Below are 111,810 nucleotides of genomic sequence, written 5' to 3' on the forward strand. Positions count from 1 at the left end.
GAGCTGCGTGCGCGCGGCGAAAAGGTCTGAGGAGTAAAGCATCATGGCAGGCAAGCGCGATAAGGTCCGTATGATTTCCTCGGCCGGTACCGGCCACTTCTACACGACCGACAAGAACAAGAAGAACACCCCGGGGAAGATGGAATTCCTGAAGTACGATCCGGTCGTGCGCAAGCACGTCCTGTACAAGGAAGGCAAGATCAAGTAATCCGCAAGGATTGCTGGTCCCCGCGAAGAAACCCGCCCTTGTGGCGGGTTTTTTCATGTCTGGTATCCAGGTGGTGGGTGCCGACCGTTGGTCGGCACGTTCCCACACCCGGTGGCTGCCAACCTTGGCCGACACGCTGTCCCCGTGCTCGGTAGGTGCCAACCTTGGCCGACATGCTGTCCCCGTGCTCGGTAGGTGTCGACGTTGGTCGACACGCGGTCCCCGCCCCCGGTAGGTGCCAACCTTGGTTGGCACGCTGCTTCAACGCAGTCGAGCGCGGCTCGACTCTACAAAGGCCGGTGGGCAGAATGGCCCATCACCTCCCGACGGGCGACACGATGCTGTTCGAGTGGTTGCTGGGTTCCTACCTGCTGCTGATCGACTGGCTGATCCGGCTGGTCGCGCTGTGCTGGATTCCCACCCGCACCACGCCCGGCGCGGCGCGCAGCTGGCTGCTGCTGGTCGGCTTCGTACCGCTGCTGGGCCTGCCGCTGTACCTGCTGTTCGGCCATCCGTGGCTGTCGCGCGAGCGCATCCGCCGCCAGGCCGAGGCCTCGCAGGTGATCCGTGAGGAGCAGGCGCTGCAGCATCGCCTGCGCTGGACCCCACAGCCCGACACCGCCAGCGCCGAGATCGTGCCGTTGGTGCAGCGCCAAGGCGATTTCATGCCGGTACACGGCAACGCCGTCGATCTGCTGACCGACTACGACGAGTCGCTGCACACGCTGATCGCCGACATCGACCAGGCCGAAGACCGCGTGCACCTGCTGTACTACCTGATGTTCGACGACGCGGTCGGCGAGGCCATTGTCGAGGCCTTGCAGCGTGCCGCCGCGCGTGGCGTGCAGTGCCGCGTGCTGCTCGATGCGGTGGGCGCCAAGCGTGGCCTGCGCGCCTATCGCAAGCGCCTGCAGGCGCGCGACATCGAAGTGCGCGCGATGCTGCCCGGTGGCCTGCGCTGGCGTCGCAGCGGACGCATGGACCTGCGCAACCACCGCAAGATCGCGGTGATCGACAACGAAGTGGCCTATGTCGGTTCGCAGAACCTGGCGGGCCCGCAGTTCGTGCCGGGCCACCCGAACCGCGAACTGGTGGCGCGCGTCCGCGGCCCGGCGGTGGCGCACCTGGAAGCCGTATTCGCCAGCGACTGGTACATGGAGACCGGCCAGCGCCTGGATGTGATCACCGATGTGCCCGAATGCGGCGACGACATCGCCACCCAGCTGCTGCCCAGCGGCCCGGCCTACCCGTACAGCAACGCGCGCGACGCGGTAGCCGCGCTGATCCACCTGGCGCGACGCCGGCTGGTGATGGTCACCCCGTACTTCGTGCCTGACGAAGCCACACTGAGTGCGCTGCGTATCGCCGCATTGTCCGGCGTGCAGGTGCAGCTGATCCTGTCTGCCAGCAACAACCAGCGGTTGACGTCGTGGGCGCAGGAGGCCTACTACGATGAACTGCTGCGCTGTGGCGTGCGCATCGCGCTGTACGAGCCGCAGTTCCTGCACGCCAAGCACATGAGCGTGGATGAGGACATCGCCGTGCTCGGCTCCATCAGCATGGATATCCGCTCGTTCGCGCTGAATGCCGAGATCGGCCTGATCTGCTACGACCGCGCGCTGGTGCAGCAGCTGTGCGCGATCGAGGATGGCTACCTGCGCGAGTCGCGGCAGCTGGACCTGCAGCAGTGGCGCAGCCGCCCTGCGTGGCGGCGCAGCCGCGAAGGTATTGCACGGCTGGCCGATGCGTTGATGTGAAGCAATGCCGGCCGCCCATTCCGGCAATCCGGCCCGTCATCGCCGATGGCCTACAATCGGCACATGACTGATTCACCGCGTAATGGCGAACTGGACCTGGCGATCATCGGTGGTGGTGCGGCCGGGGTGCTGGTGGCGATCCAGGTATTGCGCCAGGCGAATGCGCCGCTGGCGCTGGCCATCTTCGAACCCGCCTCGCAGCTGGCCCAGGGTATCGCCTATGCCACGCCGTGGCCGGAGCACCTGCTGAACGTGCCGGCGGCGAAGATGAGTGCGTTTGCCGACCAGCCCGGCGATTTCCTCGACTACCTGATGGCCGCCAATGCCTACCCGGGCGAGGCGCGCGAGGTGCTGGGCGAGCGCTATGTGTGCCGCCACTACTTTGCTGCCTACCTGCAGCAGCGCCTGCAGGAGGCCGCTGCGACCAGCCCGGCACAGCTGCAGGTGATCGCGCAGCCGGTGCTGGGCCTGCAGCCGGATGACCATGGCTACCAGCTGACACTCGGCGATGGCAGCACGCTGCACGCCGCGCAGGCGGTGCTGGCCACCGGCAACAGCATGCGACCGCTGCCGGTAGCCGGTGCCGAGGCGCTGCCCGCCGATGACGTGATCGAGGCCTGGGACTACGACGGCGTGCGCACCCTGGCCGGCGAGCAGGCCGTGGCCATCGTCGGCTCCGGCCTGAGCATGGCCGACACCGTGCTGGCATTGGTCGCTGCCGGCCACACCGGCCCGCTGCACGTGATCTCGCGCCACGGCCTGCTGCCGTTGCCGCATGCGCACGGCGGCCTGCCCACGTTCGACCCGGCCACGCTGTTGCCGATGAACCTGCGCCAGCGCCTGCGCGCGTTGCGTGGGTTCGCACGCCAGGCACAGGCCGACGGCCTGCCGTGGCAGGGCGTGATGGACCGTATCCGTCCGCACGGGCAGGCGCTGTGGTGCAGCCTCGACGCGGCCGACCAGCGCCGCTTCCTGCGCCATGTGGTGCGCTACTGGGACGTGCATCGCCACCGCATCGCCGAAGAGGTCGACGCACAGCTGCAGGCGCTGATCGAAAGCGGCCAACTGCGTATCCACCGGTCCCGCCTGCAACGCGTCGGCCGCGAAGGCGATGCCCTGCGGCTGTCGGGTCGCGATGCCACCGGCAATGAACAGCAGTGGACGATCAGCGGGGTGATCAACGCTACCGGCGTGGAAACCCGCGCCAGTGCGCTGCGCAACCCGCTGCTGCAGCAGCTGCAGGCCGATGGCCTGGCCCGCCCCGGCCCGCATGGGCTGGGCCTGGACAGCATGGTGCCGGGCGATCGCCTGTGTGCCGCCGGTGGCCAGCCGCAGGCGCAGCTGGGCGTGCTCGGCAGCCTGCGCATCGGCAGCCTGTGGGAAAGCCTGGCGGTGCCTGAACTGCGTCAGCAGGCGCAGGCACTGGCCACCCAAGTGGTCGCAGGAGCCGCGACGGCGATGCCGTAAAATGGGCGCATGGATGTCTCCCACCTGCTTGATGGCCTGAACCCGGCCCAGCGCGAAGCCGTCTCCGCTCCCCCCGGCCACCACCTGGTGCTGGCCGGTGCCGGTTCCGGCAAGACCCGCGTACTCACTCACCGCATTGCCTGGCTGCATGAAGTCGATGGCGTGCCGACCCACGGCATTTTCGCGGTGACCTTCACCAACAAGGCGGCCGGCGAAATGCGCCACCGCATCGACGCACAGCTGCCCAATGGCAGCCGTGGCATGTGGATCGGTACCTTCCACGGCCTGGCCAACCGCCTGCTGCGCCTGCACTGGCAGGACGCGAAGCTGCCCGAAGGCTTCCAGGTGATGGATTCAGATGATCAGCTGCGGCTGGTCAAGCGCGTGGTGCAGGCGCTGGAACTGGACGACGGCAAGTACCCGGCCAAGCAGATCGCCTGGTGGATCAACGAACAGAAGGATGAGGGTCGCCGCCCGCAGCACATCCAGCCCGAGCCGCATGATGCGTGGCTGGAAACCATGCGCCAGGCCTATATCGAATACCAGGCACGCTGCGACCGCGCCGGCCTGGTCGACTTCGCCGAGCTGCTGCTGCGCGCCCATGAACTGCTGCGCGACAACCCTGCGCTGCTGTCGCACTACCGTGCCCGCTTCCGCGAGATCCTGGTGGACGAGTTCCAGGACACCAACGCCATCCAGTACGCCTTCGTGCGCGTGCTGGCCGGTGATTCCGGCCACGTGTTCGTTGTTGGTGACGATGACCAGGCCATCTACGGCTGGCGCGGCGCCAAGGTCGAGAACGTGCAGGGCTTCCTGCGTGATTTCCCAGGTGCGCAGACCATCCGCCTGGAACAGAACTATCGCTCCACTGCCAACATCCTCGGCGCTGCCAATGCGGTGATCGCGCACAACCCGGATCGCATCGGCAAGCAGCTGTGGACCGACAGTGGCGACGGAGAACCGATCGACCTGTACGCGGCGTACAACGAGATGGACGAGGCGCGCTACATCGTCGAGCGTGCCCGCCAGTGGGTACGCGATGGTGGCAGCTATACCGAAGTGGCCGTGCTCTACCGCAGCAACGCACAGTCGCGCGCGCTTGAAGAGGCGCTGCTGAGCGAACAGGTGCCCTATCGCGTGTACGGCGGCATGCGCTTCTTCGAACGTGCCGAAATCAAGGACGCGCTGGCTTACCTGCGCCTGCTGTCCAACCGCAACGATGACGCCGCCTTCGAGCGCGCGGTCAACACGCCTACCCGGGGCATCGGCGACCGCACGCTGGACGAAGTGCGCCGCGAGGCGCGCGCGCAGGGCATCTCGCTGTGGGAAGCAACGATGCTGGTCACCCAGGGCAACGCGCTGGCCGCACGCGCGCGCAATGCACTTGCCGGCTTCCTGGGGCTGGTCAACGAGCTGCAGGCGCAGACCGTGCACATGACCCTGGCCGAGCGCGTGGACCACGTGTTGGCCCGCTCGCAGCTGCGCGAGCACTGGAGCAAGGAAAGCCGCAATTCGCTGGATTCGGAATCGCGCACCGACAACCTCGACGAACTGGTCTCGGTCGCTTCGCGCTTCGTGCGCCGCGCCGACGACATCGAGGAAGTGGGCGAGGACATGGACGAGCTGGTCGCGTTCCTGGCCTATGCCGCGCTGGAGGCCGGTGAAGGCCAGGCGCAGGCGGGCGAGGACGGTGTGCAGCTGATGACCCTGCATTCGGCCAAGGGCCTGGAATTCCCGCTGGTGTTCCTGGCAGGCATGGAAGACGGCCTGTTCCCCAGCGCACGTTCGCTGGAGGAAAGCGGGCGGCTGGAGGAAGAGCGTCGCCTGGCCTACGTCGGCATCACCCGCGCGCGCCAGAAGCTGGTGCTGAGCTACGCCGAATCTCGCCGCATCCATGGCCAGGACAACTACAGCCTGCCGTCGCGCTTCCTGCGCGAGATTCCGCGCGAGCTGCTGCACGAAGTGCGCCCGAAGGTGCAGGTCTCGCGACCGGCCTCTATGGGCGCCAGCCGGGTGATGGGCCATGCCTCGATCGAGGCACCGCCGATCAAGCTCGGTGCGCTGGTCACCCATCCCAAGTTCGGCGAAGGCATGGTGACCGACTACGAAGGTAGCGGCGCCCACGCCCGCGTGCAGGTCGAGTTCGCCGACGCCGGCAGCAAGTGGCTGGTGATGGCGTATGCCAACCTGACGGTGATCTGATCACCGTCAGAGGCGGGAATTCCTGTAGAGCCGAGCCATGCTCGGCTGCTTCTGGCGGGAAAGAGCAGCCGAGCATGGCTATGCCGGTCGTCCTGACCGGCACCCTTCGGGCCGTCGCAAGCGACGTTGGCAGCGGCTCCTGCCGCTACCTTCGGCTCTACAACAGCGGTCGGCTATCAGCTGATGGTGAATGTCTCCACGGCTGCCACCAACCCGGCGCGGTCCATTGCTTCTTCATCCTGGCGGTTGCGGATCAATACGTAGTGGCCTTCCTCCGGCGACAACACCTCGATCACCTCATTGCGATAGTTGGTGATCTCGATGAAGCCGCTGCTCACTCCGTTGAGGTTGTCGATCTCGGCCATTAACGTCTCCAGGCTCACGATGGCGCCGTCCTTGTCCGTTCCGCCGCCAGTGCGGGGATTGTCGAAGTACACGCATATCTTCGGCTGCCTGGTCCTATGCCAGTTGTTGACGTCAACGATGTGATGTGTGGACCACCTGAAATCCTCTGCTGATTCGTTGCCGTTGAACTCACACCGGAAGATCGGCAGGCATAGGAACAGCCCCGTGCGCTTCTCGATCCGATTCAGAAGCCCGTGATAGGTGCTGGGAACCGCCATCGCATGAGTGAACCCATAGGCGTTGGAAGGAATCTCGAAGATCGTTGGCCCATCATGTGAAAGATGGTGCGGTGCGTTCAGCACAACGCTGGTGGCGAATTCCGGATCATCGACATTCTTGGACGCGATCGCGAGGTCATGTCTCTTGGCATTCCTCACGCAGCAATAGAGTACGTACGTCGCGACTACGTACTTGCTGAAGTAGCAGCCGTGGACTTCGGCCACCTCTCCGAACGACGTTAACAGGTCATCCTTGGTGATCATGGACATCTGGACGGTGGCAAAAGCACATGGTGGCCCCTTGAACGGTCATCCGACCATGCAATTTGTCTGAAAGCACCCTGTTGGTGTCAGAGCCCTTTTCCGTTGGAAAAGGGATTCGACCCCGATTAGGCTGCGCTCATGACCCGCAACGTGCTCTTCCTCTGCAGCCAGAACCGCCTGCGCAGCCCTACGGCCGAGCAGGTATCTGCCGATTGGCCGGGCATCGAGACCGCCTCGGCCGGGCTGCTGGCCGACGCCGAGGAAGTGCTCAGCCCTGAGCTGCTGCAGTGGGCGGACCTGGTGTTCGTGATGGTGCGCGCCCACCGCAATCGGCTGTCCAGCCGCTACAAGGCCTGGTTGAACGGCAAGCGGGTGATCTGCCTGGATATCCCGGACGACTACGACCACATGGACCCGGTGCTGGTGGAGCTGCTCAAGTGCAAGGTGACCCCGTTCCTGCGTTGACGGGCTGTTGTAGATACCGTGTCGCCCTCGCCTAGGCAAGGGCGACACGGTATCTACAATAGGCGGCACTTCTTCCAGGAACGCCCCCATGACCGAACCCACGCTGCACGTCACCGTGACGTTGAATGCCAAGCTGCAACCCGAACATCGCCATGAACTGTTCGAGGATCCGCTTGACGCGTTGTTGCAGGCGGCCCAGGTGGGCGAGCTGACGGGCGGCGGCACTGCGATGTCCGATCTGGGTGAGGTCGAATACGGCGACATCGAAGTGGCGCTGGTCGATGCGGGTGGCGTACCGAAGCTGATCGACCTGCTGGAGCAGTTGGGTGCACCGAAGGGCTCGAAGATCCACGGCGCAGGCGAGGCCGACCGCAGCTTCGGCGTGACCGAGGGCCTGGGCATCTACCTGGATGGCCTGAACCTGCCGGACGACGTCTACGAGCAGTGCGATTCCAACCACGTGTTCGAGCAGCTGTCGGAGAGCATCGACGGCCTGGGCGAGATCTGCAGCTGGTGGCAGGGCCCGACCGAGACCGCGCTGTACATGTACGGCCAATCGTTCGAGGCGATGCGCGATGCGATTGCCGAATTCGTGGGCAGCTATCCGCTGTGCCAGAACGCACGCGTGGTGCAGATCGCCTGAAGGTGGGGGCGCTGTAGGGTCGAGCTTGCTCGACCGCCTTTGGTGAGCAGAAGCAGTCGAGCAAGCTCGACTCTACGGCAGCAGGTTATCGGCCGGTTGACTGCCGGGCGTTGTCGCGCAGCGCCATGTCCTTGCCGATCTGGTAGCCGCCGAACAGCACCGCCAAGGCGATGATCGCGGCGACCATGATGGACTTCTGGGAACTCCAGACGGGCGGCTTGTTGTCCTGCATGTCGGTCGTCCTTGGGCGCGGCAGTGCGCCGCCCGCCGAGCATGCGCCGCCCGACCGGTGCGTGCAAGCGGGCGGTGCGCACACGCCAATGCGCGGCGCCGGATTGATCCTGCTCAAGGCGCAGCCTCCACATCCGGTGTGTAATGGTGTTGTTCCCATCTGGCAGATCGCTACGGAGCCCCACCATGTACAAGCGCATCCTGATTGCCACCGACGGGTCCGAGCTGGCCGACAAAGGCCTGGCCAAGGGCCTGGAACTGGCCAAGGACCTCAATGCCGAGGTCGATATCGTGACTGTCTCCGAGCCGTGGGCCGTCGGCATGTACGATGCCATGGGCTGGAGCGTGGGCTACATGAACAGCCCCGAGTACAAGGCCGACCGCGAGGAAGGCGCGCAGAAGGTGCTGCAGCCGGCGCTGGCCAAGGCCGCCGAGCAGGGCATCACCGCCAATCCGGTGCACGTGCTGGACCGCTACGCGGCTGACGGCATCATCGAGACCGCCGGCGAGCGCAACAGCGACCTGATCGTGATGACCTCGCACGGCCGCCGTGGCGTGACCCGCGTGCTGCTGGGCAGCCAGACCGCCGAAGTGCTGGCACGCAGCACGCTGCCGGTGCTGGTCATCCGCTGATCCACACCCACTGATTCAAGCGTTCCCGGGGAGGGGACCCGACGCCGGCCGCAGGATGCGCGCCGGCGTTGTTTTTTGTCGGGGATCGGGGGGCGGATCCACGCATGGAGTGGATCTACTGATAGGCGGTCACCCACGCATGGCGTGGATCCACGTTCGTTGTCCCGGTAGATCCACGCCATGCGTGGATGGGCCGTACCGATGGCCTTGAGCGGTCAGAGCCCTTTCCTGTGGAGAGGGATCCAACCCCGGTCACCTCACCAGCTGTACAGCTTCCAGTACACCGGCGACACGCCATCCTTGTCGTTGTCGAAACGGCCGTCGCCGTTCTTGTCGTACATGTAGAACGGAGCACCGCGCGATGGCGTCACCTTGACCATGCGCAGCTGGCCGGACACACGGTATTCCTCGATGACATCGCCGTTGTCCATGGTGCGCTTGGAGACATCGGCGCCCTTGACGTCCACCGGGGGAGCACCTGCGCCACCCATGCTGGCGCAGCCAGCGAGCAGGAGCAGGGAAGCCAGCATCAGGGTCTTCATCGGCGGGGGCCTTTGCCTAGAGAGAGCCCTGATTATGCCCCATCGCCAGGTGCGTGCCGTGTCGTCGCGGTGCAGGCACGGGCGCGTAGAATCGGCCCATGAGCAGATTAGTCCTGATCGACGGGTCCAGTTACCTGTACCGCGCGTTCCACGCGCTGCCGCCCCTGTCCAATGCACAGGGTGAACCCACTGGCGCACTGTTCGGCGTGGTCAACATGCTGCGTTCGACGCTGAAGGAACGCCCGGCCTACGTCGCGTTCGTGGTCGATGCGCCCGGCAAGACCTTCCGCGATGACCTGTACGACCAGTACAAGGCCAACCGCCCGCCGATGCCCGATGAGCTGCGCAGCCAGGTCGAGCCGATGTGCCGCATCGTCGAGGCGCTGGGCATCAGCATCCTGCGCGTCCCCGGCGTGGAAGCCGACGATGTGATCGGCACGCTGGCCCTCCAGGGCCTGGCGCAGGACCTGAAGGTGACAATTTCCACCGGCGACAAGGACTTCGCCCAGCTGGTGCGCCCGGGCATCGAGCTGGTCAACACCATGACCGGCAGCCGCATGGATTCGGATGCGGCGGTGATGGAGAAATTCGGCGTGCGCGCCGACCAGATCATCGACCTGCTGGCGCTGATGGGCGACGCGGTCGACAACGTGCCGGGCGTCGAGAAGTGCGGGCCGAAGACCGCTGCCAAGTGGCTGGCCGAGTACCAGCACCTGGATGGGGTGATGGCGGCCGCGCCCACCATGAAGGGCAAGATCGGCGAAAACCTGCGCGCGGCGCTGGAGCGTCTGCCGCTGAACCGCGAGCTGGTGACCATCCGCACCGACCTGGCGCTGGACGCCAGCCCGACCACGTTGGCCCTGCGCGAGCAGGACGTGCCGGAGCTGACCGAGCTGTATGCGCGCTACGGCTTCACCCAGGCGCTGAAGGAGCTGGGTGCGCCGGTGCCGGCACCGGTGGCCGCCAGCGAGGCGACCCCGAGCCTGCGCGGCACTGCGGCCGGCTTCGCGCGTGGCAGCGTCGAGGCGCCCGCCGCCGGCACGCTGGATCCGGCACTGTCCGCGCCGGGTGAATACGAGACCGTGCTGAGCGCCGAGCAGCTGCAGGCCTGGGTCGAACGCCTGCAGCAGGCCGACCTGATCAGCTTCGATACCGAGACCGATGCGCTGGACGCGATGCGTGCGCGCCTGGTCGGCATCAGCCTGGCGGTCGAACCGGGCAAGGCCGCCTACATTCCGGTCGGCCACGACTACCCGGGTGCGCCGGCCCAGCTGCCGCTGCAGCAGGTGCTGGACGCACTGCGCCCGGTGCTGCAGGACCCGGCGAAGAAGAAGCTGGGCCAGCACGGCAAGTACGACCTGCACGTGCTGCGCCGCCACGGCGTGCAGGTGCAGGGCTACCACGACGACACCATGCTCGAGAGCTTCGTGCTCAATTCCACCGCCACCCGCCACGACATGGATTCGCTGGCGCTGCGCTACCTGGGCTACAGCACCATCAAGTTCGAGGACGTGGCCGGCAAGGGCGCCAAGCAGATTCCGTTCTCGCAGGTGGGCATCGACGAGGCCAGCCGCTACGCCGCCGAGGACGCCGACATCACCCTGCGCCTGCACCACGCGCTGCAGCCGCAGCTGCTGGCCGAGCCGGCGCTGGACAGCGTTTACCGCGGCATCGAGATGCCGCTGGTGCCGGTGCTGGCCAGCATCGAAGCCAACGGCGTGCGGGTCGACACCGACGAACTGCGCCGGCAGAGCCAGGACCTGTCTTCGCGCATGCTGGCAGCGCAGCAGAAAGCCACCGAGCTGGCCGGGCGCAGCTTCAACCTGGATTCGCCCAAGCAGCTGCAGGCGGTGCTGTTCGACGAGTTGAAGCTGCCGGCGGTGGTGAAGACCCCCAAGGGCCAGCCCAGCACCAATGAAGAGGCGCTGGAGGCGATTGCCGACCAGCACGAGCTGCCGCGCGTGATCCTGGAGTACCGCGGGCTGGCCAAGCTTCGCAGCACCTACACCGACAAGCTGCCGGAGATGGTCAACCCGGACACCGGCCGCGTGCATACCAGCTACCACCAGTCCGGTGCCGCCACCGGCCGCCTGTCCTCGTCGGATCCGAACCTGCAGAACATCCCGATCCGCACCGAGGACGGCCGTCGCATCCGCCGCGCGTTCGTGGCGCCGGAGGGCTTCCAGCTGCTGGCGGCCGACTATTCGCAGATCGAACTGCGGATCATGGCCCACCTGTCCGAGGACCCGGGCCTGGTGCGTGCCTTCGAGCAGGGCGCCGACGTGCACCGTGCCACCGCCGCCGAGGTGTTCGGGCGCACGCTGGAGGAAGTGACCCCGAACGAGCGCCGCGCCGCCAAGGCGATCAACTTCGGGCTGATGTACGGCATGAGCGCCTTCGGCCTGGCCCGCAACCTGGGCATCGACCGCGGCCAGGCGCAGGATTACGTGGCGCTGTACTTCAGCCGCTACCCGGGCGTGCGTGACTTCATGGAGCGGATGCGCCAGCAGGCCCGCGACCAGGGCTATGTGGAAACCCTGTTTGGTCGTCGCCTGTACCTGAACGACATTCATGCACGTAACCAGGGCCTGCGCGCCGGTGCCGAACGCGCGGCGATCAACGCGCCGATGCAGGGCACCGCCGCCGACATCATCAAACGCGCGATGGTGGACGTGGACCAGTGGCTGCGTGACAGCGGCGCACCGGCACGGATGATCCTGCAGGTGCACGATGAACTGGTGTTCGAAACCGAAAGCAGTTTCGTTGAAGACTTGCGTTTGCAGGTGGTGGAGCGCATGTCGCAAGCGGCCAAACTGCGGGTGCCGCTGGTGGTCGATACCGGCGTCGGCAACAACTGGGACGAAGCGCACTGAGGGTATTTCAGGCCGATAACGACGTGAATTCGTTCATTCGTCAGAGGTTTCTGACTCGATCATGAATGTTGTCCTGATCGAGGTTCATTAAATTGGGCCCCTTCACGAACCGTTAGTGTTCGGAGTGCTTCTATAACTCTCGACAGGCGCAACGCCTGTTGTGGATCTCTCCCATCCCCTGGAGCAGATCTCGGAACGGGGACTCCTCCCCAAGTGCCCGTTCCCCGGCCCCGTTGACCTCCCCCTGGTCAGCGGGGCTTTTTATTTGTGCCGCCGCAGCACCAGGGATGGGGTCAGATCCTTGGTGCTAGGCTGGGCTACCGTTCCACAGGGGAAGACCATGCCCGATCTGTTTGCACTGGCAATGCCCTGGTGGGAGTTCATCCTGCGCGCGGTGGTGGTCTATGTCGTGGTGCTGGGCATGGTCCGGCTTGGCGGCAAGCGGGCTCTAGGGCAGATCACGCCCTTCGACGTGCTGTTGATCGTGCTGCTGGGCAATGCGGTGCAGAACGCGCTGCTTGGCACCGATACCTCGCTGGGCGGCGGCCTGCTGCTGGCCGCGACCCTCATCCTGCTCAACTATGGGGTGGGCTGGCTGACCACCCGGAATCGACGCATGGAGCGGATGATCGAAGGAGAACCTACCGTAATCGCGCGCGATGGCCGGCTTTTGGAGGGTGTTCTCCGCCGCGAACTGATCAGCCGGGCCGATTTCGATGCTGCGTTGCGCCAGCAGGGTGGCCTGCGGATCGAGGATGTGCAGATCGCCCTGCTGGAGACGACCGGGCACATCACCATCCTTCCGCGGAAGGGCACCTGATCGTGCAGCACCGAGCATGGGCTCGGCGCTACAGCGCATCATTCACGGTGTGCAGCGGGTAGTGCCGGCCGCCGGTTTGCGCTCGTAGTAGGCGAAACGATTGCCGCTGTCGATACCGACCAGGTTGCCGTTCTGCAGCAGCTGCAGCACGAAGTCGCTGCCGATATCGCGGTGGATGAGGATGCGGCCGTCGCTCAGGCTTGCCCGCAGTGGCTGTTCGCGGCCACCGGCCTCAACCACACCACCCTCGAAGAAACGCAGCTGCGACAGCACGCTGCGCTCGGCTTCAAAGCTGCCACAGGGCAGTGCGGCGGCCGGCACCGGCGTGAGCGCTGCCGCGGGGGCGCTGGCGAGAACGGCAAGGTCCTTGGCCGGACCGCAGGCCGGGGCATCCGCGCGCTGCGCACAGGACCGCTGCAGCGCATCGCGGGCCTGCTGCAGGCGGCCACTGCTCCACAAGGTTTCGGCGGTGTCGGCGCAGAACGTTTCGCCCTTTTGCACGCGGCAAAGGCCGATCAGTTCATCAAGCTGTGCAGGTGGCAGAGGCGGATCCACGGAATGCTGCAGGCCGAGCAGGGCCTTGCCCATCATTTCCGAGGCAATCTCATTGGCTGCCGTCATGCAACCCTCGGCGTCGAACGAGGGCAGCTCCTCCCTGCAGATCTCGGGAATCGGCGGTTCTTCCTTTCTGGGCGCTGCGTCCTTGGCCTGCTGCTGGTAGGTCTCCAGCAGGCGCATGCAGGCTGCGCCCACGCCCTCGGCGCACCAGGCGTGCAGTTTCACGGGTGCGGCCTCTGGCAGCGCCTCCAGGCACTCGGAGGTGTTCATCACGCAACCGTCCTCGACGGGCTGCGGCATCGTCTTGCAGGCGGCGGCGTGCTCACGGGTGAACTCGCGATAGGGCGTGCTGATCGTGCGGTCGTTGTCCGAGAAGTACCAGTTTTCCAGCTGGCCCGTGGACAGGTTGCCGGTACCGAGCACGTCTTCCTGGCGGGCGATGCGCAGCTCCTCGGTGGCCTGGTAGGGGCCGGACAGGAAGCCGTGGCCTTCGCTCTCCAGGGTCAGCGTGGTGTTGCCGCTGCTGTCCTTGTAGGTGCCGCAGGCCATCGACTGCGCGGCGGCCGGCAGGCTGGCCGAGGCCAGCGCGAGCACCAGCAGGGCACGCCAGCCCGCGGCGCGAGGGCGGAAGGGAACAGCAACAGACATGGGGTCATCCTTGAAGGAGGCAGAGCAGGGCCTGTCCGGTGCAGGGCGCACCACAGGCGCGAGAAGGCGCCACGCGTCAGGCGTGGCGCCGGAAGATCAGAGCCAGTCGCGCGGCACCAGATAGTCGGCCAGGCGCGCCTCGGCGCTGCCCGCTTCCGGGGCGAAGCCGTACTCCCAGCGCACCCGCGGCGGCAGGCTCATCAGGATGCTCTCGCTGCGGCCGCCGCTCTGCAGGCCGAACAGCGTGCCGCGGTCGTAGACCAGGTTGAACTCCACGTAGCGGCCGCGGCGGTACAGCTGGAACTCGCGTTCGCGCTCGCCATGCGCGGTGTCCTTGCGCTGCTGCACGATCGGCAGGTAGGCGTCGAGGAAACCATCGCCGACCGCACGCAGATAAGCGAAGTCGCGCTCGAAGTCGCCGTGCAGGTCGTCGAAGAACAGCCCGCCGACGCCGCGCGTTTCATTGCGGTGGCGCAGGAAGAAGTACTCATCACACCAGCGCTTGTGCGCGGCATAGCGTTCGTCGCCGAACGGCGCACACAGATCGCGTGCCACCTGGTGCCAGTGCTGCACGTCCTCGTCGAACGGATAGAACGGGGTCAGGTCGAAGCCGCCGCCGAACCAGCTGGCCACCACTTCACCGTCGCGCTGTGCCTGGAAGAAGCGCACGTTGGCATGGGTGGTCGGCACGTAGGGGTTGAGCGGGTGGAACACCAGCGACACGCCGGTGGCGCGCCAGGAGGCGCCGGCCAGTTCCGGGCGGTTGGCCGAGGCCGACGGCGGCAGGCGGCTGCCGGACACATCGGAAAAGCCGATACCGGCCTGCTCGAACACCGCGCCGTCGCGCAGCACGCGGGTGCGCCCACCGCCGCCCTCGGCACGCTGCCACAGGTCTTCCTGGAAGCGGGCCCGGCCATCGACGGCCTCGATCGCCGCACAGATGCGGTCCTGCAGGTCGGTGAGGTAGGCGCGCACGCGCTCGAATTCGTTCATGGCGCGTACTTTACCGCAGGGCCCGCCCGAAGCTGCGGACAGGCCCTGGCCGGCTCAGCGCTTGCGGTTGGAATGGCGCGGCGGCGGGGTGTCGTCTGATGCCGCGTCATCGGCCGCCTTCTGCAGCGCGCGGCCCAGATCGATCAGTTTCCAGTTCTGGGTGCCGAGCACGTCGCAGGCCACGTGCAGGCCACTGCGGTCGGCCTTGCACAGCCGGTCCAGCAGTGCATGTGCATCCACCTCGGCATCGTTGCCCTGGGCCGTGACCAGGTTCTCGCAGCCCTCGCGGACGCCGGCTCGGCAGACCGTGGTGTAGTGCTCGGCGGCCTGCAGCCAGTGCCCGGACAGCGCAAGGCGGTTGCCGAGTATGTTGCAGCCCTGCAGCCTGCCCTGCGCGCAGCAGGCTTCCGCCCCGCCGGTAGCGAGCGCCTGCGGGCAATCCTGGGGTAGCGGCAGCACGGTGTACTGCTTCGGTGCACTGCAGCGGCCCGGGCCATCGCCAGTGGGGGTGAACACCTGGAAGCGGGTCCAGGTATCCAGGCCCAGCAGTTGGCCGCCAGGCAGCGGACGCAGCACGAAGTCGCCGCCCCTGTCGTGGCGGATGCGGATGTCGCCCTCTTTGACGCGGGCGCGGAGATGGCTGTTCCAGCCAACGCCGACCAAGCCGTTGTCACCGAAGTCCAGCGTGTCCATCAGACCGCCATCGGCCCGGTAGTTGCCGCAGGGCAGGGCCGTTGCCGGTTGCGGTCGCAATGATGCGCCCAGCGCCTGCAACGCCGGCAGACGCTCGCAGGTGGCGGTGTCGTTGCCCGGTGTGCAGGCCGCAGCCAGCGCCTGCACCGCCAGCAGGGGATCTCCCGCGTCCCAGGAGAGTTCGGCCACCCGCTCGCAGAAGCCGCCATGCGCTACCTCGCGGCACAGCCGCAACAACTGTTGCCGCCGCTCAGCCGGAATGATCACCGGCACGGTCGGCGCCGTCATCGTCACCATGGCTTCGGTCATGGCTGCCGTCATCGCGGCCTTGACCAGCTGCGCCTGCACTGCGGGGTCGGCCTCGAGCGCGGCGGCACATGCCGGGGTTTCCTGTTCGAAGCCCCCGTTGTCACAGGCAGCGGGGAGCTTGATGCCGGACAGGGCGGCGTCGAGGGCCGCCTTCTGCTGGACAGGATCGGCCTTCACCGTAGGCTTGGCTTCATCACGCCAGCGATCAGCCAGTTGCAGGCACATGCCGGGCACGCCTTCCCGACACCCTGCTTCCAGCGCGGCCGGAGTGGCTTCGTGACGGTTGTCCAGGCAGGCCACGGCATTGGCCAGGCAGCTGCCTTCAGCCGGCGTGGCTGCGGCGGCGCACCGTTCGGGGGTCAGCAGGATGTAGGTCGTGCCATCCACCTCGACCGTGCGGCCACGATCACCTACCTGCAGCGGGCTGGGCAGGCCGTACTCCAGGTTCACCAGTTGCAGCTTCCCGTCGATCTGCTGGAACGCGACCGGAGACGGTGCACTGCCGAAGTGCTTCTGCTCGCCACGGTTGGGTGAGCTGATGCGCAGCGTGCTGCTGCCTTCGTCGGCCTTGAACAGGCCGCATTGCGGTGACTGTGCGGCGGCCATCGGTGCGGCCAGCAGCAGCGCCCAGGCCAGCCAGCGCTGGCGCGGTGCGGGTGAATGCATGTCGTCTCCTTGACGATCGAACGGGAAACTCCAGGCGCTACGGCGAACCACGGCCCTCGCGCGGGGGCGTACATTCTGCCGTGCCGGGCACGGGCTGGTAACGCTGGTAGGCGGTCTGTGCATCCATGCCGAGCAGATCCCCGTTGCCGAGCTGGCGCAGCACAAGGGTTTCGCCGTTCTGCTGCAGGTGGATGGCGCCGTTCTGCAGGCGGGCCCGGGTGCCATCGCCGAAGTCGAGCCTGTCGATCACGCCTCCATCGGCCTGGTAGCGGCCGCAGGGCACCTGCTGGGCCGGGACGAGGCGCAGGTCGGTGCCGGGACCGCGCAGCGGTGCGATGCGTTCGCAGCCGCTGGTGCGGCCGGCATCGCAGACCACCTGCAGCGCCTGCACCGCCAATGCGGGCTCCAGCGCGATCAGTTGCTGTGCGGCTACTTCGACGCAGAAGCGGCCACTGCGGTGCTGCAGGCACAACTGCTGCAGGCGATCGCGTGCAGCGGCCGGAAGCGGTGAATCCGGCATGTCTTCGTCTTCCTGTTGCAGGCGTTCACCGACCTTCTGCATGGCGGCGGCCAGCGCATCGCCGGTCAGCGTCTCGCAGGCCTGCGGGTCATGGCCGGGCGTGTGTTCGCGGCAGATGGGCGGGCGTTCGAAGCGCGCGGGGCTGGTGTCATCGCTGCCGGCTACAGTTGTTCCATCGCGAAGCTGGCGCAGCAGCGCCGAGCAGCCCGCGCCAACGCCTTCGCTGCACGCACGCTGGGCCTGGCCGGGTGAGGCCGTGGGCAGCCGTGCAACGCAGTGGCTGCCAGCGGCGCGGCAGCTGCCATCCATCGCGCTGGGCTCGCTGGCGCAGGCGCGGGGCTGGCGCAGGGTGTAGAGCACCACCCGGTCGTGCTCGATGCGCTGCCCATCGGCGCTGATCCGGATCGGCTGCGCCACGCCATCGTCGAGCATGACCAACCGCGTCTGTGCCGCACCGCGATCAACCCACAGCGGCTGCGGCTCGCTGCCATCATCGTGGTGGTAGCCGCTGCCGGGAGTGGTGAACACCAGCGCCATGCCGCCATCGGCGCTGCGGTACTCGCCACATTGCAGCGCATCGGCGCCGGCAGGCAGCGCAGTCAACAGCAGCAATGCGGGGAGAAGGGGCAGCAAGCGCAAGCGACGGTCCTTGTCATGCGGGAAAGGGGTGTGGCTCAGTGGAAGCGCGAGCGGATGTCCGGCCGCAACAGGCGCCAGGCCAGCCAGCCCTGAAGGCCGAGGAGCACCAATGACATGGCCACTACGGTCAGCGTGATCAACCAGCGTTTCAGATGGAGTTCCTGCTGCAGGACGGCGTCGTCGGAGAGAAACGGGATGACATCACGCATGAACACGTCCAACCAGCCGGCGATCGCAAAGTTGGCCAATGCGCTCAGCAGCAGGATCACCACAAAGCTCCACAGGCCCCAGCTGCGCTCGCGCAGCAGGCCCCAGCTGGCCAGCGTCGAGGCCAGGCACAGCAGCGCGGCAATCATCGACGCGGCCACCGGATGCGCCAACAGCCAGGTCAGGCTGTGCAGGTGCTGGTCTTGTACTTCCCTCTCAACCAGATGCCAGATCGGAAGGTTGTGTAGCGGCCACAGCAGCAGTCCCTGCATCACGAAGTACACCGTGAGCAGCAGCGACAGCCAGAACGAAGCGTGTGCGATCGGGCGCACCCAGGCGTGATAGGTCGGCTGGACCAGCGAGGGAATCGGCGGGATCGACATTGACATCCGGTGTCCTTGCAATCGGTGCCCGCGCGATCAGCGGGCCGTCACCCGGGTGGCGACGGCCGGCAGGATATGGTGTTCGCTCAACGGTGCCAAGGGCTGGCCATGCGGCGGCTGCAGTGGCACCCAGGCCAGTTCGGCGATCTCGGCACATGCCTGTGGCGTGCCGTCCACCCGCACCCACCAGGCCTGTGCCTGCACCCGATGGCCGGGTTCGTTCACCGCCCAATCCTCGAAGGTGCCCAGCGCGATGGCGGTTTCGGCGCACAGCTGCACACCGAGTTCTTCGTCCAGTTCGCGGGCCAGCGCCTGCAGCGGCGCTTCGCCGGGTTCGGGCTTGCCGCCCGGTTGGATGAAGCGGCTGGCGCCGTGCTTGCGCACCACCAGCGCCCGGCCGCGGTCATCCAGGATGACCGCGGCCACGATGTGGATCGTGGCCGCGGCGTTGCTCACTTCAGGTTCTGCTCGAACAGCTTGAGGATGCGCTTGTACTGGTCCAGCCAGGAATCGGCGCGCACATAGCCGTGGCGCTCCAGCGGGTACGGTGCGATCGACCAGTTGTCCTTGTGCAGTTCGATCAGGCGCTGGGTGAGGTTCACCGAGTCCTGGAAGAACACGTTGTCATCCATCATGCCGTGGGCGATCAGCAGGTTGTCCTGCAGGTTCTGCGCGTATTCGATCGGCGAGGACACGCGGTACGCCTCCGGATCGATGTCCGGGGTATTGAGGATGTTGCTGGTATAGCCGTGGTTGTACTGGTGCCAATCCACCACCGGGCGCAGCGCGGCGCCGGCCTTGAACGTGCCCGGCGAGCGGAACAGGGCCATGAAGGTCATGAAGCCGCCGTAGGAACCACCGTAGATGCCGGCATGGTCGCGGTCACCCTGCTGGGTGTCGACCAGCCAGTCCAGGCCGTCCTTGTAGTCTTCCAGTTCCGGGTGGCCCATGTTGCGGTAGATCGCCGTACGCCAGTCGCGGCCGTAGCCCTCGCTGCCGCGGTAATCCATGTCCAGCACGATGTAGCCCTTCTGCACCAGCAGGTTGTGGAACATCTGCTCGCGGAAGTAGGCCGGGTAGCGCTGGTGCACGTTCTGCAGGTAGCCGGCGCCGTGCACGAACATCACGATCGGGTACTTCTTCCCCGGTTCCTTGTTTTCGGGCTCGTAGTACTTGGCCCAGACCACGCCGGCGCCATGCTTGGACGGCACCGCCACCAGCTTCGGCTGGATCCACTGGCGCGCCTTGAACTCGGCAGTGCGGGTGTCGGTCAGCACGCGGGCCTGGCCTGCGCTGGTGCTCGGTACCACGGCCAGCTGCGCCGGCAGGTAGGCGCCGGAGTAGCGCACCAGCAGCTGCTGGCCGTCCGGCGACAGCGAGAAGTCTTCCACGCCGTTGAGGCTGGTCAGCTCGCGCACCTGGCGGCTGCCGGTGTCGACCGCGCAGACTTCGTAGTCATGCGGCGCCTGCTGGTTGCACAGGAAGTAGAAACCCTTGCCGTCGGCCGACAGCACCGGCGCCGAGGTTTCCCACTTGCCGCTGGTCAGCGCCTGCGGCTTGGCCGTGCCGGCCTGGGTGTACAGGTGCGAGAAGCCCGATTCCTCGGACAGCAGCCACAGCGTGCGGCCATCGGCCATCCAGCCGAAATCATTGAAGCCCCAGTTGATCCAGGCATTGTCGGTCAGGCGATGGCGGTTCTGCACGCGGCCGTCGGCGGCGTTGACACTGATGATCCAGCGGTCCTTGTTGTCGTTGGCACGCAGCATCACCGCGGCCTGCTGGCCATCGGGGCTCCAGCGGATGCCACCGCCCATGAAGTCGCTCATCACCTGCAGGCTGCGCTCGCCCTTCAGCGCGTCCTTGCCGGCCTTGCGGCGCAGCTCGGCCAGCGGATCGGTGCTGATGCCCGGCAGGCCGGCCAGAGAGACTTTCTCGGCCTTGCCGGTGCGCACGTCCACGTACCACAGCGTGTGCGGCTCGAAGCCGTTACGGCCGACGCGGGTGCGGGTGTCTTCGGTTTCCTCGTAGCCCGACTCGGTCACGTACAGCGGCATCTTGCCGCCACGGCCGTCATCGAAGTCCTTCGGCTTGGTCACCACGACCAGGTGGGTCAGGTCAGGCGACAGCACGCTGTCGGCGATCTCCACGTCGGCGCCCAGGTACACCGGGCCCGGCGCGCGGGTCGGGTCGGCCTGGCGCCAGCGCTGGTCCTGGTCCTTCAGTGCTTCGCGCTGGTCACGGTCGCGGCGAAGGGTTTCCAGCGTGCGCAACTGCTGGTCACGCAGCACGTCGGCCTTCGGCGGCGTACGCGGATCCTTTTCGGCCTTCAGGCTGGCCACCTGCTGCACGCCGCTGGCGGCGGTCCAGTGGAACCAGTTCTGGCCGACGCGCCAGATCACGCCATTGTCGGCGGCGAAGTTCACGTTGCCCGCGCGCTCGTTGCTGCGGGTCAGCTGCGTCAGCGCGCCGCTGCGCAGGTCGCGCACGAACACGTCGCCATTGCGCACGAAGGCGCTGCGGCTGCGGCTGCGGTCGTAGACCGGCTCGGCCACGTCCAGGGTGCCGCGCTGGTCATCGGCCACCTGCGCGGCCACGCCACCGGCCACCGGCTGGCGGAAGGTATCGCGCACCGGGCTGCCGTTGCGCTTGAGCTGGTACTCCACCTGCTGGCTGTTCCACGACCACCAGGCCTTCTCGACCGGCGGGCCGATCCAGTCCGGGTCGGCCATGGCCTGTTCGATGGTGATCGGCGTCGGCGCGGCATGCGCGGCCGGTGCGGCCAGCACGGCCGACAGCAGGAGGGACAGGGGCAGCACTCGGGACATGGGCGGACGGCACCAGTAGAGGAAAACCGGCCAAGCGTAGCAGCCGCAAGGGCCGGGGGCAGGGGCCACAGGTCATGGCAGCGGGATTGGCAAAGTAGTGCAACCGCTGGCCGGCCTCGCGCATCCATTCTCCTGAACCCGCATCATCCACCGAACAGGAGCCCGACCATGCAGGAACTCATCCCGATCACCCTCTTCATCTGCATCGCCTACGCGATCCACGCCATTGCCGATGCCCGCGCGCGTAGCAAGCTGGTGGCCCCGCACGTGCCCGAGGAAGTGATCCGCTCGCTGGCCGTGCTGGAAGAAGAGCGCCGCCGCCAGGGCGCGCTGCGCTGGGGCATCAGCCTGGTCTGCCTGGCGCTGGCCATGGCCCTGCTGGAAGCGATGGGTGCCCGTGACCTGACCTTCGGCGCCGCCGCCGCACTGGTCGGCAGCGCCGGCCTCGGCCAGCTGCTGGCCTGGCACTTCACCCGCCCTGCTGCACGCAAGGGCTGAGGCAGGCGTGCCACGGGCACAGGGGGCGCCCCGTAGATGAGCCTGCTCGGCGAAGCACTGTCGGCACTGCGGGGCCGTCGCCGCCACGATACAGCGGCGACGGCGGCACCCGCTGCACCGCTGGATGCGGACCAGGCCCTGGTGCGGGCCATCATCGATGGCTCGCAGGCGGCCTTCGCGCAACTGGTTGAAGCCCACCAGCGCACCTGCGCGCATGTGATCGGACGCATGGTGGGCGACCGCGACCAGGTGGCTGACCTGCTGCAGGAAACCTTCCTGGCCGTGTTCCGCCAGCTGCACCGGTTCCGCTTTGAATCTTCGTTGCGTACCTGGGTATCCCGGGTCGCTTACACCACGGCGCTGCAGCACCTGCGCCGGCGGCGGCTGGAGACGCAATGGATGGTGGCGGTGGAGGTGCCGGAGGAACTGGGGATCGGCGATGAAGGCCCGGGCCCGGTTGAGCTGAGCGAGGCGCTGCAGGCAGGGCGGCAGCTCGGCGCGGCGCTGGAACGGCTGAGTGCACCGCAGCGCCTGATCGTCGGCCTGCACTACCTGGAGGATTTCGATCTGGCCGAGATCGAACAGGTGACCGGGCTGGCACGCGGTACCATCAAGAGCCACCTGCACCGCGCGCGCCAGGTCCTGAAGCAGGAACTGACGCGGCATGCCGCCGCCGGAGAACTGCTGTGAACCCACCGACCGACCCTCGCGATGCGGAAAGGCGCGCGCTGGCGCAGGCGTTGCGCGAGCAGGCGGAGCAGGAAGAAACGCCGGATGTGAGCGAGGCGCTGCAGAAGCGCATTGCCGCTGAGTCGCGCGACGGTGGCGTGGGCTATGTGGTGGTGCAGGTTGTGTTGTTTGGCGCGCTGTTGGCTGCAGCAGCCTGGTACTTCTGGAATTAATCGATTGTCAGTCGTATCCGGCGTGAATTTTCCTCCGCCATTCCCAATGTTGCTGATTCGGTGAATCCCCCGTATCCGACGGATTGCGTCATCTCCAGACGCTACGAAAAGATCCCCGCACTGAGGATAGTTGCAAAGGATTCTGCTGCTATTGATGTCGATGACTCTGCTGGAAAAGTCTAAATCGTCAGCAATCGCTGACGCTGGCCAGGAGTCGCGCAAGCTCACGGCCATATCCAGCAGTATCAACTTCAAAGGAGCTGAATAATGTCGAAGATCTGCAAGTCCGTGCTTCTTCCTCCGGCACTCATTGCAATGCTTGGTCTATCCGGAATCGCATCTGCGTCGCAGGAAAGTGCGTCCAACGATCTCACGCAGATCCAGAACGCCTCTGTGCTGGACATCACTCTCGTCAGTGCGGCGGGGTTGCAAGAAGGAACCGCCGACAACGAGATCGCGGGTGTTCAATGTACCAACTACTCAAGCGGTGGTACCCACTGCGGTCACTACTCGTCAGGTGATGTAGAAGATCTCCAGCTTGCGCACGTAGTTCCTGACGCCCAGAAGTTCAACGTCTAAGAACGCGGACGGTCCCCCATGGGGGTGGCCGTCCGTCACCAAGGAGAGGTTGATGAGAACTTCCATAGAGGATCTCAGGAGAGCAATTGAAGATCCATGCAGAACGGTTGACGTTTGCTCGGTGCTGCTGGACGCATGGTTTGAAATGACTCCGCGTCGTTTGGGTGAGGCTCTTTCAAAATTCAGAGATGAGCGGCTTGAGAATCAAGAGCGTGTTGAGGATTTTGAAAGAGCATTCAAGCAGTTGGATCCAGCGGCGAGAAGAAGGTTGCTTGGCTCCCCGTGGGTTTCTGGATTCATGGATGATCCACATGGAGTCTCCCATGAAGATACGGATGGAAGGCCTGTCACGACCATCGAAGCGCTTCATCTCGCCGCAATGGCGGAGTGTCCAGTTGCTCCCATCCATAGCGAAATGGGCGAACGTCACCAAGGGAAGGGAGTTGAAAGCCCCCTTGGGGACTGGGTGCTCAGGCGGCATGAATCCGGATCAGAGAAGGTCGAGCGCGCAAAGGTGGGAGATGTGATCGCTCTGGACGTGGATAGTGGGCTGGCGCGTCGACACGAGCCAGAGAGCGGAACCTTCTGCAATCCATTCCTGAGCATCTCATCAGAAGAGCTTGCCGTAATCCAAGAGAAGCTGGAAGCAGCCATAAGGCTGGTGGACGAAGCCACTCCACATCTGGGTCTCCTGATTCGAACATTCACAAGGCGTGTGCTCGTGAGGAAGTCGATCGAGTGGGGTGATCAGGCCTCACCTCTGAATCTTGGATCCGAGTATCGGTCGATTCATGCAGGTTGTATCCGAATCCTCAATGTCCACAGGCCGGAAATGACCGTGGATATTTGTGCAGAGGCAATTCTTCATGAGTCCATCCACTCGTACCTCTCCGCCTATGAAGAGGTGCATGGGAAGTTCATGTCAGGTGCAATCAGAGTTCGCCCGGTTTCGCCATGGTCAGGTAACTTCATTCCGAACCATTCACTGGCGCACGCGGTCTTTGTCTACTACGCCATCCATCATCTTCTCGGCAGGTTGGTTGGCCTCGGTGCTGGGATTGGAGAAGAGGCAGGGAGGAGAATGAAGCGACGACTGATGCAAGTGGCAGGAGGATTCTTCATCGAACGGAAGATATCGACGCTATTTGTACTGGAGTCCCCACCTTCGATGCAGCTGATGGCGGTCGTGGATGAAATTCAGGATGAGATCAGGGACAAGTACAGCCAGAAAGTGCCAAGGGATACGCTGGAGAGCGTCGCATGAAGATTCCAACCATTGTCATCCATTCCGATCCGGAGGACGTCGTCGCAGCCGTGCTGAGAGATGTCCAGGGTGTAAGTGTGATCCATCTGGATGAGCTGACTCGAAGTTGGTGCGTTCAGGAGGCTGAGATCATTGAACCTGTAGTGGAAAAATCGATTCCTAGCATGTGGTCCGCCTATATCATCAACAGAGTCTTCGATCTCTCTTGCACCGAGATTGGAAAGCGTCTTCGTGCGTTCGGGCTGCATGAGAACTGGGCACACACGGCTTTGGGTTCGGTTCTGTCGCGAGCGCACGCACTGGCACACGGAATTGGCCCTCGCGGAGTGAGTAGATCACTTCTCCCCTTGAATGTGCAGTGGAAGCTTCTTTCCGAGCGTATCCCAGACATCAAAACGCCACGGTTCGCTTTTGGGTTCGGTCATCGAATGCCTGATATGTCGCGTCTGGAAAAATCCGTACAGAAGTCAGTCTGGTCCTACTTCCGGTGGAATGGTGATTCTGATGTCGCAGAAGGGGAGCAGCAGTGGCATCCGTTCTTCGTCGAACAGCCGCAAGGCATCCCAATAATATGTAGTTATCACGGAGAAGCGTTCGCATTGAGTTTCCCAAGGGGGCGACCCAAGGCGGATCTTGGGGATTTTCCAGCCCTTGTTCATGCATGCCGGGAGCTTTTCGACAGCAGGATGGGCGAGATCTTGGTGTACCAAGAGGACGAAAGCCTCACCTTCTGCGCCTGCAGTCCATACATGGCTGGAATAGGTGAGCTGAAAGAAGGAGAGCAACTTCTTCTACGGGGAGTTCCGTCGAGTTGAAGTTGAGGGCTCTGCAAAAGCCAAGGAGGGTACGTGCACGGTTATTACATCAGGATGTCGTTGATCCGATTCAAGCAACGGATCGGCACTCATCTGGCAATCGCTCTCATGCTGGGTGCGGGGGTGGGGATCACGACCGTGATGCTCTCCATTGTTCTCCAGGCATCGTCGGATCCCGCGCCGGGCCGGAGCTCCGCATTGTTCCGCCCGTACCTTGACGCGCGTCCAGATGCTCTGCGCAGTGGTTCCCCGGATCCGGGACAGGCACTGACCTGGCCGGATGCGAAGGCGCTTCTGGGCCAGGGGAGGTCGTGGAAGCAGGCCGCCATGGCGGGCGGGGCGGTGACGCTCTCCCGGCCGGGAGCCTCCAGCGCAAGGCTGCGTGCGAGATTCGCAACGTCCGAAGTGTTCAGTGTTCTTGGCATTGCTGTTGTTCAAGGGCGCGCATGGACCGCCGAGGAGGGGCATGCTGCGAGTCGTATAGTGGTCCTGTCGCGTGCGCTCGCCGAGCGCGAGTGTGCGCAGGACTGTGTTGGTCATCGGTTGGAACTGGGCAGGCGCACCTACACTGTTGTGGGTGTCGCGGAGGATTGGCATCCGGTGCCGATGTTTCAGGGAGATCTCACACGCCGGCCGTTTGTGGGACCTGACGAGATCTACCTGCCGGTTGAGACCGCAATCGCGGACAGGCTGACTGTTGTGGATGGGACGGCGATCTGGGGGGGTGACCAGGACACGGACCCTGCAGGAGCCAACGTGTCATGGCTCCAATTGTGGGCGTGGCTACCCACCGCGGACGATGTCGCCGCCTACCGGGCGAATCTGGATGCCTATGCACAGACAAAGGGCCTTCGGATCGAACCAGGCACCCAGCAGGTGGCACTCTGGCCGTTGATGGAGTGGCTGGACAGGCTGGGATTGGTTCCAGAGCGGGCCAGGATGCAGCTTCGGCTGTCACTGATCCTTCTCGGTGTGTGCATCGTCAACGCGGCGGCGCTGCTGAGCTTCAGTCTGGGGCGCCGTCGGCGGGAGCTCGCGATACGACGTGCACTGGGAGCGCGACGTCGGGACGTGTTCATCCAGCTCATGTGGGAATCCATCGCGGCGGGAGCCGCAAGCAGTGTGCTCGCTGTCGTCACCTACACGCTGGGAATCCGGGTGGTTGCTGCGGGAGACGTTCTGCCCAGCGCGATAACGGCGATGCATGCTGGGGCAATGCTGATGGCCGCTGGCCTGGGAGTCGTCACGACGCTGCTCTGTTCATTGGTCCCGTCGTTTGAAATCTGCAGGGTCAGCTCCCTGTCGAGTGCCTTCGCGAAGGGGGCTGCCTGAAATGTTCGAATCGATGAGGGAGACCCGACGACATTTGGGAAGCGCCGCACTGCTTGCAGTGCAGGCAGCGCTTGCAAGCCTGGCATGTGCGTTCGCACTGCAATCTGCGCTGGACAGCTTTGCCAGATTGAACGCCGGGAGCATCCGGGAGGCAGCATCGATTGGTGTGGTCAGAGTCTCTGATGTCGAAGACGGCGCGGATGCGGCAGTGCTGCGGGCAGACCTGTCCGCGATCCGGCTGCCCGGTGTTCAGAACACGGTTGTGAGCGACGCTGTTCCGTTCGGGGGAAGAGCCCATCGATACGGCGTATGCACCAGTGAGTCGGCCATGGTGCATTCGATGAACGCGGGCACGGCAGACGTTGCTGGATGTGATCGCGTTCCCGTTGTAACTGCAAGCTCTGGCTTGCTGGCGATGCTGGGCGCGGGAATCGTCCTGGGGCGCGATGCCACGGAGGACGACACGATTGAAGGCGCTCCGGTGGTGCTGATCAGTGAATCGCTGGCTGCCCATCTGTTCGGAACGGGGAATGCTGTTGGCCGCCACCTGTATTTCGGCCCCGGCAGCAGCCGGGTCATCGTGGGCGTATTTGCGTCTGTTGCTGGACCGGCGCCAGGCGGCAATGAGCGAGATTCGCAGTGGGTGCTGCTCCCGGGCCTTCCCATGGGCGCCAGTCGCTATTATCTGGCGAAGTGGAAGTCGGAGGTTGATCGTTCATCGCTTGATCGCACCGCCGATGCGCTGCAGCGGCCTTATCGGATCATGCATCCAGCCGGTGTCGAGACGCTGGCGGGTTATCGCGACGCCTACGTCAAAGCTGATCGCTTCGCTACGACCGTGCTCGCGGTCATGACCGCCGTTGTTCTCGGTGTGCTGATGGCTGGCGTTTCCGGAGTTGTGGGCGCGTGGCTTGATCGGCGCCGGCACTCCATTGGGGTTCGACGGACATTGGGTGCTCGCGGATCCGTGATCTTTGCCGAAATCATGTTCGAGGTTTCACTGTTCACCACGCTGGGCACCCTGCTCGGCGCGTTGTCGTTGCAGTGGGTAGGGTCGCCGCAGGACGGCAGCACAGGTTCACCGTGGTTCTCGATATCGAGCGCTGTCGTGCTGGTGATGGGGGCCTGCTTGACTGCACTGGTACCCCAGGCCCTGCGAATCACCAAGGAGCCGCCCTTGACCCTGCTGAAGCCCCTGTAGCCCATTCATCCTGTCACCCAGCTTCACCTGCGACAAAGTGAAGCAGCGCGTCACCCGGTCGCATCCCGTCTTAACGAAATCCTCCTAAAGTGGTCCGGTATCCCACCGGTCACAGGCAGGAGGCGTCCCTTGGACGCGTTGTTGTTGTCCCGGATCCAGTTCGGATTCGTCATCAGTTTCCATGTGCTGTTCCCCGCCTTCACCATTGGCACGGCCAGCTGGCTGGCCTTCATCGAATGGCGCTGGCTGCGCACGAAGTTGCCCGTGTGGCGCGAGCTGTATTTCTTCTGGCAGAAGATCTTCGCGGTGTCGTTCGGCATGGGCGTGGTCAGCGGCATCGTCATGGCCTTCCAGTTCGGAACCAACTGGCCACGGCTGAGCGAGGTGGCCGGCACGGTCATCGGCCCGCTGCTGACCTATGAAGTGCTGACCGCGTTCTTCCTGGAAGCCAGCTTCCTCGGCGTGATGATGTTCGGCTGGGGCCGCGTCTCGCCGCGCCTGCATTTCCTGTCCACCTGCATGGTGGCGCTGGGCACGCTGTTCTCCACGTTCTGGATCCTGTCGTCCAACAGCTGGCTGCATACGCCGGCCGGCTACGAGATGGTCAACGGCGTGGTGCATCCGGTGGACTGGTGGCAGGTGGTGTTCAATCCCTCGTTCCCGTACCGGCTGGCGCACATGGCGCTGGGTTCGTTCATCACCACCTGTTTCGTGATCGGTGGCGTGGGCGCGTGGTACCTGCGCAAGGGCACGCACGTGGAAGCGGGCCGGCGCATGCTGATCGCAGCGGTGGCGTTCGCGGCACTGACCGTGCCGGTGCAGATTTTCGTCGGCGACATGCATGGCCTGAACACGCTCAAGCACCAGCCGATGAAGATCGCGGCGATGGAAGCGCACTGGCATGAAACCAAGGAGGGCGAGGGCGTACCGCTGGTGGTGTTCGCGCTGCCGAACGAGAAGGAAGAGCGCAATGATTTCGAAGTTGCCATCCCGAAGCTGGGCAGCGTGATCCTCACCCACAGCCTGGACGGTACCTTCGACCCGCTCACCTCGGTACCGTCCAACGAGCGGCCGCCGGTGACGCCGGTGTTCTTCGCCTTCCGCATCATGGTCGGTTTGGGCACGCTGATGCTGCTGCTGGCCTGGGTGTCGGCGTTCCAGTTGTGGCGGAAGAAGCTGCTGGATTCGCCGTGGCTGCTGCGCGGCTGGAACTGGATGCTGCCCAGCGGCTTCATCGCGCTGCTGTCGGGTTGGTTCGTCACCGAGATGGGCCGCCAGCCGTGGGTGGTGTATGGCGTGCTGCGCACTGCTGATGCGGTCGGCCCGCAGAGTGCGTGGATGACCGCGCTGTCGCTGGCGGTCTACGTCGTTGGCTACGCCTTCGTGTTCGGCTGGGGCATCTGGTACCTGGTGAAGATCCTGCGCCACGGACCGCGGCCACATGATGATGGGCCGTCGCTGGACCACGGCAGCCACACCCCGGCACGCCCGCTGTCGGCGGCCGACGAACCGCTGGAGGAGCGCTGACATGGACCTGATGACCTGGCTGCCGGTGGCGTGGTTTGCGGTGATCGGCTTCGGCGTGCTGATGTATGTGGTGCTGGATGGCTTCGTGCTCGGTATCGGCATCCTGGCCCCGTTCGCCGAGGACGAGGAGCAGCTGGACCTGATGATGAACACCGCCGCGCCGATCTGGGACGGCAACGAGACCTGGCTGGTACTGGGTGGCGCCGGGCTGCTGGCGGCGTTCCCGAAGGCCTATGCGGTGTTGTTGTCGGCGCTGTACCTGCCGGTGCTGCTGCTGGTGGTGGCGCTGGTGTTCCGCGGCGTGGCGTTCGAGTTCCGCTTCAAGGCACACCGGTCGCGCCGGCTGTGGAGCGTGGCGTTCGGACTCGGTTCGCTGCTGGCGACCTTTGCCCAGGGCGTGATCCTGGGCACCCTGGTGAAGGGCATCCCGCTGGTGGACGGCGTCTATCAGGGCGGACCGTTCGCCTGGTTCAGCCCGTTCGCGATGCTGACCGGTGCCGCGCTGGTGGCCGGCTATGCGCTGCTGGGCAGCACCTGGCTGATCCTGAAGACCGAAGGCCGCGTGCAGGCGCTGGCACGGCAGATGACCCGGCCGCTGGTGGTGGCGGTGATCGCAGCGATGGGCCTGGTCAGCAGCTGGCTGCCGTTCCTCGATTCGCGGCTGATGGCCCGCTGGTTCAGCGACGGCAACTTCTGGTGGCTGTCGCCGGTGCCGCTGTTGACCCTGGCGGTGGCCGTCGCGCTGTGGCGCAGTGCGACCCATCCGCGCCGCGACCTGGCGCCGTTCCTGCTCAGCCTGGCGCTGTTCGTGCTTGGTTTCCTTGGCCTGGTGCTGGGCATGTGGCCGTACCTGCTGCCGCCGTCGATGACCCTGTGGCAGGCCGCCGCGCCGGCCTCCTCGCTGGGCTTCACCCTGGTCGGGCTGGTCATTCTGCTGCCGGTCATCCTGGGCTATACGGCGTGGTCGTACCGGGTGTTCCGCGGCAAGGTGCACGCCGACACCGGTTACCACTGATGGGTTGAAGGCGGGGCCCGCCGGTGCCGGGCCCCGTGTTGGGGAATGTGAAACCTGCACACCCCGGGCGGGACGTGCTAGCGTGCGCTCCTTTCCGGCAGCCAGGGGGGCAGCCGGCGACGTCCTGGACGGACGCACGGCTGCAGGAATGGGGGGCCGCCGCGCGTCGCCGTAATGGCTCGTGCCTATCGTTCTCCCGTTGAAGCACCAACGCTAAATGATTGAATTCTCCATCGTCGACTGGGCCGCGTGGGCGCCCGGCCTGAGCGAGCGTAGCCAGTGGCTGGGCTGGGCCGAAGCGCCGTACCTGCCGCACGGCGGGGATACGCCGGCACTGGCAGAGGTTCCGGCAATGCAACGCCGTCGCATCGAGCGGTTGGGCCGCATGGCGATCCAGACCGCGTGCTGGTGCGAGGACGGGCAGGGGGCCGACAGCGACGTGCCGCTGGTGTTCGCCAGCCGCCATGGCGACGTCGCACGTTCGATGGACCTGCTGGGGGCGCTGGTCGGCGACCAGCCGTTGTCGCCCACCGGATTTGGCCTGTCGGTGCACAACGCGATCGCCGCGCTGTATTCAATCGCCCGCGGCCATCGCGGCAACTACCTGGCATTGGCGGCTGGCCAGGCAACGGTCGAAGCCGCGTGCCTGGAGGCCGTCGGCCTGCTTGCCGATGGCGCCCGCGAGGTACGGGTGGTGGTCTACGAGTCGCCGCTCCCGGAGGTTTACGCGACGTTCGCCGACGAACCCGACCCGTTCTTCGCCTGGTGCTGGCGTTTGGCCGCGCCAGCAGGGGGCCGGCCGACGCTGGCGCTGCAGTGGCAGCCGGCCGACGGCCAGGCCAGCACTGTACCCGGCCTGCTGCCGCACGCGCTGGACCTGCATCGCTTCCTGTTGTCCGGCGCGCCAGCGCTGGAGCACGTGGCCCATGGCCAGCGCTGGCGCTGGGGCCGCCGTGAGTGAGCTGCCGCGCCGCCTCGACCACGCCTGGCGGGTGTTTGGCACCGGCCTGAGCTTTGTTGCGTTTGGCCTGGGCGGGCTGCTACTCGGCGTCCTGGTGATGCCGGTACTGCTGCTGATGCGGGACCCGGTGGCCCGTCGCCGGCGCGCCCGGCGCGTGGTCCAGGTCGCGTTCGCCAGCCATCTGCGGCTGATGCGCGGGCTTGGGGTGATGACCTACGAGATCGAGGGTGGTGAACGCCTGCAGCGTGACGGCCTGCTGGTGCTGGCCAACCACCCGACCCTGATCGACGTGGTCTGCCTGATCTCGCTGCTTCCCAACGCCGACTGCGTGGTCAAGCGGGCCGTGGCCTGCAACCCGTTCATGCGCGGTCCGGTACGGGCCGCCGGCTACATCTCCAATGACGATGGCGCCGGCCTGGTCGATGACTGCGTGGCCGCGGTGCATGCCGGCGGCACCCTGGTCATCTTCCCGGAGGGCACCCGCAGCGTGCCCGGGCAGCCGCCGCGCCTGCAGCGCGGGGCCGCCAACATCGCCGTACGGGGCCGCATCGACGTCACCCCGGTGCGGATCACCTGCAGCCCGCCAACCCTGACCAAGGGACAGAAGTGGTATCGTGTCCCCTCACGTCGCTTTCACGTTCGGCTGCAGATCGGCGAAGATATCCCGATCGCGCCTTTCTTGGCCGAAGACGACTCGCCAAGGGGGGATGCCTTGGCGGCACGCCGCGTTACCGAGCACCTTTCTCGTTATTTCGACCTGTCTGGAGAGCCGCCCCGTGCAAGCACTTGAGCACGAGATCAAGGAATTGATCATTTCCTCCCTTTCGCTGGAGGACATCACGCCGGAGGACATCGATCCGACCGCGCCGCTGTTCGTCGAGGGCCTCGGCCTGGATTCGATCGACGCGCTGGAGTTGGGCCTGGCGCTGCAGAAGAAGTACGGTGTCAGCCTCTCGGCCGATTCGGAAGAAACCCGTCGCCATTTCTCCAGCGTGCGCGCGCTCGGCGAGTTCGTCGCCGCCCGCCAGTCGTAACGGCGCCAGGAATTGCCATGACCAAGAATGAACTGTTCGAACGCATCGTCAGCATCCTGACCGACAGCTTCGAGATCGAAACCGCCCGGATCACCCCCGAGGCACGCCTGTACGACGACCTGGATATCGACAGCATCGATGCGGTCGACCTGATCGTGCAGCTCAAGCCGCTGCTGGGCCGCAACCTGCAGCCGGAAGCGTTCAAGGCCGTGCGCACCGTGCAGGACATCGTCGATGTCGTGCATGGGTTGCTGCCGGACCAGGCAGCCGCCTGACCGCAGCGCCGGCGGCTCCGCCATGGCACGCGCACGCACGGTCGTGGTGGCTGCGATCTCGCTGGCCTACCCGGTGCTGGTGTACCTGGCGATGGGCCGTTTCGAGCCACGCTGGCTGTCGCTGCTGCTGTTCACCCTGGCCCTGCTGCGTGCGCTGAGTACGCGCCAGCCGCTGTGGTGGGCCGCCGCCGCGGGAACCGGCCTGCTGGCCGTGTTGGCCACCGTGCTGAACCAGGCCCTGCCGCTGAAGCTGTATCCGGCGCTGGTCAACATGGTGATGCTGGCGGTGTTCGGCACCAGCCTGCGCTTCGGCCCGCCGCTGGTGGAACGCCTGGCGCGGTTGCAGGAGCCGGACCTGCCGGCGTTCGCGGTGGCCTATACCCGCCGCGTCACCCAGGTGTGGTGTGGCTTCTTCGTTCTCAACGGCAGCCTGGCCCTGCTGACCGCGCTTTACGCGTCGGACCGGGTCTGGATGCTCTACAACGGATTGTTGGCGTACGTGATGATGGGCGTGTTGTTTGCAGGTGAGTGGCTGGTGCGGCGTCGGGTCAAGGCAGCGCACGCGCATGGCTGAGTGGATTGCCCTGGACCGGCTGCTGGTGGACCCGCAGCCGCAGCGCAGCATCGGCGTGTGCGATGGCGAGGTGATCGACCATGCCCGCTTCCGCCAGCGGGTGCTGGCCTGGCGTGCGGCCTTTGCTGCTGCCGATGGCCGTGACTGGGCCCTGTACTTCGATGATGCGGTGGCCTTCGCTGCTGCGCTGTTCGGCGCCTGGCATGCCGGCAAGCGGGTGTTCCTGGCTGCCGACAACCTGCCGGCCACGCTGCAGGCGCTGCAGCCACAGGTAAGCGGTTTCGCCGGTGATGTTTCCGCCGACTACCGAGCGCTGGTTGCCCCCACCGTTGGCGTGGACGGCGAACTGCAGGTGCTGGACGAGCGCACCTGCGAGCTGTGCGTGTTCACCTCCGGCAGCACGGGCCAGCCCAGTGCGATCAACAAGCGCATGGACCAGCTGGCGCGCGAGGTGGATGCGCTGCAGGCTGCGTTCGGCGCGCAGCTGGAAGGCGTGCAGGTGCATGGCACGGTGTCCCACCAGCACATCTACGGGCTGCTGTTCCGCGTGCTGTGGCCGCTGGCCGCCGGCCGCCTGATTCATCCGCGCCGGTTCTTCCACGAAGACCTGGTGGGTGCGCTGGCCGGTACCGATACGGTGCTGGTGGCGACGCCGGCCCACCTCAAGCGCCTGCCCGGGCAGCTCGACTGGGCCAGCCTGCATGGCCGCCTGCGCGCGGTGTTCTCCTCCGGTGGTCCGCTGCCGGAAGACGCAGCGCGGCAGGTGCGGCAGTGGCTGGGCGTGGCCCCGACCGAGGTCTATGGCAGCAGCGAGACCGGCGGCATCGCCTGGCGCCGCTGGGACATCGACCTGCCGCCGTGGCAGCCGCTGCCGGGCGTGCAGTGGCGCATCGACGATGGCTGCCTGGCGGTGGCCTCGGCGCACCTGGACACCCCCGGTTGGTGGCGCACCCAGGACCGTGTCGAAGCCCTGGCCGACGGCCGCTTCCGCCTGCTGGGCCGGGCCGACCGCATCGTCAAGATCGAGGAACGCCGGGTGTCGCTGGATGCGCTGGAACGCGCGCTGCGCGAAGACGCCGAGGTGGATGACGCGCGCGTGCTGGTGCTGCCCGGGCAGCGCGAGCAGCTGGCCGCCGTGGTGGTGCCGGCCGATCCGGCGCTGCTGGAGGGCGGCGACGCCGCGCGCCGTGCGCTGGGCCAGCGCCTTGGCGCCCGCCTGGCGCATGCGCATGACGCAGTGACCCGGCCGCGTCGCTGGCGCCTGGTGCAGGCGCTGCCGATCAATGCGCAGGGCAAGGTGACCCAGGCCGCGCTGGCGGCGCTGTTCCAGCCGTTGATGCCGGTGCCGGCGTGGGATCACCGCGATGCCGCCAGCGCCACCCTGCGCATGACCCTGGACCCGGCGCTGCGGCCGTTCCAGGGCCACTTCCCGCAGGCGGCAATCCTGCCCGGCGTGGCGCAGCTGGACTGGGCGGTGCGCTTCGCCCGCCAGGCGTTTGTGATGCGGGGCGCGTTCGTGCGCATGGATGCGGTGAAATTCCAGCACGTGGCCCGCCCCGGTGACGAGTTGACCCTGCAGCTGGACTGGGATGCCGCACGCAACGTGCTGGCCTTCCGCTACACCTCCAGCCACGGTGTGCATGCCAGCGGCAGGGTGGTTTTCGCTGATGCGGACTGATCCGGCCGTTGCCGGTGCCGCATTCGCGCCACTGGTGGTGATCCCTGTCTACGACCACGAGCACGCCATCGCGGCGGTGGTCGATGGCGTGCAGGCTGCGGGACTGCCCTGCCTGCTGGTCGACGATGGTTCGCACGATGGGTGCGCGGCGGTGCTGCGCGCGCTGGCACAGCGCCAGGGCGTCGACCTGCTGCGCCTGGACGTCAACCAGGGCAAGGGCGGGGCGATGCTGGCCGGCTTTGCCGAGGCCGGCGCGCGTGGCTACAGCCACGTGCTGCAGATCGATGCCGACGGCCAGCACGATACCACTGACCTGCCACGCTTCATCGAAGCCGCGCGCGCCCATCCCGAGGCGGTGATCTGCGGCATTCCGGCTTACGACGCCAGTGTTCCCAAGGCGCGCCTGTATGGCCGCTACGCCACCCACATCTGGGTCTGGATCAACACGCTGTCGCTGCACCTGCGCGACACCATGTGTGGCTTCCGCGTGTATCCACTGCCGCCAGTGCTGCGCCTGATCGGTGAAGAGACCATCGGCCGGCGCATGGATTTCGATACCGAAGTGATGGTGCGGCTGTACTGGCGGCAACTACCGGTCGAGCACCTGGCCACGCGTGTGACCTATCCATCCGATGGCGTGTCGCACTTCGATGTGTGGCGCGACAACGTGCGCATCAGCCGCATGCATACCCGCCTGTTCTTCGGCATGCTCTGGCGTGCGCCGCGGCTGCTGTGGCGCCGCCTGCGGGGGCAGCGCTGAGATGGCGGCCGCGCAGGGCGCTCCGCACTGGGCCGACATCGGCGAATCGACGTCGGTGGCCGGCGTGTTGTTCCTGTGCTGGGTGCACCGCTGGTTCGGGCGCTGGCCATTCCGCCTGTGCGTGTGGCCGGTGGTGGCCTGCCATTGGTTGGGCAACCGCGTCGGCCGCCAGGCCTCGATGCAGTACCTGCAGCGCCTGCAGGCACACAGCGGCGTGCTCGGCCGTGCGCCGACCCGGCGCGACAGCCTGCGCCATTTCTTCGCCTTCGCCGACACGATGCTGGACAAGATCCTCGGCCTCGGCGGGCGCTACCCCGCCGAACGCATCCACCTGCATCGCGACCTGGTACTGCAGAAGATAGCGCGCCGCGAAGGCGGGCTGATCCTGACCGCGCACATCGGCTGCCTGGAACTGTGCCAGGTGCTGGCCGAACAGGTGCCGGGGTTCCGCATCACCGTGCTGGTGCACACCGCGCATGCGCAGCGCTTCAACCGCCTGCTGCAACGGCTGGACCCGCTGGCGGCGGTGGAACTGGTGCAGGTAACCGAAATGGGCCCGGCCACGGCAGTGATGCTGGCCGAGCGCGTCGCGGCGGGGGGCTTCGTCGCCATCGTCGGCGACCGCACGCCGGTGCAGGGCGGACGCAGCGTCACCGCCGATTTCCTTGGCCACCGCGCCCCGTTCCCGATCGGCGCCTATGTGCTCGCCGCCGCACTGGGCTGCCCGGTCTACACCATGGCCTGCCTGCACCAGGGCGAGGGCTACCGCGTGGCATTCGAACAGTTCGCCGAACGCATCGTGCTGCCGCGCGGCTCACGCGATGCGGCACTGGCCGAACAGGCACAGCGCTTCGCGCGCTGGCTGGAACTCCAGGTCATCCAGTCCCCGTTGGACTGGTTCAATTTCTTCCCCTTCTGGGATCAGGCTCCGCATGACGACTGACGCCGTACCCGCGTGCCGCTTTGGCGATGCACCGTTGACCATCGAAGACGTGGTTGCCCTGGCCCAGCGCCAGTGCGAGGCCGCACTGAGCGACGCGCCGGCGTTCCGCGCCCACATCCAGCGTGGTGCCGACTTCCTCGACCGCCTGCTGCGCGAGGATGGCGTGATCTACGGTGTGACCACCGGCTATGGCGATTCGTGCACGGTGAACATCCCACCGGCACTGGTGGCTGAACTGCCGCACCACCTGTACACCTACCATGGCTGCGGCCTGGGCCGTTACCTGGACCCGGTCGAGACCCGGGCGGTGCTGGCGGCGCGCCTGGCCTCTCTGGTGCGCGGCATGTCCGGTGTAAGCCTGCCGTTGCTGGAAGGCCTGGCCACGCTGCTGCGGCACGACGTGCTGCCGATGATTCCGGCCGAAGGCTCGGTCGGTGCCAGTGGCGACCTGACGCCGCTGTCCTACGTGGCGGCGGTGCTGTGCGGCGAGCGCGAGGTGCTGCACGACGGCCGCGTGCAGCCGGCGGCGGACGTGCTGGCGAAGATCGGCATGACCCCGCTGAAGCTGCGGCCGAAGGAAGGCCTGGCGATCATGAACGGCACCGCGGTGATGACCGGCCTGGCCTGCCTGGCCTGGCAGCGCGCCGACTACCTGGCACGCATGGCTACGCGCCTGACCGCGTTCAACGTGCTGGCCAGCGACGGCAACGCGCACCACTTCGACGAAACCCTGTTCGCAGCCAAGCCGCACCCGGGCCAGGGCCGCATCGCCGCGCGCCTGCGCAGCGACCTGCACAGCGAGCGCCCGCCGCGCAATGAACAGCGCCTGCAGGATCGCTACTCGCTGCGCTGCGCACCGCATGTGATCGGCGTGCTGGAGGACAGCCTGCCGTTCCTGCGCCAGCTGATCGAGACCGAACTGAACAGCGCCAACGACAACCCGCTGATCGACGCCGACGGCGAGCGCATCCTGCATGGCGGCCACTTCTACGGGGGCCACATCGCGCTGGCGATGGACACCCTGAAGAACACCGTGGCCAACGTTGCCGATCTGCTCGACCGGCAGCTGGCGCTGGTGGTGGACGCCCGTTACAACCATGGCCTGCCGGCCAACCTGTCGGCGGCCACCGGTCCGCGCGCGGCCATCAACCATGGCCTGAAGGCACTGCAGATCAGCGTGTCGGCCTGGACTGCCGAAGCGCTGAAGCAGACCATGCCGGCCAGCGTGTTCTCGCGTTCCACCGAATGCCACAACCAGGACAAGGTCAGCATGGGCACCATCGCCGCGCGCGACTGCCTGCGCGTGATCGAGCTGACCGAACAGGTGGTGGCGGCAATGCTGATCGCCGCGCGCCAGGGCCTGGCCCTGCGTGAACGGGTTGGCCTGAATGCGCAGCTGCATGGCAGTCTGGCCGACATGTACGCCGACCTGGGGCAACGCATCGCCCTGGTCGAGGAAGACCGCGCGCTGGATCGCGAACTGCGGGAACTGCTGGTGGAGATCCGCGCGCAACGTTGGGAGCTGTATGCCGGTGAATGAGGCCATTGAACGGGTTGGCGAGATTGCGTTGACCCCCGCCTTCCATGACTGCGATCCGATGAACGTGGTCTGGCATGGCAACTACTTCAAGTACTTCGAGATCGCGCGCTGCGCGCTGCTCGGTCGCTACGACTACGACTACCCGCAGATGCTTGAATCGGGCTACCTGTGGCCGGTTGTCGATGCGCGGGTGAAGTACGTGCGCCCGCTGCTGTTCAACCAGGCGCTGCGCGTGGTCGCGCGCATCGTGGAATGGGAGAACCGGCTGAAGATCGAGTACGAAATCCTCGATGCGGAAAGCGGCCAGGTGCTGACCCGGGCGATGACCATCCAGGTCGCGGTGGACGCGGCCAGCAAGGAAATGCTGTACCAGTGCCCGCCGGTACTGTGGGAACGCCTGGGAGTGCCGGCGCCATGAACCGAGCGAACCGTTTCGCGCGTGCGCTGCTGTGCGCGCTGCTGCTGGTGGCCGCACCACTGGTGCAGGCGGCCGACCCCGCCATCGATGCGATTACCCAGGCGGTGGCGCGGCCGGATGTGCTGCGTGGCCAGTTCAGCCAGGAAAAGCAGGTGAGTGGCTTCAGGAACCCGCTGCGCTCGCAGGGCCGGTTCGTGGTCGCGCGCCAGCACGGCGTGATCTGGACCACGCTCAAGCCGTTCCCCTCGGAAGTAGTGGTCACCGCCGATCGCATCCTCAGCCGGCAGCGTGATGGCAGCACCCGCGTCGAACTGGACGCGCGGCAGCAGCCGGCGATGCGTTCGGTGAATGCGATCATGTTCGCGTTGATGAGTGGCGACGTGCAGGCACTGTCCAGCCAGTTCAACGTGGCGGCCAGCCGTGAAGGGCAGGGCTGGCGGCTGCGCCTGACGCCGAAGTCGGCGATGCTGGCCAAGGCCTTCGAATCGCTGACCCTGCAGGGCGACCGCTACGTGCGCCAGGTCGAGATCGTCGAGGCCAACAAGGACCGCACGCAGATCCAGTTCAGCGCGTTGAGCGAGGCGCCGGCCACGCTCAATGCCGACGAGGCCCGCCGCTTTGAGTGAGGCCGTGGCATCGAACGCACCGGACCGGTTGCGGCGTTGGTGGCACTGGCTGGGCATTGCCTGGCTGCTGGTGCTGCTGGCGCTGGGCGCACAGCAGTGGCAGCTGTGGAGCCAGCAATCGCGGATCGACACCGACATCCTCGCCCTGCTGCCGCAGGATGCGCACGACCGCCTGTTGAGCGACGTCACCCGGCGCATTGCCGATGGCAGTTCGCGGCAGGTCGTGGTGCTGCTCGGCAGCAAGGACAGCGCGGCTGCCAAGCGCGCGCAGGCGGCCTTTGCGGCGGCCATGGCCAAGGATGCCGACCATGCCTTGCTGGTACCCAGCGGTTCGATCGAAGGCTGGTTTGACGAGGCGCGCGCGTTCTACGCGCCGTACCGCGACCGCCTGCTGACACCGGCCCAGCGCGAGCAGTTGCTGGGCAGCGAACCGGGCGTGTTGGCCGAGCAGGCGCTGGCTGCGCTGTATGGCCCGATGGGTGCGCCGCGATTGACTGAATGGCGCCAGGATCCGTTGTCGCTGTGGCCGCAGTGGTGGCAGCAGCAGGCGCAGGGTTCGGGCCTGCGGTTGGGCGATGACGGCCTGCTTGAAGCCGAGGGCAGGCATTGGGCCGTGCTGCAGTTCGATACGCCCGGCTCGGCGTTCCAGCTGGATGGCGAGCGCCACCTCGATGGCCTGCTGGAACGTGCCGGGCAGGCCGCCACGGCGGCGGCGCCTGAGCTTGAAATCCTGCATGCCGGCGTGCCGCTGCATGCCGAGGCCGCCGCGGTGCAGGCCAACCAGGAGATCAACACCATCGGTTGGGGGTCGCTGGCGGCGGTGCTGCTGCTGGTGTGGCTGGCATTCCGCTCGCTGCGCCCGATCCTGCTGGTGGCCGCCTCGCTGCTGATCGGCTGTGGCGTGGCGCTGGCGGTGACCGTGCTGGTGTTCGGCAAGGTGCATGTGCTGACCCTGGTGTTTGGTGCGTCGCTGGTGGGTGTGGCCGAGGATTACGGCATTCACTGGTTCGCCTCGCGCCAGGCCGAACCGGCCGATCGTCGCTGGAAACTGCTGCGGCATCTGCTGCCCGGCCTGTGGCTGGCCCTGCTGACCAGTGCGCTGGCCTACCTGGCATTGGGCCTGGCCCCGTTCCCCGGCCTGCGCCAGATGGCACTGTTCTCGGTGGTGGGCCTGGCCGCAGCTTTCCTCACGGTGATCTTCTGGTTCCCGTGGCTCGACGGTGGCGAGATCCGCCAGACCCGCTTCTCGCAGTGGCTGGGCAATACGCTGGAGCGTTTCCCGCGGCTGCATGGCCGCCGCGCGGTGACGGTCTTCGTGGTGGTCGCGCTGGCACTGTCTGCCATCGGCATCGTGCGCCTGCAGAGCAACGACGACCTGCGCAGCCTGCAGTCGTCACCGCCGGCGTTGATGGCGCAGCAGATCCGCCTGAGCCAGTTGCTGGGCATGCCCAGCCCGGCACAGTTCTACCTGGTGCAGGGTGTCGATGCCGCGCAGCTGCTGCAGCGCGAGGAAGCACTGACCGAGCGCCTGCGTGTATTGGCCACCGACAAGCGCATTGGCGGCTATCGCGCGATCAGCGATTGGCTGCCGTCGCCGGCGCGCCAGCAGGCCGATGCCGCGCTGACCGCGAAGGTGGAACCCAGCGTGCTGTCGGCCGTGTCCGAGGCGGTGGGCGAACCGCTGCAGCGACCGCAGTTCGCCGCCGCGCCGCTCACCGCCGAAGCCTTCCTGGCCTCGCCGGCCTCGCAGCCGTTCCGCCACCTGTGGGTGGGTGAAGTCGGTGGGCAGATGATCAGCGTGGTGATGGTCGATGACCTGTCGCGCGCCGATGCCCTGGCCACGCTGCAGGGTGCTGCCGAAGGCCTGCCCGGCGTGCGCTGGGTAGACCGCACCTCCGATTTCTCCAAGCTGCTGGGCCACTACCGCAAGCTGATGGGCGGGCTGCTGCTGGTCGGCATCGCACTGGTGTTCGGTGCGCTGTGGCTGCGCTACCGCCGCCAGGCCTGGCGCGTATTTGCCCCCACCCTGATTGCCGGCGCACTGACCCTGGGCCTGCTGGGCCTGTTCGGCCAGCCGCTGCAGCTGTTCAACGTGCTGGCGCTGATGCTGCTGCTGGGCATGGGCATCGACTACGGCATCTTCCTGATCGAACACCGTGGCGATGCCAGCGCATGGCTGGCGGTCTGCGTGGGTGCGGCCAGCACCTGGCTGTCGTTCGGCCTGCTGGGCCTGTCGCAGACCCCGGCGCTGCGCGCGTTCGGCCTGACCCTGCTGTTCGGCATCGGCCTGGTCTGGCTGATCTCGCCACTGTTCCGGCCGCCACCGCATGACCTGCCGCCGGCCTGAGTCCGCCTTCCGCTTTTCTTCCTTCCCCTGATCGAGCAACAAGGACGCCCCGATGAGTACTGCTGTGGATGCTGTCGAACGCACTGAAATCCTGATCATCGGCGCAGGCCCGGCCGGCTCCGTGGCCGCGGCGATGCTGCGCCAGCAGGGCCGACAGGTGCTGATGCTGGAGCGCCAGCAGTTCCCGCGCTTCTCCATCGGCGAAAGCCTGCTGCCACAGAGCATGGAGTACATCGAAGCAGCCGGGCTGCTGCAGGATGTGGTCGAGGCCGGTTTCCAGTACAAGAACGGCGCGGCCTTCGTGCACGGTGAAGCGCGTACTGCCTTCGACTTCCGGAAGAAGTTCTCGCCGGGCTGGGGTACCACCTACCAGGTGCAGCGCGCCGACTTCGACAACGTGTTGGCACGCGGCGCCGAGCGCATGGGAACCACGCTGCGTTTCGGTGATGAAGTGCTGTCGGTCGAACCCGGTGAACAGCCTGCGGTGAACGTGCGCCGCCCGGATGGCAGCGAATACCGCATCGAGGCCGATTTCATCCTCGACGCATCGGGCTTCGCGCGCCTGCTGCCGCGCCTGCTGCAGCTGGAATCGCCATCCAATTTCCCGGTGCGCGGCGCGATCTTCTGCCACGTGCGCGACAACATTCCGGCCGAAGCCGACTTCGACCGCAACAAGATCCTGATCACCACCCATCCCGAACACATCGACGTCTGGTACTGGACGATTCCACTCTCCAACGGTTGCTGCTCGCTGGGCGTGGTCGCCGAGCCGTCGTTCTTCGAGCGCTACGAAGGCGACGACCTGCAGAAGCTGCAGGCCATCGTCGGTGAGGACCCCAACCTGACCCGCCTGCTGGCCAATGCCGAATGGGCGGTGCTGCCGGTGCGCCGCATCACGGGTTACTCGGCCAATGTCAGCTCGCTGTGGGGCCCCGGCTACGCGTTGCTGGGCAACGCCGGCGAGTTCCTCGACCCGGTGTTCTCGTCCGGTGTGACCATTGCCTTCAAGTCCGCGCAGCTGGCCAGCGAGTGCCTCAAGCGCCGTTATGCCGGCCAAACCGTCGACTGGGAAGCTGAATTCTCGATCCCGCTGCGCGCCGGCGTGAAGACCTTCCGCCGCTTCGTGGAAAGCTGGTACCAGGGCGGCTTCCAGAAGATCATCTACCACCCGCAGCAGCAACCCGAAGTGCGCGACATGATCAGCTCCATCCTGGCCGGTTACGCCTGGGACACCAAGAATCCGTATGTGGCCGATGAAAGTGGTCGCCGCATGCGCGTGCTGGAGGAATTGTGCAGCGCCTGATCTTCCGTACTGCGGCCCTGCTGCTGTGCCTGCTGCTGGCCGCCTGTGCCGGGCGCATGCCCAAGCCCCAGGTGGAGCTGCCGCCGCTGCGGCTGTCGCCGGCCAGCCTGCCGGCGCCGCTGGCCCTGCAACAGCAGCTGCATTTCCGCTTCGGCAGCCATGAGCGCGACCTCGACGCGCTGCTGGAGGCCGACGCGCAGCAGGTGCAGCTGGCGGTGCAGGCGATGGGCCAGACCGGCGTGCGCCTGCAGTGGGACGGCCAGCAGCTGACCCAGCAGCGCGCGCCGTGGCTGCCGCCGCAGGTACGTGCCGAGCGTGTGCTGGATGACCTGCAGTTCGCGCTCTGGCCGACCGCGGCCATCGCCGCCGCGCTGCCGTCCAACTGGCAGGTCAGCGACGACGGCCAGCAGCGCAGCCTGTCGCGCGATGGCACGGTGTGGCTGCAACTGCAGCGCCTGGACGATGGCAGCGTGCAGCTGGACAACCGTGCCGAAGGCTATGCGCTGCGCATCGAATCGATCGACATGGCCGGACAGGACCGATGAGTGCACCGATCTACCTGAACGACCTGGGCGTGGTCTGCGCGCTCGGCGATGGCCGCGCCGCTGTCGCGTCGGCGATGTTCGCCGACGTGCCGGGCGGGCTCAGTGACAACGACAGCCTGTTGCCGGGACGCACCCTGGCGCTGGGAGAAGTACGCACGCCACTGCCGGCGCTGGAGGAACTGCCGGTGGCCCTGCGCGGGCGCAACAACGCCCTGCTGGACGTGGCACTGGCGCAGATCGCTCCGGCGGTGGCCGCCGCGATCACCCGCCATGGCGCCGAGCGCGTGGCGGTGGTGCTGGGCACCAGCACCTCGGGCATCGGTGAATCCGAGCAGGCCCTGCGCACCCACGCCGAACAGGGCCAGTGGCCGCAGGGCTTCGATTACGCCCAGCAGGAAATGGGTACTGCCGCGCAGTTCGTGCGCCAGCGCAGCGGCGCTCAAGGGCCCGCGTGGACCCTGTCCACCGCCTGCTCGTCCAGTGCCAAGGCGCTGATGTCGGCTGCACGCATGCTGCGAGCCGGTATCGTCGACGCCGTGATCGCAGGCGGCGCGGATTCGCTGTGCCGCTTCACCGTGGCCGGCTTCAGCGCGCTGGAATCGGTGTCGGCCCTGCGCTGCAATCCGTTCTCGCAGCACCGCTCCGGTATCAACATCGGCGAGGGCGCCGCGCTGTTCCTGCTCACCCGCGAGCCGGGTCCGGTGTGCCTGGCCGGATGGGGCGAATCGGCCGACGCTCACCATATGTCCGCTCCCGATCCGCAGGGCCTGGGTGCCATCGATGCCCTGCAGCAGGCGCTGCAGCGCGCCGGCTGGGCGGCCGATGAAGTGGACTACGTGAACCTGCATGGCACCGCCACCGGGCACAACGATGCGATGGAAAGCCTGGCGGTTTCGCAGGTGCTGGGCAACGGCATTCGGGCCAGTTCGACCAAGCCCCTGACCGGCCATACGCTGGGTGCGTCAGGCGCGATCGAAGCTGCATTGTGCTGGATCGTGCTGGCCGAGAACCCGCAGCAGCAGCTGCCACCGCACTGGTGGGACGGCGTGGCAGACCCCGCGCTGCCGGCACTGCCGCTGGTCGCACCAGCTACCCGCCTGGCGCAGGCACCGCGGCGGGTGCTGAGCAATTCGTTCGCCTTCGGCGGCAGCAATGCCGTGCTGGCGCTGGAGCGTCGATGAACATGCTGTATGCAATTGAAGAGGTGGTACCGCACCGCCAGGACATGTGCCTGCTGGAGCGCATCACGCACTGGGACCAGAACACCATCGAGGCGGAACTGGTGGTGCCCGAGGCCGGCCTGTTCGTGGAAAACCACGAAGTGCCGGCCTGGGTGGGTATCGAATACATGGCACAGGCCATCGCGGCCTGGGCCGGCTGCCGTGCGCGTGCAGCGGGCAAGCCACCGCAGCTGGGCTTCCTGCTCGGCAGCCGCCGCTACAACAGCGCGCGCTGCAGCTTCCCCAGCGGCTCGCGGCTGCGCGTACAGGCGCGCTGCGAGCTGTTGGGTGACAATGGATTGGGGATGTTCGCCTGCCGCATCCTGGCGGGCGAGGACGAATGGGCGACAGCCAACGTGTCGGTGTTCGAACCGGCCGATGCGATGGCCTATCTGGAGAGTGGACAGGCATGACAGGGAATCGAAGCGTGCTGGTGACCGGCGCCAGCCGGGGCATCGGCCGGGCCATCGCGCTGCGCATCGCGCGCGATGGCTTCGACGTGGTGGTGCATTGCCGCAGCCGCCTGGATGAGGCACAGGCCGTGGTGGCCGAGATCCACGCGTTGGGCCAGCAGGCCCGCGTACTGATGTTCGACGTGGCCGACCGCGAGGCCGCTCGCGCCGCGCTGGAGGCCGATGTCGAAGCGCACGGCGCGTACTACGGCGTGGTCTGCAATGCCGGCATCGCCCGCGACGGCGCCTTCCCGGCGCTCTCTTCGGAAGACTGGGACCAGGTCATCCACACCAACCTGGATGGCTTCTACAACGTGCTGCATCCGCTGATCATGCCGATGGTGCGGCGGCGCAAGCCGGGCCGCATCGTCACCCTGTCGTCGGTGTCCGGACTGGCCGGCAACCGCGGGCAGGTCAATTACAGTGCCGCCAAGGCCGGCATCATCGGTGCCACCAAGGCCCTGGCGCTGGAACTGGCCAGCCGCCAGATCACCGTCAACTGCGTGGCCCCGGGCCTGATCGAGACCGAAATGCTCAACGATGAAGTGATCGAACACGCGCTCAAGCTGATTCCCGCCGGCCGCGTCGGCCGTCCCGACGAAGTGGCGGCCACGGTGGCGTTCCTGCTGTCCGAATCGGCCGGCTACATCACCCGCCAGGTGATCTCGGTGAACGGGGGCATGCTCTGATGGCCACCGATCGTCGCGTCGTGGTGACCGGTGCGTCCGCGATCAGTCCGCTCGGCCATGACTGGCCGACCATCGAGGCGCACCTGCGCAGCTGCCGCAACGCGGTGCGCGCGATGCCCGAGTGGGATGTCTATGCCGGGCTGAACACCAAGCTGGCTGCGCCGGCGCAGGACTTCGCGCTGCCGCCGAACTACAACCGCAAGACCACCCGCTCCATGGCCAAGGTCGCGATCATGTCGGTGCGTGCCACCGAAGTGGCGCTGCGCGAAGCTGGCCTGCACGAGCACCCGGTGCTGCGCAGCGGTCGCACCGGCGTGGCCTATGGTTCCTCGTCGGGCAGCCACGAAGCCACCGGCGAGTTCGGGCGCATGCTCAACGAGTTCACCACCGAAGGCATCAGCGCCACCACCTACCTGAAGATGATGAGCCATACCGCGCCGGTCAACATCGGCGTGTTCTTCGGCCTGTCCGGGCGTGTCTACACCACCTCCAGCGCCTGCACCTCGGGCAGCCAGGGCGTGGGCGCGGCCTATGAAGCGATCCGCAGCGGCAAGCAGACGGTGATGGTCGCAGGTGGTGCCGAGCAGCTCGACGCTACCGCTGCGGCGGTGTTCGATACCCTGTTCGCCACCAGCGTGCGCAACGACGCGCCGCAGACCACGCCGCGCCCGTTCGATGCCGGCCGCGATGGCCTGGTGCTGGGCGAGGGTGCCTGCACGCTGATTCTGGAAGACCTGGAGCACGCGCAGGCGCGCGGTGCCACCATCCTTGCCGAGGTGGTCGGCTACGGCACCAACAGCGACGGCCAGCACGTCACCCAGCCCAGCGCCGACACCATGGCCCAGGCCATGCGCCTGGCGCTGGAGGATGCGGGCCTGGAGGCGGCGCAGATCAACTACGTCAACGCCCACGGCACCGCCACCGATCACGGCGACATCGCCGAGACCCAGGCCACCGCGCAGGTGTTCGGCAGCCGCGTACCGATCAGCTCGCTGAAGAGCTACGTCGGCCACATGCTCGGTGCCTGTGGTGCGTTCGAGGCCTGGCTGAGCATCGAGATGATGCGTGCCGGCTGGTTCGCTCCCACGCTGAACCTGGCCGAGGTTGACCCGCGCTGCGGCCAGCTCGACTTCATCACCGGGCAGGGCCGCGAATTGCAGGCCGAGTACGTGATGAGCAACAACTTCGCCTTCGGCGGCATCAACACCTCGCTGGTGTTCCGCCGCTGGAGCGAATGATCCACCGTCCCATCCCGCCTTTTTCCTCAACCCACCCGCACCCCCGACAAGGAGATGTTCCGATGCGCCGCACCCTGATGATCGCCACGGCCACTGCACTGCTGGCCCTGACCTCCACCGCCTCCGCCCGCGACACCCGCGTTGAGCAGTCCCTGCAGGAGCTGGTCACCTCGCAGGCCGCCCGGGACGCCGGCATCGACGGCAGCGTGCGCTTCTACCTGGCCGGCCAGCCGGTCAGCGTGCAGCAGCGCCTGGGCGAGGACGTGACCAACAAGAAGACCAACGCCGCCAACAAGAGCGATGCCGAGGCCTGCCGCTGGGTCGCGCTGTCGGCGCTGCGCGCGCTGCAGGACGGCGCCAAGTCACGCGGAGCCAACGCGGTGGTCGACATCGTCAGCTACTACAAGAAGAACGAGTTCAAGAGCAGCACCAACTACGAATGCTATGCCGGTACGATCCTCGCTGGCGTGGCGCTGAAGGGCACCTACGCCAAGGTCAAGTAAGCGACCGCAGGGCAGCGGCGTTGCCTGAACGCCGCCGCCACATTGCTGAACCCCGTCGGGGAAACGCCGTCGATCACGCTGCCATCGTCGGTCGACGGCTTTCCCCGGTGTCGGCTTTCCGACACAATCATGGCTCTTCCCGGGTTATCGTCCCGCGGACATGCACGCCTACGTCTATAAAAGCCAACTCAAGCCTGACACCTACGTCTACGTTCCCCGACGCGATGATTTCAGCGCGCTGCCTGCGCCGCTGCTCACCTCGCTGGGTGCGCTCACCTTCGTCCTGGACGTGACCCTGGATGCCCAGCGTCGCCTGGCCCAGGCCGACCCGGACAAGGTTCGCAGTGACATGAGCGAGCGCGGGTTCTACCTGCAGGTGCCGCCGTCGGTGGCCAGCCTGATGCCGCGCCACTATGACTGACGTCTCCCGTCCGCGCGCCCTGTCGATCGCCTTCGCCGTGGGCGCCGTGCTGGCACTGGGTGCTGCCGTGGGCGGCGTTGCCGGTGCCATCCTCGCCGCCCTGGCGCAACCGGCGTTCGCGCTGGGCGTATCGTGGTGGCGGCGCAGCCGTGCGCTGCTGCCGCTGAAGGTGGTTGCACGCCAGGACCTGCCGGCGCTGCTGGCACTGTGGGCGGCCGCACCGCTGCTGCTGGCGCTGCTGCTGGCCTGGCCGCTGGCGGCGCTGCGTGACAGCGGCAGCCTTGCGGCGGTGCTGGGCCTGAGCGTGCTGGTCAGTGCCGGCCTGCTCGCTGCCTGGCGCACCTGGCCGTTGTGGAACGATGTCGAACGGCTTGATGGCCGCCTGGCCCATCATTGGCAGGCGCTGGCCGGTCGCGACCTGACCGCCTGGCGCGGTCTCGGCGTGGCGGCGCTGGTGATCGCGCTGGCCGCGCTGGTGGTGCTGCCGGCCTGGCCGGGGCTGCTGCCGGAGAGCGCGCGCTGGCCCGCTGCGCTGGCCGTGGTGGTGGTGTCTCCCGTGCTGCACCTGCTGCTGCAGCGGGTCGCGCCGGCGCCGCTGGTGTCGTTGCGACCCAGCCCGATGGCGACGTCCAGCGCAGAACACGAACCGATGTTCGCTGCCGCGGCCGAGACCGCGCCGCTGGAGGCGATGGCACCGCAGGAGCTGACCCCGGCCCTGTATGAAGCCGCCCGCCACGGCCGCATCGACCGCGGCCTGCAGCTGCTGCAGGCCGGCGCCGATCCGTATGCGCTGCCCGACCCGAACTGGCGCGACCAGCGCAGCCTGGCGGTGCTGGCGGCGGTGTTGCCGGACCTGCGCCTGCTGCGCGAACTGATTGCCCGCGGCGTTGACGTGAACGCGCCGCACCGGGGCATGACCCCGCTGCTGGCCGCCACCCGCGACAGCTGGCATGGCCGCCCCGAAGCCGTGATGACCCTGCTCGCCAACGGTGCCGATTCGCGTGCCACCGACAGCGATGGCAACACCCCGCTGCACCATGCCGCGCGCAGTTCCGACCCGGGCGTGGCCGCGCTGCTGCGCGATGCCGCCGCCGAAGTCGATGCGCTGAACAACGAGGGCTGGTCGCCGCTGGCCGTGGCCTGCCAGGTCGGCAACTGGCGCCTGGCCCGCTTCCTGCTCGAACGCGGTGCGCGCAGCGAACCGGCAGAGGGCACCCCGGTGCTGCTGGCCGCCGCCGCCACCGAAGACGACGATCCGGCTGGCGTGCAGCTGCTGCTCAAGCACAAGGCGCGTGCCGACGCGCGTGATCGCCAGCGCCGCAGCGCGCTGCACGAGGCGGCGCTGGCCGGCCACGTTGAAATCATCGGCGTGCTGCTGGCCGCCGGTGCCAACCTGGAAGCACGCGATGCACTGGGGCGTACACCCTGGCTGGAAGCCGCCCGTGCCGGGCGTGCCGCGGTGGTCGAACACTTGCTGCCGCACAAGCCGGACCTGGTTGCCGTCGACGGCGAAGGGCGCAACGCAGTGCAGCTGGCGGTGATGGCAGAGGATGTCTCGCCGTTGCTGGTCAAGCGCCTGGTGGAGCTGGGCATCGCCGCCGACGCGACCGATCCGGTCGGTCGCCGTGCAGTGGACTACGCTGCCGAAGCCGGGCGCTGGGCGATTGTCGCCCTGCTGGATCCGTCCTATCCGTTGCCGGCCGCGGTCAGTGACGGCCTGGCCGAGCGTGGCGAAGCCGCCAGTGCCAGCGGCCTGCTGCCGGACCGTCCGCCGCTGACCCTGCTGCGCGAAGCGCTGGGCTTCGGCAACACCGAAGGCATGGCCGCGCTGGCCAAGCTGTGCCAGCCGGAAGAACTGGGCGGTCTGCTGCTCGACCCCGAGCTGGCGCTGGAGCCGCGCGCGGTGGATTGGCTGCTGGGCCACGGCGCCGACCCCTATGTGCGTGACGCCTGTTCCGATACGCCGATGTTCGCGTTGCTGTCGCGCGGCATTGATGCAGTGCCGGCGTTGCAGGTGATGTTGCAGCGTGGCTTGTCACCGGCCGGACGCGGTGGCCTGGCGCGCTTCCTGGCGGCCTGTGCGCAGCACGACCAGGCCGCCCGTGGCCTGGAACAGCTGGCGCTGGAATTGCTGGAGCGTGGCGCCGATCCGTTCGCGGCTTCGCCGGCCGGTGATCCGCCGTTGTCGCTGGCGGTGCGCCTGGGCTGGCTGCGCCTGCAGCAGGCGCTGCTCAAGGCGGGCGTCGATCGCGAAGCGCGCGACAGCCATGGCATGACGGCATTGCATCTGGCCACCGCATTGGCCCGCGAAGGCGCGCTGAAGCTGCTGGTGCAGCACGGTGCCTCGCCGGAAGCACGCGCCGCCGATGGCCAGACGCCGCTGGGCGTGGCGCTGTCGATTGGTCGCCGCGACCTGGCCGACTGGCTGGACTGGCGGGTGTGGCCGTTGCCGCGCCGCACCCTGCGCGAGTCCGATCTGCCGGCCGCCGCAATGGCCGGTGACGTCGACGCGGTGCGCCGCCTGATCGATCTGGGCTTCGCCGTCGATGCGGTTGATGCGCAGGGCTGCACCGCGCTGCTGCGCGCCGCCGGTGGTGGCCATCTGGCGGTGACCGACCTGTTGCTGGCGCGTGGCGCTGATCCGCAGCACGCAGCGGCCAGTGGTGCCACGCCGCTGTCGGCGGCGGTCAGCATGCGCCAGGTGGACATCGTCTCGGCCCTGCTCGACGCTGGCGCCAAGCTGGAACACCGCCTGCCGGGCGGCGTGACCGTGCTGATGCTGGCGTCCGCGCTGGGCCTGCCGGACATCGTTGCGCGCCTGCTCACCGCCGGTGCCGACGTGCACGCCGGTGATGCCCAGCAGCTGGGCCCACTGCACTGTGCCGCGCTGTATGGCTTCAGTGCCCGCGACCGCTCGCGCCTGCTCGCCCTGCTCGACACCCTGCTGCTGGCCGGTGCCGAACCGGACCAGGCCGCGGCTGGTTCGGTCACGCCGCTGCTGCTGCTGCTGGGCGCACGCGCCGAGCCCGGCACCGCCTGCGACGAACAGGTGGTGATGGCTGCGGTGGAACGTCTGCTGGACGAAGACGTGAGCCTTGAGGTGCGTGATCCGCGCGGCTTCGGACCGCTGCACCTCGCGGCCCTGCACGGCCTGCCGCTGCTGGTGCAGCGCCTGCTGCGCGCTGGTGCCGATCCGGAGGCGCGCGACAGCCTCAACCGCAGCCCGCGCGAGATCGCGGTGATGCGTGGCTTCATCGACGTGGCCGGCGAGTTCGAACCGCGCGTGCCGGGCGTCTCGTCGATGGCGCGGTTCCTGCGCGACAACGGTTGAGCACCGGAGTCGGATCCCTTTCCCACGGAAAGGGCTCTGACCCCGGCATCGCGTCATCCACGCATGGCGTGGATCCACTGCTGGAATCCGCAGTGGGTAGTGCCGGCCGCTGGCCGGCAGCCTCATGACACCCCGGGGACGCGAGATTGCCGGCCAGCGGCCGGCACTACTGCAATCCGTGGTGGGTGCCGACCGTTGGTCGGCACGCCTACTTGCCGTCGCTTTCCGCGTCGGCCTCGAACAGATGCATCAGGTCGTTGCGTGCGTCGCGCGAGGTCTGGATCACCGCTGCCTCGTCGTCGTACACCAGGTACTGGTCGCGCAGCAGCTGCTCATCGTGCTCGCGGAAGCGCTGCACGTGGCGCTCGGCCACGTCCGGTGCCACGCCCAGCGCGGTCAGCACGCGGCCGCTCATCTCCAGGCTGGTGCCGAACACTTCGCGGAACGGCTCGGCCGACATGTCCATCAGGCGCCACGCATGCTGGCGGTTGCGTGCACGCGCCAGCACCGTCGCGTCCGGGTACAGCCGGCGCACCATGCGCACCGCGCGCAGGTTGGTTTCCGGGTCATCCACGGTGATCACGAACACATCGATGTGCTCGCCCCCGGCCGCGCGCAGCATCTCCGGCCGGGTCGGGTCGCCGTAATACAGCTGGTTACCGAATCGGCGCAGGTCGGCCACGGTATCCGGGTTCGCCTCCAGCGCCACGAACGGCACCTTCTGCGCGGTCAGCAGGCGCGCGATCACCTGGCCGAAGCGGCCCATGCCGGCGATCAGCACCTTGGGCCGGTTGTCCGGCGCCACCTTGTCGGCCTCGGCCGGCTCGCGCGGAGTGGCTTTCTCCTGGCCGAGCAGTTTCAGCAGCGCGATCATCAACAGCGGCGTGATCGCCATCGACAGGCCGACGATCGCCACCAGCCGGTCGTGGTTGGCGTTGCCCAGCAGGTGCGCGCGCTGTGCCTCGTTGAACACCACGAAGGCGAACTCACCGCCCAGCCACAGGACGCTGCCCAGCAGCAGCGATTGCCGCGAGCTGAGCCGGGCGACACGTCCAACCGCGTAGAGCAGGCTGAACTTGACCACCAGCAGGATGCCGACACCTGCGGCGATCAGCCACGGCTCGGCGGCGATGCGGTCCAGGTCGATGCCCATGCCCACCGCGATGAAGAACAGGCCCAGCAGCAGCCCCTTGAACGGCTCGATCTGCGCTTCCAGCTCATGCCGGAACTCCGAATCGGACAGCAGCACGCCGGCCAGGAACGCGCCGAGGCTGGGGCTGAGGCCGGCTTCCTGCATGAACCAGGCGGTGCCCAGCACCACCAGCAGGGCGGTGGCAGTGAATACTTCCGGGCTGCGGGTGCGCGCAATGATGCTGAACACCTTGCGCAGCACCGGTCGTCCGCACAGGATCACCACCGCCAGCGCACCCAGCGCCACGGCCGCATCTTCCCAGCGCAGGGTCTCGTTCTTGACCCCGCCCAGCAGCGGGATGGCCGCCAGCAGCGGGATCGCGATCAGGTCCTGGAACAGCAGGATGGCAAAGCCCAACCGGCCGTGGTCGCTGTTGATCGCCTTGTGCTCGGACAGCAGCTGCAGGCCCACCGCCGTGGACGACAGCGCCAGTGCCACGCCCACCACCAGTGCGCTTTTCCACTGGAAATGGTCGAGCAGCAGCAGGCCGCCCAGCACCAGCCCGGACAGCGCCACCTGTGCCGCACCGGCGCCGAACACCGAGCGCCGCATCACCTTCAGGCGTGCCGGCGACAGCTCCAGGCCGATCACGAACAGCAGCATCACCACGCCGATCTCGGCGGCGCCGAGGATGCGGTCGGCGTCCTGCACGAAGCCCAGCCCGTCCGGGCCCAGCACCACACCGGCCGCCAGGTAGCCCAGCACCGCGCCGAAACCGAACTTCTTGAACACCGGCACGGCGATGACTGCCGCCAGCAGCAGCACCAGCGCCAGTTCCAGACCACCGCTATGCATGGGAATACCTGGTCATCGGGGGAGCCGCTGTGCGTCCGTTCGGGTGGGGGAAAAGCGTGGCGAACACCACCGCGCCATTATGCGCGCCGGCCTGTGTACGCACGAGAACAACCTGCGGGCAGGGTGCTGCCGCGGCGGGACCGGGTTGACCTGCATGGTCCACGGGTCCAGACTGCCCGCCGCTGGCGGCGCGTCCGTCGGCACACGCATCCCGGAGTCCCCAACCCATGTCCAGCGACAGTAGAAGTCGACCTCGTTCGACGCCAGCGATGGCCACCGCCTGACATCGGGACGGTTTGCCTGCGTTGGCGTTGCGCGAGGTCGCACCCCACAAGGCAAACCCGATGAACCAGAAGCAATTGCTGCGCCCGGTGGCCGATGCCGCCGCACTGGCCGCGCCGCTGGCGAACTTCAACACCGCCGATGCGGTGGAATTCCTCAACACGCTGGAATTGACCCGCGCCGCGGAAACGCTGGCTGCGCTGCCGTTGCCGCGTGCAGTGAAAATGCTGGAAGCGCCGGAACTGCACCGCAGCGGCGAACTGGTGGCTGCGCTGCCGCCGGCGCGCGCTGCCGCCCTGCTCGGCTTGATGGCCGACGACCGCGCCACCGACATCGTCCATGAGCTGGATGAGGAAGAACGCGCCCGGTTGATCCCGCTGCTGGGCACCGACGCCCGCCAGGCCATCCAGAAGCTGCTCAGCTACCCGCCGAACACCGCCGGCGCGCTGATGACCACCGAGTACGTGGCGGTACCCGCCAGCTGGACCGTGGCGCAGACCCTGCAGCACATCCGCCAGGTCGAGCGCACCCGTGAAACGGTGTACGCGATCTACGTGCTGGACCCGGACAGCCAGCAGCTGCAGCAGGTGGTGACCATGCGCCGGCTGATCACCGGCCTGCCGGAGGAGTCGATCCTGGACGTGGCCCAGGTCAATCCACCGGTGACGGTGGACGCACTGATGGACCAGGAAGAAGTGGCACGGCTGATCCGTCGCCACGACCTGCTGGCGATCCCGGTGGTCGATGCGCAGCAGCAGATGCTCGGCATCGTCACCGTCGATGACGTATTGGATGCGCTGATCGAGGAATCCACCGAGGACGCGCACAAGTTCGGCGGCATGGAAGCACTGGACAAGCCGTACATGCAGATCGGCTTCTTCGAGATGCTGCGCAAGCGCGCCGGCTGGCTGAGCGTGCTGTTCCTGGGCGAGATGCTGACCGCCAGCGCGATGCAGCACTATGAGGACGAACTGGCGCGCGCGGTGGTGCTGACCCTGTTCATTCCGCTCATCATGAGTTCGGGCGGCAACTCCGGTTCACAGGCCACCTCGCTGCTGATCCGCAGCCTGGCGCTGCGCGAACTGCGCCTGCGCGACTGGTGGAAGGTGGCCCTGCGCGAAGTGCCCACCGGCATGGTGCTGGGCGCGATCCTCGGCTGCCTGGCCATCGTGCGCATCGTCATCTGGCAGCTGGGTGGCCTGCATGACTACGGCGAGCACTGGATCCTGCTGGCGATCACCATCGGCGCCGCGCTGGTCGGCATCGTCACGTTCGGCTCGCTGTCCGGATCGATGCTGCCGTTCATCCTGAAGCGGCTCGGCTTCGACCCGGCCAGTGCCTCGGCCCCGTTCGTGGCCACGCTGGTGGACGTGACCGGACTGGTGATCTATTTCAGCATCGCCGCGATGATCCTGCACGGCACACTGTTGTAAACCGGGGTCGGTTACGGGGTCGGATCCCTTCCTTGGCGAAAGGGATCTGACCCCATCGCCATGGAATTTGGTTACCGTAGGCGCATGAGTACCTACCACCTGCAGTCCGTGTTCCGTCCGCAGTCGGTCGCGGTGATCGGCGGCAGCCCGCGTCAGCGCTCGGCCGGACGTGCGGTGATGCGCAACCTGCGCGGCACCGGCTTCCCCGGCAAGGTGGCGTGGATCAACCCGCGGCATGCCGAAATTGATGGCATCCGCACCGTGAAGCGGCTGAAGGACCTGGACTGGGTGCCGGATCTGGTGGTGATCACCGCGCCGGCGTCGATCGTGCCGCAGGTGGTGCGCACCGCTGCCGAACGCGGCGTGCAGGCGGCAATCATCCTCACCGCGCACCTGGGTGAAGGCCCGGGCTCGCTGTCGGCGCAGGTGGAGGCGGTGGCGCGCAAGCATGGCCTGCGCATCCTCGGCCCACACTGCCTGGGTGTGATTGCACCGCACGCACGGCTCAATGCCAGCATCGCCGCGCACTTCCCGCAGGCCGGTGATCTTGCGTTGATCTCCGAATCCTCGGCCATTGCCGCCGCGCTGGTGGAGTGGGGCGTGGCCCGCTCGGTCGGGTTTTCCGCGGTGGTCTCGCTGGGCGACACGATGGACGTCGACTTCGGTGACCTGCTCGACTACTTCGCCACCGACTACCGCACCCGCGCCATCCTGCTCTACGTCGAGCAGATCAAGGATGCGCGCAAGTTCATGTCGGCCGCGCGTGCCGCCGCCCGCGCCAAGCCGGTAGTGGTGGTGAAGTCCGGCCGCGCCGAGCGCGTGCAGCCGGGCAGCCGCGATACCCATGTGCAGGCCCTGGCCCGCGCCGACGACGTGTATGGCGCCGCGTTCAACCGCGCCGGCCTGCTGCGCGTGGGCGCGCTGGACGAACTGTTCACGGCCGCCGAATCGCTGGGCCGGTTGGGGACCTTCCCCGGTCGTCGCCTGGCCATTCTCAGCAATGGTGGCGGTGTCGGCCGCCTGGCCGTGGACCAGCTCATTGCACTGCGTGGCACGCTGGCCAACCTGTCCGACAGCACGGTCGAGAAACTCGACGCCGTGCTGCCGCAGGGCTGGTCGCGCAGCAACCCGGTCGACATCGTGGTCGACGCCGATGGTGACCGCTATGCCGCCGCCATCGAGGCGCTGCTGGCTGACAACGAGAATGATGCGGTGATGGTGGTCAACGTGCCGACCGCATTCACTTCATCCGCAGACGCCGCACAGGCGCTTACCCGCACGCTCGGACTGCGCCCGCGCCATCACCGCGACAAGCCGGTATTCGCGGTGTGGCTGGGTAACGATGACCAGGCCACCGCCACGCTCAACGCGGCACGGGTGCCGACCTATCCGACCGAGGCCGAAGCGGTGCGCGGCTTCCAGCATCTGGTGCGTTACCGCGAAGCGCAGAACGCGCTGATGGAAACACCGCCCAGCCTGCCGCAGGACTTCAGTGTCGACGCGGCGGCCGCACGCGCGCTGGTCGATGCGGCATTGGCCAACGGCCAGCAATGGCTGGACCCGTTGGCCACCCACGAACTGCTCAAGGCCTACGGCATTCCCTCCGCGCCGGTGATGCACGCGCGCGATGCGCACGAGGCAATGGACCTGGCGCAGCCGTTGCTGGAGCGTGGCGCCAGCGTGGCGCTGAAGATCCTGTCGCCGGACATTCCGCACAAGTCGGAAGTGGACGGCGTGCGCCTGAACCTGTCCACCCTGCCGGCGGTGCAGAGCGCGGCCAACGCGATCCTGTCGCGCGCACGCCAGCTGCGGCCGGCTGCGCGCATCGATGGCCTGCTGGTGCAGCCGACCATCGTTCGCCCGAAGGCGCGCGAGTTGATCGTCGGCATTGCCGATGACGCGACGTTCGGCCCGGTGATCGTGGTCGGTCGGGGCGGTACCGCGGTCGAAGTGATCAATGACAAGGCGTTGGCGCTGCCGCCGCTGGATCTGCGCCTGGCCCATGAGCTGATCGGCCAGACCCGCGCCTCGCGCATCCTAAAGGCCTATGGCGATGTGCCTGCCGCCGACGAGCGCGCACTGGCGTTGGCGCTGGTCAAGCTGGCACAACTGGCTGCCGACATCCCCGAAGTGCGCACGCTGGACATCAATCCGTTGCTGGTCGACGGCAAAGGCATCCTCGCCCTCGACGCACGTGTGGCGGTGGCGCCGTCGCGCATCCTGCACAAGGGCCGTGGTCATCCGCGTTTTTCGGTGTTCCCGTACCCGAAGGAGTGGGAGCGCACCATCGAACTGTCCGATGGCGGCCGCGCCTTCGTGCGTCCGGTGCGGCCGGAGGACGACGCGCTGTTCCGTGCGTTCTTCGCCCGCGTCAGCGACGAGGACCTGCGCCTGCGTTTCTTCCAGTCGGTGAAGCACTTCAGCCACGAGTTCATCGCGCGCCTGACCCAGCTCGACTACGCACGCTCGATCGCACTGGTGGCGATCGAACCGCGCAGTGGCGAAATGCTTGGCGCGGTGCGCCTGCACGCCGATGCCGATTACCACCGCGGTGAGTACGGTATCCTGATCCGCTCGGACCTGAAGGGACACGGCATCGGCTGGCGGCTGATGGCAATCATGATCGAGTACGCCAAGTGGCTGGGCCTGGACGTGGTCGAAGGCCAAGTGCTGCGCGAGAACAGCACCATGCTGGCGATGTGCCAGAGCCTGGGCTTCAAGACGAAGCTGGACCCGGATGACCCGACGGTGATGATGGTGACCCTGCCGGTGCAGCAGGTCGAGGTGCCGGCGGCACCGCTGTAGAGTCGAGCTCGCTCGACTGTTGCCATCGAAAGCAGTCGAGCAAGCTCGACACTACGACCAGGCTATCGCATCGGTTCCACCACCACTGCCGTGCCGTAGCACAGCACTTCGGTCAGCCCGGTCATCACATCGGTGGCGTCGTAGCGCATGCCGATGATCGCGTTGGCGCCCAGCTGCCGCGCGTGCTTGACCATGTCGCGGTAGGTTTCCTCGCGGGCCTGTTCGCACAGCTCGGTGTAGATGGTGATGTTGCCACCGAACAGGGTCTGGATGCCGCCGAGGAAATTGCCGACGATCGAGCGCGAGCGCACGGTGATGCCGCGCACAACGCCCAGGTTGCGAACCACGCGATGGCCGGGCAGCTCGAAGGCGGTGGTGACCAGCGCATCGTCGAAACGTGCCAGCGAGGTCGTCGGGTTGCCGCTGTTGTAGGGGTCTGCCATGGCCGCATCCTTGGAACGGGTAGGGTCGAGGGCTGCATCCTAGCGTGTCGTCGTGCTGCTGGGCCGGTTCTGCAACGCACAGGGCCAGCCACGGCATGTCCTTGCCACCGCACCGGCGCGACAATACCCGCATGACCGACCGTATCCCCCTGCTGCTGCTGCCTGGCCTGCTCAACGATGCCGAACTGTGGCGCGCGCAGTTGGCCGATCTGGCCGACATCGCCGATTGCACGGTAGGCGACCAGACTCGCGGCGAGACCCTGCAGGCGGTGGCCGAGGACGTGCTGGCGCAGGCGCCGGAACGCTTCGCCCTCGCCGGTTTCTCGCTGGGTGGCTTCGTCGCCCAGCAGATCCTGCGCATCGCGCCCGAGCGTGTGCTGCAGCTGGCGCTGGTCGATACCTCGATCCACGCCGATTCACCGGAACGTGCCGAACAGCGCCGCAGCCAACGGGCCAGCGTGCGCCTGCCCGGAAAGTTCCATGGCTTCGGCGATGTGCTGATGCGCAGCTACATCGATGCCTCGCGGCTGGATGATTACGTGCTGGTGCAACGTGTGCGTGACATGACCGCCCGCCTGGGCGCGGACGTGTTCCTGCGCCAGAGTGCGCTGGAACGCCGTGACGGCCATGACGTGCTGGCTGGCTACCGCGATCCGCTGCTGATCGTATGTGGCGCCAACGACCGCATTACGCCACTCGCGGTCAGCGAGGAAATGCACGCCCTGGTGCCGCACTCGCAGCTGGTGGTGGTGCCGGACTGCGGGCACCTGGCACCGATGGAAAAGCCGGATGAGGTCAGTGCGGCAATGCGCGGGTGGTTGCTGCAGGAGTAGGCCAAATCCGCTTTCGGTGGGTGCGGACCTTGGTCCGCACGGTGTTTCAATGATCCATCAGAGGTCAGTGCCGACCAAGGGCGGACCCTACCGATTCCGAGCCGTAACCGCAGTGGGATCAATCCCAGGCGGGTGCAATCCCTTCCGGATTCGCCAGGCGATGGCCACGGTCCAGCTTGGCGATCTGCGCCATGTCTTCGTCGGTCAGGCGGATCGCTGCCGCTTCCAGGTTGCTCGACAGGTTCTCGCGCTTGGTCGACGACGGGATCACCGAGAAGCCCTGCTGCAGCGCCCAGGCCAGCGCGATCTGCGCCGGAGTGGCCTGGTGGCGGCCGGCAATGGCCTGGATCACCGGGTCCTTGATCACCTCGCCATAGGCCAGGCTCATGTAGGCGGTGACGTGAATGCCGTTGTCCTGCAGGAACTTCACCAGCAGGCGGTTCTGCAGGTAGGGATGCATCTCAATCTGGTTGGTGGCGATGGCATCGGCGCCAAGGATCTCGATGGCCTTGCGGGTCTGGGCGATGGTGAAGTTGGAGATGCCGATCGCCTTCGTCAGGCCCTGTGCCTTGGCCTCGGCCAGCGCCGGCAGGTACTCCTCCATCGGCACGTCGACCTTGTCGTTCGGCGACGGCCAGTGGATCAGCGTCAGGTCCACATGACCGGTACGCAGCTTTTCCAGACTGGTATGCAGGCTGGCCAGCAGCGCTTCCCGCTTGAACGCGGTGATCCAGACCTTGGTGGTCAGGTAGATCTCTTCGCGCGGCACGCCGGAATCGGCGATGGCCTGGCCGACCTCGGCTTCATTGCCGTAGATCTGCGCGGTATCGATGGCGCGGTAGCCGACATCCAGCGCGTTGCGCACCGAGTCGATCACGGTCTGGTCTTTCAGGCGGAAGGTGCCGAGACCGAAGGCGGGGACAGTCATGGGGAGCTCCAGCAAAGGGGAGGGATGCGAATATCCAGCAAAGGGTAGGCCAGTGGCCGCATGCGTGCCGGCAACGGTGCATTGCACCACCGTACCGGCAGGGCATGACCTATCTCAATGCGTGGCCACGGCGATGCCATCGGCGCGGTCATCGATGCCGTCGCGGCGGTCCAGTCGGCCGCTGAGCACGGTCAATGCATACGCACCCACCACCACCAGCGCGCCCAGCCACGGCGTGTGCATCAGGCCGATGTTCTCCACCACCAGGCCGCCGAGCGAGGCGCCCAGCGCGATGCCGATGTTGAAGGCGGCGATGTTCAGCCCCGAGGCCACGTCGGTGGCCTGCGGCGCATAGCGCTGCGCCTGCTTGACCACATACACCTGCAGGCCGGGCACGTTGCCGAACGCCACCGCACCCAGTGCCAGTACCGTCAGCAGCATCAGCCAGGTGTTGTAGGCGGTGAAGGTGAGCACGAACAGCACGACGGCCAACAGGGCGAAGATGCGCTTCAGTGCGGGCACCGGGCCCATGCGGTCGGCCATGCGCCCGCCCCACAGGTTGCCGATCGCCACCGACACGCCGTACACCAGCAGCACCAGGCTGACTGCGTTTGCCGAGAAACCAGTGACGTCCTGCAGGATCGGCGCCAGATAGGTGAAGGCCAGGAAGGTGCCGCCGTAGCCCAGCGCGGTTATCGCATAGACCAGCAGCAGGCGGGGTTGGGCGAGTACGGCCAGCTGCTGGCGGAAGCTGGCCGGCGCACTCTGCGGCACGCTGCGCGGCACGAACAGCAGCGCGCCGAGCAGGGCGATCACGCCCAGCGCGGCCACCGCCAGGAAGGTGGCGCGCCAGCCCAGGTGCTGGCCGATGAAGGTGCCCAGCGGTACACCGGTCACCAGCGCCACGGTGAGGCCGGTGAACATGATGGCGATCGCGCTGGCGGCCTTCTCCTTCGGCACCACCGCGGTGGCGATGATCGAACCGATCGAGAAGAACACACCGTGGGCGAGGCCGGTGAGGATGCGGGCGACGATCAGCGAGGTGTAGCCCGGCGCCAGGAAGGCGATGACGTTGCCGAGGGTGAACAGCACCATCAGCGCCACCAGCAGCGACTTGCGCGGTACGCGGCCGGTGAGCGCGGTCAGCACCGGCGCACCGATGGCCACGCCGAGGGCATACAGCGAGACCAGCAGGCCGGCCGAGGGCAGGCTGACCTGAAGGTCGGCGGCAATGGTGGGAATCAGGCCGACGATGACGAACTCGGTGGTGCCGATGGCGAAGGCACCGAGGGTCAGCGCCAGCAGGGCGAGGGGAATGCCACGGATCATGACCGGCTCCGGAGGGAAGGAAGGCGCGCAGTGTGCGCGGCGCACCTTTGCCGAAAAACCGGTCTTCACGCCAATCACTATTGCCGTCCAGTCAATAATGGCGGCATGAAGACCACTCTCGATGAAATGCAGGCCTTCCTCGCGGTGATAGACAGCGGGTCGATCAGTGCTGCCGCCGAACAGCTGGGGCAGACGCCGTCGGGCGTGAGCCGGGCGCTGGGGCGGCTGGAAGACAAGCTCGGCACCACCCTGTTGACCCGTACCACCCGCCGCCTGCACCTGACCGCAGAGGGCGAGGCCTATCTGCGCCATGCACGGGCGATCATCGATGCGGTGGAGTCCGCCGAGGAACAGATGGCCGCCCGCCGCGAGCGCCCGGCCGGGCGCCTGCGCGTGGATGCGGCGATGCCGTTCGTGCTGCACGTGATCGCGCCGCTGGTGGCCGGGTACCGCGCGCGCTACCCGGAGGTGCAGCTGGAGTTGAACAGCTCCGAGCGCTACATCGACCTGCTGGAACGGCGCACCGACCTGGCGATCCGGATCGGGCCGCTGGCCGACTCCACCCTGCATGCGCGGCCGTTGGGTCGCTGCCAGCTGCGGCTGGTGGCCAGTCCGGCCTACCTGGCGGCACACGGCGAACCGGCCAGCGTCGCCGCGCTGGGCCAGCACACCCTGCTCAGCTTCAACGAACCGGAATCGTTGAATCACTGGCCGCTGCCGGGCGATGCCGATGGCCTGCTGCGGGTGCGTCCGGATATCGCGGTGTCCAGCGGCGAAACACTACGCCGACTGGCGGTGGAAGGCGTGGGCATCACCTGCCTGTCCGACTTCGTGACCGACCGCGACCGCGCCACCGGCACTTTGGTGCCGGTGCTGGCGACGCAGACGCTGGATGTGTACCAGCCGATCCACGCGGTGTATTACCGCAACACGGCGGTGTCGGCGCGGATCAGCTCGTTCCTGGATTACCTGGCTGAAGCGATGGCGCGGAGCGATTACCTGCGCTGAGGTCGTGGTGGGGTTGCCGGCCAGCGGCCGGCACTACCGTTCATCGCGGGGTAGTGCCGGCCGCTGGCCGGCAACCGGATCAATCAGGCCGCGCGCGCCAGCGCGTCCTTCGCTGCGGCGGTGGTCGACAGATCGAACACATCCACCGCGTCGATCAACCGGTTCGCCTGCTGCTCCAGGCTGCGCGCGGCGGCGCTGGCTTCCTCCACCAGCGCGGCATTCTGCTGGGTGGTGCCGTCCATCTGGATCACGGTCTGGCTGACCTGTTCGATGCCCGCGCTCTGCTCCTGCGAGGCGGCGGAGATCTCGGCCATGATGTCGGTGACGCGCTGCACCGACGCCACGATCTCGGCCATGGTGTCACCGGCCTCGCGCACGCGCCGTGCACCGTGGCCGACCTGTTCCACCGACGCTTCGATCAACGCCTTGATCTCCTTCGCGGCTGCCGCCGAACGCTGTGCCAGGGTGCGCACTTCGCTGGCAACCACCGCGAAGCCGCGGCCCTGCTCGCCGGCGCGTGCCGCTTCCACCGCGGCGTTCAGCGCCAGGATGTTGGTCTGGAAGGCGATGCCGTCGATCACGCTGATGATCTCGGCGATCTGCCGCGACGAGGTTTCGATCGCGCCCATCGTCGTCACCACCTGGCCGACCACGCTGCCGCCGTGAGAGGCAACGGTGTGCGCGCCGATCGCCAGCTGGTTGGCCTGGCGCGCATGCTCGGCGTTCTGGCGCACGGTGGAGGTCAGTTCCTCCATCGATGCCGCCGTCTCTTCCAGGTTGGCGGCCTGCTGTTCGGTACGGCGCGACAGATCGTTGTTGCCGGCGGCGATCTCCGCCGCCGCCGTGTGGATGTTGCCGGAGGCGTGCTTGATGTCGGTGACGATGGTTGCCAGCTGCGTAGCGGTGGTGTTGGCGTCGCCGGCGATACGCGCGAACACGCCCTGGAAATCACCGTGCATGCGCGCGCCGAGGCGGCCATCGGCAATCGCGCGCAGCATGCTGGAGACCTCGCCGAGGTTCAGTTCGGTGGTCTGCATCAATCGGTTCAAGCCGTCGACCATTGCGCGGAAATCATGCTCGAAGCGTGCGCTGTCGCCGCGCTGGCTGAAGTCACCGGCGGCGGCGGCTTCGGCCAGGCGGCGGATCTCGCCGTTGATCATGCCGAGATTGGCCTTGGCCGTATCCAATGCGTTGGTGATCACGGCCTTTTCGCCGGGCAGGCGTTCCATGTCCTGGCTGAGGTCACCGACGGCATAGCGGCCCATGATCGAGATCGCGCGCATCTTCACCTGGATGTGCGCGTCAACCAGCGTGTTGCAGTCGGCCACCATGGTGCCGAACGCGCCCGGGAACGCACTGGCATCCATGCGATGGCTGATGGTGCCGGCGTCATGCGCCTGCGCCATCGACGCCTGTGCGTCCAGTACGCCGCGCAGCGTGGACTGCACCGCCTGCATCGCCTGCGCGAGGCGACCGATCTCGTCGCGGCTGCGCACCTGCACCACGTGCTGCAGATCACCGGCGGCCACGGCACGCGCAGCGGCTTCCACCGCCAGCACCGGCTGCACCACCGCGCGCCGCAGCCACCAGGCCAGGCCCATCAGCAGCAACACGGCGGCCAGCACGGTCAGCGCCGCGCACAGCAGCAGGGTCTGCCGCGCCTGCTGCGACCGCGCCGCTACGGTTGCTTCGGCCACCTGCGTGGCATGCGTGCTCAGCGCATCCAGTGCGGTCGCCACCGGGCGGTCCTTGCCACGCACCAGATTGTCGCCGGCGGCGGGATCGTAGCCGGCTTCCGCAAACGCTTGCAGGGCGGCGTGGTAGTCCTTCTGCAGCTGCGTGTGCAGGCCGATGAAGGACTGTGCCAGTTCGCGCGTGCGTATGTCCGGGCTGGCTATGAGGCCCCTGGCCAGCTGCTCGACCAGGCGGCCCTCGCTGTCGAAGGCGTCCAGATGGCGCTGGCGCAGCGCGTCGTCGTGGCCGCGCAGCAGCACGTTCTTCCATTCCTGCACCTGGCCGCGGAACTCGCGCTGCAGGCGTTCGGCGTCGCGGCTGTGCGCGACTTCGGGTGGAACCTCGGTGGACAACTTCAACCAGGCGGAGGCCAGGCCCGCCAATGCGCACAGCAGGACCACGGCCAGACCAACGGAAACCGCGCCGAGCAGCTTGGACTGCAGGCGCGGAGCACGGACAGACGCTTTCATGGAAGGGACTCTCGGGAAGGGGCAATGCGGTATCGACCTGTCCCCTCGCGTCTGAAGTGCGACGCTCATCACATTACCGTTTCGTTTAGTGATGTGAAGGGGGTGTTTCATAGGACAAATGTGTCCATATGGAACGAAAGAAGACTCTCGACAGAGAATTTAAATGTAACTATTGTTGTTACATGAAATCCGCGAATCCACTGTCCGACGCCCTGCATGTGATGGCGCATCTGGTCGGCCATGCCGCCCCGCGCACGTCCGAGCAGCTGGCGTCCTGCCTGCCGACGCATCCGGTGGTGATCCGTCGCCTGCTGGCGCAGCTGCACAAGGCCGGCCTGGTGCGCAGCACCCGCGGCCACGGCGGCGGCAGCCTGCTGGCACGCGATGCCGCGGCGATCACCCTGCATGACATCTACCTGGCGGTGGGCGCACCACCGCTGGTCCAGGTCGGCGCACGCGACTCCGGCGGTGGCTGCCCGATCCAGCAGCTGGTCAACAGCGCCCTGCTCGAGGGTGCACGCGAGGCGCAGCGCCTGCTCGAACAACGCTTGCAGGCGACCACCCTGGACCAGCTCGGCGCCGACTTCGCCCGCCATCTTGCCCATCACCGTTCCCTGGAAGGTCACCATGAATCCTGATGTGCTCATCGTCGGCGGCAGCTATGCCGGCATTGCCGCCGGCCTGATCCTGGCCCGTGCCCGTCGCCCGGTCACCGTCATCGACGCCGGTTCGCCGCGCAACCGTTTCGCCAGTCATTCGCACGGGGTGCTCGGGCTGGATGGCATCAGTGGCGCCGAGCTGCTGAAGACCGCGCGCCAGCAGCTGCTGGACTACCCCACGGTGCGTTGGGTGCATGCCGAAGCCGTGCAGGCCACCGCCCGCGCCGAAGGCGTGGAAGTGCGTACCGCCGATGGCCAGGTGCTGGCCGCGCGCAAGCTGCTGCTCGCCAGCGGTATTGCCGACCAGTTGCCGGCGTTGCCGGGCCTCGCCGAGCGCTGGGGCAGCACCGTGCTGCACTGCCCGTACTGTCATGGCTATGAAGTGGGTGGTGGTGCCATTGGCCTGCTTGGCGGTCATCCGATGTCCGCCAGCAAGGCGCCGCTGTTCGCGGACTGGGGCAATGTCACGTTCTTCAGCATGGGACTGGACATCACGGATGAGGAACGCGCCGCCATGCAGCAGCGCGGCGTGCAGATCGAGACGTCACCCGTGCTGGGCGTGCAGGGCGACCAGCCGACCTGGCTGGAAGTGGAGCTGGCCGACGGCCGCCGAATCGCCCAGCGTGCGTTGTTCGTGCCGGCCACCCAGGCGATGGCCACGCCATTGGTGCAGCAGCTGGGTTGCACGTTGGTCGAGAGCCCGCTGGGCGTGCTGATCGAGGTCGATGCGATGAAGCACACCTCGGTGCCGAACGTGTATGCCGCAGGCGATGCGACCACGGTGGGCAACATCACCCTGGCCATGGCCGAAGGCGTGCGCGCGGGCATCGGCGTGCACCATGCGCTGGTGGCCGAAGACAGCGTGCCGCGCTGAACGCGCGTGCTCCGGTAGATGCCGACCTTGGTCGGCGCTGTTCCATCCACGCATGGCGTGGTTCTACTGCAATCGGGAGCGGTGCCGACCTTGGTCGGCACCGCTCCATTACCCCTTCACGCACAGCACCTGGCGCAGCGTGTGCACCACGTCGACGAGGTCGAGCTGCGCGGCCATCACATCGTCGATCGACTTGTACGCGGCCGGTGACTCGTCCAGCACGCCGCTGTCCTTGCGGCATTCCACATGCGCGGTGGCCTCGCGGTGCTGGGCCAGCGTGATCTGCTGGCGCGCCGTGCCACGGCTCATCACCCGGCCGGCGCCGTGGCTGCAGCTGTGGAAGCTGTCCGCGTTGCCCTTGCCGCGCACGATGTAGCTGCGCGTGCCCATGCTGCCGGGAATGATGCCCAGCTCGCCCTCACGCGCGCTGACCGCGCCCTTGCGCGTCACCAGCAGTTCCTGGCCGTTGTGCATCTCCTTCTGCACGTAGTTGTGGTGGCAGTTCACCGCCATCGCTGCCAGCTGGAACTTCGGCAGCCGGTGGCGCATCTCGGCCAGCACGCGCGACATCATCGCCTCGCGGTTCTGCCGGGCGTAGTCCTGCGCCCACGACACCGCTTCGACGTAGTCATCGAACAGCGGCTCGCCTTCCATGAAGAACGCCAGGTCCTTGTCCGGCAGGTGGAAGCCCAGCACGCGCCGGGCCAGTTCCTCGCGCGCCTTCTCGATGAAGTAGGTGCCGATCAGGTTGCCGGTACCGCGTGAGCCGCTGTGCAGCATCACCCACACCGTGTCCGTCTCGTCCAGGCACAGTTCGATGAAGTGATTGCCGCCACCCAGCGTGCCCAGCTGGCGGTCGAGCTTGTCGGTGCGGATCCTGCGGTGCCTGTCCTTGATCTTCTCCAGGCCGGCGGCCAGCCCGGACTGCACCAGCCGGGTGTGGATGCTGTCGGGCATGCGGTGATGTTCGCCGCCACGGCCATTGCCGACCGGGATGCTGCGCTCGATGCTGTTGCGCAGCTGCCGCAGGTCATCGGGCAGGTCATCGGCGCGCAGCGTGGTACGCACCGCCGCCATGCCGCAGCCGATGTCGACGCCGACCGCGGCCGGGATGATCGCCCCGCGGGTTGGGATCACCGAACCTACGGTCGCGCCCTTGCCCAGGTGCACGTCCGGCATCACGGCCACCCACGGCCCGACGAACGGGATCGCAGCGATGTTGCGCAGCTGCTCATGCGCCTGCACTTCCAGCGGCACACCGTTGACCCAGCCCTTGATCGGCGTGGTGCCCTCGGCATGCAGCCATTGATAGTTCTGTTGAGTGTCCATGTCTTCTTTAATGTCCTTGATGGGCCGGCGGCGCGTCCCTGCGCCACCGCTACCCCCTACCTGATCGTCACCAGCTGCTTCAGCACGCCATCCAGGCCGCCGAACACGGTGAGCGTGTCGATCTTCTCGGTGACCTTCTCCAGTGCCTCCAGCTCCTTCAAGCGCATCAGCACCGGGTTGTCCTCGATCAGCTTTGCAGTGTTGAGCTGCGAACGCGTGGCGTTGGCCTCCTCGCGGCGACGGATCACGCTGGCCTGGGCCTGCTTTTCGGCCAGCACCACGCCGTTGAGGATCTCCTTCATCTCGCCCGGCAGGATCACGTCCTTGATGCCGACGCCGAGCAAGCGCACGCCGTGGCCTTCGATCGCCGCCTGCACATGCGCAGCGATCTCGCCGTCCAGTGCCGCCTTGTCACCCAGCAGCTCGTCCAGGCTGCGCGCGGCAATTGCCTGGCGCAGGCCGAACTGCAGCTGCCGGTAGACGAACTCATCGGCATTGCTGAGCGTGCGGTGCGCACGCACCGGGTCGACCACCTGCACGGTCGCGGCCAGGTTCACCCGCAGGGTCACCTTGTCGCGGCTGAGCAGTTCCTGGCCGGACACGTCCAGTGAACGTGCACGCAGTTCCACACGCTCCACCGACACGTTGCCGTTGAAGTTCCAGAACGCGTGCAGGCCGGCGTCCAGCGTCTGCCGCAGCGTGCCATCGATGAACAGCAGGCCGACCGACTCGCTCGGCACCGTGCTGATCACCGCCACACGCGGCAGCACGCCCAATTGACCCAGCCGCTGCTGCACGTCGGCCGGAATGCGCGGCTCGTCACCCAACGCCATTACCTGCACCTGGGTATCGACCGAACCGCGCCAGTACAGACGGCGGCTGCCCGGCGGCAGCACTTCATCGATGCGGCCGTTGCGCAGCAACAGGCCGACCTCGCTGGCGCCGACGTTGGCCAGCACGAAGTGCGTGTCAAGCTGTGCGCCCAGCGCTTCGATCAGGCTGTCCTGGTCGCTGCCAGTGTAGGCCGCGCCCTTCGATGCAGTGTGGATGTCCACGTGCGGCCGGCCGCCGAACGGCGACAGGCGGTGCATGCCCGGCAGCAGGATCTGCTGGAAACGACGGTTGCGATACACCAGGCCGCGCTCGCCGTCGCCGATCACGACCTTGATGGTCCGGAACATGGGAGTCTCTCCTTGTATGGCTCTGGTGGTTCGACCCGTTGCGGATGAATCGCCATGACCCGGGTCGATCCGGTCGTGGCGAGGCTGCCTGCACATCACGTGCAGGCAGCGGAAGAGGGCGGCCATCGGCGGACGGTCCGCGCGCGGAGCCTTCGATGCGCCGGCAGTGCTGCCATCGTCGTTCCCGGCAGACAGCACCGGTGCGGAACGTGGCTGGCAGTGGCGGCGGGCCGGGGCCCGGCGTGCGGTCCGTTGCCTTCCACGTTCCTGCCCGAAGGCGATGTCCGTGGACGGCGACGATGGCCGCTGGGGCTTGCGCCCCGGGTGTTGCTTCAAGTCATGACGTGACAGGTCATGTGGTTTGGAGTGGGAATCGAACCCACGACAGACGGATTACGGATCCGTTGCTCTGACCAAGCTGAGCTATCCAGTTGGGGACCGCGCGGAATCGAACCGCGTACCGGCGAACCGGTGCCTGCCTCCAGCAGGCGATCCAGGCGATGGCATGTCCGCGACCTCCGGCATACGCCACGGCAACGCCGCGCGCACCAGCCCGTGGTTGAAACGGGACCGTTGGATAATCGAGGGTGCAGGCCACCGACATTATCGGCGAGCGATAATGTTCTGATGCGATGCAGATAATGTCCAGGCGCTGCCAGTCGCGCGAAGTAAATCCTTCGGCGGGGCGGGAAAAGCCTGGGTCAGTGAGCGGCGGGTCGCCGCGCGGGGTGCAGTTCTGGCATCGCGGGTCCTTGTGTCGACGCAAACGAAAACGCCCCCGGGACTTGCGTTCCGAGGGCGTCGTCAGGCCTCGGAGATCGGGGTGGCCGATCTCCGCAGGGCGGGTATCAGGCCGTTGTCAGCTGGTCTTCCTTGCCGAACGCGCGCGCCGGCCCGTCCATGCGCAGGCATGGCAGCAGTTTGGCGATGGCGACGGAATGCGCGTTCAAGGGAAGTTTCCAGTGGTTGTTGAAACGAGGTGCGCACGATAAACCACGATTTAGTCGTGCGCAACCATTTTGTTCAATTATTTTCTGCGGTATGTGTGCAATGCCGGCCAGCGGCCGGCACTACCGGCCCTCACGCTTCGGCGCTGGCGGCATCCAGCTGCGCGACATCGTGCACGCTCAGCGACACGTTGGCCGCCGCCAGCAGATCGTGCAGCTGCTCGACGCTGGTGGCGCTGACGATCGGCGCGGTGATCGACGGCCGTGCGATCTGCCATGCCAGTGCGATCTGCGCGGCACTGGCGTTGTGCTTGCTGGCCACGTCATCCAGTGCCTGCAGGATGCGCAGGCCACGCGGATTCAGATAGCGCTTCACCACGTTCTCGCCACGCGCCGGGCTCTTGGCCGCATCGGCCGGCGTGCGGTACTTGCCGCTGAGGAAGCCACTGGCCAGCGCGTAGTAGCCGATCACGCCGATCTGTTCGCGCTGCACCAGCGGTTCCAGTTCCTTTTCGTAGCCGGCGCGGTCATACAGGTTGTACTCCGGCTGCAGGGTTTCGTAACGCGGCAGCTTGTAGTCGGTGGACACCTTCAGCGCATCGGCCAGGCGCGTGGCGCTGTAGTTGGAAGCACCGATCGCACGCACCTTGCCAGCTTCGATCAACCGGCCGAATGCAGCCAGGGTCGCTTCCAGCGGCGTCGACTCGTCATCCTCGTGGGCCTGGTACAGATCGATCACGTCGGTCTGCAGGCGGCGCAGCGAATCCTCGACCGCCGCATTGATGTTGTCCGGGGTCAGGCCGGGGCGCTCGGCCCACTTGGCCACCTTGGTCGCCAGCACCACCTTGTCGCGCTTGCCGCTGCGGGCAAACCACTTGCCGATCAGCGTCTCCGATTCGCCGCCGGCATTGCCCGGCACCCAGGCCGAATACACATCGGCGGTGTCGACCAGATTGAAGCCGGCGTCGACGAAGGCATCGAGCAGGGCGAAGCTGGCCTTCTCATCGGCGCTCCAGCCGAACACATTGCCACCGAAGGCGAGCGGACGTACATGCAGGCCGGAACGGCCCAGTTCGCGGGTTGCCGTCATGGGCACGGACTCCTTGGGGGAAGTGCTCCAGAATAAAACGCGTAGTGTGACCGTGCTGCGGCGGCGACCACAAAACAGTGTTCCGCGATACGCACGCAGCTAACGTTTTGTGAACACCTGGGACGCCGCGGCTGCTAGTCTCGCCGCATCTTCCGCTGGAGTCGCTCCGATGATGCCTGCTTCGTCCCTGCGTGGTTGCCGCCTGCTGCTTGCTTCGGCCCTGTTTGCCGCTGTTCCCGCGTTCGCCGCACCGGCCACGGTGGCGCCGGCGAAGATCCAGGTGTCGCCGGCCATCGACGCGGCGGTGAAGGCACCCACCCGTGATGCCAACAACGTCAAGCGCGACGGCTTCCGCCACCCGGCGCAGACGCTGTCGTTCTTCAAGGTGACGCCGGGAAAGACCGTCATCGAGATCACCCCCGGCAACGGCTGGTACTCGGAGATCCTGGCGCCGCTGCTGCACGACAAGGGCCACTACGTTGCTGCGGTGGTCGATCCGATGGCGGTGCCCGAAGGCCGTGGACGCGACTACCAGCAGCGCAGCCGCGACAGCCTGGAAAAGAAGTACGCCGCTGCACCGGCACAGTTCGGCAAGACTGCCGTGGTCGCCTACGATCCGGCCAAGCCGGTGTTCGGCCCGGCCGGTTCAGCCGATGTGGTGCTGACCTTCCGCAACGTGCACAACTGGCGCAAGGCCGGCCAGGCGCAGGGCATGTTCCAGGGCTTCTTCAACGTGCTCAAGCCGGGCGGCGTGCTGGGCGTGGTCGAGCACCGCGCCAAGGCCGACGTGGCCGACGACGATGACACCGGCTATGTCGGCCAGCAGCAGGTGATCGCGATGGCCGAGGCCGCCGGCTTCAGGTTGGACGCGCGCAGCGAGGTCAACGCCAACCCGCGCGACACCAAGGACCACCCGAACGGCGTGTGGACGCTGCCGCCGACCAACCAGCACGACAAGGCCGATGATGCGAAGTACCAGGCGATCGGCGAAAGCGACCGCATGACCCTGCGCTTCATCAAGCCGTAAAGGGGGGCGCCGGGCCGTGCCTGGTGAGCGCGCAGCGCGGTGTCGGGCGGAATGGGTAGCGGCCGGGCAATGCCCGGCGCTGCCACCAATGGAGTGTGCTGTTGAAGAAAGTGCTGTACTCCGCCTTCGCATTGATGGCGCTGCCGCGGTTGTACGACTTCGTGTTCCATGCGGGTCACGTGCATGATCTCGTGGCGGCGGCAGGTTTTGCGGTGCTGCTCGTGGGTTGCCTGTGGGACGAACGTGCGCGCAGGGCCTGCCCACCGGTAGCGCGGCTACGGTATCGCGCCAACGCTGCCGCCACGTGCGGCGCCGTGGTGGTGCTCGTTGCGCTGTTGATGGAAAGGAAGGTCTTCGGCTGAGTGGTGATCGCGGCGGCGATGCGGGAATGGGACAATGCCCCACCCGCCGACTGCCGTGCCCGCAATGCTGATCGCCTTCAACAAGCCCTTCAACGTGCTCTGCCAGTTCACCGACCGCAGCGTACCGCCGCGGCCGACGCTGGCCGGGTTCGGCCTGCCGCCGCGCGTGTATGCCGCCGGTCGCCTGGACCATGACAGCGAAGGCCTGCTGCTGCTGACGGATAACGGTACGCTGGCGCACAAGCTGACCGACCCCAGGCACAAGGCCGACAAGACCTACTGGGTGCAGGTGGAAGGCACGCCCAGCGATGAGCAGCTGCAACGGCTGCGCGATGGGGTGGAGCTGAATGACGGGCCGACCTTGCCGGCGAAGATCGAGCGCCTCGATCCGGCGCCGTCGCTGTGGACACGCGATCCGCCGGTGCGCTTCCGCAAGACCGTGCCCGATGCCTGGCTGGCGATCACGATCCGCGAGGGCCGCAACCGCCAGGTGCGGCGGATGACCGCCGCGGTGAACCTGCCGACGCTGCGGCTGGTCCGCGTGTCGATGGGACCCTACCGGCTGGACGACCTGCAGCCGGGGCAGTGGCGGCAGATTGGCTGAAATGAAAAGGCCGGAGCCCTTCCTGCGGAAGGACCCCGGCCCTGACAGTGGCCGACGATCTCAGGCGTCGCTGCCGATATCGCTGTGCTCGTCCACCACGGTGTCGTTGCGGCGGTCGCGTGCGTTGATGCGCTGCGCCTGCCCATTCACCACGTGGCCATTGGCAGCCTTCTTCTTCTGCTGCTTGCGGTACAGCGCATAGCCGAGCAGGCCGACGCCGACGGCAGCCGCGGCAATGGTCACGGCCGGGTTGCGGCGGGCGAACTTGGTGGCGACCTTGCCGCCGGTCTTCACTGCGCCGAGGGCGGCGCCGGTCTTGATCCAGTCCGCGTTGCGCAGGCTGCCACCGGCGCTCTTCAGGCCATCGCCGGCGGTGTGGGCCAGCTCCAGGGCGCGCTCCAGAGCGCGGTCGGTGATTACGGTCAGCTTGCTCATGCGGGGGTCCTTTGCCTCGGGTCGAAGTCCAGTGTCGCGTGTTGCCCGTAAACGGTATGTCAGTCGGGGACGCAGGCGGTGTGACTTTAGCGTAGCCATTCAGGATCAGGCAGGGTGGGTCGGATCCCTTTCCGTTGGGAAACGGCTCTGACCCCAGCGCCACGCCTGGGTTCAGAGCCCATCGCGATGCAATGGGATCCGACCCCGCCCGTCAGGTTCCGCGCGGCTTGGCCCGGTGCGTGGCCGTCGCCGTCCACGGATCATCCGGCCATGGGTGGCGCGGGTAACGGCCCTTCATCTCCTTTTTCACTTCGGCGTAGGTGCTTTCCCAGAAGTTGCGCAGGTCCTGGGTGACCTGCAGCGGGCGGCCACCGGGGGAGAGCAGGTGCAGGGTCAGCGGCACGCGGCCATCGGCGATGCGCGGCGTGTCGGCCAGGCCGAACAGTTCCTGCAGCTTCACCGCCAGCACCGGCGGCAGCGGATCGCCGCTCTCGCTGTCCAGCGCATAGGTGATCGGCCGCTCCAGTCCGGACGGCACGGTAATGCGGGTCGGCGCATGACGCTCGACCAGCTGCCGTTGTGACCACTCCAGTGGCGATTTCAGCGCTTCGCCAAAGCTGGATTCGTCCAGCGCATCCAGTCGCGTCTTGCCGGCGAACGCGGGCTGCAGCCACTGCGCACGGTTGGCCAGCAGGGCGTCGTCGCTGCAGTCGGGCAGGCCAAGCTCGGGCATCCAGCGGCGCAGCGATTCCACCCGTGCCTGCCACTGGCGCAGGCCTTCGGTCCACGGCAGCGCCTGCAGGCCGAGCTCGGCCACCGCATCGGTCAGTGCCTGCGCGGCGTGCTGCGGATCGACCCGGCCGGCCGAGCGGCTGTCCAACACGATCCGGTCGAAACGGGTCTCGCGCAGGGCCACCAGGGCGCGGCGCTCGCTGTCCCAGCGCACCACGTCTTCGGTGACGAAGCGCTCCGGCCACGCCCTGCGCAATTGGCCTTCGTCCACCGGTGCGGCACGCAGCAGCAGCGCATCGCGTGCCTCAAAGCGAAGCTCGCTGGCCACCAGCCACGGTTCGCCACGCAGGTCGCTCAGCTCGTGCAGGCGCGCGCTGCGCCCATTGGCCAGCAGGTAACGCAGTGGATCGCCGGGATGCTGGAAGCCGATCCGATCAGGGAAGGCGTGAGCGAGCAGGTCACCCAGCTCATGGGCCTCGATGCTGGCCGGCGGCGTGGCTTCGCAGCGCAGGCGGCGACGCCACTGCTTGGCGGCGGCATCGATGGCGGCCAGCCCGCTGCGGTTGGCATCGCCCGGTGTGCGGCCATTGCGGAACGCGGCCAGTGCGCGCCAGCGGCTCGCCAGCGCGTCACCGCCCTGGCGCAGCGGATCGCGCGCTTCCAGCAGCGCGGCCAGATCGGCGGCCAGTGCCTGCGAACGTGTATCGGGCGCGGCCAGCAGCATCGCCGCCATCCGTGGGTGCGTACCCAGCGCCAGTACGCGGCGGCCGAGTGCGGTGATCGCACCACTGCTGGACAATGCGCCCAACCGCTGCAGCAGTTCGCGGGCGGCGCCCATCGGGCCGGCAGGTGGCGGATCGAGGAAGCGCAGGTCGCTGCTGCCCCAGGCGGCCAGTTCCAGTGCCAGTCCGGCCAGTTCCACCTGGTCGATCTCGGCGCGGCGCTGCGGCTCCAATCGCTGCGACTGCGGCCACAGCCGCCAGGCCACGCCTTCGGCCACGCGACCGGCGCGACCGGCGCGCTGGTCGGCCGACGCCTGGGCGATGGACACCACGTCCAGCCGGGTGAAGCCGCTGTTGGGGTCGTAGCGCGGTTCGCGTGCCTGGCCGCTGTCGATCACCACGCGCACGCCGGGCAGGGTCACCGACGACTCGGCCACGTTGGTGGCCAGCACCACGCGGCGGCGGCCATCGCTGGCGGCCTGCAGCACGCGCGCCTGCTGTTCCACCGGCAGCTCACCATGCAGGGCCAGTACTTCGACGCCGGCATCCAGCGATTCCTGCAGTCCAGCCTGCACCCGCGCGATCTCGCGCTGGCCGGGCAGGAACACCAGCAGGTCACCGGGGTGATCGGCCAGGGCCTGCTGCACCGCGCGGCGCACCTGCAGTTCCAGCGTCTCATCGCGGCGCGCCGGGAAATGGCTGACCGTCACCGGGTAGCTGCGGCCCTCGCTGCTCAGCCGCGGCGCATCGAGGAAGCGTGCCAGGCGCTCACCATCCAGCGTGGCCGACATCACTACCAGGCGCAGGTCATCGCGCAGCTGCGCCTGCACGTCCAGCGCCAGCGCCAGGCCGAGGTCACCGCTGAGATGGCGCTCGTGGAATTCGTCGAACAGGATCGCACCGACTTCTTCCAGCATCGGGTCGTCCTGCAGCATGCGGGTCAGGATGCCTTCGGTGACGACTTCAATGCGGGTGCGTGCCGAGACCTTGTTCTCGAAGCGGATGCGGTAGCCGACCGTGCCGCCGACCTCTTCGCCCAGCTGCCGTGCCATGAACAGCGCGGCGCTGCGTGCGGCGACCCGGCGCGGCTCCAGCAGGATGATTTTCCGGCCTTGCAGCCATGGTGCTTCGAGCAGGGCCAGTGGTACCTGGGTGGTCTTGCCGGCGCCGGGCGGGGCTTCCAGCACCAGCCGTGGCTGCACGGCCAGGTGCTGCTGGATCTGCGGCAGCAGCGGGGAAATCGGGAAGAGCGGGGCATTCATGGGCAAAGGATAAGGGGCCATGGCGGCCGCAGGTACAATGCGCGGGCACTTTTCCCCCGCGATGACCATGCACCTGATCGATATCGGCGCCAACCTGACCCACGACTCCTTCGACCGCGACCGCGATGCCGTGCTGGACCGCGCACGGCAGGCCGGCGTGGTGCAGATGGTCATCACCGGTGCCAGCCGCGAGCACTCGCCGCTGGCCGTGCAGCTGGCGCAGCAGCACCCGGGCTTCCTGTATGCGACCGCCGGCGTGCACCCGCATCATGCGGTGGAGTACACCGAGGAATGTGATGCCGAGATGCGCGCGCTGCATGACCACCCGGAAGTGGTGGCGGTGGGTGAGTGCGGGCTGGACTACTTCCGTGACTTCTCGCCGCGCCCGGCGCAGCACCGTGCCTTCGAGCGCCAGTTGCAGCTGGCCGCGGACAATGGCAAGCCGCTGTTCCTGCACCAGCGCGACGCGCATGCCGATTTCATGGCACAGATGAAGAACTTCGAAGGTCGCATCGGCCCGGCGGTGGTGCATTGCTTCACCGGCGAACGCGACGAGCTGTTCGACTACCTGGACCAGGACTGGTACATCGGCATCACCGGCTGGCTGTGCGACGAGCGCCGTGGCGCGCACCTGCGCGAACTGGTGAAGAACATCCCGGCCAACCGCCTGATGATCGAGACCGATGCGCCCTACCTGTTGCCACGCACGCTGAAGCCGATGCCGAAGGACCGCCGCAACGAACCGATGTTCCTCTCGCATATCGCGGAAGAACTGGCACGTGACCGGGGCGAGGACGTGGCCGTGACGGCGGCCAATGCCACTGCCGCCACGCGTGCGTTCTTCCGCCTGCCCGACGCGGGTTGACGGTAGTGCCGGCCGCTGGCCGGCACTACCGGAGCAGGTCGCGCAGGCCCTCACGGTAGCTGGGGAAGCGCGGCTGCCACGCCAGCGCTTCACGCGTGCCACGGCTGTCGATGCGCTTGTTGCTCTCGTAGAAGCGCCGTAGCGTCGGGCTGAGTGCAGGGTCGTCCCACGCCACGGCAGGTGGCATCGCAAACCCGCCCAGCTTCGCGGCGAAGGCCAGCACATCCTGCGGTGGTGCCGGCTCGTCATCGCTGGGCAGGTATATCCCCTGCGCAACCGGTCGCTGCATCGCCGCGACGATCACTGCCGCAAGATCCTCTACGTGCAGGCGGTTGAACGCCAGGCCCGGCCGAATCACATGGCGGGCACGGCCCTGTGACAGCTGCAGCAACGCATTGCGCCCCGGCCCGTACAGGCCGGGCAGGCGGAACACCGCCGAAGCGATGCCACGTACCTCTGCAAGCGCACGCCATTGCGCTTCGGCACGCAGGCGCTGCACGCCGGCTGCTTCGGTGGCATCGGCTGCGCTGTGCTCGTCAACCCAGCCGCCGGCCCGATCGGCATACACCGACGTGGACGACAGATAGCCCACCCAGCGCAGTGCCGGGCTGGCCCGCAGAGCCGGCAGCAGCAGGCGCAGTGCCGGGTCGCCCGCGGCATCTGGCGGCACGCTGCACAGCACGGCCTCGGCCTGCGCGACCTCATCGAGCAGGGCGGGCGACGGTGGAGTGTCAGCGTGCAGCTGATGCCGCAGCAGGCCATCGTCCGGCGCCGACGAGGGGTCACGCACCGTGCCGACGACGTGCACTCCCCGTGCCTGCAGCTGCGTGGCCAGCACGCATCCGCTCCAGCCCATACCGAGGATCAGCACCCGCGTAGGCAGCGCGCTGGCCCGCAACGGGAGGCTCACGCGCCGCGCAGTGCCTGGTAGGCCTGCAGGCTGCTGTAGGCGACCTGCAGCAACAGGGCTTCCTGATCGGCCTTGCGTGCACGCGCCAGCATGTCGCCGACGATCTGCTCGGCCTCGACCTGCTGGCCAGCCTCCAGGTCCCGCAACATCGATGCCTTCAATGCAGAGCCGGCCTGGGTGAGGGTGCCGCGTGCGGTGTCCTGCGCGGCATCGGGAATCGGCTCACCGGCAGCTTCGGCCACGGCCAGGCATTCGTCGTACAGGCCGCGCACGATCGCCTCGCCATCATCGGTGGCGACGATGGTGCCGATATCCGCGCGAAGCAGGCAGGTAGCAGCGGCCAGCGCGGTCAGGAAGGTGTACTTGATCCACTGTTCCTGGCCGATGTGTTCGCTCGCCAGGTGATCAAGATGGGCCTGCGCGCAGGCAGCGGCGAAGGCACGCACGCGTGCGGACGCCGCGCCGCCATCGCGTTCGCCGAAGGTGAGCTTGGCCGGCTTGCCCAGGTGCAGCACCGCACCGTCGGGGGCCTTGGTGGCGCTGATGAAGCACAGGCCGCCGAGCACGGCGTCGCGGCCGAAGCGCAGGTCCAGCGCGTTGTAGTGGTGCAGGCCGTTGAGGATCGGCAGCACGGTGGTGTTCGCGCCCACGGCTGGAGCAATGGCGTCGATCGAGCTGTCGAGGTCGTAGGCCTTGCAGCTGAGGATGACCAGATCGAACGGCTTCTGCGCGGCCAATGCGGGCAGCGCATCGGCGGTGACGTGCTGCACCGGGAAGCTGGCATCGCCGAGCGGGCTGCGGATGACCAGGCCATCGCGGTCCAGCTGTGCGGCGCGCGCGGGGCGCACGAGGAAGGTCACGTCCACGCCGGCCTGGGCCAGGCGACCACCGAAGTAACCGCCGGTACCGCCGGCGCCGAGGATCAGGATGCGCATTGCACGTTCACCGCTTTCTGGGGAATCAGATCTGCGATTGTGCCGGAGATTGCGGCCAACGGCGGAACCCCTCGTGGTCGAAGAAGCGCAAGCCGTGCCTGGTTGGGCGGTCCGGGTGCGGCCACCACGGAAAGCAGATCAAGAGTGAAAGCGGGTCGCTCGCTGCGCTCGCTCGTGTAGAGCGGTGCTCAGGGCAGTTGTTCGCTGAAGTCTTCGGTGTAGCCCAACAGCAGTGTGGTGCGGGTGGCCAGGGTTGCAGCCAGTTTTGACCACGTGTCATGCGTTCCGGCCGCGTAGACGCGCTGCAGGTCCGCGACCAACGCATTTGCCTGTGCAGGCGACGGCGCGCTGTCGCGCTGGAAGCCGAGCCACGATGCGCCAAGCCCGAACAGGCGGTAGCCATGGTGCTCCTGCAGGTGCCGGATCAGGGCGTGATTCTGGAAGATGTCCCAGTCCGCGCTGAAGTAACCGTTGGGCAGGGCGGCGATCAGCAGGTCATCGCGGTCCACCGGCACCTGTTGCACGCAGACCACCTCGTCGACGATGAGGTCCGGCGTTGCATTGGCGGCGACCAGCGCCTCGATGTCCTCGTCGCTGCACATCAGCGTGCCCGGCAGCGCGCTCCATTCCAGCCGATGAGAGGAATGCTCGAGCTGCGCGACCACATGCGCCAGCAACCGCTCGCGTGCCGCCAATGCATCTTCGGGGGTTTCCGGATCTTCGTCCTCGTACAGCGCGATGCGCGCGTCGTCGGACGCATGCATGCTGGTGTAGCGGCATTGGCCGACATCATCGAGCGTGCACAGGTAGCGATACCGGGGATCAGCCGCGTGCCGCGAGGCCAGGTATTCCAGCACCTCATCCAGCGTGGGCGAATCGCCCAGCAACGCATGGCTGAAGGCATCGATGGGGCCGTCCGACACGGCCTTGTCCAATGGAATGGAAGTGATCTTCATCGCCACAGCCTAGCCGCAATCCCGAACGAAAAGATCCGGGCGTCGGCCTTACCGTGAACGCTCCATCCACGCATGGCGTGGATCCATCGTGTCGACCAAGGTCGACACCCACCAACAGCAGCGGCAATCTGTCGAAGGCGGGGTGGGTCCGGTTGCGGGGGTGTCCGCGGCATGGATGCCGCGGCCAAGCCCCCAGGATGGGTTTACGGCGTCCCCCGCAACCGGACGCACCCCGCCATCCTCCGGCTAGTCAGCTTTTGCCGTTGAACTTGACGTTGACGTTGATTCAGCGGGTGCAGGGCCGCAGGCCCTGCAGGCAAAACTCAGCTGCGCATGCCCACGCCGCGACGCAGCAGCCACAGCGCCAACGCCGTCAGCACCACCACGAAACCGATCATCAGGCCGTAGGCCACCGGCAGCGGTACATCGCTGCTGCCCAGCAGGCCATAGCGGAACGCGTTGACCATGTAGAAGATCGGGTTGGCGTGCGTGGCCGCTTCGGCCCAGCCCGGCAGCAGCTTCACCGAATAGAACACGCCACCCAGGTAGGTCAGCGGGGTCAGGATGAAGGTCGGCACGATCGCCACGTCATCGAACTTCTTCGCATACACCGCGTTGATGAAGCCGGCCAGCGAGAAGATCGTCGCGCCCAGGATCACCGTGGTCAGCATCACCAGCGGGTGCGGGATGCGCACCGGGGTGAAGAACATCGCGATGATCAGCACGATCACGCCCACCATCAGGCCGCGCAGCACGGCGCCGGCCACGTAGCCCCACAGGATCACCCAGTTCGGCATCGGGCTGACCAGCAGTTCTTCCACGTGGCGACCGAACTTGGCGCCAAAGAACGAGGAACTGATGTTGCCGTAGCTGTTCTGGATCACGCTCATCATCACCAGGCCCGGCACGATGAACTGCATGTAGGTGTAGCCGCCCATGTCACCCACGCGCGACCCGATCAGGTTGCCGAAGATCAGGAAGTACAGGGTCATGGTGATCGCCGGTGGCACCAGGGTCTGGCCCCAGATGCGCATGATGCGGGCGACTTCGCGGCGCACGATGGTCATCAGCGCGATGCGGTTGCGCTGGCCGTCGGTCAGCTCGGTGGTGCTCATGCAGGCTTCTCCAGGTTGCCGGTGAGGCGCACGAACAGCTCCTCCAGGCGGTTGCTCTTGGTACGCATCGAACGCACGCGGATACCGGCCTCGTTGAGCGTGGCGAACACGCGGTTGAGGTCCATTGCGCGCGGCATGTCGATGTCCAGCGTGTGCGGGTCCGGCGCGGTCAGCGTCGCACCTTCGATCACCGGCAGCTGTGCCGGCAGGTCACCGTCGATGTCCAGCAGGAAGCCCTCCACGTCCAGCTTGGCCAGCAGGGTGCGCATCGGCCCCTGCTCGACGATCTGGCCATGGTTGATGATCGCCAGGTGGCGGCACAGGTACTCGGCTTCTTCCAGGTAGTGCGTGGTAAGGATGATCGTGGTGCCTGCGGCATTGATCTCCTTCAGCACGCGCCACATGTCGCGGCGGATCTCGATGTCCACGCCGGCGGTCGGCTCGTCCAGGATCAGCAGGCGCGGGCGGGTCATCATCGCGCGGGCGATCATCAGCCGGCGCTTCATGCCGCCGGAAAGCGTGCGGCTCATTACCTGTGCCTTTTCCCACAGGTGCGCGCGCTTCAGTTCCTCTTCGGCGCGCTGCTCGGCTTCCTCGCGCGGTACGCCATAGAAGCCGGCGTAGTTCACCAGGATGTCGAAGGGCTTCTCGAACAGGTTGAAGTTGATTTCCTGAGGCACCAGCCCGATCAGGCGCATGGTGGCGCTGCGGTTGCGCACCAGGTCGCTGCCGAACACTTCCACCTGGCCCTCGCTGAGGTTGACCAGGGAGCTGATGATGCCGATCAGGGTCGACTTGCCGGCGCCATTGGGGCCGAGCAGGGCGAAGAAGTCGCCCGGGGCCACTTCCAGGGAAACCCCCTTCAGGGCCTGGGTGCCGTTGTCGTAGGTCTTGCGCAGGTCGCGCACGCGCAGGGCGGGCGCCGTATCGTTCTGGGATGCCAAGCTCGAAGCCTTCGCGCCCATGGGCTGGCGCTGGAGAGGGGCGGGGAGGGGCTATTATAGAAGACCCCGAGGGCTTGCCCCGGCTACACACTGTCCCGAAAAGTCGTGCCTGTTCAATTCCCCCTCAAGCTGGTCGGCTGCCGCATGCTGGCCCCGACCGTCGGCCACTACCAGTTCGTGCGTGACGATGGGCAGCCGCTGGATTTCCAGCCCGGCCAGTTCATCCAGGTCCATTTCAGCTACGCCGACGGCACCGAAACCAAGCGCAGCTACTCGCTGGCGACCATCCACGACCACGCGCTGGGCCCAGGCGAGGCGGTGGATATCGCCGTCAGTTTCGTGCCCGGTGGCGCCGCCACGGCCCTGTTCGAGGCACTGGAGCAGGGCGGCCAGATCAGTGCGTCCGGCCCCTATGGCCGGTTCTGCCTGAATCCCGGTGACCACAACGCCCGTTACCTGCTGATCGCCACCGGTACCGGCGTTACCCCGTACCGCTCGATGCTGCCGCTGCTGGAAAAGGCCATGGCCGAACGCGGTGTGCAGATCGTGCTGTTGCAGGGCGCGCGCAGCCCGGGCGAACTGCTGTACAACGAAGATTTTTACAGCTTCGCCGAAAAGCACCCGAACTTCCGTTATGTTCCGTGCCTGTCGCGTGAACTCCCGGCTGATCCGCACCCGGACGTACAGCACGGCTACGTGCAGCAGGCGCTGGCCGGCTTCACGCCGGACCCGGCCACCGACATCGCTTACCTGTGCGGCAACCCGGACATGGTCGATGCCTGTACCGAGCTGCTGAAGGCCGCCGGCCTGGGCAACCCGCAGATCCGCCGCGAGAAGTACGTCAGCAGCAAGTAAGTCAGGGTAGTGCCGGCCGCTGGCCGGCAGCCCCACGAACCCTGGTAGTGCCGGCCGCTGGCCGGCAACTCCAAGAACCGGAGGCGGCGCCACGCCGCCCCCGGTGCCCTGCCTCAGTACGCGACCCAGGCATCGCGCCAGGCGAAACCGGTGCCCGGGCGATAGGCATCGGCGTTGATGTTGCACCACGCACCCTCCGGGAACGGCCGGCAGGCGTAGAGCTTGCCGTCGGTGCCCTTGACCACGGTTTCGCCCGGCGTGTAGCTGCCGATACCGGCCGGATACACGAAGTCGTAGTCGTCACCCGGCGGCGGATCTACCGGATCCACCGGGCCCGGCAGGCGGGTATCGATCTGGAACAGGTTGCCCGGCTTCAGGTAGACGCGGTTCTCGGTGGCCGAGGCGACCGGCGTGATCACGCCGTTCCTCATCACGCCCACACGCGCCTGCTGTGCACTGGCGTTGACCTTGCGGGCCAGCGCCAGCGGCCACTGGTTCGCAGCGGTCTGGCCTGCCGCCAGGGTGATCTCCGGACGCTCCAGATCATTGCCCTGGGCGTTGAACACGCGCAGCGTCAGGGTGGTGCCTTCTTCCAACGCACCGCGGGCGGTGACCGGGCCGGCGTCCTGCCACTGCGGCGGCGGTTCAACGCCACCGCCGCCTTCGAAGCGCACGTCCGCGCAGGTATAGAACGCTTCACCGGAATCCGAGCGCTGCCAGGTGTTGTAGATGATGTGCTGGCCGCTGCGCTTGGGCAGCGGGCAATCCAGCTTGTAGACGTCGCCGGAGACCGGCACGTTGCCCAGCGTGCAGAATTCCTGCAGGTCGGCCCAGCGCAGCGGGCTGCCCGGCTGCCAGCCGTCGCGGGTGACGTAGAACTTCCACTCGCGGGTAGCATGCGGGGCCGGTGCCTTGAACTCGAAGGTGTAGCGCCCGCGCGAATCGGCGCGGATCGGCGAGGTCGGCCAGTCACTGCGGTTCAGATCGAGGCCGCGGTACTTGCTGTTGCCGCCGCTGCACAACTCGCCATCTGGAACCACCGCTTGATGGTTGCCGTTGGCGTTGGCCTGGTTGACACCGGCCCAGTCGTAGAACGGCTGGGCGCCGCCGATGGCCTTGGCGGCGGCGCAGGCCGGGTTGGTCGGATTCTCCGGATTGCCCTCGTGGCACTGCTTCACGCGGCTGAGCGGCTTGGACAGCGTGCCGTGGGCGAAGGCGTTGCCGGACAGTGCCAGGCCGACAACGGCGGACAGTGCGAGGACGGCCCGATGGGACAGGTGCATGCAGGAACTCCTTTGCGAAGTGTTGGAAACCTCGCGGAGTCTTCCCATGTAGCCGCCATATGCCCATCAGACAAGTTTGAAAGGCTGCTGCGTTCCTCTGTTTCCGCAACGCGCGCCCCACTGCGCGGCAGGGGAGCCAGGAGGCGGTGTGATGTGCACCGCCTCCCACATCACTGCGTCAGTACGCGATCCACGCATCGCGCCAGGCCGCGCCCACGCCCGGCCGGTAGGCCTCGGCATTGACGTTGCACCATGCACCCTCCGGGAACGGGCGGCAGGCATACAGCTTGCCGTCGCTGCTCTTCACCGCGGTCTGGCCCGGCACATAGCTGCCGATGCCCGCCGGGTACACGTGGTCGAAATCACCACCCGGCGATGGCGTACCCGGGTCCGGCACCTGGGTATCGAGCTGGAAGCGGTTGCCGTCCTTCAGGTACACGCGATTGTCGGTGGCCGACGCCGACGGCGTGATCACGCCATTGGCAAGCACGCCCACGCGCGCATGCCTGGCACTGGCATTGACCTTGCGGGCCAGCGCCAAGGGCCATTGCGCGGCCGAGGTCTGGCCGCTGGCCAGCGTCGCTTCCACACGTTCGACATCGTTGCCGCTGGCATTGAACACGCGCAGTGCCAGCGTCGTACCGACCGGCAATTCACCGCGGGCGGTGACCGGGCCGGCATCCTGCCATTGCGGTGCCGGCGCCGTACCACCGCCGCCGCCTTCAAAGCGTACGTCCATGCAGGTGTAGAACGCTTCGGTCGAATCCGAGCGCTGCCAGGTGTTGTAGATCACATGCTGGCCGGTGCGCTGCGGCAGCGTGCACTGCAGCTTGTAGGTGCCATCGGCAGAGAGCGGTGTATTGCCCAGCGTGCAGAACTCCTGCAGGTCTGCCCAACGCAACGGGCTGCCCGGTTGCCAGCCGTCGCGGGTGACGAAGAAGCGCCAGTCGCGCGTGGCGTGCGGCGCGGTTGCCTTGAACACGAAGGTGAACTTGCCATTGGCATCGGCGTGGATCGGCGTGGTCTGCCAGTCACTGCGGTTCACGTCCAGGCCGCGGAAGGTGGGATTGTTGCCGCTGCACAGCTTGCCGTCGGGCACCACCGCCTGATGGTTGCCGTTGGCGTTGGCCTGGTTGATGCCGTTCCAGTCGTAGAACGCCTGCGATCCGCCCACCGCTTTCGCGGCAGCGCAGGCCGGGTTGGTCGGGTTCTCCGGATTGCCCTGGAAACAGGCATAGACGCGGCTGACCGGCGTGGTCATGGTGCCGTGGGCGAACGCGTTGCCGGCCAGGCACAGGCCTGCAGCGGCGAACGAGGTGGCCAGCAGCAGCGGTGTGGATTGGAATGACATGGCGCTTCCTTGTGGTCGTCGAAAGAGAGCGGTGACCGCAGAGTTGCGCTGCGCGGCGGACTTTCGGCGGCACCATGGCGAGTATCGAGTTGCGGTGCCGGGTGCGGAACCATGGAAATGCTGATCCGTGACTGTGGGTGTGAAGCCCTTCCCGCGGGCTTCACGTGGGCCTGAACGGATGCGCTGGCGATCACGTGTTCGGCGTGGCAACGATCACGTCGTGGAGATCCGGCCATGTCGGTGTCATGCCGACGCGATCCGCCTGGCACGAGAAGCAGCCGTGGGCCGCGTTGTGCAGCTGCACGAAGGCCACGGCAGGGTCGGCAAACAGCGCGTCCAGCCGAGCGCCGACATCCGTGCCTGCGCTGATCTCGGCGGCCAGCATCAATGCAGCCTGGTCATAGGCGCGCAACGAGATCATCCGGCGCTGCACGTACGGGGGTACTTCGCCCGGCGGCAGCACGCAGCGGGTCACGCCACGCTGCACGAAGATCGGGCCCGAAGCGTGATAGGGCGAGTGCAGGGGCAGGTGCACGTGGGACAACAGCAGCAGCTCGCTGCCACCGGGCGGATCGCTCAGGCTGATCCGGCAGGGGTGTCCTCCTGATTCGCCGGCCCAGCGACGCCGGATGCCCAGCGCAGCCAGCGCGGTGTCGCTCTTCTCGAACAGGTGCAGGAACGGGCGGTGGTCGATGCCACCGAGGTACCACGCATGCATGGGCGTCTCCTTGGTTTTCCGAGGATTCTGCGCATGCGGCGGCCGCCGTGCTCGCCGTTTTCGGACCCCGCATCTCCATCGGGCCAGGCAGCGCCACGGGGATCGCAGCACAAGGCGCTAAGATGCGCGCGCCGCCCCAGCCGATGAGCGTCGCATGTCCCTGGATTTCCCCACCCTCACCGTGCTTGGCTTCCTGCTCTGCATCGGCATTGCCGTGGGGTTCTCGTTGTTGCTGGTGGTGTTGCGCGGGCAACCGGTGCTGCGCCTGTGGACCGCCAGCCTGTGGCTGCTGACCCTGGGCGTGACCCTGCTGGCGCTGCGACCCTACCTGCCGTTGGCGCCGGCCATACTGGCCGGGAATGCGGCGATGGCCGGCTGCGCGCTGCTGATGCTCCGCGGCGTGGCGCTGCATCTGGAACAACCGCTGCCGCTGTGGCGGCCGTTGCTGATGGCGGCCGCGTTCATGGCCTGCATCTTCGCCTTCCTGGTGCTGTGGCCGGACCTGGGCGTGCGCCTGCAGGTGTTCAGTGTGTTCACGCTGCTGGTTGATGGCTGGATCGCGTGGCTGCTGCTGCGGCATGCCCCCGTGCAGCAGCGCACCAGCTGCCGTCTGGCGGCGGTGGTGTTCCTGGCGGAGGCGGCTCTGTACGCGGTGCGCCTGTTCCTGCCGGTGGCACCCGATGCCGGTGAGGACATCATGCGCACCGGCACGCCGATGTTCGTCACCTACATTGCCGGTGTGATGCTGGAACTGGCGCGATGCTTTGCGATGGTGCTGCTGCTGGTCGAACGCATGCTGGTCGATCTGCGGCGTGCGGCGCGCACAGACGGCCTGACCGGGCTGCTCAACCGCAGCGCGGTGCTGGCCGATGGCCAGGTGCAGTTGCAGCGGCTGCGCCGGCAGGGCCGGCCACTGGCCCTGCTGCTGATCGACGTCGATCACTTCAAGCAGATCAACGACCGCTGGGGCCATCTGGCCGGAGACGAGGTACTGCGCCACTTCGCTGCGTTGCTGCAGCACGGTTTGCAGGGCCGTGACACGTTGCTGGGCCGCTATGGTGGCGAGGAGTTCGTGCTGGTTCTGGCCGGAAGCACACAGGCTGAAGCGATGGCGCGGGCTGCGACGATCCGTACCGCCCTGCAGCAGAAGCCGGCGCGGCTGGCCACCGGGCCGGTGACGTTCACTGCCAGCATCGGCCTGGCGATGGACGACGGCCAGGGCGAGCTGTCCACGCTGCTGGCAGCGGCGGACACGGCGCTGTACCGGGCCAAGGCCGCGGGCCGCGATCGCCTGACCTGCGCTACGCCGGCGGAGATTTCGCGTCTGCCCATCGCCGACGACGCCGTGCCCGTGTAAGTTGAGTCACATCTTCCGCGGCAGCCCGTCGTGGTTGCCAGGAACGTCCTCCAGGGGAAACGAGCACGATGCAAAGACACCACCTCGCGTTGGCCGCAGTGTTGGCCAGCCTGATGCTTGCCGGTTGCAGCCAGTCACCGTCACCCGGCGCCGAAGGCGCCAGCGATGCACCCAGCCGCCGTTTCGGCACGATCGACTTCCAGCCCTGCACGCTGTCCACGGTAGGTGCCAGTGCCAACGTGGAAGCGCAGTGCGCCACCCTGCAGGTGCCGGAGGACCGGGCCCAGCCCGCTGGCCGGCGCATCGGCCTGCGCATCGCCTGGCTGGAGTCGGGCAGCAGCGGCTCCAGCCAGCCCGACCCGGTGTTCTTCCTGGCCGGTGGCCCCGGCCAGGCCGCCAGCGAAGTGGCCGTCATTGTCGATACCGCGCTGCGCCAGGTGCGCAAGCAGCGGGACATCTTCCTGGTCGACCAGCGCGGCACCGGCGGCTCCAACCCGCTCAGCTGCCTCGGCGCGGACGGAAAGGAACTGCCGATGGACGAGGACGCGGCGCCCTCCGAGGCCTTGCTGCGCGACTATGCCCAGCGATGCGCGGCTTCCCTGCAGGGACGTGCGGACGCACGTTTCTACACCACCACCGAAGCCATTGCCGACCTGGACGCGGTCCGCCAGGCCTTGGGCGTGGACCGGGTCAATCTGATCGGTGCGTCCTACGGCACCCGCGTGGCCCAGCGCTATGCGGGTACCTATCCACAGCACACCCGCAGCATCGTCATCGATGGCGTGGTGCCGAATGAGCTGGTGGTGGGCGGCGATTTCGCCAGGACGTTCGAAGACGCGATCGCCCTGCAGTCGGCGCAGTGCCGCAAGGACGCGGCCTGCAGCAGGCGCTTCCCGACCGATACCCGTGCGCAGCTGCGCAGCGTGGTCGAGACCCTGCGCCGTGCACCGGTTCCGGTCGAGTATCGCGATCCCGGCACCTACGACACCCGGAAGGATGTGCTGACACCGGACAGCGTGGTGGGCCTGGCTTTTGCGTTTTCCTACGTACCCCAGTACGCCTCATTGCTGCCGCTGGTTCTTGATGAAGCCGCGCACGGCCGCTACGCGCCGCTCGCCTCGCTGGCGCGCGGTGCGAACCGCAGCATGGATTTCCAGATCAACCGTGGCATGCACTGGTCGGTGATCTGCAGCGAAGACGCGCCGCGCTACCAGGCGCCGGCCGAGGATCCCGGGCGCCTGTTCGGCAACGACGTGGCACGTTCGTTCTTTGCCGCCTGCCCGGCATGGCCGCACCGGCCGGCACCGGCAGCCAATGCCGTGCCGCTGCGCAGTGACGTACCGGCGCTGCTGTTGTCTGGTGAACTGGACCCGGTGACCCCGCCGCGCTATGCCGAGCAGGTCCTCAAGGGCCTGCCCAATGGACGCGCGCTGGTCGCCCGTGGCCAGGGCCACGGCACGCTGACCGCCGGCTGCATGCCGCGCCTGCTCGGCCAGTTCATCGACACGACCGATGCGAAGGCGCTGGATGCCGGCTGCCTGGACACGCTGAGCTACGTGCCGGCGTTCACCTCGTTCAACGGATGGGAACCATGATCGTCGCCGACAACCTGCACAAGGCCTTCGACACCCGCACCGGCCGTATCCAGGCAGTGTCCAACGTCGGCTTCCGCGCCGAGGATGGCCGCATCACCGGCCTGCTGGGGCCCAATGGTGCTGGCAAGACCACCACCATGCGCATGCTGTACACGCTGATGACCCCCGACCAGGGCAGCATCAGCGTCGATGGTGTCGATGCTGCGCGCAATCCGGTGGAAGTGCGTCGCCATCTCGGCGTGCTGCCCGACGCGCGTGGCGTCTACAAGCGCCTGACCGCGCGTGAGAACATCGCCTACTTCGGCGAACTGCATGGCCTGTCGGCCGAGCGCATCCGCGAGCGCATCGAGGTGCTGTCGCACGCGCTGGACATGGGGGACATCCTCGACCGCCAGACCGATGGCTTCTCGCAGGGCCAGCGCACCAAGACCGCGATCGCCCGCGCACTGGTGCACGACCCGCGCAACGTCATTCTCGATGAACCGACCAACGGCCTGGACGTGATGACCACCCGCGCACTGCGCCGCTTCCTGCTGGGCCTGCGCGAAGAAGGCCGCTGCGTGATCCTGTCCAGCCACATCATGCAGGAGGTGGCCGCGCTGTGCGATCACATCGTGATCATCGCCAAGGGCACGGTGATGGCCGCCGGCAGCGCCGATGAACTGCGCGCGCAGTCCGGCGAATCCAACCTGGAGGATGCGTTCGTGAAACTGATCGGCAGCGAAGAGGGCCTGCACGCATGAGCATGATGTCGACCCTGATGACGGTGATGCGCAAGGAGCTGCGTGACCTGTCGCGCGACCGCCGTACGCTGGCGCTGACGCTGCTGTTCGGGCCGCTGCTGTACCCGCTGCTGATCCTGGGCATGGGCAAGCTGTCCGAAAGCCGCGTGCGCACGCAGATCGAGCAGCCGCTGCAGATTCCCACCATCGGCGCCGAACATGCGCCGAACCTGGTGCGCTTCCTGGCTGCCCAGGGCCTGAATACCGCTGCTGCGCCGAAGGACCTGGCCGAGGCCATCCGTTCGCAGGACATCGACGTGGCGCTGCGCATCAGCCCGGACTTCGGCAGGGACTGGGCCGATGGCAAGCCGGCGCTGGTGGAGGTGATCAGTGACAGCACACGACGTGCCGCCGAGGTGCCCACTGCGCGCCTGCAGGCGGCGTTGGCCACGTACAACGGGCAGGTAGGGGCGCTGCGGCTGATGGCGCGGGGCGTCGACGCCCAGGTCGCACGGCCGCTGGACGTGGCCAGCCAGGACATGGCCAGTGCCGAAGCCAAGCGTGGCCTGATGCTGTCGGCGTTGTTGCCGATCCTGCTGACCCTCACCTCGTTCCTCGGTGGTGCCTACCTGGTGATGGACACCACCGCCGGCGAGCGTGAGCGGCAGTCGCTGGAGCCGCTGCTGGCCACGCCGGGGTCGCGCAGTGCCATTGTCAGCGGCAAGATCGCCGCCGCCTGCATGGTCGGCTTTGCCTCGCTGCTGTTGACCCTGGCCGCGTTCAAGGTGAGCGCGCAGATCGCCCCCGGTAACATCGGCCGCCAGCTCAACATGAACATCATGGCGATGGTGCAGATGCTGCTGGTGATGCTGCCGATGCTGCTGATCGGCACCTCGCTGCTGACCTTCCTGGCCGCAGCGGCCAAGAGCATGAAGGAAGCGCAGAGCCACATGACCTGGTTGATGCTGCTGCCGATGCTGCCGGGCTATGCGCTGATTGCCTACCCGGTGAAGAGCCAGCTGTGGCAGTACGCCGTGCCGTTCCTGTCGCAGAACCAGATGCTGCTGAAGGTGATCCGCCACGAGACCATCACACCCGCGGTCTGGGCCATCTACCTCGGCGCCAGCCTCGGCCTGGCCGCCGTGCTGTGGTTCGCCGCCGTGCGTCGCTACCACAACGAGCGCCTGGCCATCTCCGGCTGACCGTAAAAGGGGACGGAGGGGATTAAGTCGTTTCTAACCCCCCGCCCCCTTCTTCTGAGGGCGCCCCCGCTTGCGCAGCATCACGGGGCGACCCAGGGTCTGTTCCACCATTCGCAGGTAAGCTGCATTTCCCAACGGATGCTGGCCGGCACTGTGCGCACGGATTGCCGGCAGGTCAGCGGACGCGTTCATGTCCTGCAGAAACTCCGCATAGAGCATTGCCCGCTGTCGCTGGGTCGGGGCGAGCGCCTGGAATGCGGGATGTTCTGTCAGCATCGGATCGTGGCGCCGCTGCAGGTTTCCATGCACGCTCGACCATGGGTGATCTTCCGGGGCGGCAGTCATGCCTGCACGAACCGGATTGAGTTCGATGTAGCGATAGACGCTGAGCAGATAGGCGTCGCTGTCCACCATCGAAGAATGGAAGCGGCCCTGCCAGAGCGGTCCGCTGCGCTCATGCCGCTGATTGAACGCCTGGACATAGTTGTTGCCCTGCATCCGCATCGCATTCGCCAAGCCAACACGCGTGGAAGGTGTGGCCAACAGATGAACGTGATTGCCCATCAATACGTAGGCATGCAGTGCGACCTGATGCTTCAGGAACGCGCTGTGCAACAGGTGCAGAAACAGCTGACGGTCGATATCGTCAACGAAGATCGCCCTCTTGTTCACACCGCGCTGGGTTACGTGGTACGGCTGTTCGGCCAACATCAGGCGCGCTTGTCGAGGCATGGCAGTTCAGGGCTTCAAGAATTCATCAGACTGCCGCCTCCGTGACCTCGAAGGACATCAGGCGATGCCGCGAGATGGCGTGGGGGGGGGCAGAAGCGACTTAATCCCCTCCGTCCCCTTTTCCATACCGCGCAGGCGTCACCCCCATCTCGCGCTTGAACACGGCGATGAATGAACTAGGCGTGTCGTACCCCATCGACAGCGCGACGCTGATCACCGGCTCGCCGGACAGCAGGCGTGGCAGCGCCAGCAGCACCCGCAGGCGTTGCCGCCACTGGCTCAGCGTCATGCCGGTCTCGGCCAGCCAGTGGCGGGCCAGGCTGCGGCCGGACAGGCCACTGCTGGCGGCCCAGTCCTCGACGCTGCGGTTGTCGTGCGGCGCGCGAGCCAGCGCGGCGGCGATCCGGCCCAGGCGCCGGTCACGCGGCTGTGGCAGGGCCAGCGGCAGCGGCGTGCTGGCGGCAATCTCATCGGCGATCACGCCGGCCAGGCGTGCCTGCGCAGCATCCAGTGGCGCATGGGGCCATTGCAGCGCACGTGCTGTCGCCGCCTGCAGCAGCGCATTGGGCTGGAAGATGCGTGGTGTGGCGGGCAGACCCAGGCAGGCCTCGGCGTTGAAGTACAGGCTCCAGCCATTGAACCCGTCTGCGCCCAGCAGCGCGTGGGGCAGCAAGGGCGGTATCCAGGCGACGTGACCTGCGGGCAGCAGCCAGTGCAGGTCGTCGGCGGCGATCCGCAGCAGCCCCTGGTACGCACCCAGCAGCTGCCCACGCGCATGCCGGTGGCGGGCCGTGCGACGCTTGCCGAGCTGGCGCAGCCGGGCCGCCAGCACCGCCGGTCCATCGGTGGCATCGGCCAGCGCGGGGTCGAGCAATGCGGCGGTTGTCTGATCTGCCATATCGATTGGCAGTTATACGGCAGAAACGTCGCGTCCGTGCCCCGACACTGGAGCCCACCTCAACGGAGCGCTTCGCCATGCAGCCACAGGACATTCTTTCCGACCATCAGAACGACGTGCAGGTGAACGGCCTCACCGTGCGCAAGGGCAGTGTCGGCGCCTTCCTGGCCAGCGTCCGTGACTGGCAGGATCCCGCCAGCGATCCCGCCAGGCGTGCCACTGCCGAAGCCGATCTGCGTGCGCTGCTGCCGGGCCTGCACGCGCTGGGCCTGTTCCAGGTACTGACGGCGCGCGATCCGGCACTGCAACGACTGATCGATGGAGCGGCCTGAAACGGACAAGGCCCGGACATGCCGGGCCTTGGCGTCATTGCAGGGGCAGAAACGACTTAATCCCCTCCGTCCCCTTTTTCGTTCAGTTGTTGCCCGGCGCGAACACCAGCGTACGGCGGGTGGTCACCGGCGCGCTGACCGGCTCGAAGCGCCAACGCTTGACCGCGTTCAGGGCTTCACGGTCGAACACGCGTCCCGGCGTCGCGCGCAGCACGCGAGCGTTCACCACCGAGCCGTCAGTGCCGACGGTGATCTCCACCAGCACTTCGCCGGAGGTTCCCGAACGCAGCGCTTCGCCCGGATAGCGCGGCGCCGGTGTGCTGACCGGGCGCAGGGTGGGCGCTGCCGGTGCGGCGGCCTGGCGTGCGGCGCTGGCCTGCTGGGCGGCAGCCTGCTGCTGCTTCTGCTCGGCCTCGCGGCGGGCGGCGGCCTGGCGCTCGGCTTCCTGGCGCTCGTTGTCGCGGCGCGCGGCATCCTGCTGCGCGGCAATCTGCTTGGCGGCGTCGGCTTCCTTGGCGCGCTGCTCGCTCAGGCGCTGCTGCTCGGTCTGCTGCTTGCTGCGGTCCTCGGCGTCCTTCTTGGCCTTCTCGGCTTCCGCTTCGGTGCGCTTGGCTGCGTTCTGCACGCCCTTGGCCAGGCCGTCCTTCAGGCGCGGCAGGGCCGGCGCGGATGCATCCACCTTCTCGATCAGTGCCACCAGGCGCTGCGCTTCGGTGTAGTCCTCGCGGCCCAGGTGTTGCTCGGCGGCGATCAGGGTGTACGGCAGCAGGTCGGTCAGTGCGCTCTTCACCGAGGCGTCGTCCGGCGTCTTGTCACGCAGGGCGAGGTAGTACTCGATGGCGTTGTCGCCGGCCGGTGCATACATGCGGTTCTCGCGCAGCGCCTGGCTGGCCGACTCGCGCAGCTGCTCGGTGCCCATGGACTGCACCTTGGCAGCAACCGCCGGTGCGGCGGGTGCGGCAGCGGCAGGCGCCGTGGCGGCAGCAGGCGCTGCGGATTCTTCCTTGCCCGAGCAGGCGGCCAGTGCCAGTGCCAGGGCAACCGGCAGCCACCGGCGCGCGGCGGTGATCGTTGAGACGTGCGACATCCTGCTCCCCTCTAGAAGACGACGTGACGTAAATCATTGATACGCATGGCCGGGACCTGCGGTCCGGGCGCGGCAGGGTGACGTTTCCCGACGCCACCGCCGGCAACGGCGAGGGTGCAATCTAGCATCCCGGCCACCGCCGCGCACAAGGGACGGTGGCCGGAATGGGGCAGCGGCGGTCAAGCCGCTGGCGGCGGCGACCTCAGTGGTCGTGTGCCTTGTCGTGCGACTTGCTGTGGCTGTTGGACATCAGCTTGTCGGTCCAGGCGATGCCGATCGCCGACAGGATGAACACGCAGTGGATGATGGTCTGCCACAGCACGCCATCCTGGGTCAGCATCGAGCAGCGGGCGACACCGATGTTGGCAGCGGCCACGCTCATCTGCTCCGGCGTGCACAGCGGGATGCCGCCCAGCGCACCGCTGGCGATGAAGGTCTTCAGCAGGTGGATCGAGGAGATGCCGATGATCGCCATCGCCAGTTTCACCTTCAGCACGCTGGCATTGACGTGGCTCAGCCATTCCGGCTGGTCCGGGTGGCCTTCCAGGCGCAGGCGCGAGACGAAGGTCTCGTAGCCGCCGACGATCACCATCACCAGCAGGTTGGAGATCATCACCACGTCGATCAGGCCCAGCACGATCAGCATGATCTGCTGCTCGCCCATCGACACCGAGTGCGAGATCAGGTGCCACAGTTCCTTGCCGAACAGGAACACGTAGACGCACTGCGCCACGATCAGGCCCAGGTACAGCGGCAGCTGCAGCCAGCGCGAGGCGAAGATCAGCGTGGACAAGGGGGAGAGCGGCGGGCGGTTTGCACTCATGCGAGGGATGCTGCGTTGCGGGGGAGAGGCGAGGTTACCGGCCCGCCATGACGGTGCCAACCCAACTCACGCACTAGACTTCAGGTTCCTTTCCGCACCCCGAGCCGCCGCCATGATCGACCTGTATTACTGGCCCACCCCGAACGGCCACAAAGTGACCCTGCTGCTGGAAGAAACCGGCCTGGAATACCGCATCCACCCGGTCAACATCGGCTCGGGCGACCAGTTCAAGCCGGAATTCCTGGCGATCTCGCCGAACAACAAGATGCCGGCCATCGTCGACCAGGCCCCGGCCGATGGCGGTGCTCCCCAGAGCGTGTTCGAGTCCGGCGCGATCCTGCTGTACCTGGCCGAGAAGACCGGCCGCTTCCTGCCCAGCGACCCCCGCGGCCGCGTCACCACCCTGGAGTGGCTGTTCTGGCAGATGGCCGGCCTGGGCCCGATGAGCGGCCAGATGGGCCACTTCAACGTATACGCGCCTGAAAAGATCCCGTATGCCATCGAGCGCTATGACAACGAAGTGCGCCGCCTGCACGGGGTGGTGGACAAGCGCCTGGCCCAGCACGCCTTCCTGGCCGGCGACGAGTACACCATCGCCGACATGGCCAGCTACCCGTGGATCGGCGCCTACGACAAGCTGCCGGTGGATTTCACCGCGTTCCCGAACCTCAAGCGCTGGCATGAAGCCATTGCCGCACGCCCGGCCACCCAGCGCGCCTATGCCCTGCGCCAGCAGGTGAACCCCAACGCCGGCAAGCCGCTCAGCGACGAGGAGCGCAAGCACCTGTTCGGCCAGCGCTGACCGCCTCGGGGTCGGATCCCTTTGCAGCGCGAAGGGCTCCGACCCCAGCACCGCGGCATGGGCAGAAGGTCATGCTGCCTTCCCGCACAGGCTTGGTTAGGATGGGGGACGACCGCTCCGCGTCCATCGCGGGGGCGGACCTGCCGTTTGCCGGGATCCTCCATGCGCCACCTGTTCGCTTCGCTCGCCCTCATGCTCGCCACCAGTACCGCCGCCCACGCTGAAAAGCTGACCCTGGAAGCCATCACCGGCCCGTTGCCGTTGTCCGGCCCGACCCTGATGAAGCCGAAGGTGGCGCCCGACGGTTCGCAGGTCAGCTTCCTGCGCGGCAAGGACAGCGACCGCAACCAGCTGGACCTGTGGACCTACGACATCGACAGTGGCCAGACCCGGTTGCTGGTTGATTCCAAGGTGGTGCTGCCCGGCACCGAGACCCTCAGCGACGAGGAGAAGGCCCGCCGCGAGCGCCAGCGCATCGCCGCGATGACCGGCATCGTCGATTACCAGTGGTCGCCGGACGCGCAGCGCCTGCTGTTCCCGCTGGGCGGCGAGCTGTACCTGTACGACCTCAAGCAGCAGGGCCAGGCGGCGGTGCGCCAGCTGACCCATGGTGAAGGCTTCGCCACCGACGCCAAGCTGTCGCCCAAGGGCGGCTTCGTCAGCTTCATCCGCGGCCGCAACCTGTGGGTGATCGACCTGGCCAGCGGCAGGCAGCTGCAGCTGACCCGCGACGGCAGCACCACCATCGGCAACGGCGTTGCCGAGTTCGTCGCCGACGAGGAAATGGATCGCCACACCGGTTACTGGTGGGCGCCGGACGATTCGGCGATTGCCTTTGCCCGCATCGACGAATCCCCGGTACCGGTGCAGAAGCGCTACGAGGTCTATGCCGACCGCACCGATGTTATCGAACAGCGTTACCCGGCCGCCGGCGACGCCAACGTGCGCGTGCAGCTGGGCGTGATCGCACCGACCGCCGATGCGCAGCCGCGCTGGGTCGACCTCGGCAAGGAACAGGACATCTACCTGGCCCGCGTGGACTGGCGCGATGCGCAGCACCTGAGCTTCCAGCGCCAGTCGCGTGACCAGAAGCAGCTGGACCTGGTGGAAGTGGCACTTGACTCCAACCGCCAGCGCGTGCTCGCCCACGAAACCAGCCCGACCTGGGTGCCGCTGCACAACAGCCTGCGTTTCCTGGACGATGGCAGCGTGCTGTGGTCGTCCGAACGCACCGGCTTCCAGCACCTGTACCGCATCGACAGCAAGGGCAAGGCCACCGCGCTGACCCACGGCAACTGGCCGGTGGATGAGCTGCTGGCGGTCGATGAAAAGGCCGGCAAGGCCTACTTCCGCGCCGGCATCGAGACCTCGCGCGAAAGCCAGATCTACGCGGTGTCGCTGCAGGGCGGTGAGCCGCAGCGCCTGTCGAAGGCGCCGGGCATGCACAGCGCCAGCTTCGCCCGCAACGCCAGCGTCTACGTGGACAGCTGGTCCAACAGCACCACGCCGCCGCAGATCGAACTGTTCCGCGCCAATGGCGAGAAGATCGCCACCCTGCTCGAGAACGACCTGGCCGATCCCAAGCATCCGTATGCGCGCTACCGCGATGCGCAGCGCCCGGTGGAGTTCGGCACGTTGATGGCTGCCGACGGCAAGACCCCGCTGAACTACAGCCTGATCAAGCCGGCCGGCTTCGATCCGTCCAAGCGCTACCCGGTGGCCGTGTACGTCTATGGTGGCCCGGCCAGCCAGACCGTCACCGACAGCTGGCCCGGCCGTGGCGACCACCTGTTCAACCAGTACCTGGCCCAGCAGGGCTACGTGGTGTTCTCGCTGGACAACCGTGGCACCCCGCGCCGTGGCCGCGACTTCGGTGGTGCGCTGTATGGCAAGCAGGGCACGGTGGAAGTGACCGACCAGCTGCGCGGCGTGGCCTGGCTGAAGCAGCAGCCATGGGTGGACCCGGCGCGCATCGGCGTGCAGGGCTGGTCCAACGGCGGCTACATGACCCTGATGCTGCTGGCCAAGGCTTCGAACCAGTACGCCTGTGGCGTGGCCGGTGCGCCGGTGACCGACTGGGGCCTGTACGACAGCCATTACACCGAACGCTACATGGACCTGCCGGCGCGCAATGAAGCGGGTTACCGCGAAGCGCGCGTGCTGACCCATATCGATGGCCTGCGCTCGTCGCTGCTGCTGATCCACGGCATGGCCGACGACAACGTGTTGTTCACCAATTCGACCAGCCTGATGAGCGCGTTGCAGAAGCGTGCACAGCCGTTCGAGCTGATGACCTACCCGGGTGCCAAGCATGGCCTGTCCGGCGCCGATGCCCTGCATCGCTACCGCGTGGCCGAAGCCTTCCTGGGACGTTGCCTCAAGCCCTGATCCAGCAACGGGAAGGAGCCCGCCGATGACCCTGCCACCGCCGATTCCCGCCCATGACCCCGCATCCGCCGGTTGGTGGTGCCGCCACTGGCGCTGGGCGATGCCGTTGATGGTGGTGCTGGTGCTGGGTGGTGCAGGGGGTGTGGTGACCTGGAGCGTGCTGCGCTGGAGCGAGGCGGCACGCGAGAGCCCGCCGATGCGCGAGGCGCTGCGACGCGCGGGCTGCAGTATTGAACTGGTGGAAGCGTTCGGTGAGCCGTTGAACATCGAGTCGATGCCGCTGGGCAGCATGCAGACTGCGATCAACGGCCAGCGTGATGTCGGCCTGACCGTAGCCCTGGAAGGACCGCATGCGCACGGACGGTTGTTCGTGCAGGGTATCCGTCGCGATGACGTGTGGGACTACCCGGTGATGTACGTGTTGGGCGAGGACAAGCAGACCTTCGACCTGACGGCGCTGGATGACGACGAGGCCGCGCAGGAGTGCGAGCTGAAGGCCTGCCGTGATCGCGGCGAATGCCCGCTGACCGCCGTGCTCTGACCTCCGGGCGCAGGCGACTGCGGGACGCCGACTGGATAGAGTCGACCGGGTAGAGTCGACTGCCAGTCGACTGCTCTTAGACCAGACAGCGAAAACCCCCGCGCTGCGCGCGATGGTCGACTGACAGTCGACTCTACCCCCGCCAGGTTTCCGCGGAGCCCGGCTGCACAACCAGCCCGCCATGACTTCCCGCCGATTGTCGCCATCGCCGTGAGCGCGTAGGGTGCGGGCAACCCTTTGCTGGAGTGTCCCATGAAGCCGATTGCGCTCGCCGTTGCCCTGGCCCTGACTGCCGCACCGCTGCTGTCCGCACCACCGGCGCTGGCGGCACCCTCCGCCAAGGCCGCCACCCCGGCCAGCCCGGCCTGGGTCGCCCGCAGCAATGCGCTGGCGCAGATTCTGCTGGACGCCCAGGGCCCGTTCCAGCCGGAGGAAACCGGCTTCTTCGGCGTGCCCGGCTACGACGACAAGGTGGCCGATCTCGGCCCGGACAACGGCAAGCGCTACCGCGCTGCCATGGCCAAGGCACGTGACGAACTGAAGGCAAAGCTGGCCGTCGAGAAGGATCCCAATGTCCGCCAGGACCTGGAGATCATGATCCACGCCGCCAGCCAGAACATCGAAGGCAGCGAGCTCAACGAGAAGTACCTGCTGCCGTGGAGCGATGCGCCGCAGACCGTGTTCAGCGGCCTCAACCTGCTGCTGTCCGACCAGGTGCCGGTCGAGCGCCGGGCCAAGGCGGTCGACCGCCTCAAGGCCTATGCCGGCCTGCAGCCGGGCGGCACCGCCTTCACCACGCTGGCGCGCCAGCGCTACGAGGAACGGCTGAAGGACAGCAGCCTGTTGCAGCCGACGAAGATTGAAGTGCAGCAATCGCTGGACAACGTCGAGACCTACATCACCGGTATCGAGTCGCTGCTGAAGAAGTACCAGATTGCCGGCGCCGATGAAGCAATGAAGGCGCTGGCCGGGCAGATGAAGGACTACGCCGCCTGGACCCGCAAGGAGGTACTGCCGAAGTCACGTGCCGACGCACGCCTGCCGGCGCCGTTGTACGCCTACCAGCTCAAGCAGGTCGGCATCGACATCGACCCGAAGCTGCTGATGCAGCGCGCGCAGCTGGAGTTCATGGAAACCCGCTCGGCGATGCAGCAGCTGGCACCGCTGGTGGTGAAGGAGAAGGGGCTGAAGGTGGCCGTCCCGAGCGATCCGGTGGCGGTGATCCGCGCGCTGAAGGCCGACAAGATCGCCGACGACCATCTGGAAGGTCACTATCGCAAGGTGATCGATGCGATCGATCCGCTGATCCGCGAGCACGCCATCGTCGACGTGCCCAAGCGCGCCATGCAGATGCGCCTGGGCTCGGCCGCCGAGAGTGCGGCCAGCCCGGCTCCGCACTTCCTGCCGGCCCCGCTGGTCAACAACACCGGGCAGCAGGGCACCTTCGTGCTGCCGCTGGGCAACCCGGCAGCGGGCCCGGGCGCGCAGTACGACGACTTCAACTTCGGTGCGGCAGCATGGACGCTGAGCGCGCATGAAGGCCGCCCCGGCCACGAGCTGCAGTTCACCGCGATGGTCGAGCGTGGTGTGTCGCTGGCACGCACCATGTTCGCGTTCAATTCGGTGAACGTGGAAGGCTGGGCGCTGTACGCCGAAGCCGAGATGGTGCCGTACGAGCCGCTGGACGGGCAGATGATCGCCCTGCAGTTCCGCCTGCTGCGCGCCGCGCGCGCGATGCTCGACCCGATGCTCAACCTCGGCCTGACCGACCGTGCCAACGGCGAGCGCGTGCTGATGGAGCAGGTCGGCCTGTCCAAGGCGATGGCCACCCAGGAACTGGACCGCTACATGGTGCGGATGCCGGGCCAGGCAGGTAGCTACTTCTACGGCTACACCCGCATCCTGGAACTGCGCATGCAGACGGAACTGGCGCTGGGTGCGAAGTTCGACCGCCTGGCGTTCAACAACTTCCTGCTCGACCAGGGCCTGCTGCCGCCGGACCAGCTGGCTGACGCAGTGAACAAGGTGTTCGTGCCGAAGTACAAGCGCTGAGCATCACCGGGTAGTGCCGGCCGCTGGCCGGCAACCGGTGTGGGTAGATGCCGACCTTGGTCGGCGCTGTGGGGTCGTGCCAACCAAGGTTGGCACCCACCAGAGCGATGCGTCGGTTGCAGCGGTAGTGCCGCGTCACCGCTGCGGTTGCGGCGTGATCACCTGTGTCGGCAACCGCGCCGGCGGTGCCGGATTCGGCACCCAGATCGCGACGCCTGCGGCGCGCTTCTGCGTGGTCGGAATCCCGATGCCGACGCCACCACCGACGTGCGAGCCGAACGTGCCCGCGCCCACCGACATGCCTACCGGCGAACCGCTGCTGCCCACGCCCATCAGCACCACGCCGTTGGCGCCCAGCGCTGCGGCTTCACGCTTCAGGCGGGCCACGGCGGCGTCGGTCTGGCCCTGGGTGCCGAAGCCGACGGCGGAAGACGATTCCAGCTGGGCGATTTCCTGGGAGCCGGCCGGTGGCGTCGAATAGATCTGCACCAGCGCCGGATCGATCGGTGCGCGCGCGCGGCCCAGCATCACCTTGGAGGTGCTGGCACAGCCGGCGGCGACCAGCAGCATGGCCGCCAACGCGGCCCAACGGATGTTCATGGCACTTCCCCTGCAGGACTGGTTGCGATGATCGGCGGGCCACTCTGAATCGGCGCCAACACCCGGGCCGGGGCACGCACGACAGCACGCTAGCACGGGCCGGGTGACAGCCCCGCCAATGGCAGTAGGCGGCGGCAACGGGAACGATTATGGTGGGGCCAGGAACCAACTGCGGGAGAGCGGCATGGGTGTGATCAGTCTGTTGTGGGGCGTATTGGCGCTGTTGTGGATGATCCTGGCGTTGATTCCGCTGCTGGGCTGGGGCAACTGGTTCCTGATCCCGTTCGCCGCGGTCGGTGCGGTGATCGCCGCGCTGGGCATCCTGTTCACCCACCCGAGCAAGCGTGGCCGGGCGTGGGCCGGGTTGGTCCTGAACGGTATCGTGGTGGTGGTCGGCATCCTGCGTCTTGGCCTGGGCGGCGGCGTGGTCTGAGCCCGGTCCCGGGTGCGACAGGGCGTCGCAGGCACACGGCCGATGGCCGGGCGGGGGCGTACAATGAATGGCTGCGCGAGCCCCCCGCGTGCCTGTGAATCCGCGCCCCGCGCGGCTGCCCCATGATCATCCGACCCCGTCCCCACGGCTGGCAACTGCTGTACATCCTGCGCGGTTCGATCGTCAAAGCGATCGCGCCGAAGGTGCTGGCCATCCTGATCCTGTCCATCGCCGTGGCTGCGGTGGTCGAACTGGCGCCCCCCACCGGCATCGAACGCGTGTCGGTGACCCCGTTCACCCTGCTTGGCCTGGTGCTGTCGATCTTCCTCAGCTTCCGCAACAGCGCCTGCTACGACCGCTGGTGGGAAGGACGCAAGCTGTGGGGCCAGCTGATCTACGAATCGCGTTCGCTGGCGCGCCAGGTAAACCTGCTGCTTGCCGACGACGCGGGCCGTCGTCGTCGCGTCGCCTACCTCACCACCGCGTTCGCCCATGCGCTGGCGGCGCGACTGCGTGGTCGCATCGTCGCCCTGGCAGCACTGCCGTGGCTGGACAAGCGCCAGCGCGAACAGCTGGGCCAGCGCGAGAACGTGCCCGATGCACTGCTGGCGATGATCGCGGCCGAACTGGCGCATGCGCTGCGCGCCGGCCAGCTCGAGCCCATCCTCTACACCCAGCTGGAAGAGCGCCTGCACGCGATGTCGTCGATCCAGGCCGGCTGCGAGCGCATCCTCACCACGCCGCTGCCGTTCGCCTACACCCTGCTGCTGCACCGCTGCGCGTGGATGTTCTGCGTGCTGCTGCCGTTCGGCCTGGCCAGTTCGCTGGGCTGGGGAACGCCGGTGCTGTCGGCGGTGCTGGCCTATGCCTTCTTCGGCCTGGACCAGCTGGGCGAAGAAATGGAAGACCCCTTCGGCCTTGAGCCGAACGATCTGCCGCTGGACGCGCTGGTGCGCACGATCGAGATCGACCAGCTCGATGCGCTCGGCGAACGCCCGTTGCCCGAACCCCTGCTGCCGCAGGGCTACCTGTTGCAATAGCCACTCCTCGGAGCCTGCCATGTCCCACCCGCTGTACCGCCCGCGCCGCATGCGCCACGACGAGTTCTCGCGCCGCCTGATGCGCGAGAACACGCTGACCACCGATGACCTGATCTACCCGGTGTTCGTGCACGAACTGGCCGGCCGCACCGCAGTGCCGTCGATGCCGGGCGTGGAGCGGCTGTCGATCGAAGAACTGCTGAAGGTGGCCGAAGAGGCGCTGGAGCTGGGCATTCCGGTGATCGACCTGTTCCCGGTGATCGACCCGTCGCTGAAATCGCTGGATGCATCGGCGGCGTGGGCCGAGGACGGCCTGGCGCAACGCGCGATCCGCGCGCTGAAGTCGCGCTTCCCGGAACTGGGGGTGATGACCGACGTGGCGCTGGACCCGTACACCACCCACGGCCAGGACGGCATCATCGATGACAAGGGCTATGTGCTGAACGACATCACCGTCGAAGCGCTGGTCAAGCAGTCGGTATCGCATGCCGAAGCCGGCGTCGACATCGTTTCGCCGTCGGACATGATGGATGGCCGCATCGGCGCGATCCGCCGTGCGCTGGATGCCGACAACCACGTCAACGTGCGCATCATGGCTTACTCGGCCAAGTACGCCTCGGCGTTCTACGGTCCGTTCCGTGATGCGGTGGGCAGCGCGGCCAGCCTCGGCAAGGCCGACAAGAAGACCTACCAGATGGACCCGGCCAACGGCGACGAAGCCCTGCGCGAGATCGCGCTGGACCTGGAAGAGGGCGCCGACATGGTGATGGTCAAGCCGGGCATGCCGTACCTGGACCTGGTGCGCCGGGTGAAGGAAAAATTCGGTGTGCCGACCTTCGCCTATCAGGTCAGTGGCGAGTACGCGATGATGAAGGCCGCCTTCGCCAACGGCTGGCTGGACGAGCGCGCCTGCGTGCTGGAGTCGCTGCTGGGCTTCAAGCGGGCCGGTGCCGATGGCGTGCTGACCTATTTCGCGCCGCAGGTGGCGCGATGGCTGCGCGAGCGCTGACAATAGCGCCACGATAGACGGAGGACTGCGCGATGGGACCCGAACTGGGATGGATGCAATGGCTGATCTGGGGCACCGGCACGCTGGTGTTCGGCGCCATCATCGTCGGTGTCTTCATCGCCGCCTGGCGCGCGGGCAAGCGCCCACCGGAGCAGCTCTCCGCCGCCCGCCACGTGGCCCGTGAGCAGGCCCTGCCGGACAGCGTGCAGGCCGAGCTGGCCGCGCTGAACCAGCGCAAGGACAATGGCCAGCTGAGCGAGATGGAGTACGAGCAGTTGCGCGCCAAGGTGTTGTCGCGCTGACGGGCAATGCCCGGGGTCGGATCCCTTTCCGCAGGAAAGGGCTCTGATCCCCATCGCGGGCGCCATCCACGCGCGGCGTGGATCTACCGCACGCACCCGGCCACCGCCGCCACCTTCGGCACCGCCAACCGGTACACGTCCACGCCACCGGCACGCGGTGCCCTGGCCGCGCTGCTGGCCACCATCATTTCGCCTGGCTTGGCGTTGTCGATCACCGGCGCGCCGGTCCAGCCGCCGGTCTGGTTGAACGACAGTCCCAACGGTTGCAGGGGCGCGCCACTCCACGCGCAGCCGCTGCTCCACACCTGTGCGGTTGCGCCGTTGCCGCGGCTGAACACCACCGCGCCATCGTTGCCCAGCCAGTCGCCGTCGGTCTCGTCGTCGGCGCTGTTCAACGCTGTCAATGCGGTGGCCGGGCCGCGCATGCCCTGCGCATCCAGCGTCGCCACGAACAGGTTCCAGCCGGCGCCACGGCCCTGTTGGCGGGCAAACAGCAGCCGCGTGCCGTCCGCGCTCAGGGCCGGCCCGCGCTCTTCGTGGCGTCCACCGTCGCCGGCCATGGGGTGCGCCTTGCCCAGCCGGCCATCTGCTTCCACCGCAGCCCGGTACAGCGCCAGCGCGCCTTCGCGGCCGGCGGCGAACAACAGCCAGCGGCCGTCGCGGCTGAAGTAGGGATCGCGGGCCTCGCCGGCCACGCCTACCGGCAGGGCCTGCGCCTGCTGCCAGCGGCCATCGACCACGCGCGCCTCCCACAGGCCCCAGCCGGCTTCGCCGCGGCGGGCGAAGACGATGCGCCGGCCATCGGCACTGATCGTGGCGCGGCCCTCGTCGGCGCGGGTCGAGACCACGCCCATGCCTTCGATGCCGTACTCGTTCAACGCCATCGCCACGGGGGCAGAGAGTAGACTGGCGGCAAGCACCAGCAGGGGCGGGGTGATGCGCATCATCCGGGTCCGTGCACGAAAGAGCATCAGTCTAGCTAGCTTGAGGATTCCATGACCGACCGTTACGCCGTCTTCGGACACCCCGTTGCCCACTCGAAGTCGCCGCAGATCCACGCGACGTTCGGTCGCCAGGAAGGCATCGCGGTGGATTACCGCGCGATCGACCTGGCCCCGGAGGCGTTCCTGGCCGGCCTGGAGGCCTTCGCCGCCGACGGCGGTGTCGGCGCCAACGTCACCTCGCCGCACAAGGAGGCCGCGTTCTCGGTGTGCACCACCCTGACCGCACGCGCGCGCCGCGCCGGTTCGGTCAACACGCTGCTGCGCAAGGGCGACCGCTGGCATGGCGACACCACCGACGGCATCGGCCTGGTGCGTGACCTGACCGACCGCCATGGCCTGGACCTGCGTGGCCGCCGCATGTTGCTGATCGGTGCCGGTGGCTCCGCGCGCAGCGTCGCCCCGGCGCTGCTTGATGCCGGCATCACCGAGCTGGTGGTGGTCAACCGCACACCGGAACGCGCCGATGAACTGATCGATGCGATGGGTGAGCCGGGTCGCGCGATCAGCCGCTACTGGGAAGACCTGCGTGATCTGGGTGACTTCGAACTGATCGTCAACGCCACCTCGGCCGGCCGCGACCGCGACGTCGAGTTCAAGCTGCCGCTGTCGCTGGTCAACTCGATGACCACCGCCGTCGACCTCAACTACGGCGAAGCGGCGATCGCCTTCCTGGCCTGGGCGCGCGCCGCAGAGTGCCGCAATACGGTCGATGGCCTGGGCATGCTGGTCGAGCAGGCCGCTGAGAGTTTCCTGCAGTGGCACGGTGTGCGCCCGCAGACCGACGAGGTCTACCAGTCGCTGCGCCAGGGCTCGGCCGTGCTGGCCGGCGAGGACTGATCGATGGACGGCACAACCCTGCTGGTCACGGTGCTGAGCATGGTGGGCGTGCGCCTGCCGGTGCTGATCGCGCTGTGCGTGGGCCTGGTCTGGGTGGTCGGCGCACCGCGCGATGCCACCCGCACCGGTGCCCTGGTCGGCCTGCTGCTGTTGCTGCTGGCCAGCCTCGGCGGCATGGCGGCGGGCATCCTGCCGATGTGGATGGTCCGCAGCGGTGATTTCAGTGCCGTGTCGAGCTTGAGTGCCATCCTCGGCGTGCTGCATTTCGCGCTGGCGATGGTCGAGGCCATCGGTGTGGTGCTGGTGGTGTGGGCGCTGGTGCGCCTGCTGCGTACCCGTACGCTCCCGGCCGCCTGACCGGTCGCGCCGGGCCATGCCCGGCGTATCTGCCCCTTGGATGGTCCGGCCATTGGACCGGGACCGCCAGCGGGCGTCGTTGCTGGCCCGTTCAGGGTCCCAGCGGCGGTGAATGCGGCCGGCCATGCGACAATGCCCGGCCTGATCCAGCTACGGTAATTCCCGGCGTGACCGAAACCGTCGCCGCTCCGCGCACCCTCGATGACACCTTGAAGGACGCGATCCGCAAGGCGTACACGACGCTGCAGGCCAATACCCCCGGCTTCTCCACCCGTCGCTCGCAGAGCCAGATGATCGGCGTGGTGTCGCGTGCGCTGTCGAAAAGTGGTGGCGTCGGCGTGGTCGAGGCGCCCACCGGCGTCGGCAAGAGCCTGGGCTACCTCACCGCAGGCGTGCCGATCGCATTGGCCAGCAAGAAGAAGCTGGTGATCAGCACCGGCACCGTGGCGCTGCAGTCGCAGCTGGTCGAGCGCGATATCCCGAATTTCCTGAAAGCCACCGGCCTGGAGGCGACCGTGGCGCTGGCCAAGGGCCGTACCCGCTACCTGTGCACGCGCAATGCCGCCGAGGCGCAGGGCGAGGGCTCGCAGGGCGGCATGTTCGAGGACGACGCGCCCTTGTTCGACCGGCCACTGGCGCCGATCGAGATGGACATCGCCAAGCGCCTGACCGATGCCTTCACCGGCGGCAGCTGGGATGGCGACATCGACAACGCACCGGAGACGATCAGCCCCGGCCTGCGCAGCCGCATCACCACGCCGGCTTCGGGCTGCGCCGGGCGCCGTTGTGCCTATTCGGCGCAGTGTGCGGTGCTGCGTTCGCGCAACACCGTGCGTGACGCGCAGATCGTGGTCACCAACCACGCGCTGCTGCTGTCGGCGCTGTCGATCGGCGACAGCGACAACGGCCAGCCGTTGATCGCACCGCCGTCGGACATGCTGCTGGTGCTGGACGAAGGCCATCACATCGGCAACGTGGCGATCGACCAGGGCGCGGCCAGCCTGGCGCTGGACGAGATGGCCAAACGCACCGGTCGCCTGCAGATCCTGATCGCCGGCGCCTACCGCGCGGTCGACAAGGATCGCCTCGGCAACCTGCTGCCGAACGAAGCGATCGAGGTGGCCAGCAACGTGGCCAAGCAGCTGCGCGCGTTCCGCGATCATATCGAGCGCGTGTGGATGCCGGCGCCGGCGGACGAAGAGCCGATGTGGCGCGCGGCCAATGGGCGACTGCCCGAGGCCTGGCGCGAGCCGATCGAAGCACTGGCTGACGATACCCGCAGCCTCTACAACTGGGCGCACGCCGCCACCGCCCAGGTAGCCAAGGGCAAGCCGGACGATGCCGCGCGCGAGCGCCTGCAGCGCAACCTGGGCATGGCGCTGGAGATGATCGAGCAGCAGTACAACCTGTGGCAGGCCTGGCGCCGCGAAGACAAGGACGGTGCGCCGCCGATGGCGCGCTGGGTCACCGCCACCCGCGACGGCGATCTGGTGCTGCACGGCTCGCCGGTGTCGGCCGCGCACGTGCTGCGCAAGCTGCTGTGGGATGAAGTGGACTCGGTGGTGATGACCTCGGCGACGTTGACCGGTGGCGGCGATTTCCAGTCGCTGGCGATCGACAACGGCATCCCCGAAGAGGCCGAGATGGTCTCGCTGTCGTCACCGTTCGACCTGCCCAACCAGGCCGAACTGATCGTGCCGAAGTTCCCGGTCACTCCGGACGACCGCGAAGGCCATCCGCGCGAAGTGGCGCGCTACCTCGACACCGAGCTGGACTGGGCCAAAGGCTCGATGGTGCTGTTCACCTCGCGCTGGAAGATGGAGAAGGTGGCCGGGCTGATGTCGGCCGCGCGCCGCAAGCAGGTGCTGGTTCAGGGCGAGATGTCCAAGACCCGCCTGATCGACGAGCACCTGCGCCGCGTGGCCGCAGGCGAGGGTTCGGTGCTGTTCGGGCTGAATTCGTTCGGCGAAGGCCTCGACCTGCCCGGTGAAGCCTGCACCACGGTGGTGATCACCCAGGTGCCGTTCGCGGTGCCGACCGATCCGCAGACCGCCACCCTCAGCGAATGGTTCGAGGGGCGTGGGCTGAATGCCTTCAACCTGATCGCCATTCCGCATGCGTTGCGCACGCTGACCCAGTTCGCAGGCCGCCTGATCCGCACTTCCACCGACACCGGCCGCGTGATCATCCTCGATTCGCGGCTGCTGACCCGCCGCTACGGCAAGCGCATCATCGACGCGCTGCCACCGTTCAAGCGTGTGATCGGCTGACCGGTAGTGCCGGCCGCTGGCCGGCAAAAAGGGGACGGAGGGGATTAAGTCGATTTAGGCACAAACGACTTAATTCCCTCAGCCCCTTTTCCCAGATGCCGGCCAGCGGCCGGCACTACCGTATGGCGGTCAATCGCCCAGAAGCGCGGTGTTGCGTACGGCACCCTTGTCGGCGCTGGTGGCCAGCAGTGCATAAGCCTTCAGCGCGCTGGTGACCTTGCGTGGGCGCGGTGCGCGCGGCTTCCAACCACGCGCATCGGCGTCGCTGCGGCGCTGGGCCAGCGTGGTCTCATCCAGCAGCAGGTCGATGCGGCGGGCCGGAATGTCGATGCGGATGCGGTCGCCATCTTCCACCAGGCCGATGACACCCCCGCTGGCGGCTTCCGGCGAGACATGGCCGATCGACAGGCCGGAGGTGCCGCCGGAGAAGCGGCCATCGGTGAGCAGTGCGCACTGTTTGCCCAGCCCCTTCGATTTCAGATAGCTGGTCGGGTACAGCATTTCCTGCATGCCGGGGCCGCCCTTCGGGCCTTCGTAGCGGATCACCACCACCTCGCCCGGCTGCACTTCGTCGGCGAGGATGCCGGCGACGGCGGCGTCCTGGCTTTCATAGACGCGCGCGGGGCCTTCGAACACATGGATCGACTCGTCCACGCCGGCGGTCTTCACCACGCAGCCATCCACGGCCAGGTTGCCGCGCAGCACGGCCAGCCCACCTTCCAGCGAATACGCATGCTGCAGTGAGCGGATGCAGCCCCCGGCGCGGTCTACGTCCAGCGTCGGCCAGCGCGTGGCCTGGCTGAAGGCTTCCTGGGTGGGGACGCCGGCCGGGCCAGCCTTGAAGAACGTATGCAGGGTGTCGTTGTCACTGCGCACCACGTCCCAGCGTTCCAGCGCGTCGGCCAGGCTGGCGCTGTGCACGGTCGGCACCGTGGTTTCGAGCAGGCCGGCGCGGTCCAGCTCACCGAGGATGCCGAACACACCGCCGGCGCGATGCACGTCCTCGATGTGGTACTTCGGCGTATTCGGCGCCACTTTGCACAGCTGCGGTACGCGCCGCGACAGCGCGTCGATGTGGGTCAGGTCGAAGTCGACCTCCGCTTCCTGCGCGGCGGCCAGCAGGTGCAGGATGGTGTTGGTGGAGCCGCCCATGGCGATGTCGAGGGTCATCGCATTGGCAAACGCCGCCTGGGTGGCGATGCCGCGCGGCAGCGCGCTCGGGTCTTCGCCGCCATACCAGCGATGGCAGAGTTCGACGATCAGGCGGCCGGCGCGGCGGAACAGCGCCTCACGGTCGGCATGGGTGGCCAGCGTGGTGCCGTTGCCCGGCAGCGACAGGCCCAGTGCTTCGGTCAGGCAGTTCATCGAGTTGGCGGTGAACATGCCCGAGCAGGAGCCGCAGGTGGGGCAGGCACTGCGTTCGAACGCGGCCACCTTCTCGTCGGAAGCGCTGTCATCGGCAGCCACCACCATCGCATCGACCAGGTCCAGCTTGTGCTCGGACAGCTTGGTCTTGCCCGCTTCCATCGGTCCGCCGGAAACGAACACCACCGGGATGTTCAGGCGCAGCGCTGCCATCAGCATGCCGGGGGTGATCTTGTCGCAGTTGCTGATGCACACCAGCGCGTCGGCACAGTGCGCGTTGACCATGTACTCCACGGCGTCGGCGATGATCTCGCGGCTGGGCAGCGAATACAGCATGCCGTCGTGGCCCATCGCGATGCCGTCGTCCACGGCGATGGTGTTGAATTCCTTGGCGACGCCGCCGACCTGCTCGATCTCGCGCGCGACCAGCTGGCCGAGGTCCTTCAGGTGCACGTGGCCGGGCACGAACTGGGTGAAGGAGTTGGCGATGGCGATGATCGGCTTGTGGAAGTCTCCATCCTTCATGCCGGTGGCGCGCCACAGGGCGCGGGCGCCGGCCATGTTGCGGCCGGCGGTGGAGGTGCGGGAACGGTATTCGGGCATGGCTGGCGGAACGGGCGGGCCGTACGACGTGGGGGTCAGCCGATCATGGCCAATTTTTTCGGTTGCTGCTGCAACCACCTTCACCGCTTGCAGCGGCTTGGTGGTCCGCGCATTTCCCCTTATCCCCGCGCCTTCGGCGCGCCCCCCTTGAACAACAAGGGGGCTTCTTGCCGGAGACTTGGCTGCGCGCGCCGGGCATGACCGGGCGCCGCGGGATGTGTGCCAACCAAGGTTGGCACCTACCAGAGCGGTGCGTCGCCTGGGGTCGGATCCCATCGCGGCGCGATGGGCTCTGACCCCAATGCCGACGAAAATGAAAGTCCGTTCATCTTTCGGACTTTGCCGATTCCGGTTGCTGGCCCGGATTTGGCATCATTGGGGCATTGATCCGTCGACAGGGCATGAGGCCATGAAACGTTCCCGCACCACCGCGCTGCTGCTGATGAGCGCCGCGCCGCTGCTGTTCACCGCCTGCCAGAAGGAGCCGGAGGTGAAGGTGCAGGAAGGCCTGTACACGTCGGTCGAGGCCTGCACCGAGGCCACCGGCGATCCGTCGTCGTGCCGCAATGCCTTCGCCGAAGCGCAGAAGCAGGCCGCCGATGCGGCGCCGAAGTACGCCAGCAGGGAAGCCTGCGAGAAGGATTACAAGCCGGAGCAGTGCGTGCAGCAGCACACCTCGGCCGGTACCTCGTTCATCGGCCCGATGATGATGGGCTTCTTCATGTCGCAGATGCTGAGTAACCGCGGAGGCCTGGCACCGCAGGCACCGGCGTCGGCGCCGGCCTACCAGGACAAGAACGCGGGTTGGGCGCGCCCGGCACCGGGTGGCACTGGTGGCCTGAACACCGCCAGCGGCATCGGCGCGGGCAAGGCCGGCCTGGCCCCGGTCACCAGCGAACCGAACCGTGCGGTCACTGCCAGCCGTGGTGGCTTCGGCAACACCAGCGCGCGCCGCAGCAGCAGCGGCAGCTACGGCGGCTGATCGACCCATGCAGCGCATCCGGATTGCCGAGCGTGCCCAATGGCGGGCGCGCGCGGAAGAGGCGGGTTTCCGCTTCCACACCATCGACGGCCAGCCGTACTGGGACGAAAGCGCGTACTACGCGTTCACCCTGCGCCAGATCGAGCAGGACATCGAAGACCCCAGCGCCGAGCTGCACCAGATGGCGCTGGACCTGGTCGGCGATGTCATCGCCAGCGAACGGCTGATGGACCAGCTGGCGATTCCGTCGCATTACCGCGACTGGATCGCCGACAGCTGGCGCCAGCGCCAGCCGCATCTGTACGGTCGCCTGGACCTGGCCTACGACGGTACCGGTCCGGCCAAGCTGTACGAACTGAACTACGACACGCCGACCTCGCTGTTCGAGGCCAGCTTCTTCCAATGGCAGTGGCTGGAAGACCAGCGCAACGCCGGTCGCCTGCCGCAGCACGCCGACCAGTTCAACGCGATCCACGAAACGCTGGTCGAGCGTTTCGGCGAACTGGCCACGCAGCTGCCGCCGCCGCTGTATTTCAGTGCCGTGGGCAGCTCCGAAGAAGACCGCGGCACCGTCGACTATCTGCGCGACTGTGCATCGCAGGCCGGCCTGCATGGCCAGGCCATCGCCATCGAGGACATTGGCCTGTCCGAGGACGGCCGCTTCACCGCGCTGGACGATTCGGTGATCGGCACGCTGTTCAAGCTGTACCCGCTGGAAGACCTGATGGCCGAGGAATTCGGTCGCGCGCTGCCCGGTTCGGGCGTGCAGCTGCTGGAGCCGGCGTGGAAGGCGGTGTTGAGCAACAAGGGCATCCTGCCGCTGCTGTGGCAGCGTAACGTGGGCCATCCGAACCTGCTGGAAGCGCATTTCGATGACGGCAGCACGCTGGCGTCGGGCTGGGTGCGCAA

General features: G+C 67.2%; 105 protein-coding genes and 1 tRNA gene (2 of these 106 running past the window's edge). 70 read left to right on the forward strand and 36 right to left on the reverse strand.

Going from position 1 to position 111,810, the window contains the following annotated elements; all coding sequences use genetic code 11:
* The 5 genes from rpmB to uvrD form a co-directional block, all read left to right on the forward strand.
* Nucleotides 1–30: the 3' portion of a 50S ribosomal protein L28 gene (gene rpmB, locus AC5P60_RS06300; protein WP_005411638.1), read on the forward strand. 207 nt of this gene lie to the left of the window's left edge; 30 of the gene's 237 nt are visible here — the last part of the coding sequence; its start codon lies beyond the left edge, outside the window; the stop codon is at nt 28–30.
* 10 nt (nt 31–40) lie between these two features.
* Nucleotides 41–208, forward strand: a complete 168-nt coding sequence (gene rpmG / locus AC5P60_RS06305) for a 50S ribosomal protein L33 (RefSeq protein WP_169411268.1) — start codon at nt 41–43, stop codon at nt 206–208.
* 338 nt (nt 209–546) lie between these two features.
* Nucleotides 547–1,965 carry a cardiolipin synthase gene (cls, locus tag AC5P60_RS06310; RefSeq protein ID WP_495201719.1) on the forward strand — a complete coding sequence of 473 codons (1,419 nt, stop codon included), beginning with the start codon at nt 547–549 and terminating at the stop codon, nt 1,963–1,965.
* A gap of 45 nt (nt 1,966–2,010) precedes the next feature.
* A complete protein-coding gene (locus tag AC5P60_RS06315; protein ID WP_483693413.1) occupies nt 2,011–3,432 on the forward strand; it encodes an FAD/NAD(P)-binding protein in 1,422 nt (473 codons plus the stop codon).
* 9 nt (nt 3,433–3,441) lie between these two features.
* A complete protein-coding gene (gene uvrD, locus AC5P60_RS06320; protein ID WP_483693412.1) occupies nt 3,442–5,634 on the forward strand; it encodes a DNA helicase II in 2,193 nt (730 codons plus the stop codon).
* A gap of 176 nt (nt 5,635–5,810) precedes the next feature.
* Here uvrD and AC5P60_RS06325 read toward each other — a convergent pair whose 3' ends face one another.
* The gene (locus AC5P60_RS06325) at nt 5,811–6,521 is read right to left on the reverse strand and encodes a hypothetical protein (RefSeq protein ID WP_033833844.1); all 711 of its coding nucleotides are present in this window, start codon (nt 6,519–6,521) and stop codon (nt 5,811–5,813) included.
* 138 nt (nt 6,522–6,659) lie between these two features.
* On the opposite strand from AC5P60_RS06325, the gene AC5P60_RS06330 reads away from it, so the two are divergent.
* On the forward strand, nt 6,660–6,986 hold the full coding sequence (locus AC5P60_RS06330; RefSeq protein ID WP_033833837.1) for a low molecular weight protein tyrosine phosphatase family protein: 327 nt from the start codon (nt 6,660–6,662) through the stop codon (nt 6,984–6,986).
* A gap of 88 nt (nt 6,987–7,074) precedes the next feature.
* Complete coding sequence (locus tag AC5P60_RS06335; RefSeq protein ID WP_483693411.1) at nt 7,075–7,629, forward strand: hypothetical protein; 555 nt, start codon at nt 7,075–7,077, stop codon at nt 7,627–7,629.
* Nucleotides 7,630–7,714: 85 nt separating this feature from the next.
* On the opposite strand, the gene AC5P60_RS06340 is transcribed toward AC5P60_RS06335, so the two are convergent.
* Nucleotides 7,715–7,861: a hypothetical protein gene (locus tag AC5P60_RS06340; RefSeq protein ID WP_231522502.1), complete on the reverse strand. Its 147-nt coding sequence runs from the start codon at nt 7,859–7,861 to the stop codon at nt 7,715–7,717.
* 185 nt (nt 7,862–8,046) lie between these two features.
* Between AC5P60_RS06340 and AC5P60_RS06345 the strand changes: the two genes are divergently transcribed.
* Entirely contained in the window at nt 8,047–8,493 is a 447-nt protein-coding gene (locus tag AC5P60_RS06345; protein WP_005411629.1) for a universal stress protein, read from the forward strand.
* A 257-nt stretch (nt 8,494–8,750) separates the two neighbouring features.
* Here the strand turns inward: AC5P60_RS06345 and AC5P60_RS06350 are convergent, their stop codons facing one another.
* Nucleotides 8,751–9,035, reverse strand: a complete 285-nt coding sequence (locus tag AC5P60_RS06350) for a DUF2782 domain-containing protein (RefSeq protein WP_005411628.1) — start codon at nt 9,033–9,035, stop codon at nt 8,751–8,753.
* 98 nt (nt 9,036–9,133) lie between these two features.
* Between AC5P60_RS06350 and polA the strand changes: the two genes are divergently transcribed.
* Together polA and AC5P60_RS06360 are read left to right on the forward strand one after the other, a co-directional pair.
* Nucleotides 9,134–11,908 (forward strand): DNA polymerase I, encoded by a 2,775-nt coding sequence (polA, locus tag AC5P60_RS06355; protein ID WP_483693410.1) that lies wholly within the window; start codon nt 9,134–9,136, stop codon nt 11,906–11,908.
* Between the two features lie 340 nt (nt 11,909–12,248).
* Nucleotides 12,249–12,728, forward strand: coding sequence for a DUF421 domain-containing protein (locus AC5P60_RS06360; RefSeq protein ID WP_024957711.1), 480 nt, complete (start codon nt 12,249–12,251; stop codon nt 12,726–12,728).
* Nucleotides 12,729–12,770: 42 nt separating this feature from the next.
* Here AC5P60_RS06360 and AC5P60_RS06365 read toward each other — a convergent pair whose 3' ends face one another.
* The 7 genes from AC5P60_RS06365 to AC5P60_RS06395 all read right to left on the reverse strand — a co-directional run bounded on the left by AC5P60_RS06365 (nt 12,771) and on the right by AC5P60_RS06395 (nt 21,169).
* On the reverse strand, nt 12,771–13,934 hold the full coding sequence (locus tag AC5P60_RS06365) for a hypothetical protein (protein WP_495201713.1): 1,164 nt from the start codon (nt 13,932–13,934) through the stop codon (nt 12,771–12,773).
* Nucleotides 13,935–14,030: 96 nt separating this feature from the next.
* Nucleotides 14,031–14,927: an oxygen-dependent coproporphyrinogen oxidase gene (gene hemF, locus AC5P60_RS06370; RefSeq protein WP_099497360.1), complete on the reverse strand. Its 897-nt coding sequence runs from the start codon at nt 14,925–14,927 to the stop codon at nt 14,031–14,033.
* A gap of 54 nt (nt 14,928–14,981) precedes the next feature.
* The gene (locus AC5P60_RS06375) at nt 14,982–16,595 is read right to left on the reverse strand and encodes a hypothetical protein (RefSeq protein ID WP_483693408.1); all 1,614 of its coding nucleotides are present in this window, start codon (nt 16,593–16,595) and stop codon (nt 14,982–14,984) included.
* A 37-nt stretch (nt 16,596–16,632) separates the two neighbouring features.
* Nucleotides 16,633–17,754: a hypothetical protein gene (locus AC5P60_RS06380; RefSeq protein ID WP_111109178.1), complete on the reverse strand. Its 1,122-nt coding sequence runs from the start codon at nt 17,752–17,754 to the stop codon at nt 16,633–16,635.
* 35 nt (nt 17,755–17,789) lie between these two features.
* Complete coding sequence (locus tag AC5P60_RS06385) at nt 17,790–18,350, reverse strand: hypothetical protein (protein WP_111118213.1); 561 nt, start codon at nt 18,348–18,350, stop codon at nt 17,790–17,792.
* A 30-nt stretch (nt 18,351–18,380) separates the two neighbouring features.
* Entirely contained in the window at nt 18,381–18,800 is a 420-nt protein-coding gene (locus AC5P60_RS06390) for an NUDIX hydrolase (protein ID WP_005411620.1), read from the reverse strand.
* Nucleotides 18,797–21,169, reverse strand: coding sequence for a S9 family peptidase (locus AC5P60_RS06395; protein WP_285311705.1), 2,373 nt, complete (start codon nt 21,167–21,169; stop codon nt 18,797–18,799). Before AC5P60_RS06395 ends, AC5P60_RS06390 begins: the two co-directional genes overlap by 4 nt.
* 168 nt (nt 21,170–21,337) lie before the next feature.
* Here AC5P60_RS06395 and AC5P60_RS06400 point away from each other — a divergent pair, with 168 nt between their 5' ends.
* The 31 genes from AC5P60_RS06400 (at nt 21,338) to AC5P60_RS06550 (ending at nt 51,160) form a co-directional block, all read left to right on the forward strand.
* On the forward strand, nt 21,338–21,667 hold the full coding sequence (locus AC5P60_RS06400) for a hypothetical protein (RefSeq protein WP_005411618.1): 330 nt from the start codon (nt 21,338–21,340) through the stop codon (nt 21,665–21,667).
* 36 nt (nt 21,668–21,703) lie between these two features.
* Nucleotides 21,704–22,357, forward strand: a complete 654-nt coding sequence (locus AC5P60_RS06405) for an RNA polymerase sigma factor (protein WP_483693406.1) — start codon at nt 21,704–21,706, stop codon at nt 22,355–22,357.
* On the forward strand, nt 22,354–22,569 hold the full coding sequence (locus tag AC5P60_RS06410; protein ID WP_483693405.1) for a hypothetical protein: 216 nt from the start codon (nt 22,354–22,356) through the stop codon (nt 22,567–22,569). Before AC5P60_RS06405 ends, AC5P60_RS06410 begins: the two co-directional genes overlap by 4 nt.
* Nucleotides 22,570–22,836: 267 nt before the next feature.
* The gene (locus tag AC5P60_RS06415) at nt 22,837–23,148 is read left to right on the forward strand and encodes a hypothetical protein (RefSeq protein WP_123959242.1); all 312 of its coding nucleotides are present in this window, start codon (nt 22,837–22,839) and stop codon (nt 23,146–23,148) included.
* A 52-nt stretch (nt 23,149–23,200) separates the two neighbouring features.
* Nucleotides 23,201–24,412 carry a hypothetical protein gene (locus AC5P60_RS06420; RefSeq protein ID WP_483693404.1) on the forward strand — a complete coding sequence of 404 codons (1,212 nt, stop codon included), beginning with the start codon at nt 23,201–23,203 and terminating at the stop codon, nt 24,410–24,412.
* Nucleotides 24,409–25,227, forward strand: coding sequence for a hypothetical protein (locus AC5P60_RS06425; protein WP_123959232.1), 819 nt, complete (start codon nt 24,409–24,411; stop codon nt 25,225–25,227). Before AC5P60_RS06420 ends, AC5P60_RS06425 begins: the two co-directional genes overlap by 4 nt.
* Nucleotides 25,228–25,260: 33 nt before the next feature.
* Nucleotides 25,261–26,559, forward strand: coding sequence for an ABC transporter permease (locus tag AC5P60_RS06430; RefSeq protein ID WP_483693402.1), 1,299 nt, complete (start codon nt 25,261–25,263; stop codon nt 26,557–26,559).
* Nucleotide 26,560: 1 nt separating this feature from the next.
* Entirely contained in the window at nt 26,561–27,760 is a 1,200-nt protein-coding gene (locus AC5P60_RS06435; protein WP_483693401.1) for an ABC transporter permease, read from the forward strand.
* Nucleotides 27,761–27,889: 129 nt separating this feature from the next.
* The gene (locus AC5P60_RS06440) at nt 27,890–29,287 is read left to right on the forward strand and encodes a cytochrome ubiquinol oxidase subunit I (RefSeq protein ID WP_049448215.1); all 1,398 of its coding nucleotides are present in this window, start codon (nt 27,890–27,892) and stop codon (nt 29,285–29,287) included.
* Between the two features lies 1 nt (nt 29,288).
* Nucleotides 29,289–30,302 carry a cytochrome d ubiquinol oxidase subunit II gene (cydB, locus tag AC5P60_RS06445; RefSeq protein ID WP_483693400.1) on the forward strand — a complete coding sequence of 338 codons (1,014 nt, stop codon included), beginning with the start codon at nt 29,289–29,291 and terminating at the stop codon, nt 30,300–30,302.
* Between the two features lie 217 nt (nt 30,303–30,519).
* A complete protein-coding gene (locus AC5P60_RS06450) occupies nt 30,520–31,263 on the forward strand; it encodes a beta-ketoacyl synthase chain length factor (RefSeq protein WP_483693399.1) in 744 nt (247 codons plus the stop codon).
* Nucleotides 31,256–32,053: a lysophospholipid acyltransferase family protein gene (locus AC5P60_RS06455; protein ID WP_005414875.1), complete on the forward strand. Its 798-nt coding sequence runs from the start codon at nt 31,256–31,258 to the stop codon at nt 32,051–32,053. Before AC5P60_RS06450 ends, AC5P60_RS06455 begins: the two co-directional genes overlap by 8 nt.
* Nucleotides 32,040–32,297, forward strand: coding sequence for a phosphopantetheine-binding protein (locus AC5P60_RS06460; protein WP_005411610.1), 258 nt, complete (start codon nt 32,040–32,042; stop codon nt 32,295–32,297). The genes AC5P60_RS06455 and AC5P60_RS06460 overlap by 14 nt, the downstream gene beginning before the upstream one ends.
* A gap of 17 nt (nt 32,298–32,314) precedes the next feature.
* Nucleotides 32,315–32,572 (forward strand): acyl carrier protein, encoded by a 258-nt coding sequence (locus tag AC5P60_RS06465; protein ID WP_005411609.1) that lies wholly within the window; start codon nt 32,315–32,317, stop codon nt 32,570–32,572.
* 22 nt (nt 32,573–32,594) lie between these two features.
* Nucleotides 32,595–33,146, forward strand: coding sequence for a COG4648 family protein (locus AC5P60_RS06470; protein WP_005414874.1), 552 nt, complete (start codon nt 32,595–32,597; stop codon nt 33,144–33,146).
* Nucleotides 33,139–34,824, forward strand: coding sequence for an ApeI family dehydratase (locus AC5P60_RS06475; protein WP_483693397.1), 1,686 nt, complete (start codon nt 33,139–33,141; stop codon nt 34,822–34,824). The genes AC5P60_RS06470 and AC5P60_RS06475 overlap by 8 nt, the downstream gene beginning before the upstream one ends.
* Nucleotides 34,814–35,584, forward strand: coding sequence for a glycosyltransferase family 2 protein (locus tag AC5P60_RS06480; protein WP_014648846.1), 771 nt, complete (start codon nt 34,814–34,816; stop codon nt 35,582–35,584). Before AC5P60_RS06475 ends, AC5P60_RS06480 begins: the two co-directional genes overlap by 11 nt.
* A gap of 1 nt (nt 35,585) precedes the next feature.
* Complete coding sequence (locus AC5P60_RS06485) at nt 35,586–36,527, forward strand: lysophospholipid acyltransferase family protein (RefSeq protein WP_005414871.1); 942 nt, start codon at nt 35,586–35,588, stop codon at nt 36,525–36,527.
* Complete coding sequence (locus AC5P60_RS06490) at nt 36,517–38,067, forward strand: HAL/PAL/TAL family ammonia-lyase (RefSeq protein ID WP_049417928.1); 1,551 nt, start codon at nt 36,517–36,519, stop codon at nt 38,065–38,067. The genes AC5P60_RS06485 and AC5P60_RS06490 overlap by 11 nt, the downstream gene beginning before the upstream one ends.
* Nucleotides 38,054–38,485, forward strand: a complete 432-nt coding sequence (locus tag AC5P60_RS06495; protein WP_005411603.1) for an acyl-CoA thioesterase — start codon at nt 38,054–38,056, stop codon at nt 38,483–38,485. The genes AC5P60_RS06490 and AC5P60_RS06495 overlap by 14 nt, the downstream gene beginning before the upstream one ends.
* The gene (locus AC5P60_RS06500; RefSeq protein ID WP_033833815.1) at nt 38,482–39,111 is read left to right on the forward strand and encodes an outer membrane lipoprotein carrier protein LolA; all 630 of its coding nucleotides are present in this window, start codon (nt 38,482–38,484) and stop codon (nt 39,109–39,111) included. Before AC5P60_RS06495 ends, AC5P60_RS06500 begins: the two co-directional genes overlap by 4 nt.
* Nucleotides 39,083–41,458 (forward strand): MMPL family transporter, encoded by a 2,376-nt coding sequence (locus tag AC5P60_RS06505; protein WP_164221850.1) that lies wholly within the window; start codon nt 39,083–39,085, stop codon nt 41,456–41,458. The genes AC5P60_RS06500 and AC5P60_RS06505 overlap by 29 nt, the downstream gene beginning before the upstream one ends.
* A 52-nt stretch (nt 41,459–41,510) precedes the next feature.
* Nucleotides 41,511–42,761 carry an NAD(P)/FAD-dependent oxidoreductase gene (locus AC5P60_RS06510; RefSeq protein ID WP_495201714.1) on the forward strand — a complete coding sequence of 417 codons (1,251 nt, stop codon included), beginning with the start codon at nt 41,511–41,513 and terminating at the stop codon, nt 42,759–42,761.
* Nucleotides 42,749–43,306, forward strand: a complete 558-nt coding sequence (locus AC5P60_RS06515) for a DUF3261 domain-containing protein (protein WP_062605363.1) — start codon at nt 42,749–42,751, stop codon at nt 43,304–43,306. The genes AC5P60_RS06510 and AC5P60_RS06515 overlap by 13 nt, the downstream gene beginning before the upstream one ends.
* Complete coding sequence (locus tag AC5P60_RS06520) at nt 43,303–44,487, forward strand: beta-ketoacyl-[acyl-carrier-protein] synthase family protein (protein ID WP_005414864.1); 1,185 nt, start codon at nt 43,303–43,305, stop codon at nt 44,485–44,487. The genes AC5P60_RS06515 and AC5P60_RS06520 overlap by 4 nt, the downstream gene beginning before the upstream one ends.
* On the forward strand, nt 44,484–44,939 hold the full coding sequence (locus AC5P60_RS06525; protein ID WP_099530911.1) for a hotdog family protein: 456 nt from the start codon (nt 44,484–44,486) through the stop codon (nt 44,937–44,939). Before AC5P60_RS06520 ends, AC5P60_RS06525 begins: the two co-directional genes overlap by 4 nt.
* A complete protein-coding gene (locus tag AC5P60_RS06530) occupies nt 44,936–45,667 on the forward strand; it encodes a 3-ketoacyl-ACP reductase FabG2 (protein WP_088429563.1) in 732 nt (243 codons plus the stop codon). The genes AC5P60_RS06525 and AC5P60_RS06530 overlap by 4 nt, the downstream gene beginning before the upstream one ends.
* Nucleotides 45,667–46,905, forward strand: coding sequence for a beta-ketoacyl-ACP synthase (locus AC5P60_RS06535; protein WP_495201715.1), 1,239 nt, complete (start codon nt 45,667–45,669; stop codon nt 46,903–46,905). The genes AC5P60_RS06530 and AC5P60_RS06535 overlap by 1 nt, the downstream gene beginning before the upstream one ends.
* 62 nt (nt 46,906–46,967) lie before the next feature.
* Nucleotides 46,968–47,408, forward strand: a complete 441-nt coding sequence (locus AC5P60_RS06540; protein WP_005411594.1) for a hypothetical protein — start codon at nt 46,968–46,970, stop codon at nt 47,406–47,408.
* Between the two features lie 160 nt (nt 47,409–47,568).
* Complete coding sequence (locus AC5P60_RS06545) at nt 47,569–47,829, forward strand: YcgL domain-containing protein (protein ID WP_049403653.1); 261 nt, start codon at nt 47,569–47,571, stop codon at nt 47,827–47,829.
* On the forward strand, nt 47,822–51,160 hold the full coding sequence (locus tag AC5P60_RS06550) for an ankyrin repeat domain-containing protein (RefSeq protein WP_049403654.1): 3,339 nt from the start codon (nt 47,822–47,824) through the stop codon (nt 51,158–51,160). Before AC5P60_RS06545 ends, AC5P60_RS06550 begins: the two co-directional genes overlap by 8 nt.
* 208 nt (nt 51,161–51,368) lie before the next feature.
* Here AC5P60_RS06550 and AC5P60_RS06555 read toward each other — a convergent pair whose 3' ends face one another.
* Entirely contained in the window at nt 51,369–53,147 is a 1,779-nt protein-coding gene (locus AC5P60_RS06555; RefSeq protein WP_005411591.1) for a monovalent cation:proton antiporter-2 (CPA2) family protein, read from the reverse strand.
* Between the two features lie 344 nt (nt 53,148–53,491).
* Between AC5P60_RS06555 and mgtE the strand changes: the two genes are divergently transcribed.
* Together mgtE and AC5P60_RS06565 are read left to right on the forward strand one after the other, a co-directional pair.
* Nucleotides 53,492–54,862, forward strand: a complete 1,371-nt coding sequence (mgtE, locus tag AC5P60_RS06560; RefSeq protein ID WP_049403655.1) for a magnesium transporter — start codon at nt 53,492–53,494, stop codon at nt 54,860–54,862.
* A gap of 84 nt (nt 54,863–54,946) precedes the next feature.
* Nucleotides 54,947–57,667 carry a bifunctional acetate--CoA ligase family protein/GNAT family N-acetyltransferase gene (locus AC5P60_RS06565; RefSeq protein ID WP_483693395.1) on the forward strand — a complete coding sequence of 907 codons (2,721 nt, stop codon included), beginning with the start codon at nt 54,947–54,949 and terminating at the stop codon, nt 57,665–57,667.
* A gap of 62 nt (nt 57,668–57,729) precedes the next feature.
* Here AC5P60_RS06565 and AC5P60_RS06570 read toward each other — a convergent pair whose 3' ends face one another.
* A complete protein-coding gene (locus tag AC5P60_RS06570; protein ID WP_483693394.1) occupies nt 57,730–58,110 on the reverse strand; it encodes a YbjQ family protein in 381 nt (126 codons plus the stop codon).
* A 131-nt stretch (nt 58,111–58,241) separates the two neighbouring features.
* Between AC5P60_RS06570 and AC5P60_RS06575 the strand changes: the two genes are divergently transcribed.
* Nucleotides 58,242–58,943 carry an alpha/beta fold hydrolase gene (locus AC5P60_RS06575; RefSeq protein ID WP_059035868.1) on the forward strand — a complete coding sequence of 234 codons (702 nt, stop codon included), beginning with the start codon at nt 58,242–58,244 and terminating at the stop codon, nt 58,941–58,943.
* Between the two features lie 118 nt (nt 58,944–59,061).
* Here AC5P60_RS06575 and dkgB read toward each other — a convergent pair whose 3' ends face one another.
* Nucleotides 59,062–59,871: a 2,5-didehydrogluconate reductase DkgB gene (gene dkgB / locus AC5P60_RS06580; RefSeq protein ID WP_483693393.1), complete on the reverse strand. Its 810-nt coding sequence runs from the start codon at nt 59,869–59,871 to the stop codon at nt 59,062–59,064.
* A 114-nt stretch (nt 59,872–59,985) separates the two neighbouring features.
* On the reverse strand, nt 59,986–61,200 hold the full coding sequence (locus AC5P60_RS06585) for an MFS transporter (protein WP_483693392.1): 1,215 nt from the start codon (nt 61,198–61,200) through the stop codon (nt 59,986–59,988).
* Between the two features lie 105 nt (nt 61,201–61,305).
* On the opposite strand from AC5P60_RS06585, the gene AC5P60_RS06590 reads away from it, so the two are divergent.
* Nucleotides 61,306–62,208 carry a LysR family transcriptional regulator gene (locus AC5P60_RS06590; protein ID WP_033833806.1) on the forward strand — a complete coding sequence of 301 codons (903 nt, stop codon included), beginning with the start codon at nt 61,306–61,308 and terminating at the stop codon, nt 62,206–62,208.
* An 83-nt stretch (nt 62,209–62,291) separates the two neighbouring features.
* Here AC5P60_RS06590 and AC5P60_RS06595 read toward each other — a convergent pair whose 3' ends face one another.
* On the reverse strand, nt 62,292–64,412 hold the full coding sequence (locus AC5P60_RS06595) for a methyl-accepting chemotaxis protein (RefSeq protein WP_088429916.1): 2,121 nt from the start codon (nt 64,410–64,412) through the stop codon (nt 62,292–62,294).
* Nucleotides 64,413–64,594: 182 nt separating this feature from the next.
* On the opposite strand from AC5P60_RS06595, the gene AC5P60_RS06600 reads away from it, so the two are divergent.
* Both AC5P60_RS06600 and AC5P60_RS06605 read left to right on the forward strand, forming a co-directional pair.
* The gene (locus tag AC5P60_RS06600; protein WP_033833804.1) at nt 64,595–65,050 is read left to right on the forward strand and encodes an Rrf2 family transcriptional regulator; all 456 of its coding nucleotides are present in this window, start codon (nt 64,595–64,597) and stop codon (nt 65,048–65,050) included.
* On the forward strand, nt 65,040–65,945 hold the full coding sequence (locus tag AC5P60_RS06605) for an NAD(P)/FAD-dependent oxidoreductase (RefSeq protein WP_049451236.1): 906 nt from the start codon (nt 65,040–65,042) through the stop codon (nt 65,943–65,945). The genes AC5P60_RS06600 and AC5P60_RS06605 overlap by 11 nt, the downstream gene beginning before the upstream one ends.
* A 108-nt stretch (nt 65,946–66,053) precedes the next feature.
* Here the strand turns inward: AC5P60_RS06605 and AC5P60_RS06610 are convergent, their stop codons facing one another.
* The 4 genes from AC5P60_RS06610 to AC5P60_RS06625 form a co-directional block, all read right to left on the reverse strand.
* The gene (locus AC5P60_RS06610) at nt 66,054–67,274 is read right to left on the reverse strand and encodes an RtcB family protein (protein WP_483693391.1); all 1,221 of its coding nucleotides are present in this window, start codon (nt 67,272–67,274) and stop codon (nt 66,054–66,056) included.
* A gap of 56 nt (nt 67,275–67,330) precedes the next feature.
* The gene (locus tag AC5P60_RS06615) at nt 67,331–68,455 is read right to left on the reverse strand and encodes a slipin family protein (RefSeq protein ID WP_495201716.1); all 1,125 of its coding nucleotides are present in this window, start codon (nt 68,453–68,455) and stop codon (nt 67,331–67,333) included.
* Nucleotides 68,456–68,812: 357 nt separating this feature from the next.
* Nucleotides 68,813–68,886 (reverse strand) — tRNA-Thr (locus tag AC5P60_RS06620).
* A 649-nt stretch (nt 68,887–69,535) separates the two neighbouring features.
* A complete protein-coding gene (locus tag AC5P60_RS06625) occupies nt 69,536–70,492 on the reverse strand; it encodes an aldo/keto reductase (RefSeq protein ID WP_049397671.1) in 957 nt (318 codons plus the stop codon).
* Nucleotides 70,493–70,661: 169 nt separating this feature from the next.
* Between AC5P60_RS06625 and AC5P60_RS06630 the strand changes: the two genes are divergently transcribed.
* The 3 genes from AC5P60_RS06630 (at nt 70,662) to AC5P60_RS06640 (ending at nt 72,485) form a co-directional block, all read left to right on the forward strand.
* The gene (locus AC5P60_RS06630; RefSeq protein ID WP_483693390.1) at nt 70,662–71,519 is read left to right on the forward strand and encodes a class I SAM-dependent methyltransferase; all 858 of its coding nucleotides are present in this window, start codon (nt 70,662–70,664) and stop codon (nt 71,517–71,519) included.
* 95 nt (nt 71,520–71,614) lie between these two features.
* Nucleotides 71,615–71,881, forward strand: a complete 267-nt coding sequence (locus AC5P60_RS06635; protein ID WP_483693389.1) for a hypothetical protein — start codon at nt 71,615–71,617, stop codon at nt 71,879–71,881.
* Nucleotides 71,882–71,945: 64 nt separating this feature from the next.
* Nucleotides 71,946–72,485: a pseudouridine synthase gene (locus tag AC5P60_RS06640; protein ID WP_019336761.1), complete on the forward strand. Its 540-nt coding sequence runs from the start codon at nt 71,946–71,948 to the stop codon at nt 72,483–72,485.
* A gap of 60 nt (nt 72,486–72,545) precedes the next feature.
* Here the strand turns inward: AC5P60_RS06640 and AC5P60_RS06645 are convergent, their stop codons facing one another.
* Both AC5P60_RS06645 and hrpB read right to left on the reverse strand, forming a co-directional pair.
* On the reverse strand, nt 72,546–72,920 hold the full coding sequence (locus AC5P60_RS06645) for a hypothetical protein (RefSeq protein WP_005411574.1): 375 nt from the start codon (nt 72,918–72,920) through the stop codon (nt 72,546–72,548).
* Between the two features lie 211 nt (nt 72,921–73,131).
* Nucleotides 73,132–75,636: an ATP-dependent helicase HrpB gene (gene hrpB / locus AC5P60_RS06650; protein ID WP_005411573.1), complete on the reverse strand. Its 2,505-nt coding sequence runs from the start codon at nt 75,634–75,636 to the stop codon at nt 73,132–73,134.
* Nucleotides 75,637–75,703: 67 nt separating this feature from the next.
* Here hrpB and AC5P60_RS06655 point away from each other — a divergent pair, with 67 nt between their 5' ends.
* Nucleotides 75,704–76,501, forward strand: a complete 798-nt coding sequence (locus AC5P60_RS06655; RefSeq protein WP_032966120.1) for a TatD family hydrolase — start codon at nt 75,704–75,706, stop codon at nt 76,499–76,501.
* Between the two features lie 25 nt (nt 76,502–76,526).
* Here AC5P60_RS06655 and AC5P60_RS06660 read toward each other — a convergent pair whose 3' ends face one another.
* The 5 genes from AC5P60_RS06660 to AC5P60_RS06680 all read right to left on the reverse strand — a co-directional run bounded on the left by AC5P60_RS06660 (nt 76,527) and on the right by AC5P60_RS06680 (nt 81,382).
* Nucleotides 76,527–77,357 (reverse strand): NAD-dependent epimerase/dehydratase family protein, encoded by an 831-nt coding sequence (locus AC5P60_RS06660; protein WP_171968669.1) that lies wholly within the window; start codon nt 77,355–77,357, stop codon nt 76,527–76,529.
* A gap of 50 nt (nt 77,358–77,407) precedes the next feature.
* Nucleotides 77,408–78,346, reverse strand: a complete 939-nt coding sequence (gene panE / locus AC5P60_RS06665; RefSeq protein WP_005411570.1) for a 2-dehydropantoate 2-reductase — start codon at nt 78,344–78,346, stop codon at nt 77,408–77,410.
* A 188-nt stretch (nt 78,347–78,534) separates the two neighbouring features.
* Nucleotides 78,535–79,302: a hypothetical protein gene (locus tag AC5P60_RS06670; protein ID WP_483693388.1), complete on the reverse strand. Its 768-nt coding sequence runs from the start codon at nt 79,300–79,302 to the stop codon at nt 78,535–78,537.
* 323 nt (nt 79,303–79,625) lie between these two features.
* Nucleotides 79,626–80,417: an ABC transporter permease gene (locus AC5P60_RS06675; protein WP_005411568.1), complete on the reverse strand. Its 792-nt coding sequence runs from the start codon at nt 80,415–80,417 to the stop codon at nt 79,626–79,628.
* Entirely contained in the window at nt 80,414–81,382 is a 969-nt protein-coding gene (locus AC5P60_RS06680; protein ID WP_005411567.1) for an ABC transporter ATP-binding protein, read from the reverse strand. The genes AC5P60_RS06675 and AC5P60_RS06680 overlap by 4 nt, the downstream gene beginning before the upstream one ends.
* An 84-nt stretch (nt 81,383–81,466) precedes the next feature.
* Between AC5P60_RS06680 and AC5P60_RS06685 the strand changes: the two genes are divergently transcribed.
* Nucleotides 81,467–82,216, forward strand: a complete 750-nt coding sequence (locus tag AC5P60_RS06685; protein ID WP_242899064.1) for a ferredoxin--NADP reductase — start codon at nt 81,467–81,469, stop codon at nt 82,214–82,216.
* A 113-nt stretch (nt 82,217–82,329) separates the two neighbouring features.
* Here the strand turns inward: AC5P60_RS06685 and AC5P60_RS06690 are convergent, their stop codons facing one another.
* The 3 genes from AC5P60_RS06690 to AC5P60_RS06700 form a co-directional block, all read right to left on the reverse strand.
* Nucleotides 82,330–83,499 carry a lytic polysaccharide monooxygenase gene (locus AC5P60_RS06690; protein WP_005411565.1) on the reverse strand — a complete coding sequence of 390 codons (1,170 nt, stop codon included), beginning with the start codon at nt 83,497–83,499 and terminating at the stop codon, nt 82,330–82,332.
* Nucleotides 83,500–83,677: 178 nt separating this feature from the next.
* Complete coding sequence (locus tag AC5P60_RS06695; RefSeq protein ID WP_495201717.1) at nt 83,678–84,850, reverse strand: lytic polysaccharide monooxygenase; 1,173 nt, start codon at nt 84,848–84,850, stop codon at nt 83,678–83,680.
* A 190-nt stretch (nt 84,851–85,040) separates the two neighbouring features.
* The gene (locus tag AC5P60_RS06700) at nt 85,041–85,568 is read right to left on the reverse strand and encodes a DUF1203 domain-containing protein (RefSeq protein WP_049452976.1); all 528 of its coding nucleotides are present in this window, start codon (nt 85,566–85,568) and stop codon (nt 85,041–85,043) included.
* A 154-nt stretch (nt 85,569–85,722) separates the two neighbouring features.
* Here AC5P60_RS06700 and AC5P60_RS06705 point away from each other — a divergent pair, with 154 nt between their 5' ends.
* The 4 genes from AC5P60_RS06705 to AC5P60_RS06720 all read left to right on the forward strand — a co-directional run bounded on the left by AC5P60_RS06705 (nt 85,723) and on the right by AC5P60_RS06720 (nt 90,444).
* Entirely contained in the window at nt 85,723–86,925 is a 1,203-nt protein-coding gene (locus tag AC5P60_RS06705; protein WP_057501015.1) for a GGDEF domain-containing protein, read from the forward strand.
* A gap of 68 nt (nt 86,926–86,993) precedes the next feature.
* Entirely contained in the window at nt 86,994–88,520 is a 1,527-nt protein-coding gene (locus AC5P60_RS06710; protein ID WP_043034476.1) for an alpha/beta hydrolase, read from the forward strand.
* Nucleotides 88,517–89,263, forward strand: coding sequence for an ABC transporter ATP-binding protein (locus AC5P60_RS06715; RefSeq protein ID WP_005411560.1), 747 nt, complete (start codon nt 88,517–88,519; stop codon nt 89,261–89,263). Before AC5P60_RS06710 ends, AC5P60_RS06715 begins: the two co-directional genes overlap by 4 nt.
* A complete protein-coding gene (locus AC5P60_RS06720) occupies nt 89,260–90,444 on the forward strand; it encodes an ABC transporter permease (protein ID WP_033833787.1) in 1,185 nt (394 codons plus the stop codon). Before AC5P60_RS06715 ends, AC5P60_RS06720 begins: the two co-directional genes overlap by 4 nt.
* 33 nt (nt 90,445–90,477) lie before the next feature.
* Here AC5P60_RS06720 and AC5P60_RS06725 read toward each other — a convergent pair whose 3' ends face one another.
* The gene (locus tag AC5P60_RS06725) at nt 90,478–91,176 is read right to left on the reverse strand and encodes a transposase (RefSeq protein WP_049452968.1); all 699 of its coding nucleotides are present in this window, start codon (nt 91,174–91,176) and stop codon (nt 90,478–90,480) included.
* Nucleotides 91,177–91,276: 100 nt separating this feature from the next.
* Nucleotides 91,277–92,074 carry a helix-turn-helix domain-containing protein gene (locus tag AC5P60_RS06730; RefSeq protein ID WP_088470161.1) on the reverse strand — a complete coding sequence of 266 codons (798 nt, stop codon included), beginning with the start codon at nt 92,072–92,074 and terminating at the stop codon, nt 91,277–91,279.
* Between the two features lie 77 nt (nt 92,075–92,151).
* On the opposite strand from AC5P60_RS06730, the gene AC5P60_RS06735 reads away from it, so the two are divergent.
* Entirely contained in the window at nt 92,152–92,406 is a 255-nt protein-coding gene (locus AC5P60_RS06735) for a hypothetical protein (protein WP_033833784.1), read from the forward strand.
* An 82-nt stretch (nt 92,407–92,488) separates the two neighbouring features.
* On the opposite strand, the gene AC5P60_RS06740 is transcribed toward AC5P60_RS06735, so the two are convergent.
* Both AC5P60_RS06740 and AC5P60_RS06745 read right to left on the reverse strand, forming a co-directional pair.
* Nucleotides 92,489–93,493: an energy transducer TonB gene (locus AC5P60_RS06740; protein WP_005414830.1), complete on the reverse strand. Its 1,005-nt coding sequence runs from the start codon at nt 93,491–93,493 to the stop codon at nt 92,489–92,491.
* Nucleotides 93,494–93,695: 202 nt separating this feature from the next.
* Nucleotides 93,696–94,316: a TIGR00645 family protein gene (locus AC5P60_RS06745; protein WP_005411554.1), complete on the reverse strand. Its 621-nt coding sequence runs from the start codon at nt 94,314–94,316 to the stop codon at nt 93,696–93,698.
* A gap of 112 nt (nt 94,317–94,428) precedes the next feature.
* Here AC5P60_RS06745 and AC5P60_RS06750 point away from each other — a divergent pair, with 112 nt between their 5' ends.
* The 4 genes from AC5P60_RS06750 (at nt 94,429) to AC5P60_RS06765 (ending at nt 100,099) form a co-directional block, all read left to right on the forward strand.
* Nucleotides 94,429–95,118 carry a glutathione binding-like protein gene (locus AC5P60_RS06750; protein ID WP_049453560.1) on the forward strand — a complete coding sequence of 230 codons (690 nt, stop codon included), beginning with the start codon at nt 94,429–94,431 and terminating at the stop codon, nt 95,116–95,118.
* A 162-nt stretch (nt 95,119–95,280) separates the two neighbouring features.
* Nucleotides 95,281–97,506: a S9 family peptidase gene (locus AC5P60_RS06755; protein WP_049453562.1), complete on the forward strand. Its 2,226-nt coding sequence runs from the start codon at nt 95,281–95,283 to the stop codon at nt 97,504–97,506.
* A gap of 25 nt (nt 97,507–97,531) precedes the next feature.
* The gene (locus tag AC5P60_RS06760; RefSeq protein WP_059035819.1) at nt 97,532–98,047 is read left to right on the forward strand and encodes a cytochrome c oxidase assembly factor Coa1 family protein; all 516 of its coding nucleotides are present in this window, start codon (nt 97,532–97,534) and stop codon (nt 98,045–98,047) included.
* A gap of 252 nt (nt 98,048–98,299) precedes the next feature.
* Nucleotides 98,300–100,099 (forward strand): DUF885 domain-containing protein, encoded by a 1,800-nt coding sequence (locus tag AC5P60_RS06765; protein ID WP_053451615.1) that lies wholly within the window; start codon nt 98,300–98,302, stop codon nt 100,097–100,099.
* 135 nt (nt 100,100–100,234) lie between these two features.
* Here the strand turns inward: AC5P60_RS06765 and AC5P60_RS06770 are convergent, their stop codons facing one another.
* Nucleotides 100,235–100,699, reverse strand: a complete 465-nt coding sequence (locus tag AC5P60_RS06770) for a YbjQ family protein (protein WP_033833781.1) — start codon at nt 100,697–100,699, stop codon at nt 100,235–100,237.
* A gap of 184 nt (nt 100,700–100,883) precedes the next feature.
* Here AC5P60_RS06770 and AC5P60_RS06775 point away from each other — a divergent pair, with 184 nt between their 5' ends.
* The 4 genes from AC5P60_RS06775 to AC5P60_RS06790 all read left to right on the forward strand — a co-directional run bounded on the left by AC5P60_RS06775 (nt 100,884) and on the right by AC5P60_RS06790 (nt 103,483).
* Complete coding sequence (locus AC5P60_RS06775) at nt 100,884–101,132, forward strand: hypothetical protein (protein ID WP_005411548.1); 249 nt, start codon at nt 100,884–100,886, stop codon at nt 101,130–101,132.
* Between the two features lie 122 nt (nt 101,133–101,254).
* Nucleotides 101,255–102,172: a bestrophin family protein gene (locus AC5P60_RS06780; protein ID WP_033833780.1), complete on the forward strand. Its 918-nt coding sequence runs from the start codon at nt 101,255–101,257 to the stop codon at nt 102,170–102,172.
* 19 nt (nt 102,173–102,191) lie between these two features.
* Nucleotides 102,192–103,181 (forward strand): porphobilinogen synthase, encoded by a 990-nt coding sequence (gene hemB / locus AC5P60_RS06785; protein WP_005414824.1) that lies wholly within the window; start codon nt 102,192–102,194, stop codon nt 103,179–103,181.
* A 32-nt stretch (nt 103,182–103,213) separates the two neighbouring features.
* Entirely contained in the window at nt 103,214–103,483 is a 270-nt protein-coding gene (locus tag AC5P60_RS06790) for a hypothetical protein (protein WP_005411545.1), read from the forward strand.
* A gap of 83 nt (nt 103,484–103,566) precedes the next feature.
* Here the strand turns inward: AC5P60_RS06790 and AC5P60_RS06795 are convergent, their stop codons facing one another.
* Nucleotides 103,567–104,430 (reverse strand): TolB-like translocation protein, encoded by an 864-nt coding sequence (locus tag AC5P60_RS06795; protein ID WP_049403673.1) that lies wholly within the window; start codon nt 104,428–104,430, stop codon nt 103,567–103,569.
* Between the two features lie 48 nt (nt 104,431–104,478).
* On the opposite strand from AC5P60_RS06795, the gene aroE reads away from it, so the two are divergent.
* From aroE to dinG, 3 genes are all read left to right on the forward strand, one after another.
* The gene (gene aroE, locus AC5P60_RS06800) at nt 104,479–105,324 is read left to right on the forward strand and encodes a shikimate dehydrogenase (protein ID WP_033833778.1); all 846 of its coding nucleotides are present in this window, start codon (nt 104,479–104,481) and stop codon (nt 105,322–105,324) included.
* A 3-nt stretch (nt 105,325–105,327) separates the two neighbouring features.
* Nucleotides 105,328–105,681, forward strand: a complete 354-nt coding sequence (locus AC5P60_RS06805) for a hypothetical protein (protein WP_005411542.1) — start codon at nt 105,328–105,330, stop codon at nt 105,679–105,681.
* Nucleotides 105,682–105,848: 167 nt separating this feature from the next.
* A complete protein-coding gene (gene dinG / locus AC5P60_RS06810; RefSeq protein ID WP_033833777.1) occupies nt 105,849–107,951 on the forward strand; it encodes an ATP-dependent DNA helicase DinG in 2,103 nt (700 codons plus the stop codon).
* A 129-nt stretch (nt 107,952–108,080) separates the two neighbouring features.
* Here dinG and ilvD read toward each other — a convergent pair whose 3' ends face one another.
* Nucleotides 108,081–109,919, reverse strand: a complete 1,839-nt coding sequence (ilvD, locus tag AC5P60_RS06815) for a dihydroxy-acid dehydratase (RefSeq protein ID WP_483693387.1) — start codon at nt 109,917–109,919, stop codon at nt 108,081–108,083.
* 409 nt (nt 109,920–110,328) lie between these two features.
* On the opposite strand from ilvD, the gene AC5P60_RS06820 reads away from it, so the two are divergent.
* Nucleotides 110,329–110,901, forward strand: coding sequence for a DUF1190 domain-containing protein (locus AC5P60_RS06820; RefSeq protein WP_005411539.1), 573 nt, complete (start codon nt 110,329–110,331; stop codon nt 110,899–110,901).
* Nucleotides 110,902–110,908: 7 nt separating this feature from the next.
* Nucleotides 110,909–111,810, forward strand: the 5' portion of a protein-coding gene (locus AC5P60_RS06825) for a glutathionylspermidine synthase family protein (protein ID WP_012481554.1). 277 nt of this gene lie beyond the right edge of the window; the window shows 902 of its 1,179 coding nt (coding positions 1–902); it begins with the start codon at nt 110,909–110,911; the stop codon falls past the right edge of the window.

The sequence above is a fragment of the Stenotrophomonas sp. YJH_SMC_120 genome, from assembly GCF_059368675.1.

What these genes read in the sequence shown, in the direction of transcription:
- cls (WP_495201719.1), top strand. Translation starts at nt 547, where the DNA reads ATGCTGTTCGAGTGGTTGCTGGGTTCCTACCTGCTGCTGATCGACTGG.
- AC5P60_RS06315 (WP_483693413.1), top strand. Translation starts at nt 2,011, where the DNA reads ATGGCCTACAATCGGCACATGACTGATTCACCGCGTAATGGCGAACTG.
- uvrD (WP_483693412.1), top strand. Translation starts at nt 3,442, where the DNA reads ATGGATGTCTCCCACCTGCTTGATGGCCTGAACCCGGCCCAGCGCGAA.
- AC5P60_RS06325 (WP_033833844.1), bottom strand. Translation starts at nt 6,521, where the DNA reads ATGATCACCAAGGATGACCTGTTAACGTCGTTCGGAGAGGTGGCCGAA.
- AC5P60_RS06330 (WP_033833837.1), top strand. Translation starts at nt 6,660, where the DNA reads ATGACCCGCAACGTGCTCTTCCTCTGCAGCCAGAACCGCCTGCGCAGC.
- AC5P60_RS06335 (WP_483693411.1), top strand. Translation starts at nt 7,075, where the DNA reads ATGACCGAACCCACGCTGCACGTCACCGTGACGTTGAATGCCAAGCTG.
- AC5P60_RS06340 (WP_231522502.1), bottom strand. Translation starts at nt 7,861, where the DNA reads ATGCAGGACAACAAGCCGCCCGTCTGGAGTTCCCAGAAGTCCATCATG.
- AC5P60_RS06345 (WP_005411629.1), top strand. Translation starts at nt 8,047, where the DNA reads ATGTACAAGCGCATCCTGATTGCCACCGACGGGTCCGAGCTGGCCGAC.
- AC5P60_RS06350 (WP_005411628.1), bottom strand. Translation starts at nt 9,035, where the DNA reads ATGAAGACCCTGATGCTGGCTTCCCTGCTCCTGCTCGCTGGCTGCGCC.
- polA (WP_483693410.1), top strand. Translation starts at nt 9,134, where the DNA reads ATGAGCAGATTAGTCCTGATCGACGGGTCCAGTTACCTGTACCGCGCG.
- AC5P60_RS06360 (WP_024957711.1), top strand. Translation starts at nt 12,249, where the DNA reads ATGCCCGATCTGTTTGCACTGGCAATGCCCTGGTGGGAGTTCATCCTG.
- AC5P60_RS06365 (WP_495201713.1), bottom strand. Translation starts at nt 13,934, where the DNA reads ATGTCTGTTGCTGTTCCCTTCCGCCCTCGCGCCGCGGGCTGGCGTGCC.
- hemF (WP_099497360.1), bottom strand. Translation starts at nt 14,927, where the DNA reads ATGAACGAATTCGAGCGCGTGCGCGCCTACCTCACCGACCTGCAGGAC.
- AC5P60_RS06375 (WP_483693408.1), bottom strand. Translation starts at nt 16,595, where the DNA reads ATGCATTCACCCGCACCGCGCCAGCGCTGGCTGGCCTGGGCGCTGCTG.
- AC5P60_RS06385 (WP_111118213.1), bottom strand. Translation starts at nt 18,350, where the DNA reads ATGTCAATGTCGATCCCGCCGATTCCCTCGCTGGTCCAGCCGACCTAT.
- AC5P60_RS06395 (WP_285311705.1), bottom strand. Translation starts at nt 21,169, where the DNA reads ATGTCCCGAGTGCTGCCCCTGTCCCTCCTGCTGTCGGCCGTGCTGGCC.
- AC5P60_RS06400 (WP_005411618.1), top strand. Translation starts at nt 21,338, where the DNA reads ATGCAGGAACTCATCCCGATCACCCTCTTCATCTGCATCGCCTACGCG.
- AC5P60_RS06405 (WP_483693406.1), top strand. Translation starts at nt 21,704, where the DNA reads ATGAGCCTGCTCGGCGAAGCACTGTCGGCACTGCGGGGCCGTCGCCGC.
- AC5P60_RS06415 (WP_123959242.1), top strand. Translation starts at nt 22,837, where the DNA reads ATGTCGAAGATCTGCAAGTCCGTGCTTCTTCCTCCGGCACTCATTGCA.
- AC5P60_RS06420 (WP_483693404.1), top strand. Translation starts at nt 23,201, where the DNA reads ATGAGAACTTCCATAGAGGATCTCAGGAGAGCAATTGAAGATCCATGC.
- AC5P60_RS06425 (WP_123959232.1), top strand. Translation starts at nt 24,409, where the DNA reads ATGAAGATTCCAACCATTGTCATCCATTCCGATCCGGAGGACGTCGTC.
- AC5P60_RS06435 (WP_483693401.1), top strand. Translation starts at nt 26,561, where the DNA reads ATGTTCGAATCGATGAGGGAGACCCGACGACATTTGGGAAGCGCCGCA.
- cydB (WP_483693400.1), top strand. Translation starts at nt 29,289, where the DNA reads ATGGACCTGATGACCTGGCTGCCGGTGGCGTGGTTTGCGGTGATCGGC.
- AC5P60_RS06450 (WP_483693399.1), top strand. Translation starts at nt 30,520, where the DNA reads ATGATTGAATTCTCCATCGTCGACTGGGCCGCGTGGGCGCCCGGCCTG.
- AC5P60_RS06465 (WP_005411609.1), top strand. Translation starts at nt 32,315, where the DNA reads ATGACCAAGAATGAACTGTTCGAACGCATCGTCAGCATCCTGACCGAC.
- AC5P60_RS06470 (WP_005414874.1), top strand. Translation starts at nt 32,595, where the DNA reads ATGGCACGCGCACGCACGGTCGTGGTGGCTGCGATCTCGCTGGCCTAC.
- AC5P60_RS06475 (WP_483693397.1), top strand. Translation starts at nt 33,139, where the DNA reads ATGGCTGAGTGGATTGCCCTGGACCGGCTGCTGGTGGACCCGCAGCCG.
- AC5P60_RS06480 (WP_014648846.1), top strand. Translation starts at nt 34,814, where the DNA reads ATGCGGACTGATCCGGCCGTTGCCGGTGCCGCATTCGCGCCACTGGTG.
- AC5P60_RS06485 (WP_005414871.1), top strand. Translation starts at nt 35,586, where the DNA reads ATGGCGGCCGCGCAGGGCGCTCCGCACTGGGCCGACATCGGCGAATCG.
- AC5P60_RS06490 (WP_049417928.1), top strand. Translation starts at nt 36,517, where the DNA reads ATGACGACTGACGCCGTACCCGCGTGCCGCTTTGGCGATGCACCGTTG.
- AC5P60_RS06495 (WP_005411603.1), top strand. Translation starts at nt 38,054, where the DNA reads ATGCCGGTGAATGAGGCCATTGAACGGGTTGGCGAGATTGCGTTGACC.
- AC5P60_RS06500 (WP_033833815.1), top strand. Translation starts at nt 38,482, where the DNA reads ATGAACCGAGCGAACCGTTTCGCGCGTGCGCTGCTGTGCGCGCTGCTG.
- AC5P60_RS06505 (WP_164221850.1), top strand. Translation starts at nt 39,083, where the DNA reads ATGCCGACGAGGCCCGCCGCTTTGAGTGAGGCCGTGGCATCGAACGCA.
- AC5P60_RS06510 (WP_495201714.1), top strand. Translation starts at nt 41,511, where the DNA reads ATGAGTACTGCTGTGGATGCTGTCGAACGCACTGAAATCCTGATCATC.
- AC5P60_RS06520 (WP_005414864.1), top strand. Translation starts at nt 43,303, where the DNA reads ATGAGTGCACCGATCTACCTGAACGACCTGGGCGTGGTCTGCGCGCTC.
- AC5P60_RS06525 (WP_099530911.1), top strand. Translation starts at nt 44,484, where the DNA reads ATGAACATGCTGTATGCAATTGAAGAGGTGGTACCGCACCGCCAGGAC.
- AC5P60_RS06530 (WP_088429563.1), top strand. Translation starts at nt 44,936, where the DNA reads ATGACAGGGAATCGAAGCGTGCTGGTGACCGGCGCCAGCCGGGGCATC.
- AC5P60_RS06535 (WP_495201715.1), top strand. Translation starts at nt 45,667, where the DNA reads ATGGCCACCGATCGTCGCGTCGTGGTGACCGGTGCGTCCGCGATCAGT.
- AC5P60_RS06540 (WP_005411594.1), top strand. Translation starts at nt 46,968, where the DNA reads ATGCGCCGCACCCTGATGATCGCCACGGCCACTGCACTGCTGGCCCTG.
- AC5P60_RS06545 (WP_049403653.1), top strand. Translation starts at nt 47,569, where the DNA reads ATGCACGCCTACGTCTATAAAAGCCAACTCAAGCCTGACACCTACGTC.
- AC5P60_RS06550 (WP_049403654.1), top strand. Translation starts at nt 47,822, where the DNA reads ATGACTGACGTCTCCCGTCCGCGCGCCCTGTCGATCGCCTTCGCCGTG.
- AC5P60_RS06555 (WP_005411591.1), bottom strand. Translation starts at nt 53,147, where the DNA reads ATGCATAGCGGTGGTCTGGAACTGGCGCTGGTGCTGCTGCTGGCGGCA.
- mgtE (WP_049403655.1), top strand. Translation starts at nt 53,492, where the DNA reads ATGAACCAGAAGCAATTGCTGCGCCCGGTGGCCGATGCCGCCGCACTG.
- AC5P60_RS06565 (WP_483693395.1), top strand. Translation starts at nt 54,947, where the DNA reads ATGAGTACCTACCACCTGCAGTCCGTGTTCCGTCCGCAGTCGGTCGCG.
- AC5P60_RS06570 (WP_483693394.1), bottom strand. Translation starts at nt 58,110, where the DNA reads ATGGCAGACCCCTACAACAGCGGCAACCCGACGACCTCGCTGGCACGT.
- AC5P60_RS06575 (WP_059035868.1), top strand. Translation starts at nt 58,242, where the DNA reads ATGACCGACCGTATCCCCCTGCTGCTGCTGCCTGGCCTGCTCAACGAT.
- dkgB (WP_483693393.1), bottom strand. Translation starts at nt 59,871, where the DNA reads ATGACTGTCCCCGCCTTCGGTCTCGGCACCTTCCGCCTGAAAGACCAG.
- AC5P60_RS06585 (WP_483693392.1), bottom strand. Translation starts at nt 61,200, where the DNA reads ATGATCCGTGGCATTCCCCTCGCCCTGCTGGCGCTGACCCTCGGTGCC.
- AC5P60_RS06590 (WP_033833806.1), top strand. Translation starts at nt 61,306, where the DNA reads ATGAAGACCACTCTCGATGAAATGCAGGCCTTCCTCGCGGTGATAGAC.
- AC5P60_RS06595 (WP_088429916.1), bottom strand. Translation starts at nt 64,412, where the DNA reads ATGAAAGCGTCTGTCCGTGCTCCGCGCCTGCAGTCCAAGCTGCTCGGC.
- AC5P60_RS06600 (WP_033833804.1), top strand. Translation starts at nt 64,595, where the DNA reads ATGAAATCCGCGAATCCACTGTCCGACGCCCTGCATGTGATGGCGCAT.
- AC5P60_RS06605 (WP_049451236.1), top strand. Translation starts at nt 65,040, where the DNA reads ATGAATCCTGATGTGCTCATCGTCGGCGGCAGCTATGCCGGCATTGCC.
- AC5P60_RS06610 (WP_483693391.1), bottom strand. Translation starts at nt 67,274, where the DNA reads ATGGACACTCAACAGAACTATCAATGGCTGCATGCCGAGGGCACCACG.
- AC5P60_RS06615 (WP_495201716.1), bottom strand. Translation starts at nt 68,455, where the DNA reads ATGTTCCGGACCATCAAGGTCGTGATCGGCGACGGCGAGCGCGGCCTG.
- AC5P60_RS06625 (WP_049397671.1), bottom strand. Translation starts at nt 70,492, where the DNA reads ATGACGGCAACCCGCGAACTGGGCCGTTCCGGCCTGCATGTACGTCCG.
- AC5P60_RS06630 (WP_483693390.1), top strand. Translation starts at nt 70,662, where the DNA reads ATGATGCCTGCTTCGTCCCTGCGTGGTTGCCGCCTGCTGCTTGCTTCG.
- AC5P60_RS06640 (WP_019336761.1), top strand. Translation starts at nt 71,946, where the DNA reads ATGCTGATCGCCTTCAACAAGCCCTTCAACGTGCTCTGCCAGTTCACC.
- AC5P60_RS06645 (WP_005411574.1), bottom strand. Translation starts at nt 72,920, where the DNA reads ATGAGCAAGCTGACCGTAATCACCGACCGCGCTCTGGAGCGCGCCCTG.
- hrpB (WP_005411573.1), bottom strand. Translation starts at nt 75,636, where the DNA reads ATGAATGCCCCGCTCTTCCCGATTTCCCCGCTGCTGCCGCAGATCCAG.
- AC5P60_RS06655 (WP_032966120.1), top strand. Translation starts at nt 75,704, where the DNA reads ATGCACCTGATCGATATCGGCGCCAACCTGACCCACGACTCCTTCGAC.
- AC5P60_RS06660 (WP_171968669.1), bottom strand. Translation starts at nt 77,357, where the DNA reads ATGGGCTGGAGCGGATGCGTGCTGGCCACGCAGCTGCAGGCACGGGGA.
- panE (WP_005411570.1), bottom strand. Translation starts at nt 78,346, where the DNA reads ATGCGCATCCTGATCCTCGGCGCCGGCGGTACCGGCGGTTACTTCGGT.
- AC5P60_RS06670 (WP_483693388.1), bottom strand. Translation starts at nt 79,302, where the DNA reads ATGAAGATCACTTCCATTCCATTGGACAAGGCCGTGTCGGACGGCCCC.
- AC5P60_RS06675 (WP_005411568.1), bottom strand. Translation starts at nt 80,417, where the DNA reads ATGAGCACCACCGAGCTGACCGACGGCCAGCGCAACCGCATCGCGCTG.
- AC5P60_RS06680 (WP_005411567.1), bottom strand. Translation starts at nt 81,382, where the DNA reads ATGGGCGCGAAGGCTTCGAGCTTGGCATCCCAGAACGATACGGCGCCC.
- AC5P60_RS06690 (WP_005411565.1), bottom strand. Translation starts at nt 83,499, where the DNA reads ATGCACCTGTCCCATCGGGCCGTCCTCGCACTGTCCGCCGTTGTCGGC.
- AC5P60_RS06695 (WP_495201717.1), bottom strand. Translation starts at nt 84,850, where the DNA reads ATGTCATTCCAATCCACACCGCTGCTGCTGGCCACCTCGTTCGCCGCT.
- AC5P60_RS06700 (WP_049452976.1), bottom strand. Translation starts at nt 85,568, where the DNA reads ATGCATGCGTGGTACCTCGGTGGCATCGACCACCGCCCGTTCCTGCAC.
- AC5P60_RS06705 (WP_057501015.1), top strand. Translation starts at nt 85,723, where the DNA reads ATGTCCCTGGATTTCCCCACCCTCACCGTGCTTGGCTTCCTGCTCTGC.
- AC5P60_RS06710 (WP_043034476.1), top strand. Translation starts at nt 86,994, where the DNA reads ATGCAAAGACACCACCTCGCGTTGGCCGCAGTGTTGGCCAGCCTGATG.
- AC5P60_RS06715 (WP_005411560.1), top strand. Translation starts at nt 88,517, where the DNA reads ATGATCGTCGCCGACAACCTGCACAAGGCCTTCGACACCCGCACCGGC.
- AC5P60_RS06720 (WP_033833787.1), top strand. Translation starts at nt 89,260, where the DNA reads ATGAGCATGATGTCGACCCTGATGACGGTGATGCGCAAGGAGCTGCGT.
- AC5P60_RS06725 (WP_049452968.1), bottom strand. Translation starts at nt 91,176, where the DNA reads ATGCCTCGACAAGCGCGCCTGATGTTGGCCGAACAGCCGTACCACGTA.
- AC5P60_RS06730 (WP_088470161.1), bottom strand. Translation starts at nt 92,074, where the DNA reads ATGGCAGATCAGACAACCGCCGCATTGCTCGACCCCGCGCTGGCCGAT.
- AC5P60_RS06735 (WP_033833784.1), top strand. Translation starts at nt 92,152, where the DNA reads ATGCAGCCACAGGACATTCTTTCCGACCATCAGAACGACGTGCAGGTG.
- AC5P60_RS06740 (WP_005414830.1), bottom strand. Translation starts at nt 93,493, where the DNA reads ATGTCGCACGTCTCAACGATCACCGCCGCGCGCCGGTGGCTGCCGGTT.
- AC5P60_RS06745 (WP_005411554.1), bottom strand. Translation starts at nt 94,316, where the DNA reads ATGAGTGCAAACCGCCCGCCGCTCTCCCCCTTGTCCACGCTGATCTTC.
- AC5P60_RS06750 (WP_049453560.1), top strand. Translation starts at nt 94,429, where the DNA reads ATGATCGACCTGTATTACTGGCCCACCCCGAACGGCCACAAAGTGACC.
- AC5P60_RS06755 (WP_049453562.1), top strand. Translation starts at nt 95,281, where the DNA reads ATGCGCCACCTGTTCGCTTCGCTCGCCCTCATGCTCGCCACCAGTACC.
- AC5P60_RS06760 (WP_059035819.1), top strand. Translation starts at nt 97,532, where the DNA reads ATGACCCTGCCACCGCCGATTCCCGCCCATGACCCCGCATCCGCCGGT.
- AC5P60_RS06765 (WP_053451615.1), top strand. Translation starts at nt 98,300, where the DNA reads ATGAAGCCGATTGCGCTCGCCGTTGCCCTGGCCCTGACTGCCGCACCG.
- AC5P60_RS06770 (WP_033833781.1), bottom strand. Translation starts at nt 100,699, where the DNA reads ATGAACATCCGTTGGGCCGCGTTGGCGGCCATGCTGCTGGTCGCCGCC.
- AC5P60_RS06775 (WP_005411548.1), top strand. Translation starts at nt 100,884, where the DNA reads ATGGGTGTGATCAGTCTGTTGTGGGGCGTATTGGCGCTGTTGTGGATG.
- AC5P60_RS06780 (WP_033833780.1), top strand. Translation starts at nt 101,255, where the DNA reads ATGATCATCCGACCCCGTCCCCACGGCTGGCAACTGCTGTACATCCTG.
- hemB (WP_005414824.1), top strand. Translation starts at nt 102,192, where the DNA reads ATGTCCCACCCGCTGTACCGCCCGCGCCGCATGCGCCACGACGAGTTC.
- AC5P60_RS06790 (WP_005411545.1), top strand. Translation starts at nt 103,214, where the DNA reads ATGGGACCCGAACTGGGATGGATGCAATGGCTGATCTGGGGCACCGGC.
- AC5P60_RS06795 (WP_049403673.1), bottom strand. Translation starts at nt 104,430, where the DNA reads ATGATGCGCATCACCCCGCCCCTGCTGGTGCTTGCCGCCAGTCTACTC.
- aroE (WP_033833778.1), top strand. Translation starts at nt 104,479, where the DNA reads ATGACCGACCGTTACGCCGTCTTCGGACACCCCGTTGCCCACTCGAAG.
- AC5P60_RS06805 (WP_005411542.1), top strand. Translation starts at nt 105,328, where the DNA reads ATGGACGGCACAACCCTGCTGGTCACGGTGCTGAGCATGGTGGGCGTG.
- ilvD (WP_483693387.1), bottom strand. Translation starts at nt 109,919, where the DNA reads ATGCCCGAATACCGTTCCCGCACCTCCACCGCCGGCCGCAACATGGCC.
- AC5P60_RS06820 (WP_005411539.1), top strand. Translation starts at nt 110,329, where the DNA reads ATGAAACGTTCCCGCACCACCGCGCTGCTGCTGATGAGCGCCGCGCCG.